Origin of the sequence: Methanospirillum hungatei JF-1 (assembly GCF_000013445.1) — an archaeon.
GTDB lineage: Archaea > Halobacteriota > Methanomicrobia > Methanomicrobiales > Methanospirillaceae > Methanospirillum > Methanospirillum hungatei.
This window is the reverse complement of sequence record NC_007796.1, coordinates 2,820,783-2,933,341: the sequence shown is the minus strand read 5'-3', so window position 1 is coordinate 2,933,341 and position 112,559 is coordinate 2,820,783. Positions and strand designations below refer to the sequence as shown.

The following is a 112,559-nucleotide window of genomic DNA, read 5'->3' as shown; positions in this document are numbered from 1 at the left end:
AGTATGAGCAGAAGAGTTGTAAGAATGAGAATAAGGATGATAGTACTGTTTTTCATAAATCTCTCACCGCCTGTATGGCATAAACCATCAATTGTCGTTTCCGGTATAAAAACCCAGGAGACACTCGTGGTTATATCTCCGAAAGTATCTCTGAACTTGTCAGTTGATATCCTGAATGATTATCTTAAATCAGATAATCTTCACGTTGAACTTCTGATTGAAGATAGCAGCAGCGATCCGGAGAAAGCCCTGAATGCCCTGAAAAAGCTTCATGAAAAAGGGGTTATGGTGGTTATTGGTCCTTCAACCAGTGAAGAAGCAGCTGCAATGGTTCCCTATGCCAATGAGAATGATATGCTGCTTATTGCCCCGTCCAGTACGGCGGTTTCCCTCTCCCTTGATGACAACCTCTTCCGGATGGTTCCAGATGATAAAAATCAGGCTGAAGCTCTGGCCCTTCTTATGAAGCGACAGAACATCACTGAGGTTCTGACCGTATACATGGACGATGAATATGGTTCAGGACTGAATGCCGGCATAATTGAAAAAGGCTCAGATCCTGCCTATGGATTCAGGATAGTGGGTTCGATACCGTATGATCCAAAACTATCCGTCCATGATACTCTGGTCCAGGAGATAGAAGAAGCTGCAGCAGGTTTACCGAAAGACACCGGGGCAATTCTTCTGATCGGAACCGAGTCCCATGCTATCGGAATCTTTACAACTGCCGGTATTGAGAGCCCGATAAGTGATTACAAGTGGTTTTCAGGAGATAGTATCATCCGTGAGGCAGGTATCCTGAATAATAATGATGCTGCAGAATTCGCCGCAAAAACAAGACTTGAGGGGGTTGCATTTGCATGTGAAGAAACACTCACTCTTGTTCCCCTGATGCTGGCAACAGGACTTATGAGTGGTGAACTGGGACATGCTCCATCTCCCGATGCCCTGCCGATATGGGATGCATTATGGTTCATAGCCGAGACATATCGTCTTGATCCCCATGCAGACTTTGATACTTATAAGTCCAATCTCCGGGCATTATTTGAAAGAGGTGGAAATCTTTTCAATCAGTGGACTATGTTGAATGAATATGGTGATCTCAAGTCAGCCAAGTACGCCCGATTTACCGCAACGAAGGGTAGTAATGGTGACATATACTGGAATCTTGACGGGATGTTTATCAGGAGCAAGACTTCGGGAATGTTCATCACCGATGCAGATGGTAAACTGACCCATGAACCTGGTGATATCGTCATAGGTGCTGTTTTGCCTATTACCGGAGTCAATGCAGAGATAGGTACCGGTGCAAAAAAAGCGATTGAACTTGCTATTGAACAGGCAAATACCTACTATTCAAAGGCACTTGGTCTGAACATTCGTTTTTCAAGTGATATCCGGGATTCAGAAAGTGATGCGGCAGTCGCACTTGAGCAGGTCAGGGCCCTGCACGAGAACGGAATAAATCTCATTATATTTGGTGGAATTAGTGATGAATTATCCGCGGTTCAGGAATATGCACGAGAAAATAACATTATACTTCTTGGAACCCGGAGCACTGCCATCTCCCTCTCAGATTCAGATGATTTCATTTTTCGTCTGAGTCCGGATGATTCTCATCTGGTAAAAGCCATGGTCAGACTCATGGAGGAACAAGGTAAAAAGCACCTGGTGGTTCTGTATCGCGATGACATATATGGCCAGGACTTTTCACATGCTCTCTCTGAAACCGTTACCGGAAGTATAGATAGTTTCAGTTATGCAAAAAATGAGACTGATTTTACCTCTGTTCTGGATGAGGCCGCCAGAGCAGTTGAGACTGCCGGGTATGAGGGTACTGCGGTGGTAGTGATTGGCACTGATGAGATCATCTCAATGCTTGAAGCAGTAAAGGAAGGGCCACTCACGTCTGTTGCATGGTATAGTGGTGACGGTGTGTCGCAAAGCAGGAATTTATTAGAGGCGGAAAGTGCAGTATCTGTGGCTATACAGACAAATCTGACCTGTGTCAACTTTGACAGTGCTGCAGATCAGATCTTCATTCCGATGAGGCATGTTGCCGTTGAATATCTTTCACGGGCAATAAAAGGAAATGCAGGATGGAATGAGATATCCAGTTATGATGCTGCCTGGATAGCAATGAATGCTTATGCAATGACACGTCCGGATGCCCCCTCAGAAGAACTGTGGAATATTATTAATAATCCCTATGGAGCGTTGGGTATTGGTGAACAATATGTAATGAATGAAGCCCAGGATCAGTCAAATAGCTTTTATGTTTTCTATAAGGTAATAGAGAGATCTGACGGGCCTATCTGGACACCTGTAGCCTATTACCGGGATATCAAGGCATTTCCTGATGAACTGAAAATCGTCAGTGAATAATCCGGGTATGTATGCCGGGGACAATCCCTTTTTTTAAACAGTTCTCATCCAGATCTAAAAAATCAGATGTATTTCCCTCTTTGTGGTGTAATATTCATCTTTTTTTTGAGACCTTCTCGGTGCTACAACTATAATCCCCTATGAAAACCAAATGTATAAGTCTGATTGGATTATGAGTAAAACAATTATCACGGTGGTCGGAAAGGATGCCGTCGGAATTATCGCAAAAGTATGCACCTATCTGGCAAATAACCAGATTAACGTTGAGGATATCTCTCAGACAATTGTCCAGGGGTACTTTAACATGATGATGATCGTCGACACCGAACGCTCCTCCAAACCCTTCTCAGATATGGTAACTGATCTTGATGTACTCGGTGACGAGATCGGAGTGAAGATCAAGTGCCAGCGTGAAGATATTTTTACAAAGATGCATCGAATTTAACAGGAAATTCCATGATAAATATCCTTGAGGTAAATGAGACAAACAATATGATCGAGCAGGAGAAGCTTGATGTCCGGACGATAACCCTTGGCATCAGCCTTCTTGACTGCTGTGATGCTTCCCTCGATACCTTAAACCAGAAGATATATGCAAAGATAACCCGCCTTGCCAGAAACCTGGTCTCCACCGGGAGAGAGATAGAACTTGAATACGGGATTCCCATCGTCAATAAAAGAATATCAGTAACCCCCATTGCACTCATCGCCGGATCTGCCTGTCAATCTCCAGAGGATTTCGTGTCTATTGCACAAACACTCGATAAAGCAGCAGCAGATATGGGTGTCAATTTCATCGGGGGGTATTCGGCCATCGTATCAAAGGGAATGACCTGGACGGACGAACTTCTTATCAGGTCCATTCCCCATGCCCTCTCGGCAACTGAACGGGTCTGCAGTTCGGTGAATATTGGTTCAACAAAGACCGGGATCAACATGGATGCTGTCCGGCTCATGGGACAGATTATTAAAGAGACCGCAGAGGCAACACAGGAACAAAACTCCCTGGGATGTGCAAAACTGGTTGTCTTCTGCAATGCTCCTGATGACAATCCCTTCATGGCCGGGGCATTTCATGGCATATCAGAGGCTGATGCCGTCATTCATGTGGGAGTCAGTGGCCCGGGGGTTGTCAAGCATGCTCTTGAGAGTGTCAGGGGAAAAGATTTCGAAGTCCTATGTGAGACGGTCAAGAAAACAGCATTTAAGGTAACCCGGGTCGGACAACTTGTAGCTCAGGTTGCATCAGAGCGTCTTGGGGTACCGTTTGGCATTGTCGACCTGTCACTTGCCCCGACCCCATCGGTGGGGGACAGTGTTGCAGAGATCCTTGAAGAGATGGGACTTGAATCGGTTGGTGCACCGGGAACAACCGCTGCTCTTGCCCTGCTCAATGACCAGGTGAAGAAAGGCGGGGTGATGGCAAGTTCCTTTGTCGGTGGGCTCAGCGGTGCGTTTATTCCGGTGAGCGAGGACCAGGGAATGATAGATGCCGTGATACGTGGATCTCTCACTATTGAGAAACTTGAGGCAATGACCTGTGTCTGTTCAGTCGGTCTAGATATGATAGCAATTCCGGGAAGCACTCCTGCATCTACCATATCAGGGATTATTGCAGATGAAGCGGCCATCGGGATGATCAATCAGAAAACGACTGCAGTGCGGCTCATTCCGGTTATCGGCAAGGATGTTGGTGACATGGTGGAGTTTGGTGGTCTTTTAGGTCATGCTCCGGTCCAGCAGGTGAATACCTTCGATTGCAGCAAGTTTATCAACCGGGGTGGACGGATTCCGGCACCGATTCATAGTTTTAGAAATTAATTTTTTGGTGCTTTGTCAAAATCCACGGCAGTCTTTAAAAGCCATCAGAAAAAGAGGTGCTTAACCGGAAGTCTGGTGGATTCCAAACGATGGTCCGTTTCATTTCAGCAAGGCATATTCTGCCGGAGAATGTACTCATCCCTATCATACATTGGGGCGGATATGGAGCATATATAATCGGATCGCTCCGGATCTCGACCTCTCTCCGGCGAATTGATCGTGAGGTTCTCAAACGGTATGGTATGGGATCCGGTCTCTAAAAATGAGACTCTTTCAGGATATCCTGAATGGTGGTATAATATGACCGGGTATCAGTATGGTCCTCGGGTATACCGGACAGATATCCTGCATGATATTCCGGGGCTTGTATATACGAATACAACAAAACCATTTCCTTCAATAGAAAACCCGAACGAAGTATTTTCCTGATTTGTGAAACCATGAGTATCAAAAAACCTGTCCGGATATTGCAGATCGGTGATATGCAGAAGGGGTTTACGATAAAAAACGGAAACCTCTATGTGAGCGGAGCAGAAGACATCCTCGGACCTGCACAGGAATTCCTGGAAAAAATTCCTAAATCAGCATTTGACTATACCTTTGTCATTCTGGATACTCACTTTTCCGAAGAGTATGAAGAAAGCGAGGAAGCGAAAGAATTTCCTATTCACTGTGAATACCAGACCGACGATTGGGAATTATCTCTTGATGTCTCCGGTCTGCCTGATACCTGGTATCTGATGAAGAACCAGTTTACCATGTGGGGTGAGCGGAAAGGGCAGGCAATATCCTTCACAAATCCTGACCGGAAGATTGCATATGAATCGTTATTTCATTTTGTTGATGATCCCCGTCATCCAGGGCAGGTAATCCCCCGTGATTCCTTTCTTCATTCCATCGCACCGGAGCATGATCTGGCCAATATCGAGGTAACGCTCTTTGGAGTGGCTTCTGATTTCTGCAACAGGTTTGCAATGGAAGGATGGCTGGCACGAGGGGCGAAAGTGACTATCATAAAGGATTTGACTAAAGGAATTCATAAGGAGACTGCTTCCGTGCTTGGGGAATGTTCATACCAGAGGTATATGCCTGACCGGCTTTCTGCCATTTCAAGTCAGGAGTTACTCTGAGAACTGGGTAATCTATGAGGGATTGTCTCTGTTGAATACAGTGCTATTTTACCTGATGGGCGATAGAACCTTCTCTTGTTTCTTAAAAACATGAGTATTCTTTATGCAAACCGGTTGTATCGTTTATGTGCTGTTTTGATGGGCAATATATCTGTCACTCTGACAAGATCACCTTCCGGATAGATCATAAAGAATACAGTATAGGTTCGACCAATATGCAGACGGTATACATCATGACCAATTTTTTCAATTTCTGATACTAGAAATGGTTCTTCCAGCCTGCGTAATTGTTTAAGAATAATACGACGACCTTTAATGGGTAATTCTTTCACAAAATTACACGCTTTTATTTCAACCTCAACTTTCATTCTTTCCAGGCTTCCTCGGCCTCATCCAATGAAAGAAATTCTCCCTGTTCTGACACTTTTGTAACATGTCTTATGATATCCAGTTTTTCTCGTTCTTCAATTAAATCAGTAATGAGATGATCAAAGGTTTCACCCGGTTTTTTAAGGATTGAGAGTTTTTCCCAGGTTTTAGGTGTGATCGGGATCCGTTTATAACTCTGAACACTGGACATGTTATTCATATTGCACATGTGTGCAATTTAAACTTTTCTTTGATGGTAATACAGAGAGCCCCTGTAATTGGATAAATGATTCTTCCCGCTTTTCTGACCATCATGATGAAATGGATTATAGGTTCTACAATGTTCTGGCAGGATACGGTACTCGATTATATGAAACCATGGAGGAATTGCATCAGCAAAGGGCGACAGAAAAGGTATGCGAAATTAAAAAAGATGAGGGTTACAGACTTGATTATTTCATCTTTTTCCGGTTTATATCACGGTTCTTCTGATAACTCATATTCTCCGGATGAATCTTTAAGGCATTCTCATAACATCTCTCAGCACTTGCAAACTCTGACAGTTTAGTAAGGCAGATCCCATATGCATTCCATGCCTTGTCATTGGATGGATCCTCTTCAGTGACCGCGAAAAACTCCTCAGCGGCCTTCTTAAAATCACCCTGCCTGTAATATGCCATTCCCCGGACATATGCAGAGCCCCCCTCAATATCTCCCCCATTATCTGAGTCCTCCAGCGTCATCGAAGATTCAGAGTTCTGAACCTGGTTTTTTCTGTTCAGGGTATTTTTCTGGCCGGTTCGGTTTTTTCGTCGCATGTACACATACATCAGTCCGATACCAATCACAATCCCTCCAACCACCCCGGCAATTATCTCTGTTCCAGCCGGGAGAAGACCAGATGGCTCTGGCCCAATTAGAGCGGGATCCATCATATCCAAATCTGAAAAGGCATTAATTCCGGTAAGATCAAGCGGTGTCTCTGTGCTGATTATCCTCCCGTCTGCATCCTTAAAGGAGGTGAGGAGGTTTTCTGTGGTTGCATTCGGTGAGGGTTTGAATGTCACCTGAAAACTTGCGAAATCTGATGGTTTTAAGAGGCCTACCCCATATTGCTTGTACGGGTAGACAGCCTGAGCCGGATCCTGCACTGTTACGACCACGGCGTTTGCAGCCTCAAGACCTGCATTTGTCACATCCCCCTTGACGATTACATGCTCCATCCCTGGTGTGATCTCAATATTTGAAACAAAGAGGTCAGCCTGTTTTTTACTTGTCCCGGTAGAGATAGGCACGCTCACCGATGAGTTATGCAGATTGATCCCGTTTTTGTATTGCACAATGAACTGCACCGGTTCATTCCCGTGCGGGGTGATATTAAAGGGAATCTGGATCGGAATGTCCGGGTCTAAGAGACCAATATAACTGGATGCCGGCATAATCTCATGGATTGACCGGGCCGGCGTCACCGCCGGTCATCTCTTCTGCATGTGCCGGATACCCTGGAGATCGTCTCACCATCACTCCTGACCAGCCTTGCATCGCTTCTCTGTGAACAACCGGAGAAGAAAACAGAGCCAAAGGGCAGTACCCGGTCATCGGTAGCAGATCTAGGAGCATGGCTTTCAGACCACCATCTCTCCTACCGGGAGAAACCGTTTGCCGGCGGACGGCTATTCCTCTTTGATGCATGTCCGTTCTCTACCGCACACACCGATGGAGCCTATGCCATCCAGTTTGCAAGTGGCGGAATCTTTGCCGGATGTCATCACAACTCCTGTGGTGGCGGAACCCAGCGATGGTCAGAACTTCGGGAACGATTCGAAGGCCCCGTCCAAAACAGGATTATGAAGCCAGAATAAAACAGAGCAATCGGAATCGGGCAAAAGCTAAGTGGAACGGGATGGATACCGGTATGATTCCGGTCATGAGGGAGTTGTTCAGGAACAGACCGACTCTCCTGACTGTTCTCCTTCTCCTGCCAGAGAAAAAGAGTCTCTCCATCCTGCTTCTGCATCTGCCTCTGATTTAGATCCAAGGCAGGAAGCACTCCGGATACTGAATTCCGAAGATCCCCTCTTGTATTCCCTCCAGACCTTCGCCCTGGATCATGAAGGGGATGAAGTAGTTGCAGAATGTCTGGCCCTCTCTCTTGCATCACGTGCGATTGCAAACCCGAAATCGAAAGGACTGCATGTTTTGGTAACCGGAACATCAGGAAAAGGAAAGACCGATGCATTTGACGTGATGCTGGCCCAGGTGCCTGAAATAAATCGGATCGGTCAGCGAATCAGTGACAAAGCCCTTTTTTATGCAGAAACCCTCCTGCCCGGTATGGTAATCACCCTTGACGATACCGGCCTTTCAGATCAGATGCAGGAGATTTTGAAAGGAGTCACCAGTAGTTTTCAAAAGCCATTCCGGTATCTGACCGTGAACAAGGACCGCAAAAGTCAGACTTGTGTGATTCCGGAACGGTGTGTATGGTGGATTTCAAAGGTAGAAGGAGCAGGAGATGACCAGATCTGGAACCGGATGCTTACCACCTGGATAGATGACAGTGAGCAGCAGGATCTAAAAGTTTTATCCCGGACACTTCGTTCAGCACGGGAGCTCCCTCTTCCGGAGGCGACTCTCCATCCGGAGATCAAAGTCTGCAGGGAGATGTGGGATATTCTCTTCTCACCGGTCTGGGTTGTCATTCCATATTCTGAACAGATTCGGTTCACGTCTGCCTCGAACAGAAGAAACCCGGATATGCTGATAGATCTTATCCGGACCCATACCATAATGAACCAGTTCCAGCGTGAAAGGCAGGAGATCGGAGGAGTCACCTGTGTGACCGCGACTATGGAGGATTTCTCCCGTGCACGTTCTCTCTATATCAAGCTCTGTGGTGAGTCCGGAGGTCAGACGACGAAACTTACCAGAAAGGAGGCAGAGCTCATTACCGCAATCCGGAATCTTGACCGTGAAGAGGTTACGATACCACAACTTCAGCGGTTTTGCGGATTGTCGTACAATACCATCTACCGGACATTGCATGGGTATAGTAACAGAGGGGTAATCCATTCAGGCCTCCTTGAAAAATGTCCTGCTCTCTCATTTACTGACCGGACGATATCAGGAGAACATGAGGGTTTCAATGTGAAAAGGCGTGCAAAGGCATATCTCTGGGATGCTCTGGTCTATGATACCTGGTCTGGGACAGATGGGTGCTGGATTTCTGATTTGGAAATCTCAAATAGTCTGGATGATGATTCTGACGATAATTCAGGGGACAATAAGGGAAGTTTGCATTCTTTGCACCATCCTTGCAGCAGCTGCTGCACATTAACAAATGACAATTCGACGGATTTAGAAGAAAATACTCCGTCTGCTACTCAGAATAGTTATGTTTGCAGCACGGCAGTCTTACCCGGAGCCCACGATTCTGCCATCGGTACAAACACGGATTCACACCGTGATCTCACATCTGCTGCAAACCAGGATCATATATCTTCAGATGTACACCGAAATCATTCAAAGCAATCTCAAATGCCGGATATATCTTTGCATCCAGTGGTGCAAACTGATGCAAAGAATGGAAAGAATGCAAAGATCGGTACGTATCCTCCTGATCATGATGGCGATCATTCGATATCTTTGGATGATACGAAAGAGCCCTGTTCCATCTGCAAGCCCCCGAACGTATCATTGAGGCATCACACGGATGGGTGTACGCTCAGTAAGGCATGTAATTCCCGGACTCTTATGCAGGAGTCTGAATCTGTCCGGACATTACCCGGAGTCCTGAATATAACCCGGATGCAACGGACAACGACTGATTATGGCAGGTGTCATGTCTGCAAACTCCAGGGAATAGCCTGGTGGGATTATGAGACAAAGACCGGAATCTGTCAGACCTGTTATGAACGGGAGATGCTTCTTGGCAGAGGGGTTATCTGATGCCCTTTGTCGTTACATCTGAACGGGATGCACCGGCTGTTCGGTATGAAAAAGTCGGTCGGCTTTATCCGGGTGAAGACGGGATGATAGAGGTCATCCGGGATGGGGTTGGGGTGATTGGTATCATCCCCACTGGAGATGTTATTCTGGTGCTGAACGGGCTTTCGGTCCCCATGCTATCAGTGAATAATTCAGGGAAGATGATGGTGATTACAGGCACTGATGGGAGATCATATTTTGTTCTGGTTAAGCAGGTGAGAGGGATGATCCGGGACTGGCCAAAGAAGAAGGCAGCGGTTTTTTGGGAGATGGGGGGGAGAGAGGGAAATAGTGGTAATATATTCAATAAAAAATGAAAGGAGATATGGATTACTGTATCCTTCCCATATATTCATTATAGGCCAGGGTGAATTCCTCAAGTGTCATTTCAAGATCATCCCGAATAATTTTTCGTAATAGGCCTTTGGGTATAGCCTCACCACTATGAACTGGAATGGTAGTGTATCTTCCATCTTCTGACTTCATCCGTACATGTGATCCACGTTGCCTGATTATGGTAAAATTAAGAGACTCGAGAAATGAAATGAGTGTTTTCCCTTTAATTATTGGAAGCATTACGCACCCTGGACAATTTCGACCTCACGAAATCCTACAAAGGTATTCAGAGTATCCAAGGGGGTATCTTCAGAGCATAGTTCAATTACTTCTTTTATCCTCGCTAATGCCTCATCGATAGTTTTCCCATAAGTATGGCATCCTTTGAATTGGGGGCATGAAACAATGAAGATACCATCTTCGTCTGTTTCTATAAGAATTGGGACGTGAATAGTTTTCATATAAATAATAGTATTGTTTGCATTCACAAAAAGAAAACTTTGGGGTAATCATGAATAGCCATCGTTCAGGAATGAGAAGGTTGGTCGTCTCATTCCTGGGGAGAAGGGGATGGTCGCAGTTATACGAGACGGGTACGGGGTGGTTCAGGTCATCCCAACCGGTGATCTGATCCTGGTTCTGAATGGGATGATTGTTCCTGGTCTTATGTGCTCATCATCAGGGAATCGGATACAGATCTCCGGGAGTGATGGGAGAGAGTATGTCGTGCTCACCAGGCAGCTGAGAGGGATGATCCGGGACTGGCCAAAGAAGAAGGCAGCAGTGTTTTGGGTGATGGGGGAGAGAGGTAAGCCTGGTCGGTGACCGAAAGGGCCTAATTCCCTTTGCCTGGAATGGTCCTATATCCACGGATAATTCTGGACCTTCAGGATCACCTGGCAGGGATTATGGGATCCGGTGGTGAATCTTCAGAGCATAGGGGATTACTCCTTGGTGGTGATTTAAAAGTCTAGCCACCGTCCCTAAACTCACACCTGTTAACCTACTGGTTTTCCGTATCCCCCATCCTTCAGATAGATGTTCCATGACAGAAACTGCTTTTCATGCTCAATTTCAATGATGAGTCTATGTCGAATAGCCAGGTTAGGTTACCCTAACCCAGCCTTCCAAGAACGGACCGTGCGATTTTCACCGCAATCCGCTCAAGTTTTTCACTACCCGCTTTTATGGGCGTAGTGAAGGAACATCCGTATCGATCTTTGCTTTGAGAGGAAAACTCCTGGCCTGTTTTCAAAATACTCGGTATCAATAAACGGATTTGCATCCAGTTTTATGAATTTTCGGTATTGAATTTTGGTGTTGGAGAAGTTTTCGAGAGTAAGAGTAGAGGTTCTAAAGACCTGTTTTCTGGTAAGTGTTGGGTGCCAGTATTTTCTGGCAATCCATCTCTTCCCTTTATTATTATGACGGCGCTTTGCCCATCTCCACAACATATTTCGGACAACCCAGTCAAGTTTCCCAAAGGTCATACTTGCAGAAGCCGTCCGGTGATACATTGCCCATCCCTTAATTACGGGATTTAGGGCTTTGATAAGGTCTTCCTGTTTCCAGGCCTTCGCCGACTTAATGATTACCCTTACTTTATCAATGATTGCGGCAATAGCTTTCTTCGAAGGTTGTATCAGGAATTTGCCTTTGAATTTTCTGAAATTCCAGCCCAGGAAATCGAACCCCTCGTTGATATGAACGATTTTGGTCTTTTCCTCAGAGAGTTCAAGCCCTCGTTCATGAAGAAATTCAGTGATGAGTTCCTTGCACTGGAGTGCCGTTTCCTGTGAGTCTGCCGTTACGAGAAAATCATCTGCAAACCGTATGAGATGAACCTTATTTCCGGGAAAGTGTTCTTTCAACATTCTTTCCATGCCGTCAAGAGCCATGTTAGCCAATAAGGGGGAAATTAAGCCGCCTTGGGGCGTACCTGACTTGTTACGGTAGAGTATTCCATCATAAATATAACCGGCTTTCAGGAATTGGTTAAGGATTCTTTGGTCAAGAGGGATGTTATCAAGCATCCATTGGTGTGCGAAATTATCGAAGCACCCGCGGATATCACCTTCTAATATCCATTGACCTGAAGTCTTTCTGCTTAAGCACTGAAAAGTGTATGAAGCAGCATCCTGTGCATTTCGCTTCATTCGGAATCCGAATGATGTCTTGTCTGCTGTGGTCTCAGCCCAAGGCATAAGAGCCATTGCATACAAAGCTTGCATAGCACGGTCATACATGGTTGGAATCGAAAGAGGTCGCATTTTACTCGATTGCGGTTTAGGGATGTAGATTCTCCGGAGAGGTTTTGCCCGATAGCCCTTGTCCGAAAGCGTTAATGCTGCTTTCATTTTCTGTTCAGGGGTGGTCCATTTTTCCCCATCTACTCCTGCACTTCTTTTACCTCTGTTTTTGGTTACTCGTTGTACTGCCAACATTTTTGCATAAAACGAATGTGTAAGCAGATACTGGAGTCGTCTTGCAAGTCGATATTGGCCGTTCTTCACTGCTTTTGCGATACGTGTCTGAAGTCGCTTTACATAATCTCTTGCTTTAGCAAATGGAAATTTCTTCCATTGTTTTGCAAGTTTTCTGTCCGAGATGTCCTCGCTTTTATGCGTAATTGAACTTATCCCGTTCATTGAAACCATCCTGTTCGCCGTGAAAAACCAGCTGCACGTCGGCACCCTTTCAGGTCAGGGCAAAGTTTGAACCCCTATCCACAGCCATTACAGCCGGGCATTCGCGTTTTGCAGCCTCCTACTCCCACTACGCATGTGGTTCCTCTCACAAGGTTCTTACCTAAAAAAAAATTTTTTTTTTTTTTTTTTTTTTTTTTTTAGGAGCGTATTGGGTTTTCCAAGTTCAATAAATCGGATAATTGTGGTATTTTAGGACCCGCCCATAGACCGGAATCAGCTTCGTCCATTCGTACCAGCATAATTCAAGCTACTGATACCGTGATTCTCCCTCAGTGGGGACAGGGGCAAATCTCTTTCCTCCTGATATAATTAACGATCCTGCAGCGGTTCAACGTTTGTTTGTCCATGATACCTTTCCCTGGCAGCTTATCCCAAAGAGACTATGGGAATCACCACGTTGTTCCTGCAGCTTCGCACCCGTTTATTGCTAAACACGCACGTGCAGGTAGGGACGCCCAGAATGGATTGGGTGGCGTTACCGATTTTAAACCGGGTTCGCAATCCGATTTACTGCTTCTTGTCGCACTGAATTTGATAACTATTCTTAAGCGAAAGAATATCTATATACTGTGTAGAACGGGAATAGATCATCAAAATGTAAAAATGAAAAGTGATATGGTAGATCCAATAATAAAAGCCAATTTGACGCGTTTAGGTCAATTAAGAACAAATTGTGGTTATGATAATCCATTTCCTTTGAATGAAGTATTGAATGATTCTTTGGTTCAAGACTCGATATAAAGCAAAAAAAGTCATTCAAATTCTAAACAGTAAACCCTGAATAATCGCAGGAAATTTCCTTAAAATAAAGTAGTTTTACTAAATATGTACCTGATATCCATGGACTTATCTATGGTGACACCAATATACTTTTTACTCCTTTCATGATCATGATGGCAGGGATTCCATTACGATACCGAGGGCTTGTGGATGTCACCATATCGTATTCTCATAGTCGAAGATAACAGAATTGAGGCCCTTGACCTCATAAAGATCATCGAGGCCCATGGGTATGATCTGGCCGGAGTGGCAAAGACCGGGGAAGAGGCAATCTCCATCTCCAGGGAGAAAAACCCTGATGTCATCCTCATGGATATACGGTTAGCCGGAGATATGGATGGCATCACTGCTGCAGAACAGATCAATAGGAACCAGAGTATCCCCATCATCTTTCTGACTGCGTATTCGGATATCCGGACAATCAGACGGGCAACATCGACCAGACTATCTGGTTTTATAACCAAACCCTTTTCTGAACATGATGTTACTAACGCCCTCGAGGTTGCCATATACAAGCATGAGTCTGAAAAATTAGTTCATGAAAACCGCCAATGGCTTAAAACCGTCCTTGAGTCGGTGGGAGAAGGAATAATCGCCATTAACTCAACCGGGGAGATTCGGCTGATGAATCAGGCGGCCTGCACAATCCTTGGAACTCATTGCGATCTCATCGGCCACCCTCTCTCTGAAATACTGACATTATACCGGTCCTCTGATAACCTTCCGGTTCATCTTCCCTATCATGTTCAGAAAAGCACGCCGCTTTCAGAGATTGATTATCCATTATATATGAGAAAACCCTCCGGTTCCAGAGTCTACATTGACGGGGTGATCTCTCCATTGGAAGAACCAGATCATGGCTGCACGGGAGTTGTCATAAATCTGCGAGATATCTCTGAAAGCATCGTGATGAAACGGGTCGTTCATGATGCATACCGGCAGATTGAGGATAACCTGGAAAAATTTGCCCTTTTAAACGATCAGATCAGAAATCCCCTCTCTATCATTGTTGCAATTCTTGATATCAATGAGAGTGAACAATTACCGGATATAATGCCCTATATCCACGAAATTGACAAAATTATTGATCAACTCGATAATGGATATATTGCATCATCGAAAATCCGTAATTTTTTAAAGAAGCACCATGAAATTGACTAAATCTTCATCCATACGATTTATTCTCATCCTCGTGATTTTCATCATCGGAATATCCCTGACCATCGGGTATAGTTATCTCCTGTTTCATACCTTTGCAGAGTTCTTCAGTATCATCATCGCAGGAGTAATTTTTGTAATCACCTGGAACAGCCGGGATAAAATTGACAATGGATTTTTAATTTTTATCGGCATCGCATTCTTTTTTATCGGTTCTATCGAGGGTGTTGCACCAATGATCAATATCATGCAGGATCACAAATGATCGATCTCTACCCCTTAAGCTATCAACCAAAATAGACTAATTGATGTATGAACCTGCATGTATCAATTCCCACTTTACATACTGTGTTTGCAAAAATATAGGAAAAACCTGAACCTCTTGACGGTTTTATAATATTCGTAGCAAATTCTTTAATTTTAACTATACCCTCAAATCTGATAAGTTTTTTTATATTATGCACTAATGCAGCTAAAAAGAATTCTCCCTCGCAATTCTCTTTCCCTTTTTGAGAGAAACTCCTAAACCTCATATTATGTTTCATATTACCAAAAACTGGTTCGACCATGTATTTTCGTTTTCGATATAACTCTCTACCAGTGGGGGATTTCACACGTACTTCCATAACTCGTTTACAAATTTCCTGAGTTGTTGCTTGTTTCTCTCTGTTCATAAAAGATTGCCAAACAAACGTCCCGATACTTTGCAATTCCGGAAATGTGATTATTTCTCCCATACAAATCGCCCGACATATCATTTCCATTCGTGAGATATACCCATCATTATCTGAATATTCTGGAATTTTTCTTTCTTTAGAAGGAGGGATGATGAGTTGAATGCCATAATCCAATTCTGCTAAAGAATTCGGGTATGAGAAATAACCTGCATCAGATAGTAGTATATTAGGCGAAATTGATGGATGAATACCCGTAAAAAGGTCTTCGAGTTCATTTAGCATAGGTATTAATAATTTTTTATCGTTTTGCTCATCTGATATCATTGCAGCGAGGATAAATTGATTTTCAGAAACGATAATCTGCCCATTATACCCTTGAATCCAGCCATTGGTGGTTGACATTATCTGACTTTCAGGATCAGTGAGATTTACTTTTGAATCTGAAGATGGCTCTTTTTTAGGCTCTAAAGGCTTTCTACCTCGTTTCTTTTTACCCGATTCTAATTCTTCTTTTTCGCGGTCCAGAATCTTTTCTTCTTGTTTTTTAGATTCGATATCATGTCGTTCAATTAATTTCTCTTTAGCCCGATTAAGAACTTCCTTTCGTTTTTCTTTTGTTGAAAGATGCTCAGGTAGTCGGTTAATCTCCATATCCTGAATATTTATATCATCGTTTTCTAACTCATCAATTTCCTGTGATTCATCAAAAAGCCGACCTAGCTCTGCTTCAAGGTATTTTAATTTTTTATTGGCTGATAAAGAGGCATTACAGCCAAATTTTGATCCATCGAGGGCTAGGACACCGATTCTTGCTATCCCGGATTCTACGATAATTTGAGATAATTGTTTAAAAAGGGATTTGATTTCTTTTGAATTATTCTTCTTGAAACGATAGATCGTTGTATGGTCAGGTGTAAGATTATTGGCGACGATCCGATATCCAATATCATAATGGCAGCACATCTCAATTTTTCTGCTAGATTTTTCTCCACGAATCATTGAATAAATTATTATTCCAAGCATTGAACGAGGATCAAAAAAGGCAGAACCGCGACCATCGTCACGATATTTATTAATAAATGGACTAATATCGAGAATCGAAAGAATTTCTAATATGCCATAAGTAATATCATTTTCAGATAGCCAGTCCATCGCATTGACAGGGAGTAAAAATTGTTGTTCATTACCATATCCTCTAATCATGTTATAGCGATGAGACATATAATATATTGATCTTAATAATATATATAATTAAGCTTTAATAATTTATATTAAGCTTTTTTTGTGTTTGTGCAACAGCCTCTATCGACCTTCTGCATACCCTCGCATATAAGGGGATGAATATCTTTATCGGATATGATGCCAACCTGCCGACCCAGCTCTGGATTGCAGCACGATATCTTGAGGCGGTAACTTTTCTAATAGCCCCTTTTTTCATCGCCCGTCGGGTGAATGCTGGTATTACCTTCTGGGGGTTTCTTCTCGTAACAGCAACACTCATCACTCTGATATTCAGCGGATATTTTCCTGCCTGTTATATAGAAGGCTCCGGGCTTACGGCGTTTAAAATCGTGAGTGAATATGTAATCTGCCTGATCCTCCTGGGAGCGATGGCTCTTCTCTCTCAAAAGAAGGCATACTTCTCACGTGATGTCCTCCTCCTCCTGTACGGGGCCCTCATCGCCACTATCTTTTCAGAGCTTGCATTCACATCATATGTAAGTGTGTATGGGCCGGCCAATTACCTGGGTCATATTTTTAAAATAGTGGCATTTGCCCTGATTTATCAGGCCATTGTGGTTACCGGGTTACAAAGACCATTTGAGATCCTGTTTCGAAACCTCTCAAAAAGCGAGAAGAAGTACCGGGCTTTGTTTGAGAACATGGATGAAGGTGTTGCGGTATGTGAACTCATACGTCATGAGAATGATATCACAGACTATCGGTTTATTGATGTAAACTTTCGATATGCAGCAATGATGGGACTGACTCCTGAAGACATTATAGGAAAGACCGGAACTGATATGTATGGAAATGCAGCCTCTCCCCCCCATCTCAAATACTACCGGACAGTGGCAGCATCCGGGAAAACAGTCCGTTTTAACGCCCTATATCGGCCAGAAATGAAATATTACACGGTTTCAGTCTTCATGGTAGATCCAGATCAATTAGCGACTGTAGTCTCTGATATTACCGCTCTGAAGATATCTGAAGATGCTCTTATCCGGGCGAATAAGAAATTACAACTCCTCACCCAGGTCACCAGGCATGACATCAATAACGATCTCTCCCTCGCCTATGCCTCCATTGATCTCCTGAAAGGGGCAATTCCTGACACTCCTGAAACGAATGAAATTGTTGGCTATCTTCGCGAATCAATCGATGCAATCAATGCGAAGATCGGGTTTACCCGTAGTTATGAACAGATGGGATCACAAAAACCCTCCTGGCAGTCGGTCTCGTCTATTGTCAGGAATATTCGAAAAGAAGATCCTCGTTTCTCATCCCTGAAGGTAGAGGACTCCCTGGGTTCTCTTGAGATATTTGCAGATCTAATGCTTCCGAAAGTCTTTGCAAACCTTATGGACAATTCAATTCGGCATGGAAAGACGGTATCCACCATATATCTTTATTATCAGCAGATCGGGAACGGGTGCCGGATAATCTATGAAGATGACGGAGCAGGGGTGAGTGTCGAAGCAAAGGCCCGGATATTTGAACCATCGTATAGCAAGATCCATGGATTCGGCCTCTTTTTAATCAGGGAAATTCTGCTGCTTACTGGAATTGAGATAACCGAAGAAGGAGAGAAAGGGAAAGGTGCAAAATTTGTTCTGCATGTCCCACAGGGAGGATATCGGATTATGTGAATTGAATTGGTATTATGTACTTCTTCTGATCCCGTTCATATGTATTCGTATGGTTTCGACTCTTCCTTCAGCATGGTATCGGTGATGATTACAAAGGCAGGAATATTCACAATAAGCCATTCAAAGAACGGGTATATCTCCTTGTAGACCTTTTCCGGGAGTTCTTTTTTTAATATCTGAACGGTTGTGTCCAGGTTGGCAGGCCAGTATTCAATATAGAACCCATGAGCACGATACGCCCGAAAGGCCCAGAGTGATGTCTGCACAAGAACAATCGGGTCATAACTATGAAAGATAGCTCCCATAAACCGGAGATAGTTTCTGGAGTTATTCTCCATCATCTCCCTATTTTTCAGCCCGATCAGCCGGTCAATATCCGGTCTTCCGAGCATTATCCGGTTGAGTTCTTCAGCAATGGTATCAATTTTATCATAGAATATCTTCGTTGCCTCTTCTGATGGCTGCTTTAACTCCTGTGCCGAAATAATGAGTTTTTCTTCGTTCACAAATAATCCCCTCCGTCTGTCCTATCTTCATCATCTGCTTGTATAGATTTATACCTTCCCTGAGTCCGGCTGTTGGATCTGGATATCCTTGTTTTCAGACCATATGACTGAATCAGGGAGAATAAAACCGAATTTGGATCCAACATCCGGTGTACTCTCAACAAACATGCTCCCGCCATGAGCTTCAACAATCTTCCTCGATATAATAAGTCCAAGCCCGATACTTCGTTCTCCGTTCTTTTTCTTCATTGATGTCCCTGAAAATTCAGAGAACAACTTATCCTGTTTCTCTTTGGATATGCCGGATCCATGATCCTGTACCATAAACACGATCCCTGTATCGGTGCGTTGTCCCAGAATCTCAATCTCCCCCTGATCAGGGGAATACTCGATTGCATTATGAACAAGATTTGCCAGGACCTGTCCGATTTTTCCGACATCAACATAAAGAGTAGGCATCTCCCCCTCCGTCTTCCAGGTGATCCGAATTGATCGCCGCTCAGCGGAAAGCCCGGTTTTTCGAAGCAGTTCCTGCATAAGGGTTTCAAATGATATGGGCCCCGGATTTAACATAAGATGCCCTGATTCGATGATACTGACATCGAGGAAATCTGCAATAACCTGTTTCATATCAAGGGCAGATGTGATGATGGTCTGCAGAAATTCCCGGTGCTCATCTGACAGATTGTCCTGAAGATCTTCCATCAGAAATTCAGTATAATTGAGAATGAGACTTAAAGGACTTCGAAGATCATGTGCAGCCATACCCAGAAACTGGTTTTTCATCCGGTTTAATTCGGCCAGTTCCCTGTTTCTGACCTGCAACTCTCTGGTCAGGATTCCAAGTTCCCTGTTCAGTCCCAGGACTTCCTTTGATAACCGGTGCAGCTCTTCACTGTCACTATGTCCGAAGATGAGATATCCGGCATCAGTCGGGTATACGGTGATATACAATGTCCGGGGAAGATCATCATGAGTCCTGATATTCATGATAGGGGTGACATCGCCGCTGGTCCAGTCAGCAAGTAATGAATCGTTCCATGACCCGGAGAGCAGAATTTCACGTATATGAACTCCGGTAGGATCCTGGGTTAAAAGAGTCCTGGCATAGGTATTTGCATATCTGATCTCCCCTGAAGGACTAAGAATGAGAAGAAAAACCTGTGACTTATGCAGGATATAGTCAAGGGTTTTCTCAACAAACCAGGGGTCATCATGAAGATGTAGGTTCTTTATTGTCATACGCCCCAATAACCTGTTCCAGTTCAATAATATCGGAGATATATCTGATATTTTCATACCTGGACAGAAGCTGCACCCCTCCCCATCTGAATGCCTGTCCTCCAGCAAGTATCGGGATTTTTGGAAATGAGGTTCGAAGTTCTGTCAGAGCTGAAAGGAGGTTTGGAATATTAAAATATACGCTCACCGATACCACAATAAGGTCAGGTTTTCTCTTGTGTATCATGGCGATAAGATCCTTGACCGGGGTGTTTGCTCCGAGGAAGTGGGTGTTCCATCCATGAAGTTCAAAGATGTCTGACACCATCCTGGCCCCGATCTGATGATACTCATCGGCGATACAGGCAATAATCACTGAATTATCCCCGTGCGGGGTAGAAAAGGTGTCAGTTTCCACCATGCTGATGAGCCGCTCCGTTATTGAAGATGCCAGGTGCTCAACAGCCACGGAAATCCGGTGATGCTCCCAGAGTTCTCCCAGGTCATAGAGTGAACGCTGAAAAAGATTGATAAACAAATCCCTGATATCTAACCCAGATGACTGGAGATCCCTGACTATGATGGTACATGACGTTCGATCACCGCTCAGAAGGGCGGTGAGATAATCCTGATAGATTTGTGAAGGTATTTTCGTATTCATGGGTAATATAGAAATTTATACTTCTGAAATCAGGGATTTTTATCTCTGATATTAGGGTGGGTTGTATAAGAACCTATCTTAGTTCCAATTGGTAGTAATAAGCGCTCAATTCACTCATATCCGGAAAATTTCTAAAATTAATATAAATAATCAAAGTTTCAAAATATATGGTTATTCCTCATGAACGATGCATAAATTTATCGTCCTTGACAATTCTATATATCACATAGGATATATGCATATATTGCTCATTGATGACAATGAAAAACTTTGCATCCTCTATCAGAAGCTTCTGACCCGTGGGGGGCATGAAACCAGGATAGAAACCCATGCAAAGGATGCAATCGAAGCAATCCGGACGGCCCGGCCGGATATTATTTTACTGGATATTATGATGGAACCGGTATCCGGATGGGATGTCCTTGAGATGATCCGAAGTACCCCTGATGTCGCTGACATTCCTGTGATCATCCTGACCGGTAAAGTTCTGACCCCTCAGGAAGCAGTGAAATATGGTATGATGATCGAAGGGTTTGTCATGAAACCACTCGAGCGGACCATGCTTCTCAAAGCAATTGATGATATCAGGGAAGTCATCGAAGAGAGTGAAGAGCGGTATTCAAAAGCCATATCCTCCGGTCTGCCTCCGGAAAAGGCTGCGGCATGCAGGGATGCAATTAAAAAGAATAATATTCTCCTGTTTCTCCGTGATAACCTATCAAAACAGGAGCAGTTACTGAAAAATGAGGCAGATGATAACCTGGAGATCCTTCACAGTCTTGATGGTCTGAAAGAGATGATCGCCACTGAATATCAGAAGATTCATAAAATAATGGAAAACTGTCCCTGAATTTTTATTACTTTTTTGTTATCTGATCTTTTAGTTCTGCATACCGAATCCATGCGGTATCAAACCGTGACATAAGATCTGACACCTGATCTGTCATCTCACGTGCATATCCACTCTCAAGAGGTTTTCCTTCAGACATTTTCAGCAGCATATCCTGGATAGGGGTTCTGATCTCCGCTGAAAGCTCCCTGATCTTCTCAAGGGTTGAATACAGTTCCGAATACTCTTTTTTGATTCGTTCAGCTTCAAAGACGGCATGACGTTCTGCGGTGACATCTGCCATGATCGTGGCAATATGCGTCGGGATTCCTTCCTTTTTGAGAGGTATCCTCGTAAACTCGATGAACTTTACCGTTTCGTCAAAGGTGTACTTTCGTATCCGCCGCTCAACATCTCCTGACCTGAATAACTCCTGAAGATCCTGCATGTCTCCAAAGAATGAGAATTTCGGCGTCTCATAGAGCGGTCTGTTCAGCATGTACTGACTGATCCCAGCCTTTCGTGCAAGTTCTGCAAATAATGGATTATACCCGGCCAGCATCAGACTTTTATCGATAACAAATGCCGGAAGTCGGAGAGCCGTGGTGACTGCCATCAGATGCCTTATCATCTCAGGTCCGATATGAGAGGATGCAGTCGCAGCACTCTCTGCACTCTCGATAAGGATCAGATATGATGGTGGCTGGTTACCTTCATGAAAGACAAATCCCCCGGTCAGGGTCACCGGGACCATAGATCCGTCTTTTCGCTTCAGAGATACCTGGTCAGGAAGGATCATCTCCACGCCACTCCCATCCTGAACTGCATCACCTCCACCTAGTAATCCGAAGAATGCATACACCGGCCGTCCCAAAAGTTCCTGCCTTTGAAACCCGGCAAGGGTTGCAGCAACCTGGTTTATCTCCCTGATAGTTCCGGTTCCAGAGAGCAGAACAACCGGCAGGGGAATTGCTTCAATCTTTTTACCCAGTTCGGATAATGCCTCAGGATGCACCTCTTCCCTGACTTTTTGTTTTATCCGGTGTTTATGGAGGCTCATCTCGATATTTGTCATCAGTTCCCGTTCTTTAAACGGTTTGAGCAGATATCCTGATGGGGATACGGCAATTGCCCGCTCAAGCGTTGCTTTATCTGAATGAGCGGTCAGGAAGATGATCGGAAGATCATAGAGCTCCATGATACGCTTCGCAGCAGCAATCCCATCCATCTCACCTTTCAGCCTGATATCCATCAGAATCAGGTCTGGCTTTGTCTCTCCTGCTTTCTGGATTGCAGACTCTCCGGTTATTGCCTGACCAACGACTTCGTACCCCATTGCCCGGAGTTTCTGCTTAATCTCCATGGAAATGAGCATTTCATCTTCAACGATCAGGATCTTACTCCCTTGTGGCATGCTCTTCACCCCTGATTATAAATCCTTCTTGAATGGGTATTTTCATATTCACAACCGTACCATTGTCGGTGGAGAATGAGATCTCTCCGCTTGACTGGAAGATGAGATTAGAAATGATCTGCATTCCAAGGGTATCACTCGTCTCCATGTCAAACCCGGGGGGCAGTCCTCTGCCGGTATCGCGATAAAGTATCTCGAGATTGCCTTGCTCCGGGACTATGGTTATCCCGATTGTACCTTTTTGATCTGGATAAAATCCATGCTTAAAAGAATTCGTAATAAGCTCGTTCATAATAAGACCAAGTGGTATGCCGGCATCAATTGTCATCTCAATTGACGGATCGCAGATGAGATCAAGAGTAATGAGTGATTCATCCGGAGAAAAGTCAGAGATGAGTGTACGAGCGAGCGAATTGATGTATTCAAGGAGGTTTATGCTGACCAGGTTATCGGTCCGGTATAATTTCTCATGAACGATTGCCATTGAGAGGATCCGGTTCTTACTCTCCTGCAGCACGTCAGAGACAACCGGGTCATCAACCATGCTGCTCTGAATCCGGAGCATGCTGACGATAATCTGCATATTGTTCTTTACCCGGTGATGGACCTCCCGAAGCAGGATATCCTTTTCTTTGAGTGACACCCTGATATCATCCTCGGCCTGTTTTCTGACAGTAATATCCATGATACTGCCGATTATCGCAGGTTTTCCCTTGTATATTATCCCGCTGATGAGATTTTCAATCCAGATCATCCTCCCATCAGCGGTAATGCCCCTGAACTCATAATCATCCGTTTCATCTGGGTTTTCTATGATCCGCTGGTGGTGTGACAGGACCATATCTGCATCTTCCGGATGAATGTAACGAAGGAGAGGCGAGTTTTCAAGATCCTCCCTATTACATCCAAGAATTTCTGATAGCCGGGGATTTGTATAGATAAACCGATAATCCTGCACCAGGTACACACCGACCAGTGATCGCTCTACCGGTTTATGGAACAGTTCTTCGGTCTGAAACCTGCTTATTGCTGATCCAATCACCTCTGAAGCCATGATGAGTGCCTCAATCTCAGCGATGGGGCTTGTGTGTTCTTTTCTCCAGGTGACAAAAGCAAGCGTCCCCCACAGGGTTTCAGAAGAGAATACCGGAAGAAGAAGGAGAAATGAGGGGACAGGCTCTTCTTCAGGAAGAGATAATTCGTTCCTGATCGCCTTGCTGTCACCGAGGTAGAACCGGTTTTTTTCTAGGTACCAGAACACCGAGGGAATTATCCGGGAGCATACATCTGGTTCAACTTGAAGATAATCCCGAATATCTGACATCGTCCACTCACAGTAATATTCCTCAAACCCGGCTCTTCCATAAAAATTCATCCCGAGAAGAATCACCTGCTCAACCCTTGCTGCTTGTCCGAGCAGTTCAAGGCACTCTGGAATGATCGGTTCCCATTCATTATTTCTTACAAGGGTTTGTGCGACAGTACTGACTGCACTCAGAATACGGTCTCGTCTTTCAAGTTCCTGTCTGGTCTGCACAAGGTCAGTAATATCCAGTGAGGTACCGACAAGTCCGGTAACCTTTCCGGTCAGATCATGGACCGGAATTTTTGACGAGACAAACCAATGTGGGCTCCCATCTTCGCCATACACATTTTCCTCAAGGTTATAGAGGGGAACATTCTCTGCAAGGACTTTTTTGTCTGTCTTCTCCCGAAGTGCTGCAACCTCCACGGAAAAGAATTCCTTATCGGTTTTTCCCACTAGTTCCCTGGCATCACACTGTACAAATGAAAGAAATGGCTCATTTCCGGTAAGATACCTGAGTTCATTATTCTTCATGTAAATCTGGGCAGTCGATGATGCCAGGATTGCCGATATCCGCTCGTAATATTCATGCAAATTTCGTTCCGCTTCCAGTCGTTCCCGAATATCCCTGGAGATACAAAAGAGTACATGACGATCCCCCCAGGTGCCGATACTCCCCCTGGTCTCAACAGGAACTTCGAGCCCCTGACGGTCGATGAGGGGATAGGTATTCTGGATTGTCTCCCCTGAACCGGTCAGGTCCATAAACTGAAAAATAATCTCATCCCGTATCTTTGGAGGATACAGGACCTGAATAGGCATACCGATAAGTTCCTCTTCAGAATATCGCAGAATTCTCGTGGTAGCCGGGTTTACGTTCAGGATGGTACCGTCCATATCAATGACAATGACCAGTTCCTGCATCACTTTATAGAGTTCGGATAGTTCATTCTCACGCTGACGGACCAGTTCTTCTGAGCGAATCCTGACAAGGGTATTCCCGAGATGACCCGTGATGAGCTCCATGGTATCCGTAAATTCCGGACTGAGCGGCTTTGTATGATCAAGAATGAAGGACAGGATACCGATGACATCCGTTCCAGCCATAATCGGGATTTGACCCCCTGAATAATGACCGGTATTCTCTGGCTTTCCAGGATCCTGGTAATATCTGGCTTTTTTTTCATAGAATACCTTGTACAGGTCACCAAAGGTAAACCGCCTGATGAGATCATTTGGCAGATTGTGAGAGATTGCAAGTTCTATCTTGTTTGTTTTCTGGTTCATGAGGTGGATTGCCCCGGTAGTACATCCGGCCAGAAAACGGACTGTGGTGAGGGTTGCATCAAGAGCCTGGTTGGTTGTTGAGCTTTCAGAAAGTCTGGCCATGAGATCCCGTTGCGTCCGCATCAGCATCTCCCTCGTCCTGCTCCCCCTCTCCGATTCTCTCCGTGCGCGATATTTCTCTACTGAGTTGGTGATTTTCTGGGCGATATCAGGAAATAACCTCGATGGTTCTTCACTTTTAAACTGGATAAAATCTGCACCAGCGTTGGTCGCGTTCAGGATAACATCTTTGTCATCAAGAGCGGTCAGGAAAACAAAGGGAATATCAGGAACAAGAGATTTGGCCTTTCTGATAAATGATATCCCGTCCATCTCTTCCATGAGATAGTCGGTGATCACCGCATCCGCCTCACCTGCAACAATTTTATCTATGGCATCTTCCGGAGAGGTATAGACGGTAATCTGAAAATTACCGAATTCTTTCATGTAGATGCTGAGCATCTCACCAAATGCCGGTTCATCATCTACCGCAATGATTTTTATCATTGACTCTTCCTGATGAAGAGAGATTTTTTTAGAACTTAAAAAAGGTGTTGATATATCATCAGTAATAAATTTTATAAATTCTTGTCATAAAATTGATTTTTCAGGAACCAGCCATTGAAATGGAACAAAACTCTCTATGAACCTTTCTGGTTATCACTTTTTTTTCCGTTCAGATATTTCAGCAGCCAGGGTATACCGTCAGGAGATGGATGAACCTCGATAAACCGGTCAAATTCATCAATTCTGATATCACTATTCATCATCCATCCAAGATACGCCATGGCAACAGAAGCTACAGGGGAGGCCTCCGCAAGGCCGGTTAAATGTCCGTTCTCGTCAAATTCGATGGTTGCAGAACCGGTATGATGATTTGTCACTTCCCAGAAAGTGCCCGGGCCTGCTGGTCCAGGAATAGTAAGTCCTTTTCGGACTTCACCCGGTCGTCTGCAATATGCCACATCATGTTTCAGTTTGATAGCCTGAGGGATTGCAACCGGGTCAGGTTCAAATGGGTTTTTAAGGATAGCATCAGCAGCTTTTCGTCCCTGGTGCCGTGCAATTGGTGTCAGATAGCCGGTTCCCGTGACATCCCCGGCGGCATAGATACCTGGGACAGACGTCTCCATGCGATCATTGACCAGAAGGGCACCGTCAGGACCACAGGCAATATCTGATATAAAATCGGTATTCGGGATCATACCGGCAGCAAGCAGCACCGCATCGGCGGCAATCTCCCTCATTCCATCATTCTCCCGAATGATAACACCGGTGACACTCTCCTGTCCGGTGATTCCTGCAATGGTGACCTGCTCTTCAATGGTAACCTGGGAGAGATCCTTCCTGGCTTCCTTTATCAATTGCTCAGGAAACGCCCGAAGTAATGAACTTCTGGCAAGGATAGTCACCTCTGTTCCAAAGGAGCTGAATATATAGGCAAACTCAGCTGCAATGACCCCACTGCCGATGATGACCATCCGTTTTGGAAGGCTGGGCATTGAAAGAATGGTATGGGCGGTATAGACACCCGGAAGGCAGCAGCCCGATATCTCCGGAATTCGTGGGTGAGCTCCTGATGCAACAATGACCGCTTCACATGGAGTCTCAACCCCGTTGATAAGGAGCGTTCTTCCCTGGATCTCTGCAGAACCCCGGATGATCTCAACTCCGGCATGTATCGTCTCCTCCTCAAGAACGCCGGCGATAATTTTAATGATCTCCTGCATCTTCCGGATCAGAACCGGATACGAAAACCCTTCAGCTGACCCAAGAAATCCATACTTCTGAAATACCCGTGCCTGCTGCATGAATCGTGCCACATCATTTAAAGCACAGATGATCATGCACCCCTGATGCAGACACTGCCCTCCGACCCCCGCTGATCGTTTTTCAATCAATTGTACCTTTTTTCCTGCTCTGGCAAGCCGCATGGCCGCGTACCGCCCCGCCGGTCCGCCACCTATCACGACGATCATAAAAGAGTATCGGTCAGCGGTGATGATATACCAATTGAAATGAGATCAAAAAAGATGAGATGTTCAGGAGTATTCAGCCCCGGCAACAAATTCAGGATCTATTCCTGTCGGCTCTTCCGGGCGTTTTTCAAGCACGACATCCAGCACGCCGTTATGGTACGTCCATGAAGAGGTCTCCGGAATGATGGGAAACTGGAGATCAATGCTTCCGGACATGCCCTGCGTGCTGATATTACACCTGCGCTCGGTAAACTCAACACATGGTTCAATGGAGAGGTGTGGGGGGAGCTGAATGGTCAGGTAGGCTGTCATTCCTGCATCGACCATCTCATAGGCAAGTCCGGGTTTTTGATTCTGCCTGGAATCTGCCATCCCGGGATCCCGGTGATTCAGCCCTCCGGTTATGATTGCGCATCCGATAATACCTGGTTTTGCCGGTACTCCGTTCTGCATCTTTCGCATATTCTGTTCTAATGATGTGATCTGCTCAAGCAGTTTTACCAGGTTTTTGAGCAGGTCATCGTAGGGATTATTCGGCATATATACCTCGGAGTTCTAATCCTGTTCCTTTCCTGCATACGATACCTTCGTCCATCAGCTGACGGAGGGTACTGTCAACCGTCTCTGGAGGAAGGTCGGTCAGGTCCCGTATCTCTTCAGCATTCGTTGCCCCATGTGCGAGAGCAACCGATACCAGCATGCTTTCTTCTCCGCTTCCGGCCCGTTTCCCTTCATGGAGGACCTCGCTGATCTGGTGATCGATCTCCCGCTCCATCTCCTCCAACTTCCTGGCAAGTTCATCACGTTCCTGGATCATCTGCCTCAGTTTTTGCAGGGAGATGAGGAGCCGCTGTTCACCGGAGAGTACCATCGGGACCAGATCATGGCTCTGGACATCCAGATGTACCTGGATACTGATGTCATGCTCAAGGTAGTAATACTTTCTTCTTCGGTCATCATTTCGAAAACCCAAGATTCGAGCATCCTCGAGCATCTGGAGGTGATCAATGACGGCTTTGGGCGATATCATCAGCCGCTCAGAGATCTCCGTCACAAAACAGGGCTTTTCCCGAAGGAGTTCTATGATCCTTCTCCGGTTCCGGTTTCCCAGAATATCCAGAAGTCGGGCAAGCTCTGTCTGTTCCAACATCACTAACTCTATGTTAGTGAAAAATAGTATTTATTATATTCTATAGTTCGGCGCTTCGTCGGTGATGGTAATATTGTGCGGGTGGCTCTCATGATACCCGGCCTGGGTAATTCTGATAAACCTGGTCTTTTCATGCATATCCTGAATATTCCGCGCTCCGGTATATCCCATCGCTGATTTAAGACCGCCGATCATCTGGTAGATGACATCGGCGACCGGTCCGACATAGGGCGTTACCCCCTCAACACCTTCAGGCACAAACTTTGTCTTTCCAATTTCCTTCTTCTGGAAGTACCGATCTGAAGAAACCCCGGTGCTCATGACCCCAAGGGATCCCATACCCCTGTACTGTTTATATTTCCTGCTCTGGATAGTGACGATCTGACCGGGCGATTCATCCGTTCCGGCGAAGAGATTGCCCATCATAACCGAGTCTGCACCCGCGGCGATGGCCTTTGCGACATCTCCGGAAAATCTGATACCCCCGTCAGCAATGATCGGAACATCGGCATCTTTTGCCACTTCAGCAACTGAGGCAATGGCGGTAACCTGGGGAACACCGACACCGGCAACCACGCGTGTCGTACAGATTGACCCTGGACCAATCCCTACCTTCAGACCGTCAACCGAATCAACAAGGGCCTCTGCTGCCTGTTTTGTTGCAATGTTTCCTGCAACCACATCGACCTGAACACTACCCTTGATATCCCTGACACTCCTGACCACATTGAGGTTATGACCATGGGCACAGTCCACCACGATTGCATCAACCCCTGCTTCAACAAGGAGCATGGCCCGTGCGTGGTCAAAGGGTCCGACTGCTGCTGCAACCCGGAGGTTCCCATTATCGTCCCTGATTGCCTGGGGGAACTGACGTTTTTCCAGGAGTTCCTGCATAGAGATGATTCCGGTCAGGATCCCCTCACTGTCAACAACAGGAAGCCGCTCTACCTTCCTCGAGTACATCAGGTCAAAGGCATCATCAATAGAGATCCCTTCTTTGGCAACAATCGGTTCATGGGTCATAATGGATTTGACCGGCTGGTTCCCAATCCTGCTGACCATGGCCCGAAGGTCACGCCTGCTCACAATGCCGATGACTTTCCCGTCTTCCACTACCGGAACACCACCTATCCCGTGGTAGGTCATCATCCGGTCAACATCAGCGATGAGTGAATCCGGGGTGACCGTGAGCACTTCGCGCTGGATTATCTCAGACTCGTGCTTGACTTTCCTGACCTCTTCTGCCTCCTGTTCAGGGGTCATGTTCCGGTGGATAACCGTAATCCCTCCGGCCCGTGCAAGAGCCACTGCCATGGATGAGGTACTGACGGTATCCATTGCTGCACTGACGAGAGGAATATTCAAAGGTATGTTCCGTGAAAAACGGGTGGTGACATCTGCCTGATCCGGTTCCACCTCTGAAGCGGCCGGGACAAGCAGGATGTCATCAAAGGTAAGTCCTGTTTCAGCCTGTAATTTTTCGATATACATATTAATGAACCATACTGACTGCCTTTAAAACAAGTTCTTCCTGCACCATTGCTCTCCGGTCTCCGCCGCATACCATCCCCCGCACCCCGATAATATCTGGGTTGATCCGTTTGAGAATCTCAATATCCTCAAATTTTAATGAACCGGCAAGGGCAGTTTTGATCCCAAGTTTCTGGTTTAATTTGGTGAACTCGACAAGCCTGGTTTCATCCATAAATTCAAAAGTCGATTTGCCATCTTTAATGCCCGTGTCCACCATGGAGATATCGGCACCGGCTTTTGCAGCGAGAGGTGCCATATCATATGGTGAGATGGTTTCGAGGCGTTCCCAGTCTGAATATGCAGCGATAACTACCATCTTTTCCGGATAGGTCTCTTTCACTGCACGGGTAACGGAATGAATCAGCATCTCAGCTTCTTCGATTCCATCAAACATCAGCCCAATCTTTATATAATCTGCACCGGCTGCGGCAGCTCCAAGGGCTGTAAGCGCTGCTCCTCCTGGCTTATAGTCAAAATCTCCAATGGCTGCACTGACTGGTTTATGAGTAAGATCTTTTATTGCCCTGATTATCCAGGGAAAAGAGGCTCCGAGAGATCCTTCTTCAGGACGTTTCACATCGACAATATCGGCTGAAAGTGCCTTCTTTGCTTCTTCTATTGTTGCTGGGCTGACAAGCAACTGCATACATTTTATGGAACCGGTATCTAAATAGTGATTACGTTTGGAATATGGACCTATATCTTGCCACAGATTTGAAATCCGGAAAAATCGTTCATGGAAAGAGCGGTATGCGGGACAGATACGTCCCGGTAACATCATTGCACGCAGATACGGCTGAACCGATCCGCTTTATAGAACAGATGAAACCCCGATTTTTATATATTGCAGATTTGGACCGGATCTGCGGAACAGGGGATCATGATCCCCTGATTCCTGAACTTGCAGAGCGGACTGAACGCATACTCCTTGACCGTGGATGTAAAGGCCCCTATGATATGCTGGATATTTTTGGCGTCAGTATGATCGTGGGGACTGAGACCGCTGCAGATACGCTCGCTCAGTTCACAAAGGGCGTTCTCTCAGTTGATATTAAAAATGATCTTGTGATACCCTGGAACATAGATCCTGTTACATTTCTCTCAACCTGCAACCGGTACCGGTTTGAGATGGTCATACTCCTTGACATTGGCCGGGTCGGAACCGGGCGGGGACTTGATAAGGAAATGTTATCACAGTTCAGGGAAGTATATACAGGACCCCTGCTCTGGGGGGGAGGTGTCTCATCAGAAGAGGATCTGGCACTCCTTGAAAAAGCCGGGTTTGACGGGGCAATTATTGCAACCGCCGTTCACTCCGGGAAAATACCCGTTGAGTATATCAGGAGGGGAACATTCTGCTCGTCACCATAGAGGGTATAGACGGGAGTGGGAAATCAACCCTTCACAAAGCTCTTGGCCCATATCTTGCCGATCTGAATCCGGTGATAACCTGTGAACCTGGGTCCACCTGGATTGGTGAGGCAGTCCGTCGTGCCATCCGGGAACATGCCGACCCCATCGCCGAGGCTCTCCTGTTTGTTGCTGATCATGCTGCCCATCTCCGGGAAGTCGTCCGGCCGGCCCTGTCAGAGGATCGTCTGGTCATATCTGACCGGTATATTGACAGCAGACTAGTCTACCAGCAGGTTACCCTTGACGGGATTATTCCTGACCCCCGTACCTGGTTACGGGCCGTCCATCAGGGGTGGACGATCATGCCGGATCTTACTATCCTGCTTGCCGTTCCGGTACCGGTCGCCCTGGAACGGACCGGTAAACGCGGGAGCGGGGAACATTTTGAGCAGGAATCAGTGCTGACCAAAGTTCAGGAGTATTATATGCAGCTGGTTGAAGAGGATACAGCCCGGTTCCTTATACTGGACGGGACTTTGCCACCAGAGCATATACTAAAAGTTGCAGGTGAGGCGATCCGGTTCCGGTTTGATGAGATGAACAGAAAGAAAAAGAAGTCGTAATGCCTGGTTCATTCTTTGAAATTGGATGCAATTTTATATATGGCGTCCAGTTTCTCAATCACTTCAGGTTCAATCTCCTCAGGGCTAATATATCGGGCAATTTCATAATAGCCACCCTTGCTGAGCAGGACTTTTTGTCCTGACTTTTTAAAAAACTCGGCAAAGAGTGGTTCAAGGAAATCATCACTCATCTTTGTTTCAGACCACCACCGATCATTCCGGTCACGAAATGCTCTGGGAGGGATTGCATCAACAAGACATTCTATCATGACTTTTCAAGCCTTGCCTTCTTTTCGATAAGATGGGGTTTCCCGATAAATGCCACTACAGCAGCCTTATCCGCTGCTTCATTCAGGACAACTTCAGAATGACTTGCTGCAATGATCTGACTGTTTGTTTTTCGTGCAGAATGGATGAGGAGATTAAAGATCTGACGTTGTCGTAATATTTCAAGATGGGCATCCGGTTCATCCAGAAGGAGAACGGCTCCTGGATGTGAGTACACATAGGCAAGAAGGAGAAGTGTCTGATGTAATCCCCTGCCTGCTGATGAGATATCAAGGATGACTCCGGTCCCCATCTCTTCATAGACCATAGTAATTTCCCCCCGTTCAATAATGTACTCCGGAGGATGCAGGGTGACTCCAAACAGTTCTCTGATAGTATTGACAACCGAAATCCAGGGTTCAGTATCGCTTGATGAACTTATCTGATAACAAAGATTTCTCAAAACGTCTGCTGTTCTGCCTTCACCTATCTTTACGTTAATGGCTCCGGTCTCTAACTTAATCTCATGTGCTGCAAGACCTGACATCGGCGGAAGGAATGCTATGGCAAACCCGGTAATCTCTTTTGGAATAGGATATACATGCCCGGTTTTGTCTTTTATCGGGCGACAATAGAGAGACTCCGGGTTGGCATAATCAAATTCAAGACCGCATACCCAGGGTTTATTGTTGGTAATTCCTTCAACAATAATTACAATCGGGATGTCTGGTGTAGCCTGCTGTCTCTCTGGCAGAGCCATTCTGTGTATCTGAAGATCACGCCAGAGCAATGAGGCTGCAGGAACAGGAACCGCGAGAAGATCCCTGCGGTTTATGGTGATTCCTGGTGTTTCTTTATCAGGGAAGTCAGTCTCCTTTTTTCCGAGAATTTTGGAGATGCCGATCGCAAAAAGAGTAAGTGCCTGAAGGGCCGTGGTTTTTCCTGAATTATTCGGGCCGATAAAAACCACCGGGTCTCCAAGAGGTATCGTCACATCATCGAATTTTTTGAAATTCCGGATAGTGAGTGATGTCAGTGTCATTGCTAGGAAAGACTTATGGTATATATGCTTAACACTGAAGGATATTTGATTTTCCCCCACCACTTGAGGATTGAAAAAAGGTTGATTGATAATTTCTGACAGCCGGGTTACTGCTCTATCGTTATTACCAGACTGTCACTGACAGGGATCAGGTCGACACTGGCTCCTGCAACGGTATAGGAGAGCTGGGGAATTACTGAACCTTCAGGCACTGCAATCTCTTCTCCATCGACGGTAATCATGGCCGGAACAGATGTAAGACTCTCTTTTGGTAATGCCTCGATTGCCTGCATGAACCCTTTTGCCTTCCCTCTGAGCTTCGGGCCGATGATACCCATGTCAAACTTCACCCCGCTGACTACCTGTGTCAGTTCAGGCATACCGGTCTTCCAGGTAAGGGTACAATTAGATGCAGTGCTTGCATCTCCTGCATCATCAACTGCAAGAGTGGTATATACGGTCACATTGCCGAGCGGTGCATTCAGGGCAAGGCCTTTGTCATGCTTGTACCGTCTTATCTCGGAGATGACCTGAACCAGGATCTCACCAGATCTGACTGCTTCTTCATCTTCATAGGAGAATGTTACCCAGGGTTGCTGATGAACAGAACTCTCCTCCATAAAGGACCAGACTTCTTCTGCAAAATACGGGGTAAAGGGTGCAAGCATCCGGCAGATTGCATCCATGGATGTCCGGATTGCAACACAGGCCCCGTCACGCGTATCAGAATCCGAGTACAGCCTGCCCTTTACGATCTCGATATAATTGTCTGCTAGAACATCCCATGCAAACTCCCGTATCGCTTTCAGAGCCTTGTCAAACTGGTAGGTTTCAAGGGATTCTGATACATCCCGGACGGTCTGGCTTAATTTTGTTAAAAGCCATCGGTCTGCGAGAGCGGTTACCTGTGCATCAGCCTTGTATTGGGCCCGGTCAAGCTGCATCAGGGCGAAGCGTGAGATATTCCACATCTTGGTAAGGAACCGGTTTGCCGCGACCACGTCATTCCAGTTAAACTGGATATCTGAGCCGGTGGCAGCACCAAGAGCAGCCCATTGACGGAGTGAGTCAGCACCGTACTGCTCTAGAATCTCTTCAGGGACGGTAACATTGCCCCTGCTCTTACTCATCTTAAATCCGTCTTCTCCGAGAACCATCCCGTTTACCAGGATCTGCTCCCAAGGTTTGCCACCGGTGAGGGATACTGCACGAAGTATCGTGTAAAATGCCCAAGTCCGAATGATATCATGGCCCTGTGGACGAATCTGTGCGGGGAACAGGGGAGGCACTTTTTGTGTTCCATCCCAGCCGGTTACGTGCATCACCGAGATGGAAGAGTCCATCCAGGTATCAAGGACATCAGTCTCAGGGATATAGTTCGAGCTGCCACATTTCGGGCATGGCCGCTTTGGTGCATCAACCGTCGGATCAACGGGCAGTTCGCTCTCCTCCGGGAGGATGATCTCACCACAGTCCTTACAGAACCAGACCGGGATGGGTGAAGCAAAGATCCGCTGCCGTGAGATACACCAGTCCCACTCCATCTGGGAGATCCAGTTCTCCATCCGGAGAAACATATGCTCGGGGTACCATTTGACCTCTTTTGCGGCTTTTAATGCGGCTTCATGCGGGATCCTGACAAACCACTGATGCTCGGAGAGAATCTCAATAGGTGTCTTACACCGCCAGCAGGTCCCGACACGCTGCTCGAGTGGTTCCTGACGGAGCAGAATCCCTTCGGACTTCATATCGGCAAGAATAGCTTCCCGGCAGCTGGTGGTATCCATCCCCTCATACTTCCCGGCAATCTGGGTCATATGACCGGTCTTGTCTATTGCTTTTCTGAGCGGGAGATTATGGACCTTCCACCAGATGACATCCTGCTTGTCACCAAAGGTACAGATCATAACGGCCCCTGAACCAAAGGACGGGTCTACCGCTTCGTCACAGATGATGGGGACCTCATGACCGAACAGGGGCACTTTCAGGTGTTCGCCTTTTCGATCTTTATACCGGTCGTCATCAGGATGGACGGCAACTGCCACACAGGCTGCCAGAAGTTCCGGCCGTGATGTTGCGATCTCCAGTCCGGAGAAGTTGAAGTAGTTGAGTTTTGTTGTACGGTCGCTGTAATTGACCTCGGCAAATGCGATGGCGGTCTCACACCGTGGACAGAAGTTAACCGGATGGTCAGACTGGTATATCTGCCCTGCGTGGTACATCCGCAGAAATGAGAGCTGGGTCTTGCCGAAGTACTCCGGCATCATGGTGATGTATTCGTGGCTCCAGTCGATTGAAAAAGCCATCCTGCGCATGGATGCCCGCATCTTCCTGATATTGCCAATCGTCAGTTCACGACACATCTCACGGAACTTCTGCCGGTCAACATCATTTTTGGTGATCTTGTGGATCTCTTCAACCTTCACTTCGGTTGGAAGGCCATGGCAGTCCCACCCCTGCGGGAACATGACATTGTACCCCTTCATTCGCTTGTATCTGGCTAAAAAGTCGATATAACACCAGTTGAATGCATTTCCGATATGAAATTCCCCGGTTGGGTATGGTGGTGGCGTATCAATGACAAATTGTGGTTTTTCAGAACCTTCTTTAAAGTAGACGTCTTCATCCTTCCACGTCTGCTGCCATCGTGCTTCCACCTCACGATAATCATAGGTTTTGGGAAGTTCCCGCAAGACCCGAGACATTGCCCATACGTTTGAAGGTAAAGGGTAATGTAGATGATGGAATGTCAGTCCCTGATGTCTGGTGTTTAGGGCGTATGAAAAAGGAGAAGAGTTAACAGAGTGAGCCGATACCGCACGTGGGAATACTGTCACTGGAACTGTACCTGGATAGAGCTATCGGAGCGTAGGTATTCATCGCCTGCTCTTTCGCACGTTGAGCTTCCTCCTTTCTTCCCAGTTTCTGCAGGACCCGGGAATAGTTGTTCCAGATATCTGAGCCAAACATACCCAGTTTTATTGCATGGTCATAGGCATCAGCTGCTTCGTTGTACCTGCCAAGGGATGAAAGAAGATCCGCATACTCCGACCAGATTTCAGGCTGCGCATCGAGAAGTTTGAAAGACTGATTAAACGCATCAAGCGCTTCCGGGGTTTTTCCTGCCTTCTGAAGAAATGACGCATATGAAGCATATGCCCCGGCATCATCCGGTGCAAGGACCAGAGTCCGGTTCATCACATCGATGGCCTCTTTCGTCTTTCCAAGAGAGAAGAGGACATCTGCAAGTTTCTTGAGGATAGGGGCTGAATCCTTTTCAGCAAGGGCTTCATTATATATCACTTCTGCTTCGGTCAGCCGTCCAAGACCTGTAAGGACATCTCCGTAGGAGCTGAGAGTTTCTGAATCAAGTGTTCCAAGGGATTTCAGATCTGCATATGCATCGGCTGCGTACCTCATCTCACCGATGGCAGCAAGTCCTTGGGCTTGTTTTTTCAAGGAGGTAAAGTCAAGCCCCACTGATGTCCTGTTTACCACGGTCTGTTTTGGTCTTCCACCGGTGATGCTGTCCCTGATACTGGATGACCAGGGGATAACATATACATAGTCATACGTATAGGAGGTATTGGCACCAGGGAGTTCACACCAGCAGGTCGGATAGTACATGCCAAGAGAGTAATAGGTATGATCCGTGGTGATTGCTTTTGATGTATTTCCATCTCCGAAGTTCCATTTGACTGAATCACACTCTTCTCCGCCGGGGAAGGTAAAATATACTTTCAGAGGATTTTTTCCCTCGGTTGGTGCGTAGGTAGGTCCTGCTGATACCATGAATGTAAGACTAAAAATAAGTGCAATTATGAATGTAAATCTTCGTAAAATGTAACCAGTATTGAAATCCTGCATAGGAAAGTGACTCCTTCGTACCCATCGATGCCGGAGGTTATAGGGTTTCGGAAGGGCTCTGGATAGATTATATTGAGTGACTAGCTAAATACGTACCCTATGTTGCACACAGTGAGATGGATTGCATTTATTCTGGCGGTTCTTCTCCTGATAATATCACCCTATCTCCCGACCGGGGTTCCGGGACTCCTGGTTATCATTGCCGCCCTGTCTATATGGTTTAGAACAGCTGAAAAATGGCTCTCGATAGCACTCGGGTTCATCGGGGTGCTTGGTCTTATTGGAATCCTCCCGGTTTTTGTTTTATATGCTGCGATCCTCATTGTTACAACCAAGGAGCTGGTCTTCTCCCTGACGGGTGGGAAAACTATTGAATATGCCCTGTCGTTTATCTGTGCTCTTCTTATCACGGCATTTGTGATGGAGTATCTGGGAGAGCAATCCTGGCTTTCCGCCGTTGTCGGTGCAACGGTTTGTGTCCTCCTTCATTCAATCCTGGGTTCACAGAGAAATGCAACCGCCATTGAACTGGTGGTGGTGGCACTGGTTATGCTTCTTATTGAAGATCTTGAGTATGAGGCTGCATTTCCTCTAGTCGGAACCGCCGTTGTGATTGCCTTCGGGTTTAGTTATTTTGCCTACCGGCTGAAGACCGCTGACATCCCCGGGCTCTTCTCAGCTGCCCTTGTCGGGGTCATTCTCATCGTTTTTGCAGGGATATCGTGGTTCCTGATTATGCTCGCGTTTTTCATTCTTGGGGCGGTTGCTACCCGGTACCAGATGGATTATAAAAGGTCGCTCCATGTGGAAGAGGCGAAAGGAGGTGCCAGGGGATATGTCAATGTGTTTGCGAATGGCCTGGTATCTGTCTGCGCTGCTATTGGTTATGGTGTCACCCAGCACCCGGTTTTCATTGCGGCATATCTCGGGAGTGTTGCAACTGCTGCAGCAGACACCGTTGCAGGTGAGATCGGTGTATGTTCAGGCAAACCCCGCCTTATTACTACACTCCAGCCGGTCCCTGAAGGAACAAATGGTGGCGTCTCCTTTTTAGGAGAGGTAGCAGGACTTTTTGGCGCGATCTTTATATCAGCCTGTGGTGTGCTGCTCGGAGTCGCTGACTTTTCACTATTTGTCGCAGCAATGATCGGCGGATTTATCGGTACGAATCTTGACAGTCTGCTTGGAGAACTCTTTGAAAATAAGCATATGTGGGGGAATGCAGGAACCAATTTCCTTGCAACTTTGGGGGGAGCGATAATTACTGCCGTTCTCTGGGCAATACTATCCTTTTTTACCGGGTAAACCGGTTAAAGCCTGAAATGTCTTCCCTTTTCATCCCTTTCCCCTGATAAATCCCAGACAACATCAGTTGCATCCAGATAACACTCGTATTTGAAGATAAACAGGCTTGGTACGAGAAGAAACGTAACAAATCCAAAGACCAGTGCGGTAACAATTATCCCTTCCGGCCCGATGAGAGCCTGCCAGTCGGTCAGGGTATACTGTGAAAATACCTCCTGCTGCTGGGTCAGATTCATCTCAATGAACTGGGTAAACCGGCTCCCAAGAATCGCTCCCCACAGGAATGCTCCGAAGACGGATACGATTACTGCAATAATCCCGCTGACAACAAAAAACCAGATGGCGGTGATAATTTTAACTGTGACAAGTTCCATGCTCCGTTTCAGGGTGCCAAATATCTTTGTCCGCTCACATACCGCGACGTTGTCAATATAGAGTGAGAAGAGCAGAGCCGGAATGCCAATCCCCAGCATGAGCCCGGTCAGAGCAAAGGGATCACTCCCATATCCCATGATAGACAGAGGAACGCTTAGCAGGAGTGCTAGCACGACAACGAAACCAGCAAGGACTATGACCGGAAGAACAATCGGAAAATAACCCCGAAGGGCGACCGTGACCAGGATCTTCATGTTCTTCTCATCGGTTTCTAAATGATAATTGAGCACACTAAGAAAGAACGGGAATGCAATTGCGCCCAGCATGGCAATCTTTCCGGCAAGAAACATCCCGCCGGTGAACTCAAGCCAGATGACAAGGGCTGCAATACACCCCGCGTATATTCCCGGTATCCAGACGATCGGCCTTCTGAAGAGATGGCGCATCGTATTCTTGATGGTCAGGGGTAATACTGATAACATAATTTATCTGTCCCGTGGCATTGCGACGATCTCCCTGACCTGGAGATCGAAAAATCTCTGGGTGTGAGACGGTTTGATAACACAGACGGTATCGACTCCGCTCGCGGTCCCTCCAAGGGCAATGACCTCATCCGATACGCCGATAGCACCCTGGTCTGCCGCAATAAGGGTGCACTCAACGGCCACCTTCAGTCCAACCGCGATGATCCTGCGAAGTGCTTCTGCAACCGCTTCACTTCGCGATCCCCCGCTGACTTTGGGTGAGGACGAAAATGCGCGCTCCAGGCCTGACAGGACATGAGTGCCGGTAATTATCGTCACTCCGGCTTTTCTGAGGTCTGCTGCTAGGTCTGCATCAAACTCCCAAACTCCGGGGTTTGAAAAACCGACAACATGGGTTACAATCACAAGATGAAGGGGTGTTCCTTTCAGTTCTTCATATGCCACCCGTGCGGTCTCACCACTCGTGCTTGGCACGAGTATCGTGGAAATTCCAAGTTCCTGTGCACGTTCAGCACCAATCCTGATCGCATCCCTGGTGTTGGCTTCACCTGGTTTATCAAAATAATACACTTTTTTGGTGCAGTATCCCATACATACCTGTTAGTTCGCACTGGGATTTGAGGACCATCTATGATCACCCTCGCACTTGCTGGAAAACCAAACTGTGGCAAATCGACATTATATCGGGCAGCAACCATGGCACCGGCCGAGATTGCCAATTATCCGTTCACGACAATTGATGCAAACCGGGGGGTTGCCTATGTACGGGTTCCCTGCCCCTGTACCAGTCTTGCGCACCGGTGTGGCGTTTGCGCAGATGGGATCAGATATATTGCCGTCCACCTGATTGATGTTGCAGGCCTGGTGCCCGAGGCACATACCGGGAAGGGTCTTGGAAACCAGTTCCTTGACCACCTTCGTCAGGCCGATGCCATCATTCAGGTCATCGATGCTAGCGGTAGTACGGACATTGAAGGAAATCCGGATAATCCGGGGAGTCATGATCCCCTTGAAGAGATCCCCATGCTCAAGACCGAGATGGCGATGTGGCTTTTTGGGATCATCGAAAAGCATTGGCCAAAGATGCAGAGACAGGCCCAGTCTCGCTCATTCTCCATCTATGCAGGACTTGCCGATATCCTTGCCGGCCTCTCCATTCAGGAGGAACATGTGATGGAGGCAGAGCGTGAGGCAGGGATAGAGCTCAGGCTGACAGCATCCGGTGATCTGATTGAATTTTCAAAAATCCTGATGCGAAAAGCAAAACCGATGATTATCGCCGGTAATAAGGCAGATCTTGCCTCTCCAGAACTACTCACAAAGGTGAAGGATTCAGGTGCCATCCTGACATCGGGCGCAGCAGAACTCGCTCTCCGGACCGCTGCCGCATCGCATATGATCATCTATCATCCGGGTGATGCATCCTTCTCCATTCCTGACAAGGGAAAACTGAGCGATGCCCAGAAAGCAGGTCTTATGAAGATGAAGGCCTATATGGATGCACATGGCGGTACGGGAGTGCAGGAGATCATCAACCGGGCGGTCTTTGAGCTGTTGGATATGATCGTCCTGTATCCGGTTGAGGATGAGACGCATCTGACAGACGGTCAGGGCAGGGTTCTTCCTGATGCCTTCCTGATGAAGAAGGGATCAACCCCGCATGATCTTGCCTACCAGGTGCATACCGATATTGGAAAGGGATTTTTGTATGCAATCGATGCAAAGACAAAGATGCGGATTAAAGAGAGTGCAGTCTTAAAAGATGGCGATATCATCAAGATCGTCAGTACCGCAAAATAAATCCGCATCTTTTTATACTAATGAACTAATATAATGGATTACATATGGGCGGCGAGGTGTATCAGGCCCAGGTTTTAAAGAACTTCTTTGACACGATCACGGGTACCGACAGGAATCTGACCCGGATATACATGTGTGTCATCAGCCTTGCCAAGCTTCGTGGTGAAGACGTGGAGATGATCGGTCACCTGGTCGAGCAGTTAAAACAGAGTAAAGTAAAGAAGGAACTCTCAATTGACGTGCTTGATTATATGTGTGGCATCGCATCAGAGCTCGAGATTACCGCCGTGAAAACCGCGTTCGGCGTTAAGGATATCTCTGAGGTTGTCCAGGACTTTGACTCGGTCAGTCTGGACAGTCTGTAATCATTTTTGGGTTTTGAAACCCTGCATTTGTCATATCCTTAAATGTCCGCAGATCCTACATACTCGATATGAAGGTCTGTATCATGTGCGGTGGCGAGGGAACACGCCTCCGTCCGCTTACGTTTGAACGCCCGAAACCATGCATCTCAATCGTTAACAAACCTTCAATAGAGCATCTGGTATCCCATCTCTCAAACCTTGGATTTCATGATATCATCATCACCGTCGGGTACAAGAGCGATGCAATAGAGCAGGCGCTGGGAGATGGAGCCCTGTTCGGTGCTACCATCAATTACGTGTATGAGGAGACAAAGCTCGGAACGGCCGGGAGTGTGAAAAATGCCCGTCATCTCCTTGGTGAAAAGCCATTCCTGGTCGTCGGCGGTGACCACTTAACCGATATCAATCTCCTGGAATTTTACCGCGAACATCTCAAACACTCACCTATTATCACCATTGGGCTTATCAGTGTTGATGATCCCTCCGAGTATGGCATAGCCGAGATTGATGTGGATAACAGAATCCGACGGTTCAGGGAAAAGCCTGGTCCGGGTGAGATCTTCTCAAACCTTGCCTCAACCGGGATGTATGTCTGTTCTCCTGATATCTTTGATTACATTCCTGATGGGACCAAGTTCGACTTTGCAAAAAACCTCTTCCCACTGCTCATGGAAAAGGGCATGATCCTTGACGGATGGCTTGCACGGGGGAACTGGTCTGATGTCGGAAGCCCGGCATCCCTCCGGCTTGCAGAAAAATGGAAACTCCAGGAGATGAGCTATGCAAACATCTCCGGTGATATGGATATCAAAAACGCCCACATTCAGGGTCCGGTAGACTTTGGCGGATCCATCTATGTCGGGCATAACAGTCGGATCATCGGACCGGTTGCTATCGGGAGCGGGACATCTATTGGGGACAATGTCCTCATCGGGCCATACACATCAATAGGGAAGAACTGCATTATCCGGAACAATGTCCGCGTCCTCTCCTCTTCCTTCTATAACCGGGTGGTCATCGGGCAGGGAACGTCGGTGTCAGGTGCGATTATCGATAATGAGGCGATGATCGGTGACTCATGCAGCATTGAGCATGGGTCTGTCATCGGTCCCCGGACGGTTATCAGAAACCGGGTGACTGTTCACTCAAATACCCGCATCTGGCCGGATATGGTGATCCCTGATGGAACGACCGTGACCGAACATATGCTCAATGATTCCTATGATACGCGGTGTGAGGGATCCTGAGATTCAGGGACTACGGTCCCCACCCCTCCAAACCGGTGTGTTCCGGCAACAAGAGGATGGCGGGCATAGTCCATGATCTGGATGTCATCGATGGTTTTGAGGTTCATCGCTTTTGCCGTCCGCTCAAGACCAAGTTCCAGATTTTCCAGGATCTCGATGATATATGCCTCAAGAATCTTGATCCCGAGTCTTCTTGCAGCGACCGCCCGGTGATGCCCGTCGACCAGGATAAGACGGCCCGGCTTTTTTATCACGATGACCGGTTCAGCAAGTCCTTTTTTAATCTCATAAATCCTGCCTTCGAGTTCGTCCATGTAGATCCGAGACTGGGTGGGAAGGAGCATATGGACCTGGACCGGTCCTTTTGACAGGTGTGGTTTTATCTCATGGAGCCGTTCGATGGTATCCATCAGTTTGTAGACCTTCTCTGGAGAGACATGTTCTATCTGGGATCGCACGACGTCAGTATTGGAGATGATGCCAAGCAGTTCATTCTTCTCATTTACAACCGGCAGTTTCTGAATACCTGAGCGGATGATAACCCTGGCAACATCGCTGATAGCCATCTCGGGATCTGCAACGATGAGATGATGGCTCATGATCTCTCTGACCGGAGTATCCGGGTGCACAAACAGGAGATCCCGTGCAGCAATATATCCCACTACAACATTCCCGTCAACAACCGGGAACCCGTCATGAGAGGTGACCCTGATTGCATGGATTACCTCTCGCGCGGTCCCCGTCAGAGCGACGGTATCCACGTCGGTGGTCATGTAATCACGGACCCTCTTTTTTTCCATACGAATCTACTCACCGTTTGCAGGTATGAATCCATCGTTTCAAAACCTGGGAAATATCCTGATACCTGACCGGTCAATATCAAGTTGCATCCTTTATCTTCCGGCAGGGTTTACGTAATAGGAATGAAAGGATTCCGCCACCAGCCTTCAGAAAAGAAAGAAGAGACAAACTGGACGAAAATTGGAATCGTCGCAGTCTGTGTTCTGATGGCTGTCTTTATGGTTGTATCAATGTTCGGTATGTCATGGCTGAACATCTTTACTCAGGCAAAGCCGGGAAACACTGCACTCGTTGATTTTACCTTCCGTGACGCGCAGGACCGTCCGGTCGTAACCAGTGTCCTTTCTGTAATCACCAAGGCACAGGACCCGTCGGTCATGACCTTTAAGGCAAATTCACTTCCGGTCAGAGTCAATGTCTCATCAGGCGAGGATCTTATTCCGATTCAGGTCGTAAACCCGTATAATGAATACGGAGTCATGGAGTTTGGTCTCTTCGGCCCTGAGGTTGATATGATCAGTAACTCGATTGCCGGCATGGGTGTTGGTGATTCAAAGGTTCTGACCTACCCGTATGCAGGACAGATGTCCAGGCAGATGAGCATTGAACAGTTTGTCAATATCACCGGAGAGAGTTTTGCAAATGTCAAGAAAGGAGATCAGGTTCCACTGGCATTCATTGACCAGCCACAGATCCCCCTGGATAATGCAACCCCGACGTCATATATCAGGACTGCAACCGTTATTGACCGGGATGCAGCAAATATCACGTTAAATTACGGATATCCAACGGTAGAGATCACACTGACCAAACTGACAACATCATAAAACCGGCTATAGCCGGTAGGCATAAATCCGTTTGATGCGGTTTGCCACTTCATATTTTCCTTTTCTTCTTTGAATCATGCCGTTCCTGAGGCAGATATGATCGATTCTTGCCCTGACCCGGTCAATGGATACAATCTCATCTATCGTAAACCGGTCATCCCCGTCACAGGCAACGTACATCGGGATTGTCTTTTTTCCGTCATGAACAGAGATTCTGACAATGACCTCGTCGATTGCCCGTGACCAGATGGTGTTTATCTCCTCGGCAACGGCTTTCTGTACCCGCTTATTACCAACTTCCAGTGACATGATCTCGACACCGGCGCCCTCTCCGTCATCCCGTTCGGCAACGATGTAGTCACCGACTTCGACAACCTCTCCTTTCATCAGTTCAGCCTTCGCGACGAATGATTCGGCTTCTCTGCTGACGATGGTTTTGATATACACCGGTTCAGGTTCAGGCGGCAGGGGTCTTCGGGATGTCAGTCCGCAGACGGTGCAGCGGATGATGAGATCGCGTGATTCACTCAGAACCTCCTGTTCTGTCTCTTCTTTACAAGTTGCACAATAGGCATCTACCAGATCCATTGATTACACATGGAAGAGAGTGTGTAAATACATGGTCAGGGAAGAGGAGTATCTTACTGCTCACGGGCATCCGAATGTAACTGCAACTCATCGCACAACCTTTGAGATAACGAAAGAGGATGAACTTTCCCTGGCAGGCAGTTGTATTATCGCGGTGGGAGCTGACAAAGGAGCGCTGGATCTCAGCCGTAGATTTCGTGATGCATTGCACCATCCGGATTGTCGGCTTACCACCACACTGAGTTGCGGCCCGTATGAAGTGCAGATAACTTCACGGGGAGATCCCGGTCTTTCACTTACTCATCCGACTGACCTGGTCTGGAGACGTTCATCCTTCACCTGCGGGCGGACCATTGGTATCTATGCTGACCGTACTGCCCGTGATTTGCCCAGGGAGATGATAACCCTTCTCGCCGGTGGTGCAGATGTGTGCGTTCTGCTGGTGGCAGAATATTTCTCCCCTGAAGACTGATGTGGTCAAAGTCAAGGTAAAAATCCGATATTTGGGAATGGTTTATTACTATCCTTGAAACAAACGTGTATTGTAATTCAAGACTGGAGGATAATCTATATGGATAAAATGGGACTTGGAATGTTAATTGTCGGCATCCTGCTTGTCATTGGTGGTGCCTATGGTATCTGGTTTTTCCTTCCTGATGTCATCAATGTCGTCAAGGGTGCAATCGGGATTGTTGCCCTGCTCATTGGTATCATGCTCGCCGGAATCGGTTTTATCCTCGTCAAGGATTAAAAAAAGATGCAGAGGAGTCTCTGCACAGATATTCTCTTTTAGTTTCGTCTGATTACGTGTATCTCAACCGGTATCTCATACCGGTCACGGGTATGAAACCAGAAGGTCCGGGGTATCGTAAGGCCTGCAAGCACTGAAGTGGTTATCTCGCCCCTACCCCGGATATATTCGGTGATAAAAGGGCCGGATCCTGCATTAAAGATCCCATAGATGACATGTGCCTTCAAAAGAGCCATGTCAAGGAACGGCCGGTCAGCATGTTCGGTCTGTGCCCCGAACGGGGGGTTCATGATAACCGTGTCACAATCAGGAATAAGGGCTAGGGCCTCCTCACCGGCTACATCGGTTTTGATAAATCTGATGCTGCATCCAAGGTCTCTGGCGTTGGCTTCGGCTATCCTGATAGCTTCCACATCATCCTCAACCGCTACGACTTCGGCTCCGAGAAGTGCAGCACCAATCGCCAGAATGCCGGTCCCACATCCAAGGTCCAGTACCGTGCGGTCAGTGATGTCTCCTGCAAGCATGGCCATATGGATGAGTCGTGCAGCAAGTGGTGCCGGTGTCTGATATTGTTCCCGTTCTGCTGAAGGATTATCAAAGCCAGAGACCCGTTGGAGCAGCATCTCAAGCTGCCTGAGTTTCATGATATCTCGTCCACTTCGTACGTTTCAAATTTCCTGACCCCGCAGAGTATCTCAAACTCACAGGGAGTCAGAACCGGCACAGAGAACCTGACCTGGTCATCGTATGCAAGTCTGGGACATGCGGTATTCACATAACAGGGAAATCCAAGGTTCAGGAGCTGGTCTGGCGATACCTCTCCGAGCATGATCCGGTATGCCTTATCTGAAAGAGTACAGAGATAATCTGCCAGTTCAGATCTGCACTGGCCGGTCTTTGATGAGACGATGATGCCAAAGGATTCAGCATTTTGTGCTTTCTGGATAAGGCCAAACCGAACCCTGAGCAGCCGGTCTGCATCCGGCTCTTCAATCCTCCCGGTTATGGGATCACAGGCAAATACCCGTGCCCTGGTTGCAAGTTGGATGCCGATGGGATGGAAAAGGCCGGTTCCGAGAAAGATGATCTCATCAGTCCCTGTCTTTCGTGCAGCATTAAACGAACATCCGAGCACCTGGCCAGGACAGGGGGTCCGTGGTGATGGCTCGGCGATAACCGGCTCAATCCCGGCATTTCTGATGAGTTCAGCAACCCTTGGAAGAAGATGGATGTGCTGGATGGTTGTTACCAGTCCGACCCTTCTCCCATTCAGCCGCGGGATAACGTCACTGATTACCGTGAGGTCACCGTCAACCGGCCAAAGTTCATAGATAACCTGTTTCGTGTTATCAACCGGTGTATGCCCGATATGAACCAGCACATCTGCCCGATCCCGTGCACGAAGGTCAAGATCACAGGCACCATAACAGGGATCCCCGCTGATGATGACCTCATACCCGAGATGGCGCAGGTCATGGGCAAGCCGGGGGAGAAATCGTTTTAACCCCTCCGGTGCCTGGAGTGCCACAGTATGACATCCCCTGGTTTTCAGCCGCTCATGCAGGTCAGAAAGACTGATCAATGATCCTCACCCGGTCGGTCACTTCTATGGAGACCAGATAGGAGTAGGGGAGCTTCAGACTGGGATTTCCTTTCTTAATCACAAAGCCGATATCTGCGATCTCTGCACCAATACTCTGGAGAGATTTGATAATCCCGTTCATGGTCCCCCCGGTGCTGATGACATCATCAACGATGACGATACGATCCCCTGTACAGATCCCGTTGATATACATCTCACCCTTCGAGTACCCGGTGACCTGGCAGACATCACACTCACCAGGAAGGCCGTATTTCCGTTTCCTGATGATGTTCACCGGTATATCGGTCATGAGGGAGATAGCAGTTGCAATCGGTATTCCCATGGCCTCTGCGGTCACGATATATTTCACATCAGTAAGATCCAGAAGACGGATCATACCAACGGCAATCTCCCGAAGCAGGCCAGGATCGATATCTGGTATTCCATCAGTGATGGGATGGACAAAATAGTTATATTCGCCCTTTTTAACAATCGGGCAGGTAAGAAGTGAATTAACTAATATGGGATACATATGATTCTCCAAAATCTGACAGGAATGCTTCCACAACATCGCGGGTGACATGAGGCATACAGACGATACGAAGGTCGCCTTTCCGTGTGTATGAGACCACCCAAGGGGAGGGAACACTGACATGCTCAAAAGTTGCAACATTGACATCCGGGGTAACCTTTCTGTGAACACCAAATGCCTCCATGCCTTCAATCATCCGCCTGGTATTCTCCATACAGCCGGTGACAAGAGCCTTCATCCCTTTTCGTCCAAGATAGGCCATAACGGCATATGCTGCAGCCACCGATGCACCAGGTCGTGTTCCGGTCAGGCTGTATGCCTGCTTTGTGGTGAGGTATGGTGTCTCCACCAGGAGATTACAAAAGACCCGCTCATCACGCACCATCAGGACTCCGGACGGTATGGTGCTTAATCCCATTTTGTGTGGATCTACTGCGATGGATCCAACTCCGGGGACTGAAAAATCAAAGGGGGGGGCATCATCAAGAAAGGGGAGGACATATCCGCCAAACGCCGCATCCACATGGAGATGGACTCCCTCCTGTTCAGCCAATTTTCCAAGGGCCGGGATAGGGTCGGTCATCCCGTACTCCGTGGTTCCGGCAACACCAACAATACAGCAGGTATTCTTATCGATGAGTTCTCCTGCTGCATCGGTCTTCATCCGGTATTGTTCGTCTACCGGGACCACCCTCATCTCAATATCCATCATCCCGCATGCCTTCTCAAATGAGAAGTGTGCCGACGCGGGGACGATGATATTTGGTTCCTTCACATTTTTTGTTTTCTTACAAAATCTCAGCACCTGGATATTTGACTCAGTTCCCCCGGACGTTGTGCATCCGCCAGCAGATGGCTCATGGTAGAGATCTGCAAACCACCGGATCAGCCGGTCCTCAAGGGTGGCCGTACCCGGAAATAACCCGGGATCTCCAAGGTTTGTCTCCATAAAGAGGTTATGTGCCTGTACCGCTACCGGATGGGGTGTTGTACACATGGAGGAGAGGATATGCGAATAGGAAAAGTCCTCATTCCGCTTCGCCTGTAAAAAACAAAAAAGTTCGTCGGTTGAGAGCCCTTCAGCATCCATAAGGTCTTCTCGCCGCATCAAGGATGATCCGTTGCTCGGTCCGTGCAACGGTCTCGCGGATCTTGGCAATTGCATCGATATTGGATGAGACGCTTGTGATGCCGTGTTCAACAAGCCAGGTGACCATGTCAGGTTCACTTCCTGCCTGCCCGCAGATTGAAACTTCTACTCCTCCTTTCCGGCAGGCCTGGATCGCCTGATCAATCAGGGCAAGGACTGCAGGGTGTTTTGGCCAGTACATATCGGTGACATTCTCATTGTTCCGGTCAATGGCGATGGTGTACTGGATCAGGTCATTGGTTCCGAATGATGCAAATTTGATCCCTGCCTTGATGAAATCCTCAACAAGGACTGCACTAGCCGGAATCTCGATCATGATACCAAGGTCGACATTTTCGACATCTACGCCGGCCTGTCTGAAGAGTTCCTTAGCCTGAATAAACTCACGGGGATGAGATACCATCGGGAACATGATACCAAGGTTATCATATCCAAGGTCCCACAGCCGTTTGAAGGTATCAATCTGAAGTCTGAACTGTGCCGGGCTTTGAAGATCCCTGCGGATTCCTCGCCATCCAAGCATGGGGTTGTGCTCAATAGGTTCGTTCTCCCCGCCCTGCATGTTTCTAAACTCGTCGGTCGGTGCGTCAAGAGTCCTGACCCATACCGGTTTTCCGGGGAATGCATCAAGGACGACCTTGATTCCGTTCATAAGTTCTGTGATGAACTCCTCTTCCCGGTGGTTCTGGATATACCAGTTGGGGGTTTTATTGAGGCCAAGGATAAGATGTTCAATCCGAAGAAGCCCCACACCGTCAGCACCGGTTGCGGCGGCACGCTGGGCGGCCTCAGGCATTGAGACATTGACCTTGACAGATGTTGCTGTTATAATCTTGGCGGGTGCCGAGGCGATCTGGACCTTCGCAGTTCCTGCGTCAGGAGTCTGCTGGGCGATTACCCCGTCATAGATGAGGCCTTTCTCACCATCAACGGTGATGACCTGTCCGTCGGTAAGGGTTTGGGTAGCTTTTCGTGTTCCTACGACTGCCGGTGTCCCGAGTTCACGGGAGACGATGGCTGCATGACAGGTCATTCCTCCCTCATCAGTGACAATGGCTGCAACTTTACGCATCGCCGGGACCATATCAGGATTGGTCATGCGGGTGACCATGATGTCACCTTCTTTTACCTTTCCGATATCTTTGACATCCTCAATGATGATAACCGGACCGCTGGCAATCCCTGGAGATGCACCCTGACCCTGAAGGATAACCGTATCAGCAGAACCTGCTTTTGTTTCTTTCTTCATGCCTGTTGCACCTTTGATGGTTGTGATAGGGCGGGACTGAAGGATGTATATCTTATCCCCCACAATCGCCCATTCCATGTCCTGAGGAACCCCGTAATGCTCTTCAGAGACAATACCATAGGTTGCAAGTCTTTTCACCTCATCATCAGAGAGGATCTGCTGTTCCTGCCGTGACTTCTCCACATTTCGTGTGATGGTCCCATACGTACCATCAGCGACGATCTCGATCATTTTTGGAGAGATGAGCCGGTCAATTGTCCGCTCAAGTCTCCGATCAAAGACGTAATTGTCTGGTGATACTGCTCCTGATACAACGGCTTCTCCAAGTCCCCAGGATCCCTCGATGATGGCTAATGGTTCACCGGTCACCGGATGGGAGGTGAACATTACTCCTGCTTTTTCAGAAGGAATCAGCTGCTGTACTACCACCGCAATATTCACAGAATGGTGATCAAACCCCTGCTTTGCCCGGTAATAAATGGCACGGGCACCATAGAGTGAGGCCCAGCATTCATGGATTCCTTTCAGAAGGTGTTCAATCCCTTTAATGTTCAGGATCGTCTCCTGCTGCCCGGCGAAACTTGCATCAGGAAGATCCTCTGCAGTCGCGCTCGACCGGGCAGCTACGACATCACCTGTCCTGGAGAGTTTTTCATATGCGATCCCTATCTCGCTCTTGAGGTCTTCTGGCATCTTTGCCTGAAGGACCAGATCCTTGGCCTTTTGTGCCGCAGATTCAAGCGCATCATTATCATCCACATTCAATGATTCCAGAATTTTATAGAGTGGCTCTTCAAGCCCTGTCTGGACTAAAAATCGTCTGAATGCCTGGCTGGTAACGACAAAAGCAGGGGGAACCGGAAGCCCGATAGAGGCCATCTCCCCAAGTGAGGCACCTTTTCCGCCAACTGATGGAATATCCTCTTTACGGATCTCCTCAAGCCAAAGAATATCTGGAACTCCCGTCATGAAGACTAACCTGTGAGTACGTATTCCATTTGACTTGTAATAGAGGTTTTTCAAAGGATGCCTCTTCATGCCCATGACTGGACAGAATCTGCACCAGTATCAGCCCGCGAAATAGATATCTATATATGGTTGTGTCTACCACCTTATAGAGCACAATCCCGCCTTAACTCAGACTGGTAGAGTGCGCGGCTGTAGACTGATTTGCCGTTTGAGGCAAGAGCGCAGCTACCGCGATGTCCCCGGTTCAAATCCGGGAGGCGGGATATGCCCAGCCCAGATAGTGTAGTGGCCTATCATGTCGGCCTGTCACGCCGACGACTCGGATTCGAATTCCGATCTGGGCGTCTTCTTTTTCCGGCAATCTTCTATAGTATTCATTCCAATACCTATGAAGATAATTCCGGTGCCGTCCATGAATACGAAAATTCCTGTGTTAATCAGTATCTGCCTGGTGTTATTATTCATATTTCCTGCATCGGCAGATATCCTTCCGAACGGGACCAATACCACGAACAGGCAGATTCCTTCAGAGACCTATCTTGAAGTGATTGGTTCAATGTCCTCTCACCAGGAGTATCAGCTGGAAACCAGCAGCCATGGTGGTCATGAGGGTGGTTTTCTCTATGATGGTGAGCGGGTATCATCCGTGGTTTATAAAAGTGATATGGCAACCAATGGGGGATATCTTGCGCAGAGCAAGGGCCTGAAGATCGACGAGGGGCCACAACAGAAAGGGGCCTTTAATGTTGATTCAAAGATAGTCTCCACCTATCTTACCGATCCGGAGATTGGAAGTAAGATGACAGCCTCAGACTCGCTTGAGATGTTCAACTCGGGTAATTACACCAAAGTAAACAGATCTGTCCGAAATCCGCTTGTTGCCGAAATCATCGGTGATTATGTCGGAGGGTTCAATAGTTATTACAAAGGTGCATCTGCTGTTGACATGACCAGCGGTCAGATTGCGACCATGGCCCGGGCCCGCTCTGTTGGAACGGACAATACCATCCCGGCAGAACTTCGGTATCTTATCGGCATTCATCCGGACATGTCATCTGGTATCCCCTATGCAGCCGGAACAGCAAGCACCGAGTTTGTAATGACCAATGAGGAAGGGGCACCAACAAATACGACCGACCTTGCATCCACCAAGAAGATGAATGACAAAACAACGGTTGATGGTCAGATATTCACCTTTGGAAAATCCTTTACCGTTACGTCGGGTCTCTCCCCGACATAAATCCCTCTGGCAGGAAACATATTAGAACACGCTGACAAACGTGTGGGCGTGAATATTATGACGCAGATTCGCGTTTTCATCTTCCTCATACTTTTCATTTTCACCACTCCGGTTCTGATAACTGCAGATTCGTATGATGTATCACCTGCTTTTGATGACCATGTGAGTGGATCGACGAGACTGGTAAACATGCAGTCATTTGCGATGGAATCAAAACTGAAGATTCGTGCGGTCGGCGAAGATGGCGTTCCGGCCGGTGTTGAATATATGGTAAGTATAGCTCCTATCAATGGCACTGATGCTGCAATCGGTACGGTGATCACCGATTTCAGAGGTTCAATCCTTGAAGGGCGGGGAACAAACGTGAATGCATCGGCAACAAATGAATGGCGTGATCATGCCATGGTGAGTGGGGCAATTGTAAACTTTATGAAGTCCTTTACCTATACCTCAGGAATAAAACTATGACATCAGCCAGGTGGAGATACCTTCTTGGATTTTTTATTATTATGATAATACTGTGCACGATGGTGCAGGCAGCATACACATTAAAACCATCCATGCTTCCTTCTCCACCCGGTTTTACCCGTGGTTGTCACCCGTCATATGATGAGTTTGTTGTCTCAACGCTTGCTGCTGATTTTACCTCAGACCGGACAGAAGGGGATGCGCCACTCAGAGTACGGTTTTATGATATCAGTTATGGATTTGCAGATGCCCGACTCTGGGACTTTGGTGACGGGAATACGTCAACTGAGAAAAACCCCGTCCATACCTATCGTGAACCAGGGAAATATGACGTCTCGCTGACCGTGTATTCTAATTACTCATATGAAACCCCGATGGATGAGTATCTGAATACCAGCAGGGGCCAGCTGACCGATTTCATGTGGGGAAGTACTGATCGTGAACTGGATTACATCACCGTCCATGAACGGGGATCCGGCGTCAGGCAGGAAGTTCCTGAAGGATGGTACCCGGAGCCCCGAAATCGGGTGGAGATGCCCTCAGGAGCAGATGGTGCGATCGGGAGTGCCTCATTTAAAGCAAATGAAATTACCCTGTATAACAGTTCTCAGGGGTATCTGACCGAGCGTGGATATAAAGAAACCCTTGATATTAACGGGGCATATTATCTGGTAAAAAGTGTCCCCTATAATACCGGATTTTAACTTTTTTTATCTGATTTGAATGTCGAATTATTATACTCTGAAATTTCTGAAGTGTATACTTTTTACTACACTTATTACTGGATATCTTCTGTTTGCTGGATGTGTAGATGATAAACCAATTGATGTTACGAATATCTCTACAAATCTTACGATCCAGGCAGAGGATAAAGAACAGAATGGTAGTGCAATGGAGGCTTTGTCCCTCTATGATGCGGCAATCAGGCTGAATTCATCTGATGCAGGTCTCTGGCTGAAGACCGCAGATCTTTTATTCAATGAATCAATGAACACCGAGGCAATTATCGGCTATTCTCATGTTCTGACCCTAGACTCTGAAAACAGCTCGGCACTCATCGGGAGAGGTGCAGTCTATGCCAGGAATGGAGATCTGATGAGTGCCCTGGCTGATTTAAAGAATGCAACGGCTTTTCATCCCCGGAATGCACAGGCTCATGCAGGTCTTGGAGATATTTACTCTGCACTGAATGAAACAGAACAGGCACTCCGGGAATATGGGATTGCCATTAACCTGAGTCCGAAAAATTACGAGTTTCATGTGAAAAAGGCAGAACTGTTGTATGACTCGGGTCGATATAATGAAGCCGCTAAAGAGTATGACAATGCCTTAAAGCTCAATTTGAAAGATGCCAGATCATGGAAGCGTCTTGGTGAGATGCTCCGGTTGTCAAACCGTCTGGAAGAGGCAGCGGTTGCTTATAAACAACTCAATACCCTGATTCCTGATAATCCTGATAATCTGTTTATTGAGGCCGAACTCCTTGAGAAAACTGGAAAATACAAAGAGTCGAGGGAAATTTATGCACAGCTGGTCAAGGATGATCCAAAGAATGTTGATCTCCTCGTGGCTTTAGCCAGGGTTCAGAATGTTCTAGGGGAGTTTGATGAATCAGCAGCCATTTCACGCAGCGCCCTCATGGTAAACCAGAGTAATGCCGATGTATGGGCAAATCTTGGTTTTTCATATGCCAACCTGAAGAAATTTGATGCATCTTTTGATGCGTTTAATCAATCATTGAAAATTCAGCCGAATGATCCTATTACTATCACGAATGTCGGATTTTTACTGATGCAGTCCGGACGGTATCAGGATGCTCTGTACCGGTTTGAGAACGCAACCATGATTGATCCTGATGATCCGGCAACCTGGATGCAGAAAGCACGTGCTGAACTTGCACTTGGGAAACGGGATGATGCACAGCGGTCTGCTACCCGTGCAACCAAACTCGCTCCGTATTCGTATGATGCCTGGTACCTTCTCGGTGATGTAGCAGCAGTGAATAAGCAGTATGATGTTGCAAAGGAAGCATTCGAGACGGCTCTTCAGATTAATCCGATGAAAGAAGACGCATTCAAGTATCTGGTAGAAGTCATGCGTCAATTAAACCAGGCATATGATACCATTCATTACTATGATCGGGCAATCGCAGAAAATCCCGATATTCCGATTGCATGGATGAGAAAAGGGTATGCCGCTGATCTTGCAAGTGAATATGGGATCAGTGAGGATGCATACGCCCAGGTTGTCAGGATCTCTCCACAAAGTACTGAAGGATGGACAAATCTCGGATTTGCACGATTTCAGCAGGGTAATTATTATGGGGCTATCGATGCCTTTAATGAGTCTTTGAAGATTGATCCAAATCAGTCGGTGTATTATGTGAACCGGGGTGCTGCATATCAGAAGATCGATCTCCTGGATAATGCATATAAAGACTTTTCAAAAGCCCTTGAATTGAACCCTGATAACCGGGATGCACTCTATGGAATGGGAAAGACCCTGTACAAAATGGGAAAAGTCCAGGAGGCATTCCCCTATTTCAAGAAGATTGGAGAGAATCTCTATATAGCCAGGGTCTATGATTCCCTCTATCAGGGAGTGACATATTTCTCCAATAACTGGAACTACTGGCGGTATTCCTACCAATGGTGAAGGTACCCTTTTTTCGGGAGTTCCATCCCATCCATTGTAATTTTAAGGCCTTCTGATACCCGGCCGATCTGTGTTACAGGAATGGTCAGGTTCTTCATTTTTTCTTCTGAAATGAAAAAGAGCAGTTCAAAGTCCCCTCCCCCATATAATGCAGCTTCTAATGCCACCTGTACATCTGCTTCTGGTGGGAGTGGGATTCGTCCGGATGATATCTCCATTCCCACATGTGATTCTGCTGCGATATCATAGAGAGATATGGCAAGTCCGTCACTGATATCCATCATCGCATGTGCACCCGCCAGTCGGGCAACAGTCCCCTCTCTGACTCGTGGCTGTGGCTCACAGAGATCTTTCCAGAACCGGCTGTCCCCCGTAAGGCCCAAAATGGCTCTTCCAAGGGTACCGGTTACACAGATGATATCTCCCGGTTTTGCACCACCCCTCCTGACCGGCTCTCCATCTCTGATGATCCCGACTCCGGTTGAGACAATGGTAAGTTCTGAGTGTGCGTCAAGATCTCCCCCTGCATACACAGCCCCATATGTATCACAGCAGGCCTGTGCACCAAGAACAATCTCTGCCAGACGCTCCTCTGTATCCAGACCAATGGCGAGCACGATCTGCAGGGGTTCCGCTCCCATTGCGGCGATATCAGATATGGTTACCGCAACCGACATCCATCCGATCTGCCACCCGGTCATCCCGGCAGGGAAGTCAGAGCGTTCGTGAAGCATGTCCGTGGATGTGACCAATGCTCCGCAGGGAAGGGTAAGTATGGCACAATCATCAGAACAGGTATCACTCCCGCACACTGGTCTTATAATCTCCAGAAGGTCACGATCGTCCATGGTTACTTGACCTTTCGTTCACGTTCTGCCAGGTATTCCTTCATCAAAGACTCAAGCATCTCCTCGCTCTTCCCCTTCAGGAACTTGTCATGTTCACAGACCCAGTCATCAAGTGCCTCGGAGTATTTTTCTTCGTCACAGGTTCCCATGTCTCCTTTGACCTGGATCTGCATATCTTTTGAAACTACAACAGGCAGGTTCTCATGCAGGAACACATCACGGAGTTCATGGCTTAAAGTATCCGCTGCTTTTTCGTTTACAATGACCGCTTCAACACCATTTCGTGCAATATCATGAACAATCCCCTTTCCCCAGGAGGCGAGAGTCTTGACATAAAGGATATCTCCTGGCTGGATGCCGACCCGTTCGATAAGCAGACGCACACTCTCACGTGACAGGTCTGGAAGCACTTTTATCGCCCTGGTACCTTGTGGCCGGAGTTCATCCGTCGTCTCTTTCATCCTTTTGAGCCTTCTCTGCAGTTTTTTATTGTTACGTTCTTCCTGCCTGAGCCGGTGCTTGAGGTTTTGGATGATCTGATCCCGTTTTATGATCTCCGGTTCAGCGTTGACTCCCTTTTGCCGTTCTATCTTCATTTCGGCTATTTTCTTTGATAATACCTGGTTTTGGCGCTTCAGTGATAAGATCTCCTGTTGCAGATCCGATACCAGGACTCTCAGATCTTTCACCGTCCCGTCCAGTATCCTGACCCGTTCGTCTGTTGTATCAAGACTGATTTCCGGTTTCTTCTCCAGTGCAGTCCGAACCGGCACTTTTCTTTCACTGAGGATTCTCTCTAACGACTGCCCACGGATAATACCGGCACGAACCTCATCGAGATCAACACCTGGCGGCACTCGTTTTAATATTCCTGAAAATTTATGTCGCCAGTACTTGTAGGCTTCAGCAGCTGCGGTAAGGGCATCACGTTCATGATCATTCCCATATCCGTATTTGCCGGCGAGCTCATACTTTGTCTCAACAGAAATATCCTGACGTGGGGTATAGGGGACAGCCTGGAATGCACGACGGATCTTTTCAACGGTAAAGGGCATGGGAACAACGTCTGAAGCAACAACAATCGGTTTTCCCAGGGACCAGATCAGCTCGATGACATCGGCCATGGTCATCTGGCGTGAGCTCTGGACTTTGACCAGTTCTCCGTTCAGATCAAGAGCTGCAATCCCGATGGTGGTACCGGGATCAATCCCCACGATGAGATATTTCGGCCGTGCGGTAAGGGGCCGGTATTGGATCCTGTCAAGGTGTTTTCCAGACAGGCGGATCTGAACGTCACCGCCCCGCGAGGATGAGACCGGGATCTGGTCACGGTCCTCCCTGACATGAAAGGTTACCCTGGACACACCGCCAAAGGCTTTATACTCCTTTTTCCAATAGGAGAGCCCCCGGTTCTGCAGGTCCTGTTCCACTTCACGGGCATACCGGAGTACATTCCCATGAATCTTTCGTGCATACCGGTTCTGACTCCACCCACCTTTCCCTGGAGATCTGTTTCTGGTTATGGTAATCTCGGTCTCTTTTTCAAATGCAACAACTTCCACACCAGCCCCGTGAAAGGCGACCTGGGCTGCGGCACGGGCTTCTGCAAAGGGATCAAACCGGTCAAAGGTGATATTATATCGTGCAGCTACCTGGATGAGTCCGACCTGACGATCTCCTCCGGTGACTACAACCAGTTTTGTCTTTGACGGAAGCTGTTCAAGAAAACGGTAGAGATCCTGTGTGTGGGGTGCAATCTCCTGGACCGAATCAACCGCAAGGATCTCTGGCTGATACCGATGAACCAGCCGTACCAGCCGGTGCAGCGAGACTGAGAGTTCTTTTTGAATATCGCCGTCCTTGAGTAGTACCAATGCATATTTTGGCTGGACGGTCCGGGATCTTACAGATCCGGTTATGAGATCGATTCCGAATATCAGCACCCGGTCACCAGACTCCTGACTTCATTCATATCAGAAGAGATCCGGTACCGCCGGTGAAAGAACTTTGTGATGGTCTCAAGATCATGGTCCAGGATTTCGGATGCATTTTCATGATGTGGCGAGACCCATTGTGGCCAGTCGATGATCCAGATCTCTTCGCCGTCAAACATGACATTATACTCTGACAGGTCACCATGGATGTAGCCACGCGAGTATGCTGCCCTGACCTGGGCAATTATCTCATCCAAAACTTCCCGCGGATTTTCCAGCGTGCAGTCAGATAACCGGTCACCTGCGATATATGTCATCGCGATAACATTTCTGTTCATCAGGAGGGGCGTTGGGACCCTGACATGGTTCTGAAGCGTGCACAAGGCGAGGTATTCCTGTTCGGCAGAGAAATGTGATGCAAGCACCCAGGGACAATGCTGCTTTTCAGGAAGGTAGTTTCTTCCCCGCCGAACTGTCTGAAATGATCGCTGTCCTATCCGGTGCAGTTTGAGGATAACCGGGCCGGTTCCGAGTGCTTCATAGACTCGTGACTCCTTGCCCTCACCGATACAGGATCCAAGTGAACTGATAATCCCCTTTTTTACCAGATGAGATATTGCCAGGGTATCATATCCGTTAAAAATAAGGCAGTACCCGGGATACGGGACCTGTGAATACTTAACCATTCCTTTCTCCATCAGTTTTGAAAGTCTGAAGTGGACTTCATTGGCAGAAAGGCGGGAGTTGTGGACCAGTTCCTCTTCCGGTACCCAGGAATACCTGCTCATGAGGTATTCAATTGACTGGAGAATGCGGAGTTCATATTTATGAAGGGATTTGATATGGTCTGCAGAAAGGTCCATTTACGTATATTTTATAATCCGGGTATGTTATAGTGCATCGTATCAGATCATAATTTATTCCCAGATTCGAAAGATTTGTCCAAGAGTTCATGCCGATCGCAGGAAAACCTGTAAAGGACTATCAGACATTTTGGATACCATTTTATGAGCGTGATCCATACCCGTGAACCCTGTGTCAGATGCAGGGCACCGTCCGTCATCCATCAGCGTTATTCAGGCCGGTATCTGTGCGCAGTCCATCTTGCTGCAGATGTTCTGGTCAGAGTAAAGCGAAGTATCCGGCTTGATGGAGGACTGGGGAAAAGACCAGTTCTTGCTATCGTATGGGAGGGGCAGGCATGTCTCTCTCTCCTCTCTATTCTGGTGCAGGTAATTGGAACACGACCTGGGATGGAGCTCGTTCTTTTGCATAATGGGTGCGATAGCCCTGAGGTTTCTAAGATCTTACCTCATCTCCCCTCAACCATCATTATCAGAACAGAAGAAATTCAGGGCCGAAGTATCAGGGATAGTGTACTGATGACCGGGGCAGATCGTATGATCAGATGCACTACGCTTGATGAAGAGGCGGAACAGGTACTGGGCTCTTTGCTCTCGGGGAGTTGGACTTCAATCCTTCATGATCCTGACCTCTCCCCGGTTCTCTGTCTGAGGCCCTTTCGCGAGATCCCTCTTGACGAACTGCGACGTATTGCACCTGAGATGAACATCCCTATCGAAAACGAGGCTTATCCTGATCCTGATGTTCATACCTTCCTGTCTTCTCTTACCCGAAATCACCCCTCCGTTCCGTTCTCTCTTATCAGGTACCAGGATCGCCTGTGTGATCTTGAGAAAAATCATTTGCATAGGACCGGCTGATCAGGCACTCTTTTTTCTTCCTCTGATAATCTACTGAGCAGGTATGACAGGCACCTCTCCGGATCCGGATTCCATCATAACGCTTCTTCAGGATGTACTCATATCAGGCTCTTCAAAGGGCTTTGTTATCGGACTTTCAGGTGGTATAGATTCAGCGGTCGCTGCAGCCCTGTGTGTTCGTGCCGCAGGGTCTGATATGGTGCAGGGGTTTTTTCTCCCATCCGCAGTTACTCCTTCAGAAGATGCTGCCGATGTGCGCCTCCTCGCCGAGTCTCTTCATATCCCGGTAATGACGATACCTATCGGGCCGGTCATTGATCAATACAGAAGGATGCCGGACTTTACTGAGAATTCATACCTGGTCGGGAATCTTATGGCCAGAACCAGAATGACGATGCTGTATTATTATGCAAACCAGATGAACCGGCTGGTCTGCGGGACCTCTAATTATACTGAATATCTCCTCGGGTATTGCACAAAGTTTGGTGATAACGCAGCAGATGTTCAGCCGATCATGCACCTCCTTAAGACTCAGGTCTGGGATCTTGCACGATATCTTGGACTCCCTCAAAAGGTAATAGAAAAAACCCCGTCCGCAGGACTATGGCATAATCAGACTGATGAAGATGAACTGGGTATGCCCTATGCGGTTATTGATGAGGCCATCACCAACCTTGAAAAACAGGGATGGAAACCGAAGAGCCCTGCTGAACAGAGAGTAATGGAAAAAATTCATCGGGCAGGCCATAAACAGCGACCCGCACCTCACATAAAAAGATAAAGTTCCTGATACTCTTTTAAAAACGAGCCGGGATTATTCAAAAAGGCCAGGCTCTTTTCATCTCCCACACAGGAGTAGAGTGCCTGTTGTGGAAAAGGTTCGGGGAGCGGTTTTCCATAGCAGGTTACCTCACGCAATTCCGGGATTGTTTCCGGATACCGTGGGTTTCTCTCTCTTCTTCCATCGGCGAACAGATAATATGCTGCTCCCTGCATCTTTTCAAATGGAAGATATTCGCTTGTAAAAGCGGAAGAAACCAGGTTTGCCATAAGAAGGGTATCCTCTGACGGATTGATGGTGACATGTCCATACCCGGGAGGAATCAGGACAAGGTCTCCTTTTCGTGCGTTCACCAGGATGATATCTGAGAGGTCAATCTTTTGAAGCAGGTACAATGCCTCCCCTTCCAGCACTTCATATATCTCCGGAAATGCATACCCGTCCGGAGCAGACTGGTGATAATGGCCCTTGGTTTTTATCCACTCTCCACAGATCACCTGTCCGGGAATCCTGGTTATATCATATCTGATCTTGTGCTCCTCCAGCCACTTTTTATCCGGATCATTTAGATAAAGCCCCCTGAACATCTCATATGCCGGCCCCCCGGTTCTACAGTCTGGGTCTGCCATTACCGTGAGAAGTTCAGAGCAGTCCCTGACATCCGGGTTTACGAGTGGGATTGGCTGCATGTAATTTCATCGACTCCTCATAAATAAAAATATACGCATTACGACTTAGTTCTCTAGAGTTGTGAAACAAATTCCATGGTTGAGATGTCACACAGACCCTTCATTGCCTGCATGGTCACCGATATACCCTCCTCCCTGAGTGCAGCCATCCAGTTGGTACCACCAAGGGCGGCAAGTCCCATGTACTGGGGATCAACAGCCACTCCAAGGCAGGGAGTATTTGGCAGACCCAGGTCCAGTATGCCGGTAAAATAACCCTCAGTCAGTTCATCAAGAACCTCTTCCACATCATCCTCCGCTTCCATGTGGCATTCACGAATATTCCCAAGAATACTCCCGTTGCCGTGTTTCATGACCTGGTGGACTGATGTTATCTCCTGGGACACCAGCACCTGAAGCGGATCTATCGTGGTATATTCGTATTTTATCAGATGGGTAAACCGCTTGGGAATGTTCTCTGCAACTTCTATAACACCACCACCGATTGGATTGGAGGGTATCCCCCGCTGGAGGAGAAGGCCGTCAAGGGTTGTACTACACAGGGTGAGGATGCCGCAGAAATTTTGTGGTATCACAAATCCATCCAGTTCTTCGCCCGCATAGAGAATCCGGATAAGGCTGCTTGGTGACACTCCGGCTTCACAGGTTGCGCGAAACACTGATATTGTCTGCTCAAGGTCTTCGACACGCACGAGTGAGAGATTATACACAACAGTCCCGGTACCCTCAACAGGGTTGAATGTGACCTGCATAGCAAAATCCTCAATCTGGTGACTGACAAACCTGAGGAATTCACTCATGACTCATTGTACGAGCCCGGAGATAGAAAAATATTCTTTTTTTGGACGGTATACAGTACGGTATGGAGCAGCGAACCAGGGAAAAGGCATCACGTGCAGTTTCAGATATCCTAAAGGCAGCGGGATTTGACGTCCATACTGCACCAGCACCCTTGGATCTGTCTGCAATCAGGAATAATACCTATCTTCTGGTCATGTGTTCAGATGATCCGGGTGCGGCAGATTCATACTCTGAAACCGAGTATACTATCCGCGTCGGGCAGGAAGAGAAGATCTGCGAAAAGATTCTAGTGACGTTTAATCCTTCAATTACGGCAGATAATTGTATTGTCTGGTACCCGGAGGAGTTTGCGATGTATGCCGGTGAAGCAGTGCTCGCCCGTGTCCTGGGAAAGACACTGGTTCTTCCACTGGATGGCAGTGAAGAGACTGGTTCATACAAAGCGCGGACTCATCACGAGTCAGAAGGCGGCGTCAGGATCCCTCATCTCCCGGTCCGTATCCACCGTGACGAGGCTGAGGAGAAGGCCGGTATCCCCGGAGTGGCTACCCTCCGGTTCCTTCCGTGCTGGATGTTTAAGTATACCTGCAGAGGGAGTGCCGGTTATAAGGATCAGAATATCCAGTTTGACGGGAGCGGTTCAGGGGCGATGAATGCCATCAATGGCGCGCTTATTGATATTGACGGAGATACCATAACCCGGCGGGAGATCCCGGAGGGGAGTGAGATCTCCAAACCCTCGATATCCCACGCGGAAGCAGAGAAGAAGATTACCAGTCATCTCATTAGTTCTATGACAAAACGAGTCCGGATAAGACAGGTGAAAGGTGATGCCATCTTCTATGAAGAGAAGAATCTGGCCCCTGAACCGGAAAACATCTCGCTGGAGCTTCGTGAGCTCTATGTTCCGGTGTGGCAAATCAAGGGGAAAAAGATAGTCGAGATTAATGCCTTCACCGGGGAGCGTCTTATTGAACCACTTGACGACGGGGTTGAAGTCTTTTAGGGTATGACAGCTTTTAGTTCACGAAGTCTGCTGGTCACCGCCTCGACATGACCTTTCACCTTCACATTTCTCCATATCTCCCGGATGATTCCATTCGGATCGATAAGAAAGGTGGAACGCTCGACACCCATATATTCCTTTCCGTACATCTTCTTTCGTTTCCATGCTCCATATGCCCCGATGACCTCATGGTTTACGTCCGCAAGTAATGTTATCATGAGATCATGCTTTTCGATAAATTTCCGGTGACTTTCCATGGTGTCAGGGCTTACTCCGATAACTGGAATTTCAAGTTCTGCCAGTTCTTCATAGACTGCTGAGAAAGCCAGAGCTTCTGCGGTGCAGGCCGTTGTATTATCTTTCGGATAAAAGTAGAGGATGTACCATGATCCCCGGTATGAAGCAGCTGTATGCATGGTTCCGGTATGATCCGGGAGTGAAAAATCCGGAGCCGGATCGCCAGTGTTCATCTCTTTTTCTGTCATTGAACTCATGCTTTCATTATCTGGTGGTGCAGCATAACCTTAACGGCTGATAATAGAAATATGTAATCGCAATTGTTACTCATTCTGGAGATCTCCATGCGACAGTCTGTATTCGGGCACCTTATTCTGGCAACTCTTATATTCTCTACTCTGCTTATCTCCGGAGTATTATTGGTATCGCATTTCACGGTCATGCAGGGAATTACTGATGCAGAACGTGCAACTGCTCCGGAAGTCGCAGAAAAGGTCGTTCAAATCCTGAAGATGGAAGAGAAGAGCCTGTCATTATTTACCCATGACTGGGGGGTATGGGATGATACCTACCAGTTTGTCCAGGATGGGAACTATCAGTATATCCAGTCAAATCTTCAGGATGGAACTTTTTCAGCATCACAACTTGATCTTGCAATTTATTTAAATAAAACCGGGGGAGTTGTCTTCCAGAAGGGGTATGATTCTCAAAAGCAATCGGCAGTTCCCATACCTGATGATGTATTTGATTTGATATCGCGATATCAGCTTCTCACCGATCCTGATCTGGTTGATCCGATTACTGGTATCATCCCTCTGAAATCCGGTCCGGTCCTTATCGCGGTTCAAGGGATCTACCGGAGTGATGAGACCGGCCCGCAGGAAGGATATCTCATTTTTGGAAGATATCTTGATGAAGACCGGATTATGGAGATATCTGATAATTCGGTATTTCCATTTCAGATTGTTGGAACTTATGCAGATCGGGAACAGTATGTCAAAGCTTCTCTCCCGTATGCAGAACTGGATCCATCAGGTCAGAAGTTCATCATATACAGCGTTATTTCAGACATTCGGGACAATCCTGCATACCTTGTGAAAACTGAAATACCATTCAGAACTCCCTATACATCCTCATTGATACTATATTTGATCCTCACATCCGCCATTCTGTGCGGCCTTTTTTTCGCCGGCCTCATTCTGTATTACCGCAGATATCTGCTTTTTCATCTCCAAGGAATTGCGAATATCCTGGATTCATCACAGAGTCCTGATTGTCAACCCTGCATTCTCCCAAATGCCCCGGTAGAGCTGACTCCGCTGGTAAAGGCAGTTGATAACACCGCCTCCTCACTTCGGAAACATCAGGATGAACTTGCCCGGACCCAGGAAGAACTGGCTGAAGCAGAAGAGCGAATAAGAATTCTGTTTGAACAAGCGCAGGATGCCATCTGTGTATTAGACGGGACAAAAATCGTAGATTGCAACCAGGCCTTTTCTGCTATTTTTCAGAAAGAACGTGGAACATTCATCGGTCAGGATTTGTGTCAACTTTCCGTGCATATAGACAACCGGTATTCATCATCGCTTCATGGATTCTGTCAGCGGATTTTGGATCACCCTGCAGGATCGGGTACCAGGTTTGAATGGTCATTTCCGGTTTCTTCAGGGCAGATATCTGATGCCAGCTCAGATCAGGTCGTTTTCGATATTATCATCCGGGATATCAGATATCATGAGAATAGTCTAGTTTTTATTATTGCCCGTGATATCACCCGCCAGGTAGAGTTTCAGCAGAACCAGGAGCGGCTTTACCAACAACTTGAAGAGAACCTGGTTCATATGGGCGCCTTAAATGATCAGATCAGAAATCCATTGACCATCATCTCCACGTTGGTTGATGAAAATGAGTCTCCTGAAAAGGATCGTATCCTCTATGAGGTTGATAGGATTGATAAGCTCATTGATCGCCTTGATGACGGGTTTATTTCGTCAGAAAAGGTATGGCAATACCTGCATAAGAAGCATGAAAAATTTGAGGATACCGTTTTCTGATGGTCCGGATAAGAATACGTGCGATTGGAAAGATCAAAGAGTCATTCATCCGAGATGCTATCGCTGACTATGCGAAACGGATGTGTTCATTCTGTCAGGTGGAATGTATAGAATATCCTGAAGCGCCTGTGCCTGATACTCATCCCTCAACCATTGAAATGGCATGTGTTTCAGAAGGAGAGAAACTCTGCTCCGGAATAGACTCGCTTGATTATGTTATTATTCTGGACCGGACCGGGAAGCAGGTCTCCAGTGAGGGGCTGGCAGAGGTAATAAGACGCTGCGAGATAGAAGGGCCATATCAATTGGTTTTTATCATAGGTGGCCCTCATGGATTATCAAAGGATTGCCTTCAGAAAGGGAATATCATCCTTTCGCTATCTGCTATGACCTTTCCTCATCAAATTGCACGGCTTTTGTTGTATGAGCAACTGTACCGGGCATTTACCATTATCAGAGGTCTTCCCTATCACCGGTAGCCGGAGAATCAGGTAGAACAGATAGATATTCCTTGCATTCTGACCTGATTGACTGGTGGAAATCTGATGCTCCCGGAATTTTCAATAAACTCTGAAACACCGGGCGAGAGATCAATCAGATGGGTAATCTCCTGCCAGGGTTCCGGATAGACATGCTGATCCAGCCATTCCCCGTCATATGATGGTTCATATGCAATTTTTTCCATGTCAAGTGAGAAATCTGCAGATACTCCCGGTTTATTACCCCTGGGATCAAGTCGGATCCACTTGTCCAGTTGTTCGAGGTATACTGCAGCAAGACCATGGAGCACCCAGCTCCCATCCTCACGTCGCACCCGTTGATAACACAGACCGGCAGGGATCCCAAGTGCCCTGCATAAGGCAACAAACAGGTGAGACTTCCCAAAACAAAGTCCGTGTCCGGCGGTCAGGACATCGGTCGCATTCCACATCAGATCTTTGTGTCCGGCATCAACTGAATGAGTTATTGAATCCCGTACCCATGTGTACAGGGTTCTGGTCCGTTCAATGTCATCAGTTTCAGAGCTGGTTAATGTGCGTGCCAAAGTCCGTATCTCTGCATTTGTGCAGTTGATCACTCCTGAACAGGATAGATAAGGAGTGATAGATGCGGGAGGTATGAGTGGGGGGAGGTGCATCTTGTATCACCAAGCTGATCATCTCAAGTGCTTATCGCATCAATATTTCGATCTGTCAGTTTTCTGTTTCTCTGCACAGATCCCGTCAGAATCAGACTAATGGTCTATTTTATTGAGAGATGACATACCTGATACCAGAAAGGTATATGAATATATGAGTAATCTGAAATCTCCAATCCTAACCGATTTGTATGAACTGACCATGATGTATGTCTGGTTTTTATCGGGCACCATAAATAATCAGTCTTGCTTTGATCTTTTTTTCAGATCCTGTCCATTTCAGGGTGAATACATTATAGCGGCCGGAATAGACGATGCGCTCTTATTTCTTCGGGATGCCCGGTTTTCAAAGGAAGATATTGCGTATATCCGGTCTCTTCATATCTTTGATGACGCCTTTCTTGCCTGGCTATCAGACTGGAGATTTGACGGTTCAGTCCATGCAGTCGATGAAGGGACGGTTGTTTTTCCTGGCGGGCCGGTGTTCAGGGTACGCGGCCCCTTGGGTTCCTGTCAGCTGGTCGAGACCGCTCTATTAAACTGTATTAATTTTTCTTCGCTCATCGCAACGAAAGCGGCACGGATCTGCATGATTGCCGGGTTTGACGCGGTCATGGAATTTGGGGCAAGAAGAGCCCAGGGGCCGGACGGAGCACTGTCTGCTTCACGTGCTGCATACATCGGTGGATGCATGGGGACATCTAATATGGAAGCGGGGAAGATGTTTGGCATCCCGGTGAAAGGAACCCATGCCCATTCCTATGTCATGTCATATCCTTCTGAACTTGAATCATTCAGACGGTATGCAGAGGTTTTTCCTAACGCCACAATCCTGCTCGTCGATACCTATGATACGATCAGAAGCGGGATGGTTCATGCTATAAAGGTGGGTCACGAGATGAAAAAACAGGGGAATACCCTGGCGGGTGTCCGACTTGACAGCGGTGATCTGCTCTCTCTCTCAAAAGAGGCACGGAGGATGCTTGATGAGGCAGGGCTTTTTGAGACAAAGATAGTCGCATCTGGAGATCTTGATGAGTATAGCATTTACGCACTAAAAGAGCAGGGAGCACCGATCGATATCTACGGGGTCGGGACCAGGCTTGTCACCGGTCATGAGTCACCTGCCATTGCCGGCGTATATAAAATGTCAGCAATAGAGCACACAACCGGCACCTATGAGATGCGGATGAAGGTAACTGATCACACTGACAAGACCTCGCTTCCTGGTATCAAGCAGGTATACCGCTCATTTGATACTCAGGGTATGATGGCCGGTGACTGTATCGAACTAGAGTCTGCCGGATTTGATACTCCTGGTTCTGTCCCCCTGCTAACCCCGGCTTTATATGGTGGCGCCATTGTCCGGCCGGAACGTGCACTACCTGATATCAGAAAGTATGTTATTGCTTCGGTGCAGTCGATACCGGCTGACGTGGTCAGACTAATGCATCCATCCAGATATCCGGTATCTATCGGTCCTGCCCTTACTGAAACCAGGAAAAAAATGATGCATGAGTTATCCGGTTGATATCGGATCTCCTCATATTATTCTACAATCATATCTTCGTTAAACCGGTCTTCAGTCGCTAAAAGGAAGTCTGAAGACATGTGCAGGCAGTCTTTTGGACAGATGTCATTACACTGGCTGCAGAAGACACACTGGGTTACCCAGATCCTGATTCTCTTGGTATCAGGTATAAACTCAATCGCATTTGCCGGACAAACCCTGATACACATTTTACACCCGATACAGGTGTTCCGGTCATAGAGGATCTTCCCCCGGTATTTAACTGGTGTTGGAATCGGTGGATGTATTGTTGCCTTTTCTGCAGCGACGGACTCCAGAAATCCGGTGATTGTCGGGGGGAGATTTTTTGCCGGGAAGAAGTTGGTCGCCGGCTTTTTCAGGATCTGGCGAAGCACCATCGGAACTGAGGGGAGTTTAATCATGATAAGCACCCCCCGAAGAGGAAGCTCCCGTCAAGGATGATGAGAAACATCCCGATGAGTCCGATGGTCGTGAGCCATCCCCAGTACAGGGATACCACGGTATTGATCCTGAACCGTGCCATAACAACCCGGACGAGTGATACGGAGAAAAACATCACCACTATCACCTTCAGGAGGAAGAAAAGCAAATCTACCCCGGCTCCCATGATTCCAGACAATCCGAGAACCGGAGAGAGGTTCCACGGGAAGAAAAGGAGTACGGCAAGTCCTGCCATCGCCACCAGTTTTGCCGCCATGGAGAGGGAAAAGAGTGCAAGGTTTCGTCCCGAGTATTCGACCAGAAGCCCACCGCAGAGTTCAGTCTCTGCTTCAGGAGTATCACAGGGGATCCGGGAGAGTTCGGCAGGGGTGACCCATGCAAGCACGATAAGCAGGAGGATACAGCCAATGATCCCCGCAGGTCCGACTTCCGTCCATATGGGATGTGCTGCGATCGTGTTCACAGAGAATGGCATGACCAGTCCTGCAACGGCAAGTCTCCAGGCAATTGCGACAATAGCAATCGCAAGCGGGAACTCATAGGCGATCATGGTCACCATCTCACGCTGGGCACCAACACTTGCATACGGAGATCCTGATGCAAATCCACCGGCAACCATGGCAAGGGCGGGAACAGTCAACAGATACATGATCAGGATGAGATCTCCATACTCTCCAATTATCGGCAGGGGTGTCCCGACCGGGAGAATGCTGCCCAGGGGAAGGTAAAAGAGCACCGTCACCGCTGATGCAAATGCAACGATGGGAGCTGCATTAAAAAGTGACGGGATTGCATTTGCGGGCACGACTGAATCTTTGCAGAGGAGTTTTCTGATATCGGTGAAGGGCTGGGTCAGGGGAGGTCCCTGCCGCATCTGCATCCGTGCAGCACAGATACGATCAATACCCATGAGGAACAGACCGGCGATGATACCAAAAAGGGTGATAAGGACAGCGCCCACACCTGTGGCGAGAAGTTCTCCGATCATGACTGAAGCCTCCGTGTCTTCTCAACAGACAATCGGTGGAGATGCTCTTTTGTCATGATACCGGCATTCCCATCCTGCCCGACAACAGCCACCCGGTCGGTGCATGACATGCAGGGATCGATGGATGCAACAATGATCGGGATGTCAGCAATCTGTTCTCCCTGAAGTATCTCCACCCATGCCATCTGGTTTGAGTAGGTGGATGCCTTGACCTTCCACATCTCGGGAGCTTCCTGCTTTCCATTCATCCTGACATAGTGCATATCTTCACCACGGGGAGCTTCAACCCTGGCAAATGCCTCGCCGGATGCCTTCTTCAGATTCATGAGCAACTTTGCATACTTCTCTTCAGCAAGAACTGGACCTTCAGGCATCTGTTTCATGCATTGTCTGATGATGTCAATCGACTGTTTTATCTCAAAGATACGGACGATGATCCGGTCATAGACATCCCCGTTACCTTCGCTGTTATACACATCAGGAAGCACGATGTCAAAATCAAGGTCGCCATATGCTGCATAGGGAGAATCAATCCTGACATCCATGGCAAGTCCTGATGCCCGTGAGGTGGGTCCCACGGTTGCAAGCTCCAATGCCCGGCGTTTTGTCAGGATTCCGGTATCTTTGCACCGCATGGCAATGGTCTTGTCGTTGAGGAAGAGATTGACCATCTTTTCAAGGAGTCCTTCATAGTACTGGAGTGCCTGTTCCAGACGGGGGAACATATCTGCGGTAATGTCCCGGCGGGTTCCGCCAAGCATCATGATGCCGTAATTGACCCGGTTCCCGGTTATATACTCAATCACATCGACTGACTCTTCCCGTATCTGCCAGGCAAGGTAGAAGAGGGTATCAAATCCGAGTTCATGGGCTGCGACTCCTGCCCAGAGGATGTGAGACTGTATCCGCTCAAATTCTGCAATAATGGTCCGGACATAATATGCCCGGTCAGGAACCTCAATATCTGCGATCTGCTCAACCGCCTGTGCAAAGACAAGTGCATGGTGAACTCCACAAATACCGCATATCCGGTCACAGAGATGCAGGATTTGAACCGGGTTTCTCCGCATCCCCATCCATTCAATCCCCCGGTGTGCCCGTCCGGGTGCAAAGTCAACCTTTTCAATAACCTCCCCATTCATCTGAAAGGTGAAATTTATTGGTTCTTTTAATGCCGGGTGTATAGGCCCGATGGGAAGTTCATAGGGTGCTTTTTTCTGACTCATTCTGCTGCACCTCCTGATGGAGCCTCTTTGGCAGGTTCTGGTTCCTTCTTCTCAACCGGTTCAGGTTCTGCTACCGGGGGGACCGGCCGGTCGGTGGGGCGATCAACCTTCCAGAGTTCCTTTACCATGGACGGGGGAATGCCCTTCTCATCCTTTCTCCAGGGGTATATCTCCTCAGGGAAGTCGTCAGGCAGAAAGATACGCCGTGAGTCCGGAATGCCATCTACCGTCACACCGATCATATCCTGCTTCTCACGCTCTGAATAGACAGCACCGGGAATGAGGCCTGATATTGTTGGCACATGGGGATCTGATTTTGGGACCTGGACGGTGAACACCACACAGATCTCCTCGTGTTTTCCACCAAAGAAGACCTGAAGATGGTAGAGAAGGTCAATCATGTCACCATTATCTGATGCTGCGATAACCCCGAGATGCGGATAATCTATGGAGATGAGCTCTGCAACCGCATCATTGAGGTCCTCACGGGAAACCGTCATCCACACGGTCTTTTGGGGGAGTTTTTTTACTCCTTCACGCCGCTCCTTTACCTGGATATTACTCACCCGGCTGCCGAATTTCCGGATAAACCGATCTGCCAGTTCCTGTGGTGTCATGGTTGCTCTCATGAACTCACCTCCTTTTCTAGTCGTTCAAGTTTTGCAATCGCCTGCACCACACCATATATTATTGCTTCGGGCCGGGGTGCACAGCCTGGAACATACACATCCACCGGAATCACCTGGTCGATTGGTCCGTCAAGATTATAGGAGTCATAAAACACTCCTCCGGACTGACCACAGGTTCCCACACACATGACCACCTTCGGAGCAGCCATCTGCTCATATACCCGTTTTACCCGGTCTCTCATCTGGTGGGTGACCGGACCGGTGACAAGCAGAACATCTGCATGCCGTGGTGATCCGACAAGTTTGATTCCAAACCGTTCAGGGTCATACCGGGGGCAGAGTGCTGCGACGATCTCGATATCACATCCGTTACAGGACCCTGAATTCACATGAAATACCCAGAGCGACCGGTTAAATGATGGAGAGAGTTTCATTTCAGGATCACCACCACGATGAGGACAAGAGCAGTAACAAACAGGTATGCCAGGAAGTAATCTGAAAGATTACCGGTATGGAAAGGTTTAACAAATTTATAGTATCCTGCCAGGGCATCGGTATATCCCCAGTACAGGTTCCCGGCCCGTATATGTACCGCCTCTTTTTCAGGTTCTGCATTTCCCGAGAGGAATGGAGCCGTTGCTCCAGGGCTGGTGTCATAGGTCTTCTCACCCCGTGACCAGATTATCCAGCCGATGATGAAGGCAATAACAAAGGCAATCACCCAGAATACGGCATTCCAAGCACCAAAACCGGTGGAAAGCGTGAATGATTCGATCATTTATACACCTCCGAGAACTGAGGCAATGTATCCGTTATAATCCACAAGGGCGGATGCTGCCGGGGCAACCAGAGTGTCGACAACCTGCTGGGGGAAGATCCCAAAGAGGATGACCAGAATAGCCAGTATTCCCATGGCAATGAGCATTGGTTTTGGTGCTTCCTCAACATCCTGGTATTCAGGGAGTTTTGGTCCCATGAACATGGAATGGAAGACCTTGACGAACGAAGCCAGGGTCAGGATACTGACGACCATCGCGATGACGGCAAGGAGGGGGTTAAAAAGGAATGTCGATTCATAGATGAGCAGTTTGGATGCAAATCCGTTGAATGGGGGAATCCCCGCGATTGCCAGCGCTCCGATCATGAAAAAGATCATGGTCCATTTCATGTTGTGGCCAAGCCCGCCGAGTTGGTTGAGGTTTCGTGTTCCACACCGGTACATGATGACCCCGGCGGTCAGGAACAGGAGACCTTTGTACAGGGCATGATTCATGATATGAAAGAGCCCTCCTTTCAGTGCCATCATACCGACACTCTGGGAAAGGCAGGTGCTGGAAAGAGCAGCAAGCCCTACCCCGACACCAAGCAGCATGTATCCGGTCTGGGAGACGGCGTGGTATGCCATCAGCCTTTTTACATCCTTTTGCGGGATTGCCATCGTGACACCGACGAACATCGAGAGCACTCCAAGGATGATGATGACCCATCCGACGGTCAGAGGGTTTATCTGACCACCGTAGAGGGTGAAACAGACTCTGAAGAGAGCATAGAGGCTTGCCTGTGATGAGACGACCAGGAATGCCGTGATTGCGGACGGTGCCATTGCATAACTGTCCGGTGTCCAGAAGTGCATCGGAACCGCTCCACACTTCATGGCAAGGGCAGTAAAGAACAGGACAAATGCGATTATATCAAGTCCGGTCATCTGCATCCGGTCTGCAATAACCGCCATATTCAGGGAGTTATACTGGGCAAAGAGTAGGCCGACCCCCACCAGAAAGAGCATGCCCCCAAGGGTTGAGAGTGCTGCATATTTCAGTCCGGCTTCAGCGGCAACTCCCTTATCTATCCGGTATGCAACAAGAGCAGCACCGGCAAGGGAACTGATCTCAAGGAAGACAAAGAAGTTGAAGAGGTCGCCGGTTGTTATCATTCCGTATACACCGGCAATGAGAAGCAGGAGGAGGGTAAAGAACCCGTCCTTCCCTGATAACTTCTCCATGCTGGAGAGGGAGTAGAGGGTGATACAAAAGCTTACAATTGCGGCGATTATGAGCATGAAGGCGTTCATCGGGTCTATCGTAAAGATGATCCTGATGGGGATGCCTCCGGAATCCGGCGGGATAACATGAGATATCGCATCAACTCCGAATGCATACACAATCGTCCCGCTCTCTAAAACCCGTGATGCAACCAGAAGGCCACAGAGCGATGAAAGAGCGGCAATGAGCAGTATCCAGGCATTTCGGACAGAATCGCCTGCTCTTGAAAGAAACGGGGTTAAAAATGCTCCCAGCAGAGGGATTGCGATGAGAAGTCCTGGCAGATTATCAAGTAGTATATCCATGTTCTACCCCTGGAGTTTTGAGACTTCACGGACGTCGGTTGTCCGATAATACCGGTAAATTATCATCACCATGGAGAGCAGCAGGGCAAGGGTTGCAACACCGATGACAATGCTCGTCAGTGTCAGGGCCTGGACCGTGGGCATGACCATGGCAAGGGACGGTGCACCGGTAAAGATGGGTGCAATACTGTCCCACCGGTACCCGAGAGCGATAAGGAAGAGGTTTACTCCTGATTCAATGAGTGATATTCCCATGATAATTTTAATGAGGTCCTTTTTCAGAAGGAGAGTATACAGGCCGAGCAGGATGGTTATTGCAACGACCAGAAATGGAAGATTATCTATCATTCTCCCTCCTCATGTGATCGAATTCCGCTTGTCATATACAAAATGATGATGCTGAGACCCCCGAGTACTTCAATCCCAACGGCTACATTCATGATGGGAATCGTCCCCGCGGTATTCAGAAAACCGGGATTTATCCCAAAGTTTACTGTCTGGCCAAAGAGACCTCCGGTTCCGTTTAAGAAGTTCATGAAAAAGAGATACCCGAGTGGTATAGCGGCGAGAGCAGTCCCGATAAAGAGGACAAGACCCGACATCTCACAGTTCTGAAATGTTCTCTTCTGGAACCACCCCAGAAAGTCATCCAGTTTATAGGCTACTATCAACAGGATAAATCCGGTTGCGATAACAGCACCACCCTGGAATCCTCCGCCTGGTGTTAAATGACCGTGAAGCACGATGTAAAAACCAAACACCGTGATAAATAAGAACATCACATCCGCCGTTGTCCGGATGATTTTACTCAGACTATTACTCATATTCGTAATCCTCTCCTTTTTTCCGAAGTCTAAAAAGGACCGAGACTCCAAAGACTGCGGTAAACAGGACACATGCCTCACCAAGGGTATCAAAGGCACGGAAATCGAACACAATAGATGTTACAATGTTATTTGCTCCGGTCTGTTCCTGACCATGGGCGATAAAGTAATCATCCATGTCTGAGATCGCAGGGTCTCCGAAGGGTATTGATAATGCAGCAAACAGGAGACTGCCTGCCAGAACCACAAGAGTAAACCATGCCACCTTGGTTCTCATCATGTCACCTCCTGGTCATGGGTGGCCCTGATAGCAATGAGATATATTGCAGTAGAGATTCCGGCTCCAACCGCTGCCTCGGCAATGGCCACATCAGGAGCCTGGAGGATATAAAATTCAATCGAGAGGAGAAAACTGAAGGCTGCAAAGGTGACTGCGGCGGCAACGAGATTTTTCTGCCAAACTATCAGTGCTGCAGTAATGAGGATCCCAATTAAGATCAAAATGTGAATAATTTCTATCACAGGCCTGCCTCCGTCAGTTTATCAACAATAGCCGGGTCTGGTTTCTGTCCGCTCCGGTGTGCTGCTCGGGCGATTGCATGAGATCCTGCGGCGTTCGTTATTGCAAGAGCGAAGACTGCAATGATGGTATGGGTGATGACCATGAGGTACTGGGAATCGCTGGTTCCCAGATATTGGGATATTGCAAACACGACCACCCCAAGGCAGAGGAAGATACTTCCAAAGGTTGTCGCTTTTGTGGAAGCATGAAGCCGTGTGTACACATCCGGGAACCTAAGAAGCCCTAATACTCCCAGGGCATTGAATAAGAGGCCGATGATCAGAAAGATAAAAATAATTGTATCTGCAACCATCAGAGCTCACCACCGATATGTTTTGCGATGTAGAGGGTGGAGACAAAGGAGAGTAAGGCGTAGACGATGGCAACATCGATGAAGATGTACTGCTGATACACCACTCCGAGGAGAATCATAACCGCCACCGTGAGCGTGTTAATAGTATCCACCGCAACCACCCGGTCCGGGTTTGTCGGGCCAAGGATCAGTCTTACCAGGGCACCAAAGATGATCACTGCCGTAACCAGAGCAGCAATCATAAAGATATCTGTCATTCAGCAATCCTCCGGATCCAGGCTGGAATATTCATGTATGAAAAGATCTCTCTCGCCTCAAATGCCTCTTTTTTCTCATCACCTTCGTTCAGATGAATAATATGAATGAAGAGATCATGGTTCTTTTCATCGACATCAACACTTAGCGTTCCTGGTGTGAGTGTAATAGAATGGGCAAGCATCGTTATTGCCAGATCAGATTTCATCCCTGAATGGAGCCTGATAATCCCTGGCCTGACATTTCCGGTAATAACCCGGTATGCAACATCCAGATTTGCCTTGGTCAGTTCCACAAGGAAGGGACCACAGATGTATATCAGGATGCTGATGAGCCGTACCGGATGTAACATCCGGTAATTCTCACTCCTGCAGAAGATCTTCCGAGCGATAACACCGGTCACAAGTCCGATGATGACACCTGCAATAATTTCCTCCCATGACCAGAAGAGAACAGAGCCGGAACCAAAAACCAACACCAGATAAAACAGAAAAGCCACAAAGGCAGTAACGATAAACGGGATCATTGTATCACCTGTACCCGGTCATCATAATGGCATACCCATGCCAAACCCTCTCGATATGTCATGATAGATCGTGATCAACTGAGGTGGTTATCCGCATCATATAATATTTTTTATTCGATCAGCTTTTTTATTTTATTGAAAAAAGGCATTTTCTGATGTTTGAAGGAATGGTCCGTACAAACCAGTATGTAGGGTTAGATCATACAATTGGGGAGATATGGGTGGATTATACCACGGCAGAATTCTCCTTCACTGGTGTGATTCGTGTCATACGCCGGTTCTTGCTGAGCATTGTGCATGCGGGGCAGCTACCAGAGCAGTCCCGGTAACTCCTCCTGGTGATGCACGACCCGCATTTCCCGAAGATATTGCCTTTGTAAATTCGATATATGAAGAACAGTTTGGAATGTCGATCATTCCGGAAGGCCAGATCGCACTTATGAATAAAGTTCCGGATCATGACCGGATGGAAGAGATAATCGTAGGTGGAGCGATAGTAGGGGCTATCCGATATCTTCCCGGAGAACGTCGCTGGGAGGCTCTTCCCCGTCCTGATGCGGCGTTGATTGCTCAACCAAAAAAGCGGTTTATGGTTATTGATGAAGGGGCGCTTTCTTCTATCAGGGAAGGCAGAAGTCTGCTGGCTCCCGGTCTTATCTCCTGTGACTCCTCGATCAGAGAGGGGGATGAGGTCTTTATAATGACCCCGTCTGGTATCTGTGCCGGTGTTGGCAGGGCACGGGTGGATGCTGAAGAAGCAAATCGGATGGAGCGGGGACAGGTGGTGAAGACAAGAAAAAATATCCCCTCCGTTTATACACCCGGTGAGGCAACCTGGGATGATGTCGTACAGGCAAATGCTGACGTGCTCAAAAAAGTTGAAGCAGCATCTGGAAAATTCATCGCGGACAGCATCGGCCCGTATGAGCATCTCCCTATGTCTGTCTCATATTCGGGTGGGAAAGACAGTCTTGCAACATTACTTGTCGTGATGAACACCTATCGCAAGATGCCAATTCTCTATATCGATACCGGCCTTGAGTTTCCATCAACCGAAGAGAATGTCTGCGATGTGCAGGACCGATATGGGCTTGAGTGCGTTAGGATCGAATCTATCAATGAGTTCTGGCGGGACTTTGAAGTCTCCGGTCCTCCGTCCAGGGATAACCGGTGGTGTTGCCGAACCTCCAAACTGGAGCCCCTGCGCCAGTACATCGTCAAAACCTATGGTGAGGATGGTGAGATAGTATCTTTCATTGGTCAACGCAAGTATGAGTCCTTTTCACGGATGAAAAACCCCAGGGTCTGGAGGAACTCCTATGTGAATAATCAGATATGTCTAGCCCCGATACATACGTGGACGGCTCTCCATGTATGGCTGTATATCTTCCGGGAGAAGGCTCCTTTTAATGAGATGTACCGGCATGGGGTTGACCGGATGGGGTGTTATATGTGCCCTGCCAGCGACCTTGGAGTACTGGAGAAGATTCAGGCTACTCATCCCGAACTCTGGGAGGAATGGGAGCAGGCAGTATCATTGTGGATGAATAGGAAGGGTATATCACAATCCTGGTTTGAGAGTGGGCAATGGAGAACTCAGGGAGATAAGGCAATATGAATTCCATTGTTATCGTCGATTATGGTCTTGGAAATATGCGCAGTGTCAGCAAGGCGGTTCAAAAGGCCGGAGCAGAGGTTCTTATCTCGCATGACCTTGAGGAGATTCGTTCCGCAGATGGGATCATCCTCCCCGGCGTCGGTGCCTTTCATGAAGGGATGACCCAGCTTGCAGACCTGTCGCAGGCTTTAATTGAATCCGAAGGCCATGTTCCGATCCTTGGGATATGCCTTGGTATGCAGATGATGATGGAGTTCTCTGAAGAGCACGGATTACATCAGGGTCTTGGCCTTATCCCCGGCACAGTACGGCGTTTTTCTGACATGCCCGGGTATAAGATCCCCCACATGGGATGGAACCAGATAACTATTGAAAAGCAGGATGATCCTCTCTTTGAGGGTATTCCAAATCATTCGTATGTATATTTTGTCCATTCCTACTGGGCAGATACTCCGGCTGAATATTGCATTACATCAACTGATTATATCAATACATTTGCTTCATCAATACGAAACGGGACCGCAGTGGGAGTTCAATTTCATCCGGAAAAAAGCGGGGAATGCGGCCTTGCAATACTTCGGAATTTTATCGGGCTGGTATGACCTTCATCCCTGTAATGCCATCTCGATGGTGGCACGAAGCTGGTTATCGGTAAAGGGTTTTACAATATACCCTCTGGGTTTTGTTTTTTTTGCCCGTTCCATAATGTCTGCATCAAGTATGGAGCTGATATATACAATGGGGATTTTGAATTTCTCTATGATCTCGGATGCAGCATCAATTCCATCCATCTCACCGGGAAGATTGATATCCATCAGGACAAGAGCGGGATGAATCTCACCGATCCTGATGAGAGCCTGCGTACTATCTTCGGCAGTTCCCGCGACATGGTATCCCATTTCAGTCAGTCGCCATGATATGAGATCTGCAATAACCGGGTTATCTTCGACGATAAAGATTGTTTGATCAGACACTACAACCTCGTGAACGTCACATCTCAGATATTATAAGGTATCGCATTTGCACAGCATTGCCATTCGCCTGTGTAATGAATGCGGTGTAGCCTCTTATCATGTATTTTCTCCACTATTTTCTAACTTTCCAGTGGATCAATACCCCTTCTTCCATGGGGATGACGTCCATCCGTTCAAGAACCGGAAAATCTGATTCTAATACATATCCGGTCCCATCGGCAAGGGTTGGGGCATCCTTTCCGCCAATAATGATATTCCCGACAAACATTGTCAGTTCATCAACCAGACCTGCGGACAGCATTCCCCAGATGAGCGTCCCTCCCCCTTCCACCATCAGCCGCTTTATCCCCTTTTCTGCTAGTTTCGTGAGAAGAACGGGTAAATCAACGGTCACTTCTCCAGCCTGAATGATTTCTGCGTGGTTTTTCAGGGCAGAAATATTCTCCTCTGGTGCTGCGAGTGACACGGCAATGATCCGAAGGCCAGGGCCTTTGTGCAGGATTTTCGCATCCGGCGGTGTCCGTGCCTGGCTGTCGACAACGATCCGAACCGGGTGCTCTGGTTTTCCATTTCTGACCCGTTCAGCAATACGGTCGGCAGACTTGATGGTGAGTGAAGGATCATCGGCAAGAACGGTTCCAATCCCGACCATTATCGCATCACAGCCGGCTTTTATCTCATCCACCCGGTCAAAATCCTCTTTTCCTGATATCTTCACCTGCCTGCGTTCCCTGGTGGAGAGTTTCCCGTCTGCACTGACGGCCACATTGACGATCACATATGGGCGCATGAACTCTTCCTAGGCACGTCCCCGAAGCCGGGCGATTTCGTCGGTTGCATTCGGGACCCTGATGAGAAATGTTCCATGGCATGGTTTTGTATAGGGGAAGATGAGTGAATCACCATCAACTGCAACCCTGATCGGTGGGACTCCGATGATATTGAGATCAAACATACGGTATCCCGGTGCCACATCATATTTCTCAGGGTACCTGGAGAGAAATTCCCTGGCTTCCTTGAATGAAATTTTCGACATCAGTACTTCATATGGCAGAGATTCTAAGCATCCCATGGGGCAGCCTCCTCAAGTCTGTTTTTTAGTGACATCGGGTTGTGTGTTGCAGGCTCGGCAATGACGGTGCATGGAAAGGTAATTTCCTGAGCGATCTGCTCTGCTTCCTCACCAAATATGATAGCCATCACGGGTTGGTTCGTCAGGGACTGCATGGTCGCGGCATAGCTTACCCCTGCGTCATTATGAACAAAGACATAACTCTCTGTGACGGTGAGATCGCCTTTTGCCAGAGCTGCTATGGTTGCATCCAGGTCTTTCATCTCCATGGTGTAATGGCCGTCCGGGTCTGCAACCCGTATCAGTTGCCTGGCTGAAGGAGTTCCGGCAATGATGGTTCTGATCCCTGCCTTTTTCATCCGGTTTGAAAGATAAAGAACAAGACTGGTCTGTACCGGGACCTTCGGACAGCCCATTACCAGAACAGCAACTCTCTGTGTTGGTTCTTCAGGCATAGATACAGTGTATTATGTACGTCATGGGGTATGAATGAGGATGTCAGGTTCTGATATGATGAAAAATATTCTGGGATCACATGACTGATAAAGAAACTTCTTGAGCTGGTGGAGATGTACATTGCTGCATGAATCGATTCCATATATGGATCGCCGGAGCGGTCCTTTTTGTCACAATTGCCTTATCCGTTTCGGTCATCGCTGCAAATCAGAGTTGTATCCCCTGCGGTGACAGCTGTTATGACCCAAGTAAGCAGTCCTGCTGCCAGGGTCAGGTATATGACGGGCTCCATTGGGGGGTCTGTAAGGACGCCTGCTATAATATTGAAAAACAGGTCTGCTGTAATGGAAAGCCTGTGAACGGGACACGGTGTCTCCCGACCTGTGGTGATTCATTCTATAATCCGATCACCCAGTCCTGCTGCCAGGGAGAACCGAAAGACGGACTCCTGTGGGGAATCTGTGGCGGGAAGTGCTATGATCTGACCAATGAAACCTGTTGTAATAACCAGATTTACCCGGGGACCGGATGGCAGAAGTGTGGCGATACCTGTTACAATAAGAACAACCAGAGCTGCTGTCTTGGTGTTGTGTATGATGGGAAGGGATACACCAAGTGTGGCGATACCTGTTACAATCCGAAGACCGAGTCCTGTTGTAAAGGTAAAGTTAGTGAAGGAAAAGTTGAGTGTGCGTATTAATAAAAATTTATTTTTTTCTGGTTTTTAATTTACGGAATGTTCAGGCAGGGGTGTGAGTTTTTTCCATCCTGATTTTGTGAGAGGGTAATTTGGTTTTCTCTACCTGAAAATGGTGATATTGGGTGATTCTGGTTACAGGAGTTTACAAATGGAACTATGATTATAAAATGGGAAGGTGTCAGATATGAGTTCGTGTATTATAACTTACGATTTTTTCTTCATGGTAAATCTCATTGAAAGGGTTTATTACTTCAATCCATGGTATTTTTTTAAGATGGATATCCTCTGTAATAATCCGTCGGATTTCATTCTTTTCCATGGTGGCAACGAGAAGTGAGTCCCAAAAATGAAGCCCATATTCTTTATGTATATTCAGGGCACGGATTATGATTGCCGAATCATATGTCAGAACTTTCCAATGAGAAAATTCATGAATGATCTGAATAAATGCAGATATCTCATCAGGTTCTTCCTTTCTTTCGCCTTTAGTAAGAAGAACTGAAGAGAATTCTGCTAAGTTTTGGACTGAAACCGCATAGATAATTTCCCTGCTTCAAACCTTTTCAAATAAACGGAGAGCAATATCATGTTTTTCTTTCTCCTGGGAAACCCATGCGTAAACAAAAATATTGGAATCAATTAACGCATCAGGTTCGATCATAAAGCTCCTTTCTATGTGAATAATGCCATTCACCTATATCATGTTCTTTCGCTAGAATCTTTCTTCCAGCTTCAGCAAGTGAGCGTTGTCTGGTTTCATTTATCCAAAGCTCAATTGCTTCAGTAATTGCATTGCTTATTGCTCCTTTATTCGTTCCACATTCACGAGTAATGACTTCCCGGAACCGTTTTTCGACCTCATCTGAAAGGGATATGGTAACAGTGCCCATATGTGTATGTAGATTTATGAGATATTTACATATATGTTGTGTCCTCTCACAAAATCACATAATTTGCAATAATGAAGTTGATTAAATATCATTTCCCGATGAAATTCTGAAAAATTTTGATCATGATAGTGAACGATCTCATTGACTGTATGAAGTCAAAGTGGCAAAGTTAGGTTTAATACCGTCCACTCTCCTGATGGGGTTTTGTGTCAGGTTTCCCATGCTATCCCACCCTTTTCGCTGTGCATTAGTGTGGAAGTAACGATGAATCTCATTCGGTCAGACCTGACAAATGAGGCGACAACGGGTGTGACAGCTTTACCGCAGCTCAGTGACAACGCGGATAGGAGTGAACGGATTCGGAGTTACATTGAGCTGCATCCGGAGAGCGGCTGCTGATATAGCCTGCAGCTTTGGTGTAATGAGGCAATCAGCTTCGAAAGTTCTAAGTAAAGTGAGGGGGATACGTTGACAATCATTCAAAGAACTAATCCCTTAACTCTCTCAAAAAAAAATTAAAATTCAATGTTAATTATTTTATGAAATGTAACATCATCAGAGACTTATCAACGATAAGCTGTTTTCCGAGGTCTAATACCTATCACGATGATCTCATAATCTGGATTTAATTCAAAAATTATCCGATAATCACCGACTCTCAATCGGTACGTATTTTTAAATCCCTTTAACTTGCGAATATCTAAATCTGGGAGAAATCCTTCTTTTAATCGCTCAAACTTTTCCTTTATTGATGTATGATATGGTTCGGGAATATCTTGAAAATCCCGCAAGGCATGTGTATCAAGGAGTATTCTATATCTCATGAAGCTCTAGAGTACCTTCGCTTTTTCTTTTCTGATATTCACCAATTAATTCGATTTCATCATCAAGAGGTTCAACCTCTCCAATGAGCCGGGTATCAATGATGCTCTCGATTTTTTGGAGTAGAAATAGAACTTCGTTATTCTCCGATGTGACTTCAGCCATATAATATTTATCAATAGTCCGCTAAGTCATAAAAAAACACCCTTTTTTTGACATCCCGAAATACTAATGTTGAAGAATACTGAGTTATCTCCCCGCTTACCAGAAAAAATATTGAATATTCCATACCTTGAACCGGAGTTCTCACCCTTGTCGTCGCCCTCTGCTCCTACGTCCTCTCCTTTGAGAGCCTCCGTTCATAAGCAGCCCTCGCCGATTTGATCCTATTCCCGCTCGGGTAGCTGGCCGATCTGTATTGATGCCCCCCTCATCTCCGGGCCCTTTGGTCCTCCGGGGAAATAGTCCAGGGGTCATCCTCGGCGTTCAGGTGGGGAGACCTCATCACCTTTACCGGGATCGCTACCTTGGTTTAATATCGCTTACTCTCCGGGTGGGTATTTGCATCAGGCTTCTCATGCTATCCCACCATTTTCGCTCTGCATTTCCGTTGAATTGCTCATGAACATCATCCGGTCAGACCTGACAGCGGGTGTGACAGCTTCACCGCAGCTGAGTGACAACGGGGATCGGAGTGAACGGATCCGGAGTTTCATTGAGCTGCATCCGGATGTAACAGCTGCTGACATTGCCCGCAGCTTTGGTGTAACGAGGCAGACAGCTTCACGGCACCTGAGTAAAGTAAGGGTGGCACAAGTGGAGGGATAACACCGCTCCCTCCTCCCGCGAGAGATACCATCAATACACGTCATCCCCCAAGCAACTCCTCATAAATTTTCTTCTTATTAGAGATCTTGATACTGGTTGCAACTCCTGAAACCATGTAGATTTCAATTTTTTATTCAGTCCTATCTGATTTTTTCCAAAACCTGAGTTGTTCTCAGAACCAGGTGCAACCGATAATTGACCTCTCATTTTCCGCTCATAATGATCTGCAGAAGTTATTCAATAAAAAAAGTATCAATGCACTCTAAAATTATTTCAGACTATTTTCCATCAGTTTTGTCTATTTGTCTTTTAACCTGTTTCGAACAACATTTGTATGTCACACAGAGACCTGCAAAAAATCCAGGAAGTAACTCCTGGATGTCTGACAGGATCTCTGTCGGTGAGTAGTGTTCAACATGTCCTCCTACAACTGTTGGATCCAACTCATCCCGAAAAGGAAACTCCCCCGGTCAGGAGAGAGTTTCATGTCCTCCGATTCTCTTCTCCTGACCAGAACGAACTTCACCCGGTCTATAAAAGACCGGATTTCCTCCTACAATTCATTCAGCAAAAATCAGTACTTATGGAGATAGACATGCTTTTACAAAGTAAATTTACCACAAAATACAATGAAAATCAGATCTGCTTAATAGATTATCTGAAAAGCCAATTGAAGCCAGGATCAAACTTCTTTAAGTCAAAGTATATTGCCAAGGATACCGGATTATCTTCAAAAGAGGTAGGGACCATTATGGCCTTATTGTCCGAGATTTGTCCCGAGTATAAGATTGAGCGGTACAGTTATTCGAACAGTACCACCTGGCTGGTGACAACGCCCCAAGTATAACCCTATTTTTCCTCCTTCGTTTCATAGTTCTGTTTGAATCCTTTTTCTGACAAGAGGAAATCGCTCATGCCTGGGTGTATCTCTGAAAGTCTCTGAAACCAGAATCACATCAAGATCTGATTCATCATGGACAGTTCCATGCACCCGTGAATCAACAGGATAGTATCATCAGGCTGAAAAAACTCGATAATTTTTGGGAGTATTTCTGACCGGAATACCTCAATGACCGGATCATTCATGAATAACTCCACTCCTTTCATAAAACAAAAATAACTTGTTTAACTTCTTAAAGTTGAGTATTTACTCCCTATTTTACCTGGGAGATGGGAAAAATTAAAATTTATTGAATATTTCTTTACCATTTCACGATTTTTATATTCTTTTAGGTACGATTAAACCTTTATCAACGTATAAGCAAAAGGTACTATCATGATTATCGAATCTTCCGTTTCAGCGGTATATGATGGAAAAGCCCTAGTGCCGGATCAGCCAGTAAATCTTCAGGCTGGAAAGAAGTATCATCTCATCATTGAGGATATTCCGCCTGATAAACCTCAAAGGGAAAGTTCTTCAGATACATTCCACATCTGTGAAACCGCCTGTATGAGTGAACGAGTCCTTGCCCGTGACTGGCTCACATCTGAAGAGGATGAGGCGTGGGACTATTTGTAAAAGGAGACATTGTCGTCATCCCCTTTCCATTCTCAGATTTAAGTTCTGTGAAACGACGACCTGCATTAGTGATAGCTCCTGTATCCGGGGATGATCTGATCCTGTGTCAAATCACTTCAAAATATCACTCAGATACAAGCAGTATCCCCCTCCATCCGTTAGACTTGATATCTGGGAGTCTAAAAGAGATGAGTTATATCAGGCCAGATAAACTTTTTACCGCTGATGTATCGATGATTCAATACACTCTGGGGCATGTTACCGATCCTATCATGCAATCTGTGGTCAATACGATAATTTCAATTATTCGGTGGTGATCTAACATAACTGCACGGCGGGAAATCGAATCCACTCTTCGATAGTCCATACGTGATCTGTTAAACCTGCCGCCATTGCAGGTGTTCGTTTTATTGAATGACCCCCTTGAACATCTTGAATTTGAAGAGTTCGAATTGGCCAACAAAAATTGCAACTATATAAGCAAAAGAACGTCATAGCTTCGTGTTCCTCTGGTTCTTTAGAAAATGAAAGTGATTTCCGAATTTTTCGAGAATTCCGATTCCTGTCGGTTCCATTCTGCCTTTCGATAAATGAAGTATTTACCTTTTTGCTAACTTTTGAGCGTTTTAATGCTCTTTTTAGCCCTTCCTCTGTTCCAAAGACAAGTTCAGTCTCCACCTTGGATATTCTTCCTCTGGAAAGAGTTTTTTTAACAATCGCATAAATCAATCCAGAAGGGACTTCCCAATACGGCTTCTTTGGTCGTCCACGTTTACCAGTTCTTTCAGGATTAACCAGTCTGCCGTATCCGATACGAATGGCCTCTTTGTATGGCATATACTTGTCCGTCGTTATCAATCTCATTAATTTCCCCCTGGTTCTTTTAATGAAGTCTTCAATGAGTTTGTGGATGTTCTCTGCAGTTCGTTTTCCGGGGATGACTGAAATGACTAACCGATGTTCTGGATCAAAAGCCATGTGATCCCAGTTATCTCCATATTTTTCATCATTTGGGTCGAAAGGATCACAATTCTTATCTTTTTTACCGACAAAACTCCACTTTTCATCGAATTGAACCTCATTTGTCTGAGGGGGAAAAAGAAACCAATTCATCATGGATTAATTGAGCATGGGGCCCTGCCTTTTTTAAAAGTCTAGCGACCGTCCCTAAACTCACACCTGTAAACCTACTGGTCTTCCGTATACCACATCCATCAGATAAATGTTCCATGACCGAAACAGCTTTTTCATGCTCAATTTTCGAGTTGTGAAGCGCAGTGCCTCTAGTTTCGGAGAACCGATATCCACAAGTCTTACATCTCAACATTCGGTTTCCTTGACCTCCAGAGGTTCCACTTACCGAGAGATTTCCAATTCCTCGTTTTCCATAGTCCGGACAATTTGAGTTTTGACAACAAAATTGATGAAGGTCATCTATTTTGAGAAAAGGTTTAGATGCCATTGTGTTATTATAATTGGAATATATTATTAAATTTATTGAATATTTTACATAATAAGATCACGACCGAAAATCGTACACCTGAACCGAAAGACCGGGTTCCAGGCACCGGTTTTTGATTTCAGATATCCTGTCCTGTATCTCTTCTGATAAATATTCTTCACCACATACCGGACAGATCATTGCCGGCACATGCCTGAAAAGGAAAGCCGCCCCATTCTTTTCAAATGCGACGATGGTAGAACTATCAACCGTTACACCTTCATTACATTGAATGCACTTCATTTCTTCAACTCATATGCATAAATTTCATCCCAGAATTTGGCATTTGGATTTTGTACTCTGACAATTACAATCATTCTTTCTCCTAATATAAAACCCTCTCAATGTCTATGGAGCCAGATCACGATTCGGAACTTTATCATTCTGTTCCTGGCTATCATCTACATAGCCGGTAATCATCAGATGCCTCTCCCGGTCAGCCCAGGACCCTCCCCTCATATGCGATTCACCAGGCACACCGTCAGGAATCATCGGGTCTGTTTATTCTCACCCTTTCCACATATTCTCTCCCACAAAAAATCCCGAACAATTCAAGGAGGATCTAATAGCGATTCCACCACACCTTCAACTAATTATCTCAAACAGAACCCTGTCTCTCCTCCTTCTCCTCCATCCTACTCGGTCGCCGCTTCGCGGCTCCCTCGCACCCCCTAGCAACTCCGACATCGAAAACCCCTCAAATTTTCCCGAAAACCCATAAAAACTCTCCCCCCTCATATCCTCTCGCTATCCAAACCCTGATCCCTCCCCTTACAACTCCCTGTCCAAGACCACATCCGCCCACCTCGTGAAGGGAGGAGTTTATATACCGCCCCGTAAATCCGACGACCCAAAGACAAGAAAAATCGAGATCATTTATAAACACAAGGCTAGAAGCACCCCGGTACACGCCTAAAGAGAGTCTACAATATCTCTCTCTCAAATAATCAAAACTCGTATCAATAAAAAAATACCCTGAAAACAAGCCCTAATTACAAAAAAACGCCTTCTATAAAAAACAACATAGAAACAAACATGCAAAAAAGGGGACGGTATACGAATTGAGTGCGCTGACCGGGATTCGAACCCGGGTTTAGGCGTTGGCAACGCCTAGTGATAACCACTACACTATCAACGCAGTTGCTCTACATCGTCAGCTCTGTGAGGTAATAAATCTGCCGAAATCTTTCCTGGATCTGTTCGTATGAACAATGTCAGGAATAATTGGACAGATTGATATTTTCTACCTGCAAACCTCATACGAATGATCCCCCTGATGATTGACTTTACCGGCAAGAAAGTAATCATTTTCGGGGGAGGGGTTATCGGAGCCAGAAAGGCACGGTACTTCGCATATGAAGCAGACGTCCTCGTATACAGTCGTTCTTTTCACCCGGAGTTTCAGGAGATCCCGGTCAGAACTGAGGTCTGCAATCTGACTGGAGACCTTGAAATCCTGCGAAATATGATACACGATGCGTCGCTGGTCATCGCTGCCACATCAGATCCTGAATTAAACGAGCTGATTGAAAGCGCCTGCGCCCGTGAACATATCTGGTGCAATGTAGCGGCAGGGAAACGGGGTGATGTCGTCCTTCCCGCAAAGATATCAGGGAACCGGTATGTCATCGCAGTCAGCACCTCCGGCTCGGTCCCGGCTGTATCACGACTGGTCCGTGAAGAAATCGAGAAAACGTTTCCTGATCTTGACGATCTCATCCTCCTGGGCGAATGGATCCGGGACATCTACCGGGGGGATCGGGCCGGTACCGAATCATATGATACCGTCCTGTATACTGTTCTTCGTGACCCTGAAACAAGAAAAGCCCTCACGAATGGGATGAATGCAGCCCGGGAATATGTGCAGAGGAGATTTGCACTATGACACATGCGCTCTTTTCACCATTCACCATTGCAGGAATATCCCATCATACTGCATCGGTGGCAGATATGGAATCGGTCCGGTTTCCTGATGAAGAGGCTTTCCTTACCCGTGCCGGTGACTGGTTTAAGGGGGTTATCCTGCTACAGACCTGTAACCGGATTGAGATCATGGTACATGGGAATGCAGATCTCCTTGGCACCTTTCTGGAGAGCGAGGGACGGGCCGGATGGCAGATGTGGAAGGATGCAGATGCCTTATCCCATCTTCTCGACCTTGCAGCAGGTCTTGACTCGATGGTCATCGGTGAAGACCAGATCCTGGGACAGCTCAGAAAATCCCTGAGCCTGTCTGAATCGATGTCGGTTGCAGATCCTCTGATCACCCTCTGTATCAACAAGGCAATCCATGCCGGGTCCGAGGCCCGGAGAATCAGTGGCATTAACCGGGGTGCAGTATCGATCGGGTCTGCGGCGGTTCTCCTTGCAGAAGAGCAGCTCGGATCTCTGGCCGGCCGGCACATCCTTGTCCTGGGGACAGGTGAGATGGGGGTTCTGGTCACCCAGGCACTTGCGGCGAAACAGCTGTCTGCAATTTATGTTGCCAACCGGACATTTGACCGGGCCCAATGTCTTGCTGAGAAGGTTCACGGGACCGCCGTTCCGATGGCAGACCTGTACCGGTATCTGACCATGTCTGATGTCATCATCTGTTGCACCGCTGCTCCCCATCCGGTGATTAAAGTACAGGAAGTGATGGAGGCATTGAAAGGGAGATCATGGCCGCTTGATCATTCCCGGCGACCGCTCATCATCGTTGATATTGCCCAGCCGCGGGATGTTGAAGAGGATGTCGGCAAGATACCTGGCGTCTGTCTATACACGATAGATGACCTCCGAAAAGTCAATGATGATACCGCACAGTTCAGAAAGGAAGCTGCAGAGAAGGTTCGGGAATTTCTTGACCAGGAACTGGTTCAGTTTATCCGACTCTTTAACCGGAAGGCAGCAGATGAACTCCTGGCAACGTTGCACAGCTGGGCTGAGCAGATACGGATCAGGGAGCGGGATCGGGCTCTCAGCAGGTTGTCAGGATGTGATGACCGGGTCCGCGATGTGACCGATGATCTGACCCGGGTGCTGACCAGAAAACTGCTCACTGACGTTACCCTTACCATCCGGACCTGTGCTGAACGGGGAGAGATGAAGATTGCAGAGGACCTGGTTGGTGCCATTACCAGAGGAGAGAACATATGTTCCCGCACGTACGATTGAGAAGACTTCGCAGACAAAAGATTATCCCGCTGCTTGCAGAGACCCATATTGGGAAAGATGACCTGATTGCACCGCTCTTTTTTGATGAGAACATAGCAGAACCGGTTCCGATACTGGCAATGCCCGGACAAAACCGCTGGCCGGTTTCTATGGCTGCAGAGGTCGTAACCCGGATGAGGACTGCCGGTATCCGTGCCGTTCTCCTGTTTGGTATCCCGTCTGTCAAGGATGCTGAAGCCTCAGGAGCATATGCACCGGAGGGGGTCATTCAGCAGGTGATCCGGGCGATGAAAAAGACCTGTCCGGACATGGTCATCATCACCGACCTGTGTGCCTGTGAATATACTGACCATGGGCATTGCGGCTATGTGGGTGAATGCTGTGACGGGCCAAATTTGCTGAATGATGCATCGCTTGAGATGATGCAGCGGATAGCAGTCTCACAGGCAGAAGCGGGTGCAGATATTGTTGCTCCCTCCTGTATGCTGGACGGCATGGTTGCTGCCATCCGGGAGGCTCTTGATGATTATGGACATCAGGAAGTCCTCATCATGTCATACTCCTCGAAGTTTGCCTCTGCCCTTTATGGTCCGTTCCGTGAAGCGGCGGGCTCAGGCTTTTCGTTCGGGGATCGGACCGGGTACCAGGCCCCGGTCTCAAACCGCCGGGAAGCGTACCGGGAGTCTGAGCAGGATGCAGCAGAAGGGGCTGACATCCTGATGGTCAAACCGGCCGGATGGTTTGGAGATGTCATCACTGACATTAAACAACTTGGTCTGCCGGTTGCAGCGTACCAGGTATCAGGAGAGTACTCCATGATCCGGGCTGCGACAGAGATGGGCTGGCTTGATGAACGACGGGTCGTCATGGAAAGCCTGGTCTCGCTCAAGCGGGCGGGTGCTGACCTTATCATTACCTATTTTGCTGAAGATGTATGCAGGTGGCTAAGCGAACATGAGTGAAAAGAGCAGGGAATATTATACCATTGCCAGGGATCTGATGCCTGGTGGTGTTTCAAGTCCGGTCCGGGCAATACAGCCATACCCCTTTTACACGGTACGGGGATCCGGCTCCCGCATATATACTGTAGACGGGACTGAACTGATCGACTGTTGTGGGGCATACGGACCGCTCATTCTGGGTCATGCCTGTAAACCGGTTGGCGATGCAATCTCTTCTGCACTGGATGATGGCTGGCTGTATGGCACCCCGACTCCGGCAGAGATAGATCTGGCACAGATACTGATAGCTGATCATCCATCCATAGAGATGGTCAGGTTTGTTACTACCGGTTCGGAAGCGACCATGGCAGCTATCAGGCTTGCACGGGGGTATACCGGAAAGAGTGACATCATCAAGACCGAGGGCGGATTTCACGGGGCTCATGACGGGGTCCTTGTGCAGGCAGGGTCCGGGTGTACCACCCTTGGTCAGCCTGATTCTGCAGGGGTTTTGTCAGATATCGTGCGGCACACGAGGCAGGTTCCGTACAATGACACCGAGTCACTGATCTCTCTGGTGGATAAAAGTGGTGACGAGATCGCAGCCATGATTCTGGAACCCGTGATGGGAAATATCGGCCCGGTCCTCCCAAAGCCAGGGTACCTTCAGGAGGTCCGCAAGATCACCGCTGAACATGATATCCTGCTCATCTTTGACGAGGTCATCACCGGATACCGGGTTGGGATTGGCGGAGCACAAAAGCTCTTCGGGGTAACGCCGGATATCACCACCCTGGGTAAGATCATAGGCGGAGGACTCCCTCTATCAGCATTTGGCGGGAAAAGAAAGATCATGGAACTTATCGCGCCCGCCGGGCCGGTGTACCAGGCAGGAACCTTCTCCGGAAACCCGCTCAGTCTTGCAGCAGGTGTTGCAGCACTTCGGGAGATTCATGCACGAAAGGGGATGTATACGCTCCTCGATACGGCGACGACGGTGATCGGGGAAGCCTGTCAGGGGAAAGGAGGCTCGTTTGTGAAACTTGGGTCCATGTTCAAGTTTTTCTTCCGTTCATCGGTTCCTGAAAATTATGCTCAGGCAAAAGAATCAGACACGACAAAATTCCGGGCATTCTGGGAGAAGATGCTGGAAAAGGGGATCTTTTTACCCCCGTCACAATTTGAGACTAATTTCCTGTCAGCTGCTCATTCTGATTCGGATGTTGAATACCTCTCTTCGGCGTATGCATCATGCCTCTCCGCGTAGGAACCAGGGCATCAGAACTTGCCAAAGCCCAGGCGGTTAAGGTCTGCACGATGCTTGAAGATCTCGGGGTGGATACGGAGCTGGTATTCATCTCTACCGCCGGGGACGAACAGACCGGAGTCCCCCTGCATGAGATCGGCGGGCAGGGAGTATTTGTCCGGGCACTTGATGATGCACTCGTGCAGAATAAAATCGATCTGGCCGTTCACTCGATGAAGGACATCCCTGCAGAGCGGCCATACGGTCTGGTAACCTCCGCCATTCTTGCCCGGGACTCTCCATGTGATTATATTGTCACTGACCATGAGCTGGATGAGATCACAACACTTGGCACATCAAGCACCCGGCGGACCGCCCAGTGTCGTCGCAATCTGCCCTGGGCTGATATCAGACCACTCCGGGGGAATGTAAACACCCGGCTCTCCAAATTACAGAGTGGTGAGTATGATGCCATCATGCTTGCAAAGGCCGGTCTTGAACGGCTCTCCATGACACTGGACGGATACCAATTGGATCCCCGTGTACATGTCCCCTCTCCAAACCAGGGGACCATTGCGGTAGTATCACGGACCGACCCGGATGTTACCGATATCATATCGAAGATCGATGACCCCAAAACCAGGATGGACACCCTGCTTGAACGGCGGGTCATGGAGATGATCGGGGGCGGATGCTTCACGCCGCTCGGGATCTATTGCAAGGACCGTCTGATGATTGCAGAAGTTCTCTCTCTTGAAGGTGACCGCCACTTCAGGCTTGAACGACTGGTATCAGATATTGACGATGCGGACCGGTTTGGTCTTGAAGTCAGGGAAAGGGCAGGAGATCTGATCAGGGAAGCATACGAGCGGCTGGGAATTACACATGGATAAAAAAGGTACAGTATATCTGGTGGGATCAGGTCCGGGTGGACTGAGCCTTATGACAAAGCGGGCACGGGAAGTTCTGGACATGGCAGAGGTCATCCTCTATGACCAGCTCCCCGGTGAAGAGATTCTGGCAAGTCTTCCGGCCCATGCTGAGAAGATAGATGTCGGCAAGTACGGGGATCACCACACCCGTGAGCAGGATGAGATTGAGCAGCTTATGGTCTCCTACGCAGAGCAGGGCCGGAATGTTGTCAGATTAAAAGGAGGAGATCCGTTCCTGTTCGGACGGGGCGGTGAGGAACTGGAGACCTTAAGGGCGCATAACATTTCAGTGGAGGTTGTTCCCGGCGTGACAAGTGCCATCGCCGTTCCTGCATCGGTTGGAATCCCCGTAACGCACCGGAAATATGCATCACAGGTAACCATCCTGACCGGCAATGAGGATCCGACAAAAGAAGAGTCTGCAATCGACTGGGAGTGGCTTGCCAGATCACGGGGCACCATCGTCATCCTGATGGGTGTGAAAAACCTTGGGAAGATAGCAAAATTTCTCGTGAATCACGGTATGGACGCTGCAACGCCAGTTGCCGTGATTGAGCGCGGGCTCAGACCAGATCAGCGTGAGACCATTGGGACCCTTGAAACAATCGCGGAACGTGCGCAGGAACGTAACGTCAAGCCTCCAGCGGTTATTATAATCGGTGGCGTGGTCTCACTCTACACCGGTGAGCATGTCATCTCCCGGTAACCTCTTTTTTCCGATTATCAGAATTCATGTCTCTGGCGCCGGTAATGGAAGCATTCATAGGGCATTTTCCTTTTTGTAAAAAACACTGTACTCCGGATATTTCCTGACAACAAGCCTTATAAGGTCACATATGAGAGTATGTTTCATCACAAGGCAATACGCCTTGAGGAGTGGAATGATGAGAACCTTCTGGAAAATTGGCATCACCTGTCTGATGCTTATCATATGTGCTCTGGTGGCAGTACCAGCCTCAGCGGAAGAAATGAGTGTTCTGAGTGAACAGCAGGCCTCACTCTGGCAGGGCCAGACGTCACAGGTATACGAAGTCACCTTAAACTGCCCGGGAACGGCAACCGTGGTCTCCAGCTATGGTGCCCGGTTTGATCTCTATGCAAAGAAGAAGTGGGGATATGGATCCTGCCCCTCACCAAGTTCAATCCTGTATAACTATGACAAGGTTGCATACGGTTACAGCGGGACTGCAACCATGACCCTTGAGGCTGGAACCTGGTGCCTGGTTGTGTATGGCTACTCTGGCAGTGGTTCGTATTCCCTGCGGGTTACATCAAACTGTCCATATCCGACCCCGTATCCGACTCCTTACCCGACCCCCTGTGGGATCTATAAGTCAGATACCAGAACAGGATTCTTAAACCAGGGTCAGGCAGCAGTGTATGGATATTACATCCCGACTGACGGAAGATCCAAGATCGAGTGGTCCATGACCTCTTCAGGTGGTGGCAGCACCCCGATTATTGTGGCATCTGCAGGACAGTCTGTTGAGAGCAGCTCCTATGGAGGCAGCACCTTTGACCTGTATGTCTTCAAGGACTGCAATCCAAAGAACTCATACTGTAATACCAGGTACTACTCCTATGGCCCGAACGCCTATGTATCGGTCGCTCCACCCTCCAGTGGCTCAACCTACTATGTGATGGTCTATGCCCGCAGCGGCAGTGGAACCTATAACCTCAAGATGAACAGCTACAAGTGCAGTGGCTCAACACCCATCATTGTGGCATCTGCGGGAATGGATGCAACCATGTCTACCGCCTCTGCAGCATCAGATGACACTGGTTCAGGTTCAGAAGTATCAGCACCTTCAGCAGAGATTGTAATTTCAGAATGATAGAGCTGGATTAACTTCCGGAATTCTTTTTTTTGTTCCGGAATTATCGGAACATCTCTCAACTCAAAAGGATTATCATATCCTGCACGCTAGTAGAAAACAAAGCAAGGTAACTACCTTGAGGAGTGTGTTATTATGAAAAAAATTTGGTATACCGGAGCAGCCCTATTGATACTCATCGCCTGTGCCCTGATTGTATCATCTGCAAGTGCATATACGACCGACTTTCCAAAGTCATACCGGCTCTGGCAGGGCTCTGCAGCAATGCATGAGATCGGGGTATCCGGATATTGCGGGACCCAGGTAACGGTTCAGTCACCCTATGGTGCAGCATTTGACATTTATGCAATGAAGAACTATGGTTCTCCCGGAACCTGCCCCTCGAATAATTACATCATGAGTCATTATGACACGTATGCCTACAGCAGCGGCCTTGGTGGCAGTGCAACCGTGTACCTGGATCAGGGACTCTGGTGCGTTGTGGTGTATGCACGGTCTGGCAGTGGAACAGCATATGTGACAGCAGACAGCAACTGCTTCCCGCCAGGACCTATTCCGCCATCTCCACCAGTACCGGTTCCGGTTCCCGGACCATGCAGTCCCTATAAGACCGTTGATCGTTCAGGATTCCTGTATCCGGGACAAGCAGCAGTCTATGGATACTACATCCCGACCGATGGGCGGTCACAGATCGAATGGATCCTGACCGGATCAGGCAGCGGTCCGACCCCGATCATCGTCTCTTCCATGGCCGGACAGGTCTTCAGCGGTAGCGGTTTCAACCCGAACTTTGACATCTATGTATTTAAGGACTGTAATCCACAGTACTCGTATTGTAATACCAATTACTACGCAAACGGTCCGAATGCCTATGTGTCCATCTCAAACCCGCAACGTGGTTCAACCTACTATGTGATGGTATATGCACGCAGCGGCAGTGGAACCTATAATTTACGGATGAACAGTTACAAGTGCTTTGGAGATACGCCGATTATTGTGGCATCAGCACCGGTTGTGGCAACATCATCTACCGTTGCATATTCGAGTGCCGGGAGCGGATCCGGATTAGATACAGCAGTATCTTCGTCAGTTCAGGCTCCCACGGCTGAATTTGTGCAGGTTTCAGATCAATAAATTTCCTTTTTTCTGATCTTTAATTGGTAAGATTCATTACCATCATGCTCAAGATCACACAGGAAGAGCTGGATGGGTCATCTATGAAATATCAGAAAAATTGGTACATTTTACTTTTCGTTTTTGCCTTAATCTCTCTGCCCTGTCTGGTAAGTGGGGCGTCATCCGAATCATTTTCCAATGCCCTGTATGCAGGACAGAATAAGATGTATACCATCAATGTTCCCTGCACCGCAACCCTCACGCTATCCGGGGACCAGGGGAGTGAATTTTCCATGTATGCCAAAAAAGCCTCAAGTACCTGGGTACCTTCTGCGATTCATGTGACCAGGAATGCAGATGTGAGTACCCTGTCACCAGCATCATCACAGAAGATACATCTTGAGTCCGGGGAGTGGTTTGTCGTTGTCGAATCAATGAAAGGGTTTGCAGAATATACTCTTGCGATAGACAAGGAATGTCCGATAACGACCTCCTGTTATGGCGGACCCTGCTATAATATGGCTGATTGTGCTCCGGCCATGGTGTACCGGGATAACCTGCAGACCGGATTTTTAAATGCAGGCGAATCAAAGACATTTGCATACCGGCTCACCGGTAACCGTTCATTTGTTGAATGGGTGCTTTCCGGCCCCTGTGATGACAGTGCTCCCCTGATGCAGAGCAGGTCTGATGTTGATATGTTCACAACCAGGAACTGTGGTCCGGATCTTGATCTGTATGTCTATGAAGCATGCAATCCGAAATACAAACCCTGTGTTGCAATCACTGCAGATACTGGGCTTGGAAGTAATGCATATGTCGGAATATCACATCCGGATGAACAGAAACTCTACTATGTAAAGATTTATGGGAAGCGGGGCAGTGGGAATTATCATTTGACTGCACGATCATATACCGGTCAGGATATGGTAATTGCAGGTATAAAAACCTCAGAATATGATGGATTTATCGCATCTGCAACCGATGTCACGGCTCCGGATGACCTGAACATCACAATCCCGGTTCCGCCAACCGCCTATACCATCAAGGCAGCGGAAATCTGATAAAACTTCTAAATTTTTATTCAAGTAAGTGGACAAGTAGTCCGCTTAGGAGTTTTGGTTCAAACCATGTCGATTTTGGTGGCATGATTCCCCCTGCATCGGCGATAGAAAAGACGGTTCTTACATCGACCGGTTGCATCGCGATTGCCGCTGCATACTCACCGCTGTCTACTTTTATCATCAGGTCACGAACCGGGCGGGCACCACCAAGGTACTGAAGCCGTGGATCCCCTCTCGGATCCGTGATGCCAAGGAATGGGATCAGGATCTGTTCCTGAAGCACACTCACATCCAGCGCCCTGATATCGGTAATCTTCGGGTTGCGGGGGATCACACATTCATACCATTTTCCCTTGAGGTACAGGTGGAATACATGATCGCCTTCTCCGCCAATCTTTGGTGTCAGGGTAAACTGGGACCGGTCTGCATCACCATAGGGGGTGACATGTGCAATATCGGATATTTTTTTAAGAAAATTATCTGGTGTCAGGGGTGCAAGATCAGTAAGTAATCTGCTGTACCCGTGAACTTTTACCTCATCCTCGGCAAAGATAACAGACAAAACGTGATGGGTCTCCTCAGGGACCTTTACACCTCCCTCTGATCTCTTCTCAACAATATTGACTGCTGATTTACACCGGTGATGCCCGTCAGCAATATAGAGTGCCGGGATTGAGACAAAAATCTCATGAAGCCGGGTAAGAACGGCTTCATCCCTTATAGCAAAAATTTCATGGACACTTCCGTTAGCGGCATGTGCCACCATATCTGGTTCACGGTTTTCAGTGGACTTCTTCAGGATCGCTTTTATCTCAGCATGAGAGCCGTGAAGAAGGACAACCGGACCGGTGTTGGCATTCATGGCATCAATATGCCTGGTCCGATCTTCCTCCTTGTCATATCTGGTCAGTTCATGCCGGCGGATCTCACCACTCTCATACTCCCTGGTATCAGCACAGCAGGCAATGCCGGTATATGTTCTGCCGGCGTCATGAACCCGGTACACATACATTGCAGCCGTCTCATCCTGGACAAACAGGCCGGAATTGCAGTATTCATCAAATATATCCCGTGAAAGTTTATATACTTCCGCTGAATACGGGTCTTTGTCAGGGAGAAGTGCATCTGCTCTGCTTATCCGCAGAAAACTGAGTGGATTCTTCTCAATTATCTCCCGTGCTTCTTCGGCACTCACGACGTCATACGGGACGGCAGCAATCTCTTCTGCCTTTCCAGGAGCAGGCCGCACTGCTTGAAATGGATATACATGAACCATAAGACACCAGGTGTTCTTACCTATATTCCCTTGTTTCTATATGATAACACTGACAGATAAGTACAGGCTTTGATGCAGGAAAGAGGTCTCCGGATACGAAAGATGGCTTTGGCGGATATTACAGCAGTACAGGGGATAGAACGGAATTCTTTTCCTGACCCCTGGGCGCGTGAGACACTTGAGGAAGCCATCACAACCTTTTCAGATACGGTTTTCATTGCCGAATTGGAAGGCACAATATGTGGATATATCATTTGTGGTGTTGAGGACACCGGTGAGGAGCGGTATGGGCATATCTGTAGTCTTGCTGTCAGTCCTGATATGAGAAATCGGGGTATTGGCAAGACGTTGGTAAGGAGAGCTGAGCAGGCTGCAATGATTCAGAAAGCAACAGCCATGCAGCTCGAAGTCAGAGTCTCAAACACCTCTGCCATCCAGTTTTACACAAAACTCGGGTACGAACCGGTGTTTCAGATCTGCGGGTATTATGCCGACACAGAAGATGCCATTGTGATGATGCGGTGGTTTCGGTTTTAAGAGACCAGAAACACTAATGATGGTGAGATCAGACAATATTTCAGCAAACTCTTCAGGTTTTTATGGGTGATTTCATACTGATATTTCGTTTTTTCCTCATCTGTGTTCTGCTTCTTACTATCCCGTGTTTTGTGGCCGGAGAAGAAAAAGCAGCAGATATCGGACTGCTTTCAATCGATGTTCAACCCTCTGCTGCTCCAGGCTCTTCCGTTTTTGGAAGTGTGACAGCAGTCAATTATGGTCAGATGATCTCGATGAGCAGAAAAGTGACTTTTTATCTCTCTTCCGATGAAAAAATTACACCGGCTGATTATGAGTTGGGATCGGTGCATTTCTCATTCCTCAGGCCTGGAGAGACTGCCCATCGTGAACTCCTGGCAACTGTGCCAGATACCATTCCTCCGGGGGAGTATATCGCAGGGGCAATTCTGGGACCGGGTTTTTCCCTTACTCCTGATCCCCATCCTGAGAATGATGTCATTTCACAGGGGACCGTTACCATTGGGAAGACATATACCCGGCCACAGGACTGGTTCAATGAAAAGATTGCAGAGATTATTCTTGTTCTCTCGAATGATGAACGGGCCCTCCGGGACCTGCCTTCACTTACCCGTGACACCGCTCTGGATGTGATCGCTCTCGAGCACAGCAAAGATATGGCTCACAGGGGCTTTTTTGATCATACCAATCCGGATGGTGAGGACCCTGCAGATCGTGCAGATCGCCATCATTATGATCAGTCCCGGACGCTGCCGGACGGGACATCGTTTTACGGAATTGGAGAGAATATTGTGAAGATCCCGGTTGAGAAGGATGTGTACGGATTTGGGGAGATCAGAAATGATGACCCCTATGAGATTGCACAGGTGGCCATTGAATCCTTTATGGACAGCCCGCCGCATAAAGAGGCACTTCTCCTCCCCGCTCACGAAAAAATCGGAATTGGGGTGGCATTTGATGGTGAATATTATTATGCCACCCAGAACTTTTTTTAATTATATTTTAAAGGCCTGAATCTGGGTCCGGAGTTCTCCGGACAATCCTTCGACTTCAATAATAGCACTGTTGATCTCCTGGACTGAGGCACTGACTGATTCTGCAAGAGCGGAGAGTTCTTCTATCTGGGTAAGGTTCTCACTTGTCAGACTGATCCCTTCCTGGGCAGTGTTAACGATGGCTGTGGCAATATTTGCCTGATCTTCTATCGCTCTGACAATCTCTCCCATGTCCCTGGTCACTTCTGATGCCCCGCTGACCATAATATTGAGTGACTCTATGGTCTTGTTCACACTTTCCACGCCGACAGCAATCTCGGAGTGGGAAGATCGGATCGCCGTTGATGTCTTCTCACTGCTTCTCTGAATGGCGGTTATAACATCGCCGATATGGTCGGTTGCTTTCCGTGCATCAGCGGCCAGGTTCTTGACTTCACCGGCAACAACCGCAAACCCTCTTCCCGCATCTCCTGCCCGTGCAGCTTCGATTGCAGCATTCAGGGCAAGCAGATTGATCTGTCCGGCAATGTCATTGATCATCTTGACGATCTTATTGATCTCCCGAATCTGCGAGTTGAGTTCATCAATATCCTCAACACTCTCCTGTGCTATCTTCATCACCAGACTCATCTTGTTGTTTGCTTCATTACCAAGAGTCTGTGCCTCATTTCCCCGTGTTGCGACATCTCTGGCATGACGGAGAACCTCCTGGCTAGTACTTGTGATCTCTTCATTCGAGGCGGAGAGGTTTGAGATTTTGTTGGTGATATCTTCCATGTGGGCGATGAGGTTCTTACCAATTTCTGAAGACTCCATGGTTGTTTTGGCAACTGCCTGGGTTGCCCTCGCGATGTCAGATGATCCTTTACTAATCTCCCCCATGTTCTCCGAAACACTGGTTGAAACTCTGCTGACCTCCTGCAATGCCTTCCGAAGGGCTGCAATGGTCTTATTTGCGTTCTCTTTTACGGCAATGAGCGGATCATTCTCACGTTTTAATATTTCAGTTGTCATGTCTCCCTTTGAAACAAGGGCAAACGCTTCACCGATATCTTTTGCAGCAAGATCAAGGAGGTTGGCATGCTCTTCTGCCTCCTTAATCATACGCTGAATCTCCTGTTCCTTTTTGATCTCGTTTGTCTTGTCCTTGTATGTGGACATGATACTGACAACTTCGTGGTGCTTGTCAAGAAGTGGGATGATATCTTGTTCAATATGGTGAATGCCTGCCGGAAATTCCACGATGAGTTGGCCGGTTACTGCTTTTTTTGACTTCAATGCATCACGAAGCCCCTGACCGGTTTTTTCAAGTACCTTGAAATCATTGGCACGCATGGAAAGGAGCTGCTGTTCGGTGTACCCGCTCATCTCAATGAAGGATGCGTTCACCTTCAGAATGTGCAATTGCAGGTCCATGAGCAGAAGGGGGAGCGGGTTTTGATTGATCATGGTCATCTCCTGCTGCTGGAGTTCTTTGATAGTCTCCATCTGGTCATGCATCTCACGTTCTGCTCTTTTCCGTTCGCTGATATCACGGAAGGTTGCCTGGATTCTCGGGCCTTCGGGGAGGGTAAGTAATGTGAGGGTAAGTTCGACATCAAAGGATGTACCATCAAACCGGTTCAGGATGCATTCAAGATCCTGGGGGATGCCCTGTTTTGCAGCGGTAAAAGCCTTGTTAAAAAAGATTCTCGATGATGAACCATCTGCCTGGTTTTCAGGGGCGAGTGAGTATATTGAGGCTCCCAGTATGGATTGTGAGTCAGGAACCCTGAATATCTTCGGGGTTGTTGCATTGCACTCAATAAGGGTATCGTTATCAAAGAGGGTGATGGCATCATACGAGGAGTCGATCATAGCCCTGAATTTTATCGCCTCTGCACGCTGCAGTTCTTCAATCTCCCGTCTTTTATGGCGGTTTTCAGCCTCTCTGATTTCACGTTCGATGACTGGAACAAGCGGGGAGAGATTGCCTTTGAACACATAATCATGTGCTCCGCGTTTCATCAGGGTGACCGCAGTATCTTCACCAATCTCTCCTGAGACGATAATAAAGGGGTAATCAAGGTTTCTTTTCCGGTACTCCTCAATAACATCCACACCATTAAACCCTGGCAGACTGTAATCACAGAGAACGACATCCCACTCATTTGAATCCAGAGAAGACCTGACATCTTCTATGGTATCAACCCGTTTTAATGTAGGATCATATCCTCCCTTTTTCAGTTCATGAATAATTAGGAAGGCATGATCCTCATTGTCCTCAACAAATAATACCTTAATTGGATTTCCAGCCATAATCCATCCCTTTTGAGATAGCCCCTGTCATCATTATGAATAATACTCCTTTCTCTGTGAAGATGAAAAGTGTTCCTTTTTGAACTTTTCAGATGGTATGAATCTAGTGCCGTAAGAGTCATTATGTGTATCTGAATTATTATGTTTATCTGCGCGTATTATCAGTTATCAGGGAAATTGTCAGGTTTTGAATCATCTGTAAGTTACTTATAATACTATTCTTATATATTCTGAAAAAGATGCTTTCATCATAAAAATTTCAATTTATTATTTAAATGCAATTTTAAGTCTAATAATACCCCCTTTCTGTGTTTTCATATCTGATAGGGGAAGATCAATTATCCGATGTCTGGTCTGTATTTTTAAAAAATAGTAACGAAGGTTTATATATTGGCCATAAAAGAATGAAATATTGTCAGGGAACTTGTGTGAACATATCAGGCATGAGATATCCGGGGGGTTTGGTTCAGCACATACAGGCAGGTGTTATTCTCCTGCATTTACACATTCCCTGATTAATTACTGTCAGCATTCATCACTGTTTTCGGGTTCACGTATTGTCATTATTTTGCATTCCCAAAAGTTCAAACCCCTGAAGAATAGATCAATCTTCAGGTATGGTTGTAGATATTTTGGAATTTGAGTTAGGGGGAGAATTATATGCCATGGATATCGGCATAGCACGTGAAATCGTGGAGATGCTGCCAATAACACCAATACCCCGTGCTCCCTCCCATGTTACTGGTCTCTTAAACCTCCGGGGAGAGATTACCACCATTATAAACCTGCATTATCTTCTTGGCATCACACCGGCTAAGAAGCGGGAAGAGCAGAAGATTATGGTACTTATTCCGGATGCCTTTGAAAATACCAGTGTCGGTGTAATCGTCGATGAGGTTCACAGTGTCCTCACTATTGATGAGAATTCCATTGATACCAATATTAAGGGAGTAGATGAACACCTGACCGATTATATTCAGGGTATTATCAAACTCGATGAAGAAGAAGGGATCAGGGCTGAAAGTTCTTCAGAAGAACATGAATCAGAAAAAAGACTGATTATCTGGGTAGACGTGAAAAAAATTCTGACGGGGACGACAGAAACGTCGTCATCCCTTCATGAGTAATTATTTTAATTTTTTTGGGTGAGTGTTTTGTTGGTATGGGGGTATTTACATACCCATGCCCATATCGCCCATTCCACCCATACCGCCGCCCATGCCTCCCATTCCGCCTGGTGGCATGTCTGGTGCTGCTGATTTTGCTGAAGCGATGATGTCATCGATCCGCAGGATCATTACTGCAGCTTCTGCTGCACTTGCAATAGCCTGAGTCTTGACACGGAGCGGCTCGACAACACCTTCCTTGTACATATCTGATGGCTTTGCATCGAATACATTGAGACCGACCGTCTTCTGACCCTTCTCATGTGCTGCACGGAGCTCGACAAGCATATCAATCGGGTCAAGTCCGGCATTTTCTGCAAGAGTGCGGGGGATGATCTCAAGGGCTGCTGCAAATGCTTCGATGGCGAGCTGAGCACGGCCACCTACACTTGCTGCATACTCGCGAAGACGTAACGAAAGTTCAGTCTCCGGAGCTCCGCCACCGGCTACACACTTCTTGTCCTCAAGAACAACACCGACGACACGGATTGCATCTTCAAAAGCACGGTCAAGTTCTGCAACGACATGTTCAGTTCCACCGTGAATGATAATGGAGACAGCCTTGGGGTTCTTGCATTCCTCGACAAAGATCATCTCTTCGCCTGAGATCTTGCGTTCCTCGACCAAGCCTGCATATCCGAGTTCAGATCCCTGGATTGCATCAATGCTGGAGATGATGGATGCACCGGTTGCACGGTTGAGTTTCTCCATGTCAGACTTCTTGACACGGCGGACTGCAAGGATACCTGCTTTTGCAAGGTAGTGCTGGGCAATGTCATCAATACCCTTCTGACAGAAGAGGACTTTTGCACCGCTCTTGATGATCTTGTCGGTGATGGACTTGATCATCCGCTCTTCTTCATCAAGGAATGCCTGAAGCTGGTCAGGGCTGGTGATGCTGATCTCTGCGTCAACTTCAGTCTTCTTGAACTCGACTGCAGCGTTCAGGAGCATGATCTTTGCCTTGGTGACCTTTTCTGGCATGCCGGGGTGGACACGTTCCTTGTCAATGACCATTCCGAGGACGATCTCTGAATCTTCGATTGAACCACCGACTTTCTTCTCAATCTTGATATTTTCAGTGTCAACCGTTCCATCATCATCGGCAACCATGGTGACTGCCTGGACGACAAGGTCACAGAATTTTTCTTTTGCTGCTTCTGCGCCCTTTCCGGTCATTGCGGTCTCGGCTATTTTCTTGAGTATCTTTGTATCTCTCGGCTTGACATCAATGGCAATCTTCTGAAGAAGTTCCTGTGCCTTCTCAGCTGCCATCCGGTATCCATGGGCGATAACCGTTGGGTGAACATCCTGTTCAAGGAGTTCTTCTGAGCGTTTCAGGAGCTCTCCTGCGATAACTACTGCAGTGGTGGTTCCATCGCCGACCTCATCATCCTGGGTCTTTGCGATCTCTACCATCATCTTTGCAGCAGGATGTTCGATGTCCATCTCTTTGAGAATGGTTACACCATCGTTCGTAATGACGACATCACCGATGGTATCGACCAGCATCTTATCCATGCCTTTTGGTCCGAGTGTAGTCCGGACTGCATTGGCAACGGCCTTTGCTGCGGCGATGTTCATGCCCTGTGCATCGCGCCCGCGGGTACGGGAACTTCCTTCTTTAAGGATGAGAATTGGCTGTCCTCCAAGTTGTGTAGCCATAAAATATCACCACGTTGTAGGATAAGGTTGTTTAGTGGTTCTATATAAAAATATCAGTTTAGGATCAGATTGATGAGATCATCCGGCTCATCAAGAGAAAGAAGAGAATCCTCACCAATCATCAGGGTACGGCCTATTCTGCGCTGTCGCTGATCATCGGTCATCACACACATGGCATGTGTCCGCGTCACCTGAGAAATGTTGCCAATGATCCCGGCACGTCGTGCGACTTTTTGTGCCGATCCATATCCGGTGAGTATGGTATGTGAATCATACCTGACAAGGGCCTGAAATGGTGCATGATACATGGGCTGGACATGCATACCCATCTCTTCTATTGCAGCCTGAATCGGTATCTCCTCCGGAACCTCTGGCATTTCAGGTTTTGTGAACTGTGATTTTGACTGAATGAGATCGATCGGCTCGATTACTCCTGAGTCAAAAGTCTCTTCGATACGCAGCGCTATCTCAATCGTTGTTCCCATGCCTGCCTCATATTTTGCCACCGTCCGTCTGGAAACACCCAGAATCTGCCCCAGGTCTCCGAGAGAGAGGCTTCTGGTCTCACGAAGTTCACGCAGCCGTTCCCCGCTGATATTCACATACAGACCACCGGGTGATGCATAAATGAGCGGGGGGGAATCTTCTACAAAATAATCATGCAAGGTCGGGTAATTTATCGCGAATATTCCGTACCTGACATATACTGCGCCACGTTCAAGTTCAGCATCACGGGCCCGTTCACCGACGATAAGGGGAGTACCGTCAAGGTTACGTGCGATTCTGTCAAGATCCCGTGCATTCTCTTCGCTAATGCTATCGATATGTGAGATGACTTTCAGGACTACTATCCGTTCACCATTTCCTGCAATGATGTCAAAACTCTTCGGTCTCATTGCGAAAACTTCGGATACTTCATATCCTGCCATGATCATCACACTGATGACATTACGGAGCAGACGATCCTGGGACATGTACCGTAGAAGGTACTTGTATAATTCCTGTACATAAGGAATTTGGTGCGCAGATTCATAATTAGCAGATAATCTGGATGCTCCCTGATTTGCATGAGATTTGCAGAAATATACGGATGAAAAGCTGATGACGAACACCTGGTTTTTAATTGGCCTTGATGATACGGATGCTCCGGATGGAATGTGTACGACCTGGCTTGGAGCAGTGCTGGCCACAATTCTTGAAAAGTCAGGAATGAAGGTATTTTCTTCCAGACTGGTCAGACTCAACCCGACTGTGCCCTATAAAACACGCGGAAATGCTGCGATCTCTCTTTGTGTCAGAGGCGATCCGGATTATGCATTCAGCATCGCATCAGGTCTTGTGGAAAAGTTCGCTGCGCTCTCCTGTGAGAATACACATCCCGGTATTGTGGTCGGTCTTCAAAAGCCACCCGCTGATTTTTACTGGAAAGCGGTTCAGAGTCATTGCAGGATTGATGAAGCCAGGGATTTCCTTGCCAGATATGCATTGCGATTTCTAGGGTATAAACTTGGGAGAGGTCTTATTGGAGCGACTGCTGCGGTGTGTAGTGAGTTTCCAGATTTTACCTGGGAGTATCTGGCATACCGGCATCCCGGTCGGCTGTATACTCCCCGTCAGGTTGACGCCGAGAGTCTTCGATTATCAGAGGAACAGACCAGTCCTCACACCTGGGATACCTGGGATACGGATATGAAAGGCCCGGTCTGTGTCCCTCATACACCGGATCCGGTGTTATTTGGTATCAGGGGTGACTCTCCCTTTTCTGTAGCCCATGCAGTGTCGATGGTCAGATCAGAAGGAGCGGATCTGGCTCGTATCTGGAAGACAAACCAGGGGACTGATGCACACCTGGTCTTTTATGCAGGGAGCCTTCTGACTGAAGGGATATCATACCTGATCAGGGGCAGGGTTCATGGTACACCAAAAACCGGAAAAGGCGGCCATGTCATTTTCCCGCTCAAGATTTGTGATCATCAGATTCACTGTATGGCCTTTGAACCGACGAAGAAATTCAGGGATATTGTCCGATCATTACGGCCTGGTGATGAGATCCTGGTGGCCGGGAGTTACCTGAAAAATACCCTGAACCTTGAGAAGATGTACGTATTCTCTGCTGAACCATATATATCAGTACGGGCACCCATCTGCCCGGCATGTCAGAAGCGGATGACCAGTGCAGGGTCAGGAAAAGGGTATAAATGCCGCCGGTGCGGGAATCGCACAACCAACCCTGAACACATCATTGAAAAGCGGACCATCTCTTCAGGCTGGTACGAAGTTCCCCCCGGAGCACGACGTCATCTCTCACGACCTATTGTCCGGGGTTATGTTGAGCCTCATCCTTCCTACCTTCCCTCATCACGGAAGAAGGGGTGCTGATTTTCACCTGGTGGGATCGCATTTCCTCGCACGTCAGGTACTTGGGAGTTGACCACCCATACATATAGTATGGAATGTGATGTGCCGGTACGACAGGTCCATCTTAAGCCTGGGATGACAGTAAAAAGTCTCATCAGTGCCATGGAGCAGGCTGGAGCGTATAATGGTGGTGCCCTGTCACGGGCGGTGAGCATAACCGGTACGATGTATCAGGATAAACGGGTAACCCGCTTTTTTGGTCTTGCCGGAGCGATGGTTCCCGCTGGAATGGGTGGTATTGTATCTGACCTTATGGAAGCAGGATACATTGATGTTCTGGTGTCAACCGGTGCCAACCTGACTCATGATATTATAGAAGCAATCGGATGCCATCATTTCCGGGGAACGGAGAAATGCAACGATATTGAGCTGCGGCATGATGAGATTAACCGGATTTATGATGTCTATCTCCCGAATGATTCATTCATAAAATTTGAGGAGTTTATGCAGGACATCCTCTCAAAAATTCCTGATGGTACCGTCATATCGATCACGGATCTCCTTGCCCATATCGGTTCTCACCTCAATTCAGGTATCCTTGCGACGGCGGCCAGAAAGAAGATCCCGGTGTTTTGTCCTGCAGTTCAGGACTCGATGATTGGGCTGCAGTTCTGGTTATACCGTCAGACCCACAAGATAGTCGTTGACGCATTTGGTGACATGGATAAAATCATGGACCGGTGTTTTTCAGCAGACATCGCTGGTGCGTTCTTTGTCGGAGGCGGTGTTCCGAAGAATTATATCCTCCAGAGCATGCTCATGACACCAAAAGGTTTTACCTATGCCGTGCAACTGACCGGAGACCGGCCTGATCTTGGTGGTCTCTCTGGTGCGACTCTTGATGAAGCCAGATCCTGGGGAAAGGTTGACGAGGATGCACAGACGGTTACGGTGTATGGTGATGCAACGATAACCTTCCCACTTATCATGTCAGCAGTTCTGGAGAAATAAATGACCGAAGTAATCCTTGCCCTGGATGTAGGCACCCGTGATGCAGCGGTGTCGATTGCAGAGAAGACTGGACCATATCTGGATGCGATAAAGATAGGCTATCCCCTGGTTCTGGCAGCAGGTCTTACGATAGCTGACGAATTATCAGCCGGGGGACTTCCCCTTATTGCCGATTTCAAGGTGGCTGATATTCCTAATACAAGCCGGCTTATCGCCGAGGAAGTTTTTTCTCATGGGTTTTCAGGAATTATCTGTCACGGCTTTGTCGGCAGGGATTCTGTGCTCGCCTGTGTAGATACTGCTCATGATCATGGGGGAGAGTGCTATGTCGTCACTGAGATGAGCCATCCTGGTGCGGTAGACTTTTTCCATGGGGGCATTGCCGAGCGGATTGCTGCACTTGTCTGCGAAACCGGGGCGGATGGGATTATTGCTCCAGCTACACGACCTGAACGGACACAGATGTTGCGCACTCTCATCGGCACCAGAAAGATCCTGTCACCCGGTGTTGGTGCACAGGGCGGGGATCCATCAGCAATAGCAGGAATCGTGGATGGAATTATCGTTGGTAGAGCAATTTACGAGTCTGCAGATCCTGCCGGTGCGGCGCAGCAATATGCACAGTTCAGAAGTCTTCGCGGAACGAACCCTCATCTTCCCTATCCATTAAGGGAATGAAAGGCAATCACTTAGTATGAACTGGACCAAGGAACAACTGGCTCTTTCAGAGAAGTACTCCTGCAAGGAGGAGATCCCTGAAAGTGAACGAAGATATAAATGTCACACCTGCCACCTGATTGTTGATGAAAGTCCGTGTCCTGTCTGCGGTGATGTGAACCTGGAGATCATGTGCCCCCTTGACAACTGTGACTGTTCACATGAGATTGCTGCAACAATAGAATACTGCCCGCTCTGTGGTGAACCGGTCTGCCCTGAATGTGGATGTCATGACGTTGTGCAGATTAGCAGGGTTACCGGATACCTGCAGGACGTGTCCGGCTGGAATGCAGGCAAACAACAGGAATTAAAAGACCGTCAGCGTTATAGCATCACATGAGGTATTTCCTCAGATCAAATTCCCTTATCGTACGTGGGAAGTTTCGAATCTGCAGTTCCGGACCTCATGGTGGCATTCGAAATTGTACAACGCTGATAAATCATCAGGTTCAAAACGACTTTTCTCATGATCCGGAGAAGGAGCTGGAGTTGCTCTCATATTCTCTGGGTCTTTCATATACGGACACTGCTGGTCTTCTGACGGCTGTTGATATGAATACGCTCTGTATTCTTTCCTGGGATACCATGATGGTCTTTGTAACGGCAGGGATAACCCACCCTGATCCGGTGCAGTCATCAGTACCGGCATCGGAGGATGTACCAAATCCTGCTCCCGGGACGATCAATATTATTGTCCTGACCCGGGATTTTCATGATCAGGCTCTGGTCGATGCGGTAATTACTACGACCGAAGCAAAAGTCCTCGCTCTTCGTGATGCCGGTTATGATTTTGCAGGAACGGTCACTGACGCGGTCATCATCGCATCTGAAGGCCAGGGGACCATCAGGTACGCAGGGAGTGCAACAGAAACCGGACAGCGGATTCATGAAACAGTGTATACAGGTGTAACAAAAGCTCTGCTTCGCCAGTCTGATACGAAGAAGAAAAAGCCCTCATTTTTTATCCGTTCAGGTATCGGCGGACCTCACTGGGTATTATGGGAGAAAGAGCATTGCCCCTATTATCCGTGTCATTATCAGGGGCAGCGATGTGATCTGTGTTACTGTCCGCTCTACCCGTGTGGAGATACAACCCTTGGTGATTGGATTTTAAAATCTGAACGGGCACCGGTCTGGGCATGCACCCGCTGTTTATTAAATCACCACCCATTGGTAACCAGCCATCTTTTGAGAAATCCTGAAGCCACTTTACTTGAATTAAAGTCTTTATATTCCAAAACTCTCTAAAATATCTATAATTTATTGATGTTTTCACTTTCACCCCGCGGGTGTCTTCTTTAAATACCCTTGTTGTTGACCTTTCTTATGGAGATGAAATGGAACTCAAAGAAATCGCAGACAGGATCTCCGAAAAATTTGCAGCAGCAGGTCATCCAATTGACCGGGCAAAACTTGAGGAAAAGATCAACCGGTTTGTAGAAGAATTCTCTGTCCCACCAGCCGAAGCGGAACGATCAATAATTGGTGATTATGCCCGGCAATTTGGGATGGAACTTCCATCAGCAGGTCCGTCAAAACAGGATGCTGATTCTGTAATACCGATATCAGAGATCCAGGCCGAACAATGGGTAACGGTCGAAGGACAGATAGTTACCTTAATCCCGTCACGCTCTCCATCAGTAGCCCAAAGCGGGGTAATAATGGACTCAAGCGGGACTATGCGGTTTACCGTGTGGGCAAAGGCAAATGCACCGGTCATGGAACAGGGAAAATGGTACAGGCTCGAATCTGCGGTAGCGGATGAATATAATGGTCAGGTAAGTCTGAAAGTTCATTCGGGAACCACCATAACTGAACTTTCTCCGGATTCTGTTCCTGAACCGGTGATCACACCGCTATCAGAGATAAAACCAAAACAATGGATATCTGTTGAAGGTGAGGTCACAACCATCTTTCCACCCCGGTCTCCTTCAATTGCACAGTCTGGAATATTTGCAGATAATTCAGGTACTATCCGGTTCACCGTTTGGGCCTCTGCCAATGCTCCGCTCCTTGAACAAGGGCACTGGTACCGGCTGGATCTTGTTGAATCAGACGAGTTTAACGGGCAATTATCAATAAAAATTCATAGCGGGACAAAAATCACCCCCATATCCAGAGATGAAATGCCTGACATCGAAAAGACCCCGGTTGGAGAATTATCACCTGGTGTCGCCCTGGTTGAGGGGAAGGTAGTGGCGATTGAGAAGCAATATTCTGATCAAATACTTCAACGGGGTGTTTTTGCTGATGATTCCGGAGCGGTCAGGTTTATCATCCGAAATAGTCCGGGAGCAGAACCCCTGATGGAAAATCAGTGGTACGCAATAAAGGGGGCAGTTGTGGATCGGTACCGGGGGGCATTAAGCATGCAGATAAATCCTGGTACAGCGACACCACTTCTGGAGGACCGGAGTATCAGACCAAATATCATTCCGGTCGCCCAGGCAGGGCCGGGAATCGTCTGTCTGCGGGTAAAACTTGTCCAGGAATATGAAAATACTTCAGAACGCATCTTCCAGAGCGGCCTTTTGGGCGATGAGTCGGGGACTATCCGGTTCGTCACCTGGAAGGATGATATGGCCCAGAGACTGGTACCGGACATGGTCTATAGTATCTATTATGCATCAGTTGATGAGTTCAACGGCCGGTTATCTGTAACCCTGAACGGGGCAACCCTTCTTCCAGACGAAGGCGCCACTATTCAGGTGAGATCTCCGAATGAGGAAGTAAAGGGGGCATTTGTCCACCTGTCTCCAGGATCAGGTCTTATCAAGCGATGTCCGGTTGAGGGATGTGGTCGTGTCCTCTCAAGGCAGAATTATTGTCCGATCCATGAAATTCAGCCGAATTATATCTATGATCTCAGGGTTAAAGGGTGGCTTGATGACGGTCAGAAGACCTATGATACGATAATTTCACGGGAGGGTGTTGAAGAACTGACCGGATTAAACCTCATCACGGCACAGGAGATGGCAGAGAATAACCCTCTTGGTCTTGATACCGTATTTTATCATGTCAATGAACAGATTCTGGGGCGGTATCTTATCTGCCGGGGCAAAGTGTTTGATAATCGCCTGGTTGCCTATAATTGCGAATTTCAGGCTTTTGATGCTGGGATGCTGGCCGAACTGATGAACCGTGCGGAGGGTGGATCACATGAGTGACAACTCAGCAAACCGAAGATTTGAACGCGAGTCAGCGAAAAGAGTCTTTGCGGCAGAACTTCGGGAAGCTCACCATCATTTCAGAGAAGGGACGGATGACAAAAGCCCGACCTATATACTGCTTCCAACTG

The 112,559-nt window shown here is 47.5% G+C and carries 128 protein-coding genes and 3 tRNA genes (2 of these 131 cut by a window edge); 61 read left to right on the top strand and 70 right to left on the bottom strand.

Annotated elements, in window-relative coordinates:
* Positions 1-56: the beginning of a ferritin-like domain-containing protein gene (locus tag MHUN_RS13890; protein ID WP_011449613.1), read on the bottom strand. Its footprint begins 517 nt before the window's first position; 56 of the gene's 573 nt are visible here — the first part of the coding sequence; it begins with the start codon at positions 54-56; its stop codon lies beyond the left edge, outside the window.
* Between the two features lie 70 nt (positions 57-126).
* On the opposite strand from MHUN_RS13890, the gene MHUN_RS13885 reads away from it, so the two are divergent.
* The 5 genes from MHUN_RS13885 (at position 127) to MHUN_RS13865 (ending at position 5,336) form a co-directional block, all read left to right on the top strand.
* Entirely contained in the window at positions 127-2,385 is a 2,259-nt protein-coding gene (locus tag MHUN_RS13885) for an ABC transporter substrate-binding protein (protein ID WP_011449612.1), read from the top strand.
* A 172-nt stretch (positions 2,386-2,557) separates the two neighbouring features.
* Complete coding sequence (locus MHUN_RS13880) at positions 2,558-2,830, top strand: ACT domain-containing protein (protein WP_011449611.1); 273 nt, start codon at positions 2,558-2,560, stop codon at positions 2,828-2,830.
* Positions 2,831-2,841: 11 nt separating this feature from the next.
* Positions 2,842-4,206: a PFL family protein gene (locus tag MHUN_RS13875; RefSeq protein WP_011449610.1), complete on the top strand. Its 1,365-nt coding sequence runs from the start codon at positions 2,842-2,844 to the stop codon at positions 4,204-4,206.
* 237 nt (positions 4,207-4,443) lie between these two features.
* A complete protein-coding gene (locus MHUN_RS13870) occupies positions 4,444-4,635 on the top strand; it encodes a hypothetical protein (protein WP_048067555.1) in 192 nt (63 codons plus the stop codon).
* A gap of 11 nt (positions 4,636-4,646) precedes the next feature.
* The gene (locus MHUN_RS13865) at positions 4,647-5,336 is read left to right on the top strand and encodes a hypothetical protein (RefSeq protein WP_011449609.1); all 690 of its coding nucleotides are present in this window, start codon (positions 4,647-4,649) and stop codon (positions 5,334-5,336) included.
* A 101-nt stretch (positions 5,337-5,437) separates the two neighbouring features.
* Here the strand turns inward: MHUN_RS13865 and MHUN_RS13860 are convergent, their stop codons facing one another.
* The 3 genes from MHUN_RS13860 to MHUN_RS17755 all read right to left on the bottom strand — a co-directional run bounded on the left by MHUN_RS13860 (position 5,438) and on the right by MHUN_RS17755 (position 7,174).
* Positions 5,438-5,704, bottom strand: coding sequence for a hypothetical protein (locus tag MHUN_RS13860; RefSeq protein ID WP_011449608.1), 267 nt, complete (start codon positions 5,702-5,704; stop codon positions 5,438-5,440).
* Entirely contained in the window at positions 5,701-5,916 is a 216-nt protein-coding gene (locus tag MHUN_RS13855; protein ID WP_143709507.1) for a hypothetical protein, read from the bottom strand. Before MHUN_RS13855 ends, MHUN_RS13860 begins: the two co-directional genes overlap by 4 nt.
* A 241-nt stretch (positions 5,917-6,157) precedes the next feature.
* The gene (locus MHUN_RS17755) at positions 6,158-7,174 is read right to left on the bottom strand and encodes a tetratricopeptide repeat protein (protein ID WP_052288894.1); all 1,017 of its coding nucleotides are present in this window, start codon (positions 7,172-7,174) and stop codon (positions 6,158-6,160) included.
* 21 nt (positions 7,175-7,195) lie between these two features.
* On the opposite strand from MHUN_RS17755, the gene MHUN_RS13845 reads away from it, so the two are divergent.
* The 3 genes from MHUN_RS13845 to MHUN_RS13835 are packed head-to-tail and all read left to right on the top strand — an operon-like array spanning position 7,196 to position 10,009.
* Positions 7,196-7,567 carry a hypothetical protein gene (locus tag MHUN_RS13845; protein ID WP_011449605.1) on the top strand — a complete coding sequence of 124 codons (372 nt, stop codon included), beginning with the start codon at positions 7,196-7,198 and terminating at the stop codon, positions 7,565-7,567.
* 31 nt (positions 7,568-7,598) lie between these two features.
* Positions 7,599-9,653: a hypothetical protein gene (locus tag MHUN_RS13840; RefSeq protein WP_011449604.1), complete on the top strand. Its 2,055-nt coding sequence runs from the start codon at positions 7,599-7,601 to the stop codon at positions 9,651-9,653.
* Positions 9,653-10,009, top strand: a complete 357-nt coding sequence (locus tag MHUN_RS13835; protein WP_011449603.1) for a hypothetical protein — start codon at positions 9,653-9,655, stop codon at positions 10,007-10,009. Before MHUN_RS13840 ends, MHUN_RS13835 begins: the two co-directional genes overlap by 1 nt.
* A gap of 13 nt (positions 10,010-10,022) precedes the next feature.
* On the opposite strand, the gene MHUN_RS13830 is transcribed toward MHUN_RS13835, so the two are convergent.
* Both MHUN_RS13830 and MHUN_RS13825 read right to left on the bottom strand, forming a co-directional pair.
* Positions 10,023-10,268 (bottom strand): type II toxin-antitoxin system HicA family toxin, encoded by a 246-nt coding sequence (locus MHUN_RS13830; RefSeq protein ID WP_011449602.1) that lies wholly within the window; start codon positions 10,266-10,268, stop codon positions 10,023-10,025.
* Positions 10,268-10,489: a type II toxin-antitoxin system HicB family antitoxin gene (locus MHUN_RS13825; protein WP_048068054.1), complete on the bottom strand. Its 222-nt coding sequence runs from the start codon at positions 10,487-10,489 to the stop codon at positions 10,268-10,270. Before MHUN_RS13825 ends, MHUN_RS13830 begins: the two co-directional genes overlap by 1 nt.
* Positions 10,490-10,598: 109 nt before the next feature.
* On the opposite strand from MHUN_RS13825, the gene MHUN_RS13820 reads away from it, so the two are divergent.
* Complete coding sequence (locus MHUN_RS13820; protein ID WP_011449600.1) at positions 10,599-10,853, top strand: hypothetical protein; 255 nt, start codon at positions 10,599-10,601, stop codon at positions 10,851-10,853.
* A 350-nt stretch (positions 10,854-11,203) separates the two neighbouring features.
* Here MHUN_RS13820 and ltrA read toward each other — a convergent pair whose 3' ends face one another.
* Positions 11,204-12,676: a group II intron reverse transcriptase/maturase gene (ltrA, locus tag MHUN_RS13815; RefSeq protein WP_011449599.1), complete on the bottom strand. Its 1,473-nt coding sequence runs from the start codon at positions 12,674-12,676 to the stop codon at positions 11,204-11,206.
* A 405-nt stretch (positions 12,677-13,081) separates the two neighbouring features.
* Between ltrA and MHUN_RS19255 the strand changes: the two genes are divergently transcribed.
* From MHUN_RS19255 to MHUN_RS13800, 3 genes are all read left to right on the top strand, one after another.
* A complete protein-coding gene (locus tag MHUN_RS19255; protein WP_048067554.1) occupies positions 13,082-13,477 on the top strand; it encodes a hypothetical protein in 396 nt (131 codons plus the stop codon).
* A 189-nt stretch (positions 13,478-13,666) separates the two neighbouring features.
* Entirely contained in the window at positions 13,667-14,677 is a 1,011-nt protein-coding gene (locus MHUN_RS13805) for an ATP-binding response regulator (RefSeq protein WP_011449598.1), read from the top strand.
* Entirely contained in the window at positions 14,664-14,939 is a 276-nt protein-coding gene (locus MHUN_RS13800) for an MASE3 domain-containing protein (protein WP_011449597.1), read from the top strand. The genes MHUN_RS13805 and MHUN_RS13800 overlap by 14 nt, the downstream gene beginning before the upstream one ends.
* 22 nt (positions 14,940-14,961) lie before the next feature.
* Here the strand turns inward: MHUN_RS13800 and MHUN_RS13795 are convergent, their stop codons facing one another.
* Positions 14,962-16,572, bottom strand: coding sequence for an IS1182-like element ISMhu2 family transposase (locus MHUN_RS13795; RefSeq protein WP_011447087.1), 1,611 nt, complete (start codon positions 16,570-16,572; stop codon positions 14,962-14,964).
* 47 nt (positions 16,573-16,619) lie between these two features.
* Here MHUN_RS13795 and MHUN_RS17750 point away from each other — a divergent pair, with 47 nt between their 5' ends.
* Positions 16,620-18,221 carry an MASE3 domain-containing protein gene (locus MHUN_RS17750; RefSeq protein WP_275039222.1) on the top strand — a complete coding sequence of 534 codons (1,602 nt, stop codon included), beginning with the start codon at positions 16,620-16,622 and terminating at the stop codon, positions 18,219-18,221.
* A 35-nt stretch (positions 18,222-18,256) separates the two neighbouring features.
* Here MHUN_RS17750 and MHUN_RS13780 read toward each other — a convergent pair whose 3' ends face one another.
* From MHUN_RS13780 to MHUN_RS13770, 3 genes are read right to left on the bottom strand one after another with little or no spacing between them, the layout of a single operon-like run.
* On the bottom strand, positions 18,257-18,727 hold the full coding sequence (locus MHUN_RS13780) for a hypothetical protein (RefSeq protein ID WP_011449595.1): 471 nt from the start codon (positions 18,725-18,727) through the stop codon (positions 18,257-18,259).
* A 48-nt stretch (positions 18,728-18,775) separates the two neighbouring features.
* Positions 18,776-19,969 carry a sensor histidine kinase gene (locus MHUN_RS13775; RefSeq protein ID WP_011449594.1) on the bottom strand — a complete coding sequence of 398 codons (1,194 nt, stop codon included), beginning with the start codon at positions 19,967-19,969 and terminating at the stop codon, positions 18,776-18,778.
* Positions 19,941-20,609, bottom strand: coding sequence for a cobalamin B12-binding domain-containing protein (locus tag MHUN_RS13770; protein ID WP_011449593.1), 669 nt, complete (start codon positions 20,607-20,609; stop codon positions 19,941-19,943). Before MHUN_RS13770 ends, MHUN_RS13775 begins: the two co-directional genes overlap by 29 nt.
* A 235-nt stretch (positions 20,610-20,844) precedes the next feature.
* Between MHUN_RS13770 and MHUN_RS17745 the strand changes: the two genes are divergently transcribed.
* Positions 20,845-21,459 (top strand): response regulator, encoded by a 615-nt coding sequence (locus tag MHUN_RS17745; RefSeq protein WP_158498232.1) that lies wholly within the window; start codon positions 20,845-20,847, stop codon positions 21,457-21,459.
* Between the two features lie 7 nt (positions 21,460-21,466).
* On the opposite strand, the gene MHUN_RS18425 is transcribed toward MHUN_RS17745, so the two are convergent.
* From MHUN_RS18425 to MHUN_RS13730, 7 genes are all read right to left on the bottom strand, one after another.
* Positions 21,467-22,852 carry a response regulator gene (locus tag MHUN_RS18425; RefSeq protein WP_011449591.1) on the bottom strand — a complete coding sequence of 462 codons (1,386 nt, stop codon included), beginning with the start codon at positions 22,850-22,852 and terminating at the stop codon, positions 21,467-21,469.
* Positions 22,836-25,991, bottom strand: coding sequence for a response regulator (locus MHUN_RS17740; RefSeq protein ID WP_011449590.1), 3,156 nt, complete (start codon positions 25,989-25,991; stop codon positions 22,836-22,838). Before MHUN_RS17740 ends, MHUN_RS18425 begins: the two co-directional genes overlap by 17 nt.
* A 134-nt stretch (positions 25,992-26,125) precedes the next feature.
* Entirely contained in the window at positions 26,126-27,463 is a 1,338-nt protein-coding gene (locus MHUN_RS13750) for an FAD-dependent oxidoreductase (protein WP_048067553.1), read from the bottom strand.
* A gap of 63 nt (positions 27,464-27,526) precedes the next feature.
* Positions 27,527-28,003, bottom strand: coding sequence for a CS domain-containing protein (locus MHUN_RS13745; protein ID WP_011449588.1), 477 nt, complete (start codon positions 28,001-28,003; stop codon positions 27,527-27,529).
* Positions 27,993-28,613: an ArsR/SmtB family transcription factor gene (locus MHUN_RS13740; RefSeq protein WP_011449587.1), complete on the bottom strand. Its 621-nt coding sequence runs from the start codon at positions 28,611-28,613 to the stop codon at positions 27,993-27,995. The genes MHUN_RS13745 and MHUN_RS13740 overlap by 11 nt, the downstream gene beginning before the upstream one ends.
* A 33-nt stretch (positions 28,614-28,646) precedes the next feature.
* Complete coding sequence (gene guaB, locus MHUN_RS13735; RefSeq protein WP_011449586.1) at positions 28,647-30,107, bottom strand: IMP dehydrogenase; 1,461 nt, start codon at positions 30,105-30,107, stop codon at positions 28,647-28,649.
* A gap of 1 nt (position 30,108) precedes the next feature.
* Positions 30,109-30,795 (bottom strand): (5-formylfuran-3-yl)methyl phosphate synthase, encoded by a 687-nt coding sequence (locus MHUN_RS13730; RefSeq protein ID WP_011449585.1) that lies wholly within the window; start codon positions 30,793-30,795, stop codon positions 30,109-30,111.
* Positions 30,796-30,839: 44 nt separating this feature from the next.
* Here MHUN_RS13730 and MHUN_RS13725 point away from each other — a divergent pair, with 44 nt between their 5' ends.
* Positions 30,840-31,520, top strand: a complete 681-nt coding sequence (locus MHUN_RS13725; RefSeq protein WP_011449584.1) for a HisA/HisF-related TIM barrel protein — start codon at positions 30,840-30,842, stop codon at positions 31,518-31,520.
* The gene (gene tmk, locus MHUN_RS13720) at positions 31,505-32,125 is read left to right on the top strand and encodes a dTMP kinase (protein ID WP_011449583.1); all 621 of its coding nucleotides are present in this window, start codon (positions 31,505-31,507) and stop codon (positions 32,123-32,125) included. Before MHUN_RS13725 ends, tmk begins: the two co-directional genes overlap by 16 nt.
* An 8-nt stretch (positions 32,126-32,133) precedes the next feature.
* Here the strand turns inward: tmk and MHUN_RS13715 are convergent, their stop codons facing one another.
* The 4 genes from MHUN_RS13715 to MHUN_RS13700 form a co-directional block, all read right to left on the bottom strand.
* Complete coding sequence (locus MHUN_RS13715; RefSeq protein WP_011449582.1) at positions 32,134-32,394, bottom strand: hypothetical protein; 261 nt, start codon at positions 32,392-32,394, stop codon at positions 32,134-32,136.
* Entirely contained in the window at positions 32,391-33,434 is a 1,044-nt protein-coding gene (locus MHUN_RS13710; protein ID WP_011449581.1) for an ATP-dependent nuclease, read from the bottom strand. The genes MHUN_RS13715 and MHUN_RS13710 overlap by 4 nt, the downstream gene beginning before the upstream one ends.
* 107 nt (positions 33,435-33,541) lie before the next feature.
* The gene (locus MHUN_RS13705; RefSeq protein ID WP_011449580.1) at positions 33,542-36,139 is read right to left on the bottom strand and encodes a valine--tRNA ligase; all 2,598 of its coding nucleotides are present in this window, start codon (positions 36,137-36,139) and stop codon (positions 33,542-33,544) included.
* Positions 36,140-36,230: 91 nt separating this feature from the next.
* Positions 36,231-37,226, bottom strand: coding sequence for a tetratricopeptide repeat protein (locus MHUN_RS13700; protein ID WP_158498231.1), 996 nt, complete (start codon positions 37,224-37,226; stop codon positions 36,231-36,233).
* Between the two features lie 174 nt (positions 37,227-37,400).
* On the opposite strand from MHUN_RS13700, the gene MHUN_RS13695 reads away from it, so the two are divergent.
* The gene (locus MHUN_RS13695) at positions 37,401-38,606 is read left to right on the top strand and encodes a TIGR00297 family protein (protein WP_011449578.1); all 1,206 of its coding nucleotides are present in this window, start codon (positions 37,401-37,403) and stop codon (positions 38,604-38,606) included.
* 5 nt (positions 38,607-38,611) lie between these two features.
* Here MHUN_RS13695 and MHUN_RS13690 read toward each other — a convergent pair whose 3' ends face one another.
* On the bottom strand, positions 38,612-39,463 hold the full coding sequence (locus MHUN_RS13690; RefSeq protein WP_011449577.1) for a hypothetical protein: 852 nt from the start codon (positions 39,461-39,463) through the stop codon (positions 38,612-38,614).
* Between the two features lie 3 nt (positions 39,464-39,466).
* Positions 39,467-40,057 (bottom strand): pyruvate kinase alpha/beta domain-containing protein, encoded by a 591-nt coding sequence (locus MHUN_RS13685; protein ID WP_011449576.1) that lies wholly within the window; start codon positions 40,055-40,057, stop codon positions 39,467-39,469.
* Between the two features lie 39 nt (positions 40,058-40,096).
* Here MHUN_RS13685 and MHUN_RS13680 point away from each other — a divergent pair, with 39 nt between their 5' ends.
* From MHUN_RS13680 to MHUN_RS13670, 3 genes are all read left to right on the top strand, one after another.
* Positions 40,097-41,266, top strand: a complete 1,170-nt coding sequence (locus tag MHUN_RS13680; protein ID WP_011449575.1) for a redox-regulated ATPase YchF — start codon at positions 40,097-40,099, stop codon at positions 41,264-41,266.
* A gap of 44 nt (positions 41,267-41,310) precedes the next feature.
* Positions 41,311-41,631 (top strand): hypothetical protein, encoded by a 321-nt coding sequence (locus MHUN_RS13675; protein WP_011449574.1) that lies wholly within the window; start codon positions 41,311-41,313, stop codon positions 41,629-41,631.
* 68 nt (positions 41,632-41,699) lie between these two features.
* Entirely contained in the window at positions 41,700-42,878 is a 1,179-nt protein-coding gene (locus MHUN_RS13670) for a nucleotidyltransferase family protein (protein WP_048067552.1), read from the top strand.
* Here MHUN_RS13670 and MHUN_RS13665 read toward each other — a convergent pair.
* A complete protein-coding gene (locus tag MHUN_RS13665) occupies positions 42,851-43,678 on the bottom strand; it encodes a CBS domain-containing protein (RefSeq protein ID WP_011449572.1) in 828 nt (275 codons plus the stop codon). The genes MHUN_RS13670 and MHUN_RS13665 overlap by 28 nt on opposite strands.
* Before the next feature lie 123 nt (positions 43,679-43,801).
* On the opposite strand from MHUN_RS13665, the gene MHUN_RS13660 reads away from it, so the two are divergent.
* Positions 43,802-44,506, top strand: a complete 705-nt coding sequence (locus MHUN_RS13660) for a hypothetical protein (protein ID WP_011449571.1) — start codon at positions 43,802-43,804, stop codon at positions 44,504-44,506.
* Positions 44,507-44,512: 6 nt separating this feature from the next.
* Here the strand turns inward: MHUN_RS13660 and MHUN_RS13655 are convergent, their stop codons facing one another.
* Positions 44,513-45,094, bottom strand: coding sequence for an HVO_0476 family zinc finger protein (locus MHUN_RS13655; protein ID WP_011449570.1), 582 nt, complete (start codon positions 45,092-45,094; stop codon positions 44,513-44,515).
* A gap of 31 nt (positions 45,095-45,125) precedes the next feature.
* On the opposite strand from MHUN_RS13655, the gene MHUN_RS13650 reads away from it, so the two are divergent.
* Positions 45,126-45,566, top strand: coding sequence for a DUF371 domain-containing protein (locus tag MHUN_RS13650; RefSeq protein ID WP_011449569.1), 441 nt, complete (start codon positions 45,126-45,128; stop codon positions 45,564-45,566).
* Between the two features lie 99 nt (positions 45,567-45,665).
* Positions 45,666-45,845, top strand: a complete 180-nt coding sequence (locus tag MHUN_RS13645; protein ID WP_048067551.1) for a hypothetical protein — start codon at positions 45,666-45,668, stop codon at positions 45,843-45,845.
* Between the two features lie 38 nt (positions 45,846-45,883).
* On the opposite strand, the gene MHUN_RS13640 is transcribed toward MHUN_RS13645, so the two are convergent.
* From MHUN_RS13640 to ppsA, 5 genes are read right to left on the bottom strand one after another with little or no spacing between them, the layout of a single operon-like run.
* Positions 45,884-46,492: an METTL5 family protein gene (locus tag MHUN_RS13640; protein WP_011449568.1), complete on the bottom strand. Its 609-nt coding sequence runs from the start codon at positions 46,490-46,492 to the stop codon at positions 45,884-45,886.
* Positions 46,489-47,430, bottom strand: coding sequence for a diphthamide biosynthesis enzyme Dph2 (dph2, locus tag MHUN_RS13635; protein WP_048067550.1), 942 nt, complete (start codon positions 47,428-47,430; stop codon positions 46,489-46,491). The genes MHUN_RS13640 and dph2 overlap by 4 nt, the downstream gene beginning before the upstream one ends.
* Entirely contained in the window at positions 47,414-47,962 is a 549-nt protein-coding gene (gene hpt / locus MHUN_RS13630; RefSeq protein ID WP_011449566.1) for a hypoxanthine/guanine phosphoribosyltransferase, read from the bottom strand. Before hpt ends, dph2 begins: the two co-directional genes overlap by 17 nt.
* Positions 47,943-49,052, bottom strand: coding sequence for a tyrosine decarboxylase MfnA (gene mfnA / locus MHUN_RS13625; protein ID WP_011449565.1), 1,110 nt, complete (start codon positions 49,050-49,052; stop codon positions 47,943-47,945). Before mfnA ends, hpt begins: the two co-directional genes overlap by 20 nt.
* Positions 49,042-51,330 (bottom strand): phosphoenolpyruvate synthase, encoded by a 2,289-nt coding sequence (gene ppsA / locus MHUN_RS13620; RefSeq protein ID WP_011449564.1) that lies wholly within the window; start codon positions 51,328-51,330, stop codon positions 49,042-49,044. Before ppsA ends, mfnA begins: the two co-directional genes overlap by 11 nt.
* A gap of 157 nt (positions 51,331-51,487) precedes the next feature.
* Between ppsA and MHUN_RS13615 the strand changes: the two genes are divergently transcribed.
* From MHUN_RS13615 to MHUN_RS13590, 6 genes are all read left to right on the top strand, one after another.
* A tRNA-Tyr gene (locus MHUN_RS13615) sits at positions 51,488-51,593 on the top strand.
* A gap of 8 nt (positions 51,594-51,601) precedes the next feature.
* Positions 51,602-51,674: transfer RNA gene (locus MHUN_RS13610), tRNA-Asp, on the top strand.
* A gap of 68 nt (positions 51,675-51,742) precedes the next feature.
* The gene (locus tag MHUN_RS13605; RefSeq protein ID WP_011449563.1) at positions 51,743-52,570 is read left to right on the top strand and encodes a hypothetical protein; all 828 of its coding nucleotides are present in this window, start codon (positions 51,743-51,745) and stop codon (positions 52,568-52,570) included.
* Between the two features lie 57 nt (positions 52,571-52,627).
* A complete protein-coding gene (locus MHUN_RS13600; RefSeq protein WP_011449562.1) occupies positions 52,628-53,038 on the top strand; it encodes a hypothetical protein in 411 nt (136 codons plus the stop codon).
* A complete protein-coding gene (locus MHUN_RS19800) occupies positions 53,035-53,742 on the top strand; it encodes a PKD domain-containing protein (RefSeq protein ID WP_011449561.1) in 708 nt (235 codons plus the stop codon). The genes MHUN_RS13600 and MHUN_RS19800 overlap by 4 nt, the downstream gene beginning before the upstream one ends.
* A 19-nt stretch (positions 53,743-53,761) precedes the next feature.
* Positions 53,762-55,693 (top strand): tetratricopeptide repeat protein, encoded by a 1,932-nt coding sequence (locus MHUN_RS13590; RefSeq protein WP_011449560.1) that lies wholly within the window; start codon positions 53,762-53,764, stop codon positions 55,691-55,693.
* On the opposite strand, the gene thiL is transcribed toward MHUN_RS13590, so the two are convergent.
* Genes thiL through MHUN_RS13575 form a run of 3 tightly spaced genes read right to left on the bottom strand, consistent with a single transcriptional unit; the run spans position 55,681 to position 59,338 of the window.
* Entirely contained in the window at positions 55,681-56,541 is an 861-nt protein-coding gene (thiL, locus tag MHUN_RS13585; protein WP_011449559.1) for a thiamine-phosphate kinase, read from the bottom strand. The two genes, MHUN_RS13590 and thiL, sit on opposite strands and share 13 nt — an antisense overlap.
* 2 nt (positions 56,542-56,543) lie before the next feature.
* On the bottom strand, positions 56,544-58,484 hold the full coding sequence (locus MHUN_RS13580) for a DUF460 domain-containing protein (protein ID WP_011449558.1): 1,941 nt from the start codon (positions 58,482-58,484) through the stop codon (positions 56,544-56,546).
* Positions 58,478-59,338, bottom strand: coding sequence for a serine/threonine-protein kinase RIO2 (locus MHUN_RS13575; RefSeq protein WP_011449557.1), 861 nt, complete (start codon positions 59,336-59,338; stop codon positions 58,478-58,480). Before MHUN_RS13575 ends, MHUN_RS13580 begins: the two co-directional genes overlap by 7 nt.
* A gap of 144 nt (positions 59,339-59,482) precedes the next feature.
* Here MHUN_RS13575 and MHUN_RS13570 point away from each other — a divergent pair, with 144 nt between their 5' ends.
* Positions 59,483-60,199 (top strand): hypothetical protein, encoded by a 717-nt coding sequence (locus tag MHUN_RS13570; protein WP_011449556.1) that lies wholly within the window; start codon positions 59,483-59,485, stop codon positions 60,197-60,199.
* Between the two features lie 43 nt (positions 60,200-60,242).
* Positions 60,243-60,980: an NAD+ synthase gene (locus MHUN_RS13565; RefSeq protein ID WP_011449555.1), complete on the top strand. Its 738-nt coding sequence runs from the start codon at positions 60,243-60,245 to the stop codon at positions 60,978-60,980.
* Here MHUN_RS13565 and MHUN_RS13560 read toward each other — a convergent pair.
* Together MHUN_RS13560 and MHUN_RS13555 are read right to left on the bottom strand one after the other, a co-directional pair.
* Complete coding sequence (locus tag MHUN_RS13560; protein ID WP_011449554.1) at positions 60,965-61,669, bottom strand: glucose-6-phosphate isomerase family protein; 705 nt, start codon at positions 61,667-61,669, stop codon at positions 60,965-60,967. The genes MHUN_RS13565 and MHUN_RS13560 overlap by 16 nt on opposite strands.
* A 53-nt stretch (positions 61,670-61,722) precedes the next feature.
* Positions 61,723-62,469 (bottom strand): DUF128 domain-containing protein, encoded by a 747-nt coding sequence (locus tag MHUN_RS13555; RefSeq protein WP_011449553.1) that lies wholly within the window; start codon positions 62,467-62,469, stop codon positions 61,723-61,725.
* A 62-nt stretch (positions 62,470-62,531) separates the two neighbouring features.
* Between MHUN_RS13555 and MHUN_RS13550 the strand changes: the two genes are divergently transcribed.
* On the top strand, positions 62,532-63,476 hold the full coding sequence (locus tag MHUN_RS13550) for a hypothetical protein (protein ID WP_011449552.1): 945 nt from the start codon (positions 62,532-62,534) through the stop codon (positions 63,474-63,476).
* Here MHUN_RS13550 and MHUN_RS13545 read toward each other — a convergent pair.
* Complete coding sequence (locus tag MHUN_RS13545) at positions 63,473-63,961, bottom strand: peroxiredoxin (protein ID WP_204222976.1); 489 nt, start codon at positions 63,959-63,961, stop codon at positions 63,473-63,475. The genes MHUN_RS13550 and MHUN_RS13545 overlap by 4 nt on opposite strands.
* A 96-nt stretch (positions 63,962-64,057) precedes the next feature.
* On the opposite strand from MHUN_RS13545, the gene MHUN_RS13540 reads away from it, so the two are divergent.
* The gene (locus tag MHUN_RS13540; RefSeq protein WP_011449550.1) at positions 64,058-65,767 is read left to right on the top strand and encodes a CHASE4 domain-containing protein; all 1,710 of its coding nucleotides are present in this window, start codon (positions 64,058-64,060) and stop codon (positions 65,765-65,767) included.
* Entirely contained in the window at positions 65,767-66,246 is a 480-nt protein-coding gene (locus MHUN_RS13535) for a 23S rRNA (pseudouridine(1915)-N(3))-methyltransferase RlmH (RefSeq protein WP_011449549.1), read from the top strand. The genes MHUN_RS13540 and MHUN_RS13535 overlap by 1 nt, the downstream gene beginning before the upstream one ends.
* An 8-nt stretch (positions 66,247-66,254) precedes the next feature.
* On the opposite strand, the gene MHUN_RS13530 is transcribed toward MHUN_RS13535, so the two are convergent.
* Positions 66,255-66,905 (bottom strand): transglutaminase-like domain-containing protein, encoded by a 651-nt coding sequence (locus MHUN_RS13530; protein WP_011449548.1) that lies wholly within the window; start codon positions 66,903-66,905, stop codon positions 66,255-66,257.
* Between the two features lie 154 nt (positions 66,906-67,059).
* Here MHUN_RS13530 and MHUN_RS13525 point away from each other — a divergent pair, with 154 nt between their 5' ends.
* A complete protein-coding gene (locus MHUN_RS13525) occupies positions 67,060-68,436 on the top strand; it encodes a nicotinate phosphoribosyltransferase (protein WP_011449547.1) in 1,377 nt (458 codons plus the stop codon).
* Between the two features lie 17 nt (positions 68,437-68,453).
* On the opposite strand, the gene MHUN_RS13520 is transcribed toward MHUN_RS13525, so the two are convergent.
* From MHUN_RS13520 to MHUN_RS13455, 14 genes are read right to left on the bottom strand one after another with little or no spacing between them, the layout of a single operon-like run.
* The gene (locus MHUN_RS13520; protein ID WP_011449546.1) at positions 68,454-68,858 is read right to left on the bottom strand and encodes a 4Fe-4S dicluster domain-containing protein; all 405 of its coding nucleotides are present in this window, start codon (positions 68,856-68,858) and stop codon (positions 68,454-68,456) included.
* On the bottom strand, positions 68,855-69,886 hold the full coding sequence (locus MHUN_RS13515) for a respiratory chain complex I subunit 1 family protein (RefSeq protein WP_011449545.1): 1,032 nt from the start codon (positions 69,884-69,886) through the stop codon (positions 68,855-68,857). The genes MHUN_RS13520 and MHUN_RS13515 overlap by 4 nt, the downstream gene beginning before the upstream one ends.
* Positions 69,883-71,112: a nickel-dependent hydrogenase large subunit gene (locus MHUN_RS13510; protein ID WP_011449544.1), complete on the bottom strand. Its 1,230-nt coding sequence runs from the start codon at positions 71,110-71,112 to the stop codon at positions 69,883-69,885. The genes MHUN_RS13515 and MHUN_RS13510 overlap by 4 nt, the downstream gene beginning before the upstream one ends.
* The gene (locus MHUN_RS13505; RefSeq protein ID WP_011449543.1) at positions 71,109-71,741 is read right to left on the bottom strand and encodes an NADH-quinone oxidoreductase subunit C; all 633 of its coding nucleotides are present in this window, start codon (positions 71,739-71,741) and stop codon (positions 71,109-71,111) included. The genes MHUN_RS13510 and MHUN_RS13505 overlap by 4 nt, the downstream gene beginning before the upstream one ends.
* Positions 71,738-72,175 carry an NADH-quinone oxidoreductase subunit B family protein gene (locus tag MHUN_RS13500; RefSeq protein ID WP_011449542.1) on the bottom strand — a complete coding sequence of 146 codons (438 nt, stop codon included), beginning with the start codon at positions 72,173-72,175 and terminating at the stop codon, positions 71,738-71,740. The genes MHUN_RS13505 and MHUN_RS13500 overlap by 4 nt, the downstream gene beginning before the upstream one ends.
* Complete coding sequence (locus tag MHUN_RS13495; protein ID WP_011449541.1) at positions 72,172-72,519, bottom strand: hypothetical protein; 348 nt, start codon at positions 72,517-72,519, stop codon at positions 72,172-72,174. Before MHUN_RS13495 ends, MHUN_RS13500 begins: the two co-directional genes overlap by 4 nt.
* Positions 72,520-74,088 carry a proton-conducting transporter membrane subunit gene (locus MHUN_RS13490; protein WP_011449540.1) on the bottom strand — a complete coding sequence of 523 codons (1,569 nt, stop codon included), beginning with the start codon at positions 74,086-74,088 and terminating at the stop codon, positions 72,520-72,522.
* Between the two features lie 3 nt (positions 74,089-74,091).
* The gene (locus MHUN_RS13485) at positions 74,092-74,436 is read right to left on the bottom strand and encodes a sodium:proton antiporter (RefSeq protein WP_011449539.1); all 345 of its coding nucleotides are present in this window, start codon (positions 74,434-74,436) and stop codon (positions 74,092-74,094) included.
* Positions 74,433-74,912 carry a Na(+)/H(+) antiporter subunit B gene (locus MHUN_RS13480; protein WP_011449538.1) on the bottom strand — a complete coding sequence of 160 codons (480 nt, stop codon included), beginning with the start codon at positions 74,910-74,912 and terminating at the stop codon, positions 74,433-74,435. Before MHUN_RS13480 ends, MHUN_RS13485 begins: the two co-directional genes overlap by 4 nt.
* Positions 74,905-75,192 carry a hydrogen gas-evolving membrane-bound hydrogenase subunit E gene (gene mbhE / locus MHUN_RS13475; protein ID WP_239441533.1) on the bottom strand — a complete coding sequence of 96 codons (288 nt, stop codon included), beginning with the start codon at positions 75,190-75,192 and terminating at the stop codon, positions 74,905-74,907. The genes MHUN_RS13480 and mbhE overlap by 8 nt, the downstream gene beginning before the upstream one ends.
* The gene (locus MHUN_RS13470; RefSeq protein WP_011449536.1) at positions 75,189-75,434 is read right to left on the bottom strand and encodes a Na(+)/H(+) antiporter subunit B; all 246 of its coding nucleotides are present in this window, start codon (positions 75,432-75,434) and stop codon (positions 75,189-75,191) included. Before MHUN_RS13470 ends, mbhE begins: the two co-directional genes overlap by 4 nt.
* Positions 75,431-75,787: a monovalent cation/H(+) antiporter subunit G gene (mnhG, locus tag MHUN_RS13465; RefSeq protein WP_011449535.1), complete on the bottom strand. Its 357-nt coding sequence runs from the start codon at positions 75,785-75,787 to the stop codon at positions 75,431-75,433. The genes MHUN_RS13470 and mnhG overlap by 4 nt, the downstream gene beginning before the upstream one ends.
* Entirely contained in the window at positions 75,787-76,044 is a 258-nt protein-coding gene (locus MHUN_RS13460) for a cation:proton antiporter (RefSeq protein ID WP_011449534.1), read from the bottom strand. The genes mnhG and MHUN_RS13460 overlap by 1 nt, the downstream gene beginning before the upstream one ends.
* Positions 76,041-76,568, bottom strand: a complete 528-nt coding sequence (locus tag MHUN_RS13455) for a Na+/H+ antiporter subunit E (protein WP_011449533.1) — start codon at positions 76,566-76,568, stop codon at positions 76,041-76,043. The genes MHUN_RS13460 and MHUN_RS13455 overlap by 4 nt, the downstream gene beginning before the upstream one ends.
* A 217-nt stretch (positions 76,569-76,785) precedes the next feature.
* Between MHUN_RS13455 and MHUN_RS13450 the strand changes: the two genes are divergently transcribed.
* Both MHUN_RS13450 and hisH read left to right on the top strand, forming a co-directional pair.
* Positions 76,786-78,186, top strand: coding sequence for a phosphoadenosine phosphosulfate reductase family protein (locus MHUN_RS13450; RefSeq protein WP_011449532.1), 1,401 nt, complete (start codon positions 76,786-76,788; stop codon positions 78,184-78,186).
* Positions 78,183-78,788: an imidazole glycerol phosphate synthase subunit HisH gene (gene hisH / locus MHUN_RS13445; RefSeq protein ID WP_011449531.1), complete on the top strand. Its 606-nt coding sequence runs from the start codon at positions 78,183-78,185 to the stop codon at positions 78,786-78,788. Before MHUN_RS13450 ends, hisH begins: the two co-directional genes overlap by 4 nt.
* A 3-nt stretch (positions 78,789-78,791) precedes the next feature.
* On the opposite strand, the gene MHUN_RS13440 is transcribed toward hisH, so the two are convergent.
* The 4 genes from MHUN_RS13440 to MHUN_RS13425 all read right to left on the bottom strand — a co-directional run bounded on the left by MHUN_RS13440 (position 78,792) and on the right by MHUN_RS13425 (position 80,687).
* Complete coding sequence (locus MHUN_RS13440; RefSeq protein ID WP_011449530.1) at positions 78,792-79,160, bottom strand: response regulator; 369 nt, start codon at positions 79,158-79,160, stop codon at positions 78,792-78,794.
* A 112-nt stretch (positions 79,161-79,272) separates the two neighbouring features.
* On the bottom strand, positions 79,273-79,950 hold the full coding sequence (locus MHUN_RS13435) for a 2,5-diamino-6-(ribosylamino)-4(3H)-pyrimidinone 5'-phosphate reductase (protein ID WP_011449529.1): 678 nt from the start codon (positions 79,948-79,950) through the stop codon (positions 79,273-79,275).
* Between the two features lie 9 nt (positions 79,951-79,959).
* Positions 79,960-80,232 carry a DUF1894 domain-containing protein gene (locus MHUN_RS13430; RefSeq protein ID WP_011449528.1) on the bottom strand — a complete coding sequence of 91 codons (273 nt, stop codon included), beginning with the start codon at positions 80,230-80,232 and terminating at the stop codon, positions 79,960-79,962.
* Entirely contained in the window at positions 80,220-80,687 is a 468-nt protein-coding gene (locus tag MHUN_RS13425) for a DUF1890 domain-containing protein (protein ID WP_011449527.1), read from the bottom strand. The genes MHUN_RS13430 and MHUN_RS13425 overlap by 13 nt, the downstream gene beginning before the upstream one ends.
* Positions 80,688-80,815: 128 nt before the next feature.
* Between MHUN_RS13425 and MHUN_RS13420 the strand changes: the two genes are divergently transcribed.
* Positions 80,816-81,388, top strand: a complete 573-nt coding sequence (locus MHUN_RS13420) for a hypothetical protein (protein ID WP_011449526.1) — start codon at positions 80,816-80,818, stop codon at positions 81,386-81,388.
* A 178-nt stretch (positions 81,389-81,566) separates the two neighbouring features.
* Here the strand turns inward: MHUN_RS13420 and MHUN_RS20085 are convergent, their stop codons facing one another.
* Both MHUN_RS20085 and MHUN_RS13415 read right to left on the bottom strand, forming a co-directional pair.
* Entirely contained in the window at positions 81,567-81,929 is a 363-nt protein-coding gene (locus MHUN_RS20085; protein ID WP_394296019.1) for a PIN domain-containing protein, read from the bottom strand.
* A gap of 106 nt (positions 81,930-82,035) precedes the next feature.
* Positions 82,036-82,278, bottom strand: a complete 243-nt coding sequence (locus MHUN_RS13415; protein WP_011449525.1) for a hypothetical protein — start codon at positions 82,276-82,278, stop codon at positions 82,036-82,038.
* A gap of 264 nt (positions 82,279-82,542) precedes the next feature.
* Between MHUN_RS13415 and MHUN_RS19795 the strand changes: the two genes are divergently transcribed.
* Positions 82,543-82,677, top strand: coding sequence for a hypothetical protein (locus MHUN_RS19795; protein WP_275039188.1), 135 nt, complete (start codon positions 82,543-82,545; stop codon positions 82,675-82,677).
* A gap of 167 nt (positions 82,678-82,844) precedes the next feature.
* Here MHUN_RS19795 and MHUN_RS20080 read toward each other — a convergent pair whose 3' ends face one another.
* The 3 genes from MHUN_RS20080 to MHUN_RS19575 all read right to left on the bottom strand — a co-directional run bounded on the left by MHUN_RS20080 (position 82,845) and on the right by MHUN_RS19575 (position 83,972).
* Positions 82,845-83,102, bottom strand: coding sequence for a type II toxin-antitoxin system RelE family toxin (locus tag MHUN_RS20080; RefSeq protein WP_011449524.1), 258 nt, complete (start codon positions 83,100-83,102; stop codon positions 82,845-82,847).
* Entirely contained in the window at positions 83,092-83,265 is a 174-nt protein-coding gene (locus MHUN_RS19065; RefSeq protein WP_158498230.1) for a hypothetical protein, read from the bottom strand. Before MHUN_RS19065 ends, MHUN_RS20080 begins: the two co-directional genes overlap by 11 nt.
* A gap of 410 nt (positions 83,266-83,675) precedes the next feature.
* On the bottom strand, positions 83,676-83,972 hold the full coding sequence (locus tag MHUN_RS19575) for a hypothetical protein (protein ID WP_239441532.1): 297 nt from the start codon (positions 83,970-83,972) through the stop codon (positions 83,676-83,678).
* Between the two features lie 290 nt (positions 83,973-84,262).
* On the opposite strand from MHUN_RS19575, the gene MHUN_RS20075 reads away from it, so the two are divergent.
* Entirely contained in the window at positions 84,263-84,775 is a 513-nt protein-coding gene (locus MHUN_RS20075; protein WP_011449523.1) for a DUF7123 family protein, read from the top strand.
* Positions 84,776-84,879: 104 nt separating this feature from the next.
* On the opposite strand, the gene MHUN_RS19790 is transcribed toward MHUN_RS20075, so the two are convergent.
* Positions 84,880-85,014 (bottom strand): hypothetical protein, encoded by a 135-nt coding sequence (locus MHUN_RS19790; RefSeq protein WP_275039187.1) that lies wholly within the window; start codon positions 85,012-85,014, stop codon positions 84,880-84,882.
* Positions 85,015-85,204: 190 nt separating this feature from the next.
* Between MHUN_RS19790 and MHUN_RS13395 the strand changes: the two genes are divergently transcribed.
* On the top strand, positions 85,205-85,447 hold the full coding sequence (locus MHUN_RS13395) for a hypothetical protein (protein ID WP_011449522.1): 243 nt from the start codon (positions 85,205-85,207) through the stop codon (positions 85,445-85,447).
* Positions 85,432-85,764 carry a type II toxin-antitoxin system PemK/MazF family toxin gene (locus MHUN_RS13390; RefSeq protein ID WP_011449521.1) on the top strand — a complete coding sequence of 111 codons (333 nt, stop codon included), beginning with the start codon at positions 85,432-85,434 and terminating at the stop codon, positions 85,762-85,764. Before MHUN_RS13395 ends, MHUN_RS13390 begins: the two co-directional genes overlap by 16 nt.
* Before the next feature lies 1 nt (position 85,765).
* Here MHUN_RS13390 and MHUN_RS13385 read toward each other — a convergent pair whose 3' ends face one another.
* The 4 genes from MHUN_RS13385 to MHUN_RS13370 all read right to left on the bottom strand — a co-directional run bounded on the left by MHUN_RS13385 (position 85,766) and on the right by MHUN_RS13370 (position 88,086).
* On the bottom strand, positions 85,766-86,563 hold the full coding sequence (locus tag MHUN_RS13385) for a hypothetical protein (protein WP_048067547.1): 798 nt from the start codon (positions 86,561-86,563) through the stop codon (positions 85,766-85,768).
* 403 nt (positions 86,564-86,966) lie between these two features.
* Positions 86,967-87,191 carry a type II toxin-antitoxin system MqsA family antitoxin gene (locus MHUN_RS13380; protein ID WP_011449520.1) on the bottom strand — a complete coding sequence of 75 codons (225 nt, stop codon included), beginning with the start codon at positions 87,189-87,191 and terminating at the stop codon, positions 86,967-86,969.
* Between the two features lie 105 nt (positions 87,192-87,296).
* A complete protein-coding gene (locus MHUN_RS19060; RefSeq protein ID WP_158498229.1) occupies positions 87,297-87,440 on the bottom strand; it encodes a hypothetical protein in 144 nt (47 codons plus the stop codon).
* A gap of 574 nt (positions 87,441-88,014) precedes the next feature.
* Positions 88,015-88,086: transfer RNA gene (locus tag MHUN_RS13370), tRNA-Gly, on the bottom strand.
* 126 nt (positions 88,087-88,212) lie between these two features.
* Between MHUN_RS13370 and MHUN_RS13365 the strand changes: the two genes are divergently transcribed.
* The 9 genes from MHUN_RS13365 (at position 88,213) to MHUN_RS13325 (ending at position 97,238) form a co-directional block, all read left to right on the top strand.
* Positions 88,213-88,833: a precorrin-2 dehydrogenase/sirohydrochlorin ferrochelatase family protein gene (locus tag MHUN_RS13365; RefSeq protein WP_011449519.1), complete on the top strand. Its 621-nt coding sequence runs from the start codon at positions 88,213-88,215 to the stop codon at positions 88,831-88,833.
* Positions 88,830-90,104: a glutamyl-tRNA reductase gene (gene hemA / locus MHUN_RS13360; RefSeq protein ID WP_011449518.1), complete on the top strand. Its 1,275-nt coding sequence runs from the start codon at positions 88,830-88,832 to the stop codon at positions 90,102-90,104. The genes MHUN_RS13365 and hemA overlap by 4 nt, the downstream gene beginning before the upstream one ends.
* Positions 90,083-91,066 (top strand): porphobilinogen synthase, encoded by a 984-nt coding sequence (gene hemB, locus MHUN_RS13355; protein WP_048067545.1) that lies wholly within the window; start codon positions 90,083-90,085, stop codon positions 91,064-91,066. The genes hemA and hemB overlap by 22 nt, the downstream gene beginning before the upstream one ends.
* Positions 91,059-92,312, top strand: a complete 1,254-nt coding sequence (gene hemL, locus MHUN_RS13350) for a glutamate-1-semialdehyde 2,1-aminomutase (protein ID WP_011449516.1) — start codon at positions 91,059-91,061, stop codon at positions 92,310-92,312. Before hemB ends, hemL begins: the two co-directional genes overlap by 8 nt.
* Complete coding sequence (gene hemC / locus MHUN_RS13345) at positions 92,297-93,184, top strand: hydroxymethylbilane synthase (RefSeq protein WP_011449515.1); 888 nt, start codon at positions 92,297-92,299, stop codon at positions 93,182-93,184. The genes hemL and hemC overlap by 16 nt, the downstream gene beginning before the upstream one ends.
* Entirely contained in the window at positions 93,177-93,929 is a 753-nt protein-coding gene (gene cobA / locus MHUN_RS13340; RefSeq protein WP_011449514.1) for a uroporphyrinogen-III C-methyltransferase, read from the top strand. Before hemC ends, cobA begins: the two co-directional genes overlap by 8 nt.
* 175 nt (positions 93,930-94,104) lie before the next feature.
* Positions 94,105-95,058, top strand: coding sequence for a PPC domain-containing protein (locus tag MHUN_RS13335; RefSeq protein ID WP_011449513.1), 954 nt, complete (start codon positions 94,105-94,107; stop codon positions 95,056-95,058).
* 135 nt (positions 95,059-95,193) lie between these two features.
* On the top strand, positions 95,194-96,192 hold the full coding sequence (locus MHUN_RS13330; RefSeq protein WP_011449512.1) for a hypothetical protein: 999 nt from the start codon (positions 95,194-95,196) through the stop codon (positions 96,190-96,192).
* A gap of 44 nt (positions 96,193-96,236) precedes the next feature.
* A complete protein-coding gene (locus tag MHUN_RS13325; protein ID WP_048067543.1) occupies positions 96,237-97,238 on the top strand; it encodes a hypothetical protein in 1,002 nt (333 codons plus the stop codon).
* A gap of 16 nt (positions 97,239-97,254) precedes the next feature.
* Here MHUN_RS13325 and MHUN_RS13320 read toward each other — a convergent pair whose 3' ends face one another.
* Positions 97,255-98,514 carry a DUF1015 domain-containing protein gene (locus MHUN_RS13320; protein WP_011449510.1) on the bottom strand — a complete coding sequence of 420 codons (1,260 nt, stop codon included), beginning with the start codon at positions 98,512-98,514 and terminating at the stop codon, positions 97,255-97,257.
* Between the two features lie 72 nt (positions 98,515-98,586).
* Between MHUN_RS13320 and rimI the strand changes: the two genes are divergently transcribed.
* Both rimI and MHUN_RS17735 read left to right on the top strand, forming a co-directional pair.
* Complete coding sequence (gene rimI, locus MHUN_RS13315; RefSeq protein WP_011449509.1) at positions 98,587-99,051, top strand: ribosomal protein S18-alanine N-acetyltransferase; 465 nt, start codon at positions 98,587-98,589, stop codon at positions 99,049-99,051.
* Positions 99,052-99,113: 62 nt separating this feature from the next.
* Positions 99,114-100,046 (top strand): CAP domain-containing protein, encoded by a 933-nt coding sequence (locus MHUN_RS17735; protein ID WP_011449508.1) that lies wholly within the window; start codon positions 99,114-99,116, stop codon positions 100,044-100,046.
* Here MHUN_RS17735 and MHUN_RS13305 read toward each other — a convergent pair whose 3' ends face one another.
* A complete protein-coding gene (locus MHUN_RS13305; RefSeq protein WP_011449507.1) occupies positions 100,047-102,344 on the bottom strand; it encodes a methyl-accepting chemotaxis protein in 2,298 nt (765 codons plus the stop codon).
* A 617-nt stretch (positions 102,345-102,961) separates the two neighbouring features.
* Between MHUN_RS13305 and MHUN_RS13300 the strand changes: the two genes are divergently transcribed.
* Positions 102,962-103,471 (top strand): chemotaxis protein CheW, encoded by a 510-nt coding sequence (locus MHUN_RS13300; RefSeq protein ID WP_011449506.1) that lies wholly within the window; start codon positions 102,962-102,964, stop codon positions 103,469-103,471.
* A 45-nt stretch (positions 103,472-103,516) separates the two neighbouring features.
* On the opposite strand, the gene thsA is transcribed toward MHUN_RS13300, so the two are convergent.
* The gene (thsA, locus tag MHUN_RS13295) at positions 103,517-105,175 is read right to left on the bottom strand and encodes a thermosome subunit alpha (protein WP_011449505.1); all 1,659 of its coding nucleotides are present in this window, start codon (positions 105,173-105,175) and stop codon (positions 103,517-103,519) included.
* A 53-nt stretch (positions 105,176-105,228) separates the two neighbouring features.
* Positions 105,229-106,149 (bottom strand): transcriptional regulator, encoded by a 921-nt coding sequence (locus MHUN_RS13290; RefSeq protein WP_011449504.1) that lies wholly within the window; start codon positions 106,147-106,149, stop codon positions 105,229-105,231.
* A gap of 100 nt (positions 106,150-106,249) precedes the next feature.
* Here MHUN_RS13290 and MHUN_RS13285 point away from each other — a divergent pair, with 100 nt between their 5' ends.
* The 7 genes from MHUN_RS13285 to MHUN_RS13250 form a co-directional block, all read left to right on the top strand.
* The gene (locus MHUN_RS13285) at positions 106,250-107,554 is read left to right on the top strand and encodes a tRNA(Ile)(2)-agmatinylcytidine synthase (protein ID WP_239441531.1); all 1,305 of its coding nucleotides are present in this window, start codon (positions 106,250-106,252) and stop codon (positions 107,552-107,554) included.
* Positions 107,555-107,623: 69 nt separating this feature from the next.
* Complete coding sequence (locus tag MHUN_RS13280) at positions 107,624-108,544, top strand: deoxyhypusine synthase (RefSeq protein ID WP_011449502.1); 921 nt, start codon at positions 107,624-107,626, stop codon at positions 108,542-108,544.
* Positions 108,545-109,222: an orotidine-5'-phosphate decarboxylase gene (gene pyrF, locus MHUN_RS13275; protein WP_011449501.1), complete on the top strand. Its 678-nt coding sequence runs from the start codon at positions 108,545-108,547 to the stop codon at positions 109,220-109,222.
* Positions 109,223-109,238: 16 nt separating this feature from the next.
* A complete protein-coding gene (gene nrdD / locus MHUN_RS13270; RefSeq protein ID WP_011449500.1) occupies positions 109,239-109,601 on the top strand; it encodes an anaerobic ribonucleoside-triphosphate reductase in 363 nt (120 codons plus the stop codon).
* A complete protein-coding gene (locus MHUN_RS13265; RefSeq protein WP_011449499.1) occupies positions 109,598-110,509 on the top strand; it encodes an adenosylcobinamide amidohydrolase in 912 nt (303 codons plus the stop codon). Before nrdD ends, MHUN_RS13265 begins: the two co-directional genes overlap by 4 nt.
* Before the next feature lie 89 nt (positions 110,510-110,598).
* The gene (locus MHUN_RS17730; protein ID WP_011449498.1) at positions 110,599-112,428 is read left to right on the top strand and encodes a nucleic acid-binding, OB-fold, tRNA/helicase-type; all 1,830 of its coding nucleotides are present in this window, start codon (positions 110,599-110,601) and stop codon (positions 112,426-112,428) included.
* On the top strand, positions 112,421-112,559 hold the 5' end (the start) of the coding sequence (locus MHUN_RS13250; protein WP_011449497.1) for an RPA family protein. The gene runs 437 nt beyond the window's last position; the window shows 139 of its 576 coding nt (coding positions 1-139); the start codon lies at positions 112,421-112,423; the stop codon falls past the right edge of the window. The genes MHUN_RS17730 and MHUN_RS13250 overlap by 8 nt, the downstream gene beginning before the upstream one ends.

Coding starts and splice junctions, on each gene's coding strand:
- MHUN_RS13725 (WP_011449584.1), top strand. CDS start 30,840: ATGGACCTATATCTTGCCACAGATTTGAAATCCGGAAAAATCGTTCAT.
- MHUN_RS13855 (WP_143709507.1), bottom strand. CDS start 5,916: ATGTCCAGTGTTCAGAGTTATAAACGGATCCCGATCACACCTAAAACC.
- MHUN_RS13770 (WP_011449593.1), bottom strand. CDS start 20,609: ATGAATACGAAAATACCTTCACAAATCTATCAGGATTATCTCACCGCC.
- MHUN_RS13645 (WP_048067551.1), top strand. CDS start 45,666: ATGGATAAAATGGGACTTGGAATGTTAATTGTCGGCATCCTGCTTGTC.
- MHUN_RS13660 (WP_011449571.1), top strand. CDS start 43,802: ATGAAAGGATTCCGCCACCAGCCTTCAGAAAAGAAAGAAGAGACAAAC.
- MHUN_RS17745 (WP_158498232.1), top strand. CDS start 20,845: ATGCATATATTGCTCATTGATGACAATGAAAAACTTTGCATCCTCTAT.
- hemA (WP_011449518.1), top strand. CDS start 88,830: ATGACACATGCGCTCTTTTCACCATTCACCATTGCAGGAATATCCCAT.
- MHUN_RS13835 (WP_011449603.1), top strand. CDS start 9,653: ATGCCCTTTGTCGTTACATCTGAACGGGATGCACCGGCTGTTCGGTAT.
- MHUN_RS13680 (WP_011449575.1), top strand. CDS start 40,097: ATGATCACCCTCGCACTTGCTGGAAAACCAAACTGTGGCAAATCGACA.
- MHUN_RS13540 (WP_011449550.1), top strand. CDS start 64,058: ATGCGACAGTCTGTATTCGGGCACCTTATTCTGGCAACTCTTATATTC.
- MHUN_RS13530 (WP_011449548.1), bottom strand. CDS start 66,905: ATGCACCTCCCCCCACTCATACCTCCCGCATCTATCACTCCTTATCTA.
- MHUN_RS13380 (WP_011449520.1), bottom strand. CDS start 87,191: ATGAAGTGCATTCAATGTAATGAAGGTGTAACGGTTGATAGTTCTACC.
- MHUN_RS13665 (WP_011449572.1), bottom strand. CDS start 43,678: ATGGAAAAAAAGAGGGTCCGTGATTACATGACCACCGACGTGGATACC.
- MHUN_RS19060 (WP_158498229.1), bottom strand. CDS start 87,440: ATGATTCCTGACGGTGTGCCTGGTGAATCGCATATGAGGGGAGGGTCC.
- MHUN_RS13880 (WP_011449611.1), top strand. CDS start 2,558: ATGAGTAAAACAATTATCACGGTGGTCGGAAAGGATGCCGTCGGAATT.
- MHUN_RS18425 (WP_011449591.1), bottom strand. CDS start 22,852: ATGCCACAAGGGAGTAAGATCCTGATCGTTGAAGATGAAATGCTCATT.
- MHUN_RS13325 (WP_048067543.1), top strand. CDS start 96,237: ATGCTCAAGATCACACAGGAAGAGCTGGATGGGTCATCTATGAAATAT.
- MHUN_RS13485 (WP_011449539.1), bottom strand. CDS start 74,436: ATGATAGATAATCTTCCATTTCTGGTCGTTGCAATAACCATCCTGCTC.
- MHUN_RS13425 (WP_011449527.1), bottom strand. CDS start 80,687: ATGCCTGAAGAACCAACACAGAGAGTTGCTGTTCTGGTAATGGGCTGT.
- MHUN_RS17735 (WP_011449508.1), top strand. CDS start 99,114: ATGGGTGATTTCATACTGATATTTCGTTTTTTCCTCATCTGTGTTCTG.
- MHUN_RS19255 (WP_048067554.1), top strand. CDS start 13,082: ATGATACCTTTCCCTGGCAGCTTATCCCAAAGAGACTATGGGAATCAC.
- MHUN_RS13875 (WP_011449610.1), top strand. CDS start 2,842: ATGATAAATATCCTTGAGGTAAATGAGACAAACAATATGATCGAGCAG.
- ppsA (WP_011449564.1), bottom strand. CDS start 51,330: ATGACGGGAGTTCCAGATATTCTTTGGCTTGAGGAGATCCGTAAAGAG.
- MHUN_RS13830 (WP_011449602.1), bottom strand. CDS start 10,268: ATGCTTCCAATAATTAAAGGGAAAACACTCATTTCATTTCTCGAGTCT.
- MHUN_RS13265 (WP_011449499.1), top strand. CDS start 109,598: ATGAGGTATTTCCTCAGATCAAATTCCCTTATCGTACGTGGGAAGTTT.
- MHUN_RS13460 (WP_011449534.1), bottom strand. CDS start 76,044: ATGACAGATATCTTTATGATTGCTGCTCTGGTTACGGCAGTGATCATC.
- MHUN_RS13605 (WP_011449563.1), top strand. CDS start 51,743: ATGAATACGAAAATTCCTGTGTTAATCAGTATCTGCCTGGTGTTATTA.
- MHUN_RS13600 (WP_011449562.1), top strand. CDS start 52,628: ATGACGCAGATTCGCGTTTTCATCTTCCTCATACTTTTCATTTTCACC.
- hemB (WP_048067545.1), top strand. CDS start 90,083: ATGTTCCCGCACGTACGATTGAGAAGACTTCGCAGACAAAAGATTATC.
- MHUN_RS13455 (WP_011449533.1), bottom strand. CDS start 76,568: ATGATCCCGTTTATCGTTACTGCCTTTGTGGCTTTTCTGTTTTATCTG.
- MHUN_RS13795 (WP_011447087.1), bottom strand. CDS start 16,572: ATGTCTCATCGCTATAACATGATTAGAGGATATGGTAATGAACAACAA.
- MHUN_RS13870 (WP_048067555.1), top strand. CDS start 4,444: ATGGTATGGGATCCGGTCTCTAAAAATGAGACTCTTTCAGGATATCCT.
- MHUN_RS19575 (WP_239441532.1), bottom strand. CDS start 83,972: ATGACGTGTATTGATGGTATCTCTCGCGGGAGGAGGGAGCGGTGTTAT.
- MHUN_RS13730 (WP_011449585.1), bottom strand. CDS start 30,795: ATGCAGTTGCTTGTCAGCCCAGCAACAATAGAAGAAGCAAAGAAGGCA.
- MHUN_RS13500 (WP_011449542.1), bottom strand. CDS start 72,175: ATGAAACTCTCTCCATCATTTAACCGGTCGCTCTGGGTATTTCATGTG.
- MHUN_RS13305 (WP_011449507.1), bottom strand. CDS start 102,344: ATGGCTGGAAATCCAATTAAGGTATTATTTGTTGAGGACAATGAGGAT.
- hemC (WP_011449515.1), top strand. CDS start 92,297: ATGCCTCTCCGCGTAGGAACCAGGGCATCAGAACTTGCCAAAGCCCAG.
- MHUN_RS19795 (WP_275039188.1), top strand. CDS start 82,543: ATGAATCTCATTCGGTCAGACCTGACAAATGAGGCGACAACGGGTGTG.
- MHUN_RS13775 (WP_011449594.1), bottom strand. CDS start 19,969: ATGACAATAAAGAACCTACATCTTCATGATGACCCCTGGTTTGTTGAG.
- MHUN_RS13565 (WP_011449555.1), top strand. CDS start 60,243: ATGACAGGCACCTCTCCGGATCCGGATTCCATCATAACGCTTCTTCAG.
- MHUN_RS13420 (WP_011449526.1), top strand. CDS start 80,816: ATGAATCGATTCCATATATGGATCGCCGGAGCGGTCCTTTTTGTCACA.
- MHUN_RS13395 (WP_011449522.1), top strand. CDS start 85,205: ATGATTATCGAATCTTCCGTTTCAGCGGTATATGATGGAAAAGCCCTA.
- MHUN_RS13825 (WP_048068054.1), bottom strand. CDS start 10,489: ATGAAAACTATTCACGTCCCAATTCTTATAGAAACAGACGAAGATGGT.
- hemL (WP_011449516.1), top strand. CDS start 91,059: ATGAGTGAAAAGAGCAGGGAATATTATACCATTGCCAGGGATCTGATG.
- MHUN_RS13365 (WP_011449519.1), top strand. CDS start 88,213: ATGATCCCCCTGATGATTGACTTTACCGGCAAGAAAGTAATCATTTTC.
- MHUN_RS13690 (WP_011449577.1), bottom strand. CDS start 39,463: ATGTTATCAGTATTACCCCTGACCATCAAGAATACGATGCGCCATCTC.
- MHUN_RS13745 (WP_011449588.1), bottom strand. CDS start 28,003: ATGCCGAATAATCCCTACGATGACCTGCTCAAAAACCTGGTAAAACTG.
- MHUN_RS13715 (WP_011449582.1), bottom strand. CDS start 32,394: ATGATAGAATGTCTTGTTGATGCAATCCCTCCCAGAGCATTTCGTGAC.
- mfnA (WP_011449565.1), bottom strand. CDS start 49,052: ATGGATGCTGAAGGGCTCTCAACCGACGAACTTTTTTGTTTTTTACAG.
- mnhG (WP_011449535.1), bottom strand. CDS start 75,787: ATGGTTGCAGATACAATTATTTTTATCTTTCTGATCATCGGCCTCTTA.
- MHUN_RS13300 (WP_011449506.1), top strand. CDS start 102,962: ATGGTTGTAGATATTTTGGAATTTGAGTTAGGGGGAGAATTATATGCC.
- guaB (WP_011449586.1), bottom strand. CDS start 30,107: ATGTATATCGAAAAATTACAGGCTGAAACAGGACTTACCTTTGATGAC.
- MHUN_RS13865 (WP_011449609.1), top strand. CDS start 4,647: ATGAGTATCAAAAAACCTGTCCGGATATTGCAGATCGGTGATATGCAG.
- MHUN_RS13495 (WP_011449541.1), bottom strand. CDS start 72,519: ATGATCGAATCATTCACGCTTTCCACCGGTTTTGGTGCTTGGAATGCC.
- MHUN_RS13550 (WP_011449552.1), top strand. CDS start 62,532: ATGGAGCAGCGAACCAGGGAAAAGGCATCACGTGCAGTTTCAGATATC.
- MHUN_RS13535 (WP_011449549.1), top strand. CDS start 65,767: ATGGTCCGGATAAGAATACGTGCGATTGGAAAGATCAAAGAGTCATTC.
- MHUN_RS19790 (WP_275039187.1), bottom strand. CDS start 85,014: ATGAATGATCCGGTCATTGAGGTATTCCGGTCAGAAATACTCCCAAAA.
- thsA (WP_011449505.1), bottom strand. CDS start 105,175: ATGGCTACACAACTTGGAGGACAGCCAATTCTCATCCTTAAAGAAGGA.
- MHUN_RS13740 (WP_011449587.1), bottom strand. CDS start 28,613: ATGTTGGAACAGACAGAGCTTGCCCGACTTCTGGATATTCTGGGAAAC.
- MHUN_RS13805 (WP_011449598.1), top strand. CDS start 13,667: ATGTCACCATATCGTATTCTCATAGTCGAAGATAACAGAATTGAGGCC.
- cobA (WP_011449514.1), top strand. CDS start 93,177: ATGGATAAAAAAGGTACAGTATATCTGGTGGGATCAGGTCCGGGTGGA.
- mbhE (WP_239441533.1), bottom strand. CDS start 75,192: ATGATGAGAACCAAGGTGGCATGGTTTACTCTTGTGGTTCTGGCAGGC.
- MHUN_RS13545 (WP_204222976.1), bottom strand. CDS start 63,961: ATGACAGAAAAAGAGATGAACACTGGCGATCCGGCTCCGGATTTTTCA.
- MHUN_RS17730 (WP_011449498.1), top strand. CDS start 110,599: ATGGAACTCAAAGAAATCGCAGACAGGATCTCCGAAAAATTTGCAGCA.
- MHUN_RS13510 (WP_011449544.1), bottom strand. CDS start 71,112: ATGAGTCAGAAAAAAGCACCCTATGAACTTCCCATCGGGCCTATACAC.
- MHUN_RS13280 (WP_011449502.1), top strand. CDS start 107,624: ATGGAATGTGATGTGCCGGTACGACAGGTCCATCTTAAGCCTGGGATG.
- MHUN_RS19800 (WP_011449561.1), top strand. CDS start 53,035: ATGACATCAGCCAGGTGGAGATACCTTCTTGGATTTTTTATTATTATG.
- MHUN_RS13750 (WP_048067553.1), bottom strand. CDS start 27,463: ATGATCGTCGTGATAGGTGGCGGACCGGCGGGGCGGTACGCGGCCATG.
- MHUN_RS13675 (WP_011449574.1), top strand. CDS start 41,311: ATGGGCGGCGAGGTGTATCAGGCCCAGGTTTTAAAGAACTTCTTTGAC.
- nrdD (WP_011449500.1), top strand. CDS start 109,239: ATGAACTGGACCAAGGAACAACTGGCTCTTTCAGAGAAGTACTCCTGC.
- MHUN_RS13700 (WP_158498231.1), bottom strand. CDS start 37,226: ATGGTATCAGCAGGACCTACCTACGCACCAACCGAGGGAAAAAATCCT.
- MHUN_RS13435 (WP_011449529.1), bottom strand. CDS start 79,950: ATGCGCCCATATGTGATCGTCAATGTGGCCGTCAGTGCAGACGGGAAA.
- hisH (WP_011449531.1), top strand. CDS start 78,183: ATGAATTCCATTGTTATCGTCGATTATGGTCTTGGAAATATGCGCAGT.
- MHUN_RS13650 (WP_011449569.1), top strand. CDS start 45,126: ATGGTCAGGGAAGAGGAGTATCTTACTGCTCACGGGCATCCGAATGTA.
- MHUN_RS13860 (WP_011449608.1), bottom strand. CDS start 5,704: ATGAAAGTTGAGGTTGAAATAAAAGCGTGTAATTTTGTGAAAGAATTA.
- MHUN_RS13560 (WP_011449554.1), bottom strand. CDS start 61,669: ATGCAGCCAATCCCACTCGTAAACCCGGATGTCAGGGACTGCTCTGAA.
- MHUN_RS13555 (WP_011449553.1), bottom strand. CDS start 62,469: ATGAGTGAATTCCTCAGGTTTGTCAGTCACCAGATTGAGGATTTTGCT.
- MHUN_RS17740 (WP_011449590.1), bottom strand. CDS start 25,991: ATGATAAAAATCATTGCGGTAGATGATGAACCGGCATTTGGTGAGATG.
- MHUN_RS13290 (WP_011449504.1), bottom strand. CDS start 106,149: ATGTCCCAGGATCGTCTGCTCCGTAATGTCATCAGTGTGATGATCATG.
- MHUN_RS13575 (WP_011449557.1), bottom strand. CDS start 59,338: ATGGACCTTTCTGCAGACCATATCAAATCCCTTCATAAATATGAACTC.
- pyrF (WP_011449501.1), top strand. CDS start 108,545: ATGACCGAAGTAATCCTTGCCCTGGATGTAGGCACCCGTGATGCAGCG.
- MHUN_RS13820 (WP_011449600.1), top strand. CDS start 10,599: ATGGTCGCAGTTATACGAGACGGGTACGGGGTGGTTCAGGTCATCCCA.
- MHUN_RS13415 (WP_011449525.1), bottom strand. CDS start 82,278: ATGGGCACTGTTACCATATCCCTTTCAGATGAGGTCGAAAAACGGTTC.
- MHUN_RS13525 (WP_011449547.1), top strand. CDS start 67,060: ATGAGTAATCTGAAATCTCCAATCCTAACCGATTTGTATGAACTGACC.
- rimI (WP_011449509.1), top strand. CDS start 98,587: ATGCAGGAAAGAGGTCTCCGGATACGAAAGATGGCTTTGGCGGATATT.
- MHUN_RS13385 (WP_048067547.1), bottom strand. CDS start 86,563: ATGATGAATTGGTTTCTTTTTCCCCCTCAGACAAATGAGGTTCAATTC.
- MHUN_RS20075 (WP_011449523.1), top strand. CDS start 84,263: ATGTCACACAGAGACCTGCAAAAAATCCAGGAAGTAACTCCTGGATGT.
- MHUN_RS13685 (WP_011449576.1), bottom strand. CDS start 40,057: ATGGGATACTGCACCAAAAAAGTGTATTATTTTGATAAACCAGGTGAA.
- MHUN_RS13695 (WP_011449578.1), top strand. CDS start 37,401: ATGTTGCACACAGTGAGATGGATTGCATTTATTCTGGCGGTTCTTCTC.
- MHUN_RS13800 (WP_011449597.1), top strand. CDS start 14,664: ATGAAATTGACTAAATCTTCATCCATACGATTTATTCTCATCCTCGTG.
- MHUN_RS13570 (WP_011449556.1), top strand. CDS start 59,483: ATGAGCGTGATCCATACCCGTGAACCCTGTGTCAGATGCAGGGCACCG.
- MHUN_RS13590 (WP_011449560.1), top strand. CDS start 53,762: ATGTCGAATTATTATACTCTGAAATTTCTGAAGTGTATACTTTTTACT.
- MHUN_RS13505 (WP_011449543.1), bottom strand. CDS start 71,741: ATGAGAGCAACCATGACACCACAGGAACTGGCAGATCGGTTTATCCGG.
- MHUN_RS13330 (WP_011449512.1), top strand. CDS start 95,194: ATGAAAAAAATTTGGTATACCGGAGCAGCCCTATTGATACTCATCGCC.
- thiL (WP_011449559.1), bottom strand. CDS start 56,541: ATGGACGATCGTGACCTTCTGGAGATTATAAGACCAGTGTGCGGGAGT.
- MHUN_RS13515 (WP_011449545.1), bottom strand. CDS start 69,886: ATGATCGGAGAACTTCTCGCCACAGGTGTGGGCGCTGTCCTTATCACC.
- MHUN_RS13320 (WP_011449510.1), bottom strand. CDS start 98,514: ATGGTTCATGTATATCCATTTCAAGCAGTGCGGCCTGCTCCTGGAAAG.
- MHUN_RS13450 (WP_011449532.1), top strand. CDS start 76,786: ATGGGTGGATTATACCACGGCAGAATTCTCCTTCACTGGTGTGATTCG.
- MHUN_RS13520 (WP_011449546.1), bottom strand. CDS start 68,858: ATGATTAAACTCCCCTCAGTTCCGATGGTGCTTCGCCAGATCCTGAAA.
- hpt (WP_011449566.1), bottom strand. CDS start 47,962: ATGTATCCCATATTAGTTAATTCACTTCTTACCTGCCCGATTGTTAAA.
- MHUN_RS13335 (WP_011449513.1), top strand. CDS start 94,105: ATGATGAGAACCTTCTGGAAAATTGGCATCACCTGTCTGATGCTTATC.
- MHUN_RS13705 (WP_011449580.1), bottom strand. CDS start 36,139: ATGTCTCGGGTCTTGCGGGAACTTCCCAAAACCTATGATTATCGTGAG.
- MHUN_RS13430 (WP_011449528.1), bottom strand. CDS start 80,232: ATGGGATGCTTAGAATCTCTGCCATATGAAGTACTGATGTCGAAAATT.
- MHUN_RS13670 (WP_048067552.1), top strand. CDS start 41,700: ATGAAGGTCTGTATCATGTGCGGTGGCGAGGGAACACGCCTCCGTCCG.
- MHUN_RS13710 (WP_011449581.1), bottom strand. CDS start 33,434: ATGACACTGACATCACTCACTATCCGGAATTTCAAAAAATTCGATGAT.
- ltrA (WP_011449599.1), bottom strand. CDS start 12,676: ATGAACGGGATAAGTTCAATTACGCATAAAAGCGAGGACATCTCGGAC.
- MHUN_RS20080 (WP_011449524.1), bottom strand. CDS start 83,102: ATGAGATATAGAATACTCCTTGATACACATGCCTTGCGGGATTTTCAA.
- MHUN_RS19065 (WP_158498230.1), bottom strand. CDS start 83,265: ATGGCTGAAGTCACATCGGAGAATAACGAAGTTCTATTTCTACTCCAA.
- MHUN_RS13480 (WP_011449538.1), bottom strand. CDS start 74,912: ATGAGTAATAGTCTGAGTAAAATCATCCGGACAACGGCGGATGTGATG.
- MHUN_RS13490 (WP_011449540.1), bottom strand. CDS start 74,088: ATGGATATACTACTTGATAATCTGCCAGGACTTCTCATCGCAATCCCT.
- MHUN_RS13640 (WP_011449568.1), bottom strand. CDS start 46,492: ATGAAACTCAGGCAGCTTGAGATGCTGCTCCAACGGGTCTCTGGCTTT.
- MHUN_RS13655 (WP_011449570.1), bottom strand. CDS start 45,094: ATGGATCTGGTAGATGCCTATTGTGCAACTTGTAAAGAAGAGACAGAA.